The 114,258-nt window shown below is 64.9% G+C and carries 100 protein-coding genes and 2 tRNA genes (2 of these 102 cut by a window edge); 48 read left to right on the top strand and 54 right to left on the bottom strand.

What is annotated here, in order from left to right:
• Nucleotides 1-1,444: the 5' portion of an NAD(+) synthase gene (locus ACP7BY_RS05305; protein ID WP_137902671.1), read on the bottom strand. The gene continues 614 nt to the left of window position 1, outside the view; the window shows 1,444 of its 2,058 coding nt (coding positions 1-1,444); it begins with the start codon at nt 1,442-1,444; its stop codon lies beyond the left edge, outside the window.
• Nucleotides 1,445-1,514: 70 nt separating this feature from the next.
• Between ACP7BY_RS05305 and ACP7BY_RS05310 the strand changes: the two genes are divergently transcribed.
• Nucleotides 1,515-1,898: a winged helix-turn-helix domain-containing protein gene (locus ACP7BY_RS05310; protein ID WP_033966004.1), complete on the top strand. Its 384-nt coding sequence runs from the start codon at nt 1,515-1,517 to the stop codon at nt 1,896-1,898.
• Here the strand turns inward: ACP7BY_RS05310 and ACP7BY_RS05315 are convergent.
• The 7 genes from ACP7BY_RS05315 to hpnI all read right to left on the bottom strand — a co-directional run bounded on the left by ACP7BY_RS05315 (nt 1,882) and on the right by hpnI (nt 8,210).
• Nucleotides 1,882-2,391: a hypothetical protein gene (locus ACP7BY_RS05315; protein WP_137902657.1), complete on the bottom strand. Its 510-nt coding sequence runs from the start codon at nt 2,389-2,391 to the stop codon at nt 1,882-1,884. The two genes, ACP7BY_RS05310 and ACP7BY_RS05315, sit on opposite strands and share 17 nt — an antisense overlap.
• A 78-nt stretch (nt 2,392-2,469) precedes the next feature.
• Nucleotides 2,470-3,444 (bottom strand): lysylphosphatidylglycerol synthase domain-containing protein, encoded by a 975-nt coding sequence (locus tag ACP7BY_RS05320; protein ID WP_033966005.1) that lies wholly within the window; start codon nt 3,442-3,444, stop codon nt 2,470-2,472.
• A 214-nt stretch (nt 3,445-3,658) separates the two neighbouring features.
• A complete protein-coding gene (locus tag ACP7BY_RS05325; RefSeq protein WP_033966009.1) occupies nt 3,659-4,558 on the bottom strand; it encodes a ferritin-like domain-containing protein in 900 nt (299 codons plus the stop codon).
• 15 nt (nt 4,559-4,573) lie between these two features.
• The gene (hpnK, locus tag ACP7BY_RS05330; RefSeq protein ID WP_137902656.1) at nt 4,574-5,398 is read right to left on the bottom strand and encodes a hopanoid biosynthesis-associated protein HpnK; all 825 of its coding nucleotides are present in this window, start codon (nt 5,396-5,398) and stop codon (nt 4,574-4,576) included.
• Nucleotides 5,395-5,592: a hypothetical protein gene (locus tag ACP7BY_RS05335; protein ID WP_033966010.1), complete on the bottom strand. Its 198-nt coding sequence runs from the start codon at nt 5,590-5,592 to the stop codon at nt 5,395-5,397. Before ACP7BY_RS05335 ends, hpnK begins: the two co-directional genes overlap by 4 nt.
• Before the next feature lie 9 nt (nt 5,593-5,601).
• On the bottom strand, nt 5,602-7,047 hold the full coding sequence (hpnJ, locus tag ACP7BY_RS05340; RefSeq protein ID WP_137902655.1) for a hopanoid biosynthesis associated radical SAM protein HpnJ: 1,446 nt from the start codon (nt 7,045-7,047) through the stop codon (nt 5,602-5,604).
• Nucleotides 7,044-8,210: a bacteriohopanetetrol glucosamine biosynthesis glycosyltransferase HpnI gene (gene hpnI, locus ACP7BY_RS05345; RefSeq protein WP_033966014.1), complete on the bottom strand. Its 1,167-nt coding sequence runs from the start codon at nt 8,208-8,210 to the stop codon at nt 7,044-7,046. The genes hpnJ and hpnI overlap by 4 nt, the downstream gene beginning before the upstream one ends.
• A gap of 159 nt (nt 8,211-8,369) precedes the next feature.
• Between hpnI and hpnA the strand changes: the two genes are divergently transcribed.
• The 7 genes from hpnA to ACP7BY_RS05380 are packed head-to-tail and all read left to right on the top strand — an operon-like array spanning nt 8,370 to nt 16,287.
• The gene (gene hpnA / locus ACP7BY_RS05350; RefSeq protein ID WP_137902654.1) at nt 8,370-9,368 is read left to right on the top strand and encodes a hopanoid-associated sugar epimerase; all 999 of its coding nucleotides are present in this window, start codon (nt 8,370-8,372) and stop codon (nt 9,366-9,368) included.
• Nucleotides 9,338-10,615: a glycosyltransferase gene (locus tag ACP7BY_RS05355; protein WP_137902653.1), complete on the top strand. Its 1,278-nt coding sequence runs from the start codon at nt 9,338-9,340 to the stop codon at nt 10,613-10,615. Before hpnA ends, ACP7BY_RS05355 begins: the two co-directional genes overlap by 31 nt.
• Nucleotides 10,612-11,463 carry a squalene synthase HpnC gene (gene hpnC, locus ACP7BY_RS05360; protein ID WP_033966981.1) on the top strand — a complete coding sequence of 284 codons (852 nt, stop codon included), beginning with the start codon at nt 10,612-10,614 and terminating at the stop codon, nt 11,461-11,463. The genes ACP7BY_RS05355 and hpnC overlap by 4 nt, the downstream gene beginning before the upstream one ends.
• On the top strand, nt 11,460-12,299 hold the full coding sequence (hpnD, locus tag ACP7BY_RS05365; RefSeq protein WP_033966982.1) for a presqualene diphosphate synthase HpnD: 840 nt from the start codon (nt 11,460-11,462) through the stop codon (nt 12,297-12,299). The genes hpnC and hpnD overlap by 4 nt, the downstream gene beginning before the upstream one ends.
• Nucleotides 12,300-12,343: 44 nt before the next feature.
• Nucleotides 12,344-13,564, top strand: coding sequence for a hydroxysqualene dehydroxylase HpnE (hpnE, locus tag ACP7BY_RS05370; protein ID WP_249340826.1), 1,221 nt, complete (start codon nt 12,344-12,346; stop codon nt 13,562-13,564).
• A gap of 9 nt (nt 13,565-13,573) precedes the next feature.
• Entirely contained in the window at nt 13,574-15,523 is a 1,950-nt protein-coding gene (shc, locus tag ACP7BY_RS05375) for a squalene--hopene cyclase (protein WP_137902652.1), read from the top strand.
• Nucleotides 15,520-16,287 (top strand): phosphorylase, encoded by a 768-nt coding sequence (locus ACP7BY_RS05380; RefSeq protein WP_137902651.1) that lies wholly within the window; start codon nt 15,520-15,522, stop codon nt 16,285-16,287. The genes shc and ACP7BY_RS05380 overlap by 4 nt, the downstream gene beginning before the upstream one ends.
• Here ACP7BY_RS05380 and hpnH read toward each other — a convergent pair.
• Together hpnH and ispH are read right to left on the bottom strand one after the other, a co-directional pair.
• Entirely contained in the window at nt 16,210-17,355 is a 1,146-nt protein-coding gene (gene hpnH / locus ACP7BY_RS05385) for an adenosyl-hopene transferase HpnH (RefSeq protein ID WP_033965809.1), read from the bottom strand. The two genes, ACP7BY_RS05380 and hpnH, sit on opposite strands and share 78 nt — an antisense overlap.
• Before the next feature lie 8 nt (nt 17,356-17,363).
• A complete protein-coding gene (ispH, locus tag ACP7BY_RS05390; protein ID WP_033965810.1) occupies nt 17,364-18,323 on the bottom strand; it encodes a 4-hydroxy-3-methylbut-2-enyl diphosphate reductase in 960 nt (319 codons plus the stop codon).
• 282 nt (nt 18,324-18,605) lie between these two features.
• On the opposite strand from ispH, the gene ACP7BY_RS05395 reads away from it, so the two are divergent.
• Together ACP7BY_RS05395 and ACP7BY_RS05400 are read left to right on the top strand one after the other, a co-directional pair.
• The gene (locus ACP7BY_RS05395) at nt 18,606-19,211 is read left to right on the top strand and encodes an ABC transporter substrate-binding protein (protein ID WP_033965811.1); all 606 of its coding nucleotides are present in this window, start codon (nt 18,606-18,608) and stop codon (nt 19,209-19,211) included.
• Nucleotides 19,212-19,216: 5 nt separating this feature from the next.
• Complete coding sequence (locus ACP7BY_RS05400; RefSeq protein ID WP_137902650.1) at nt 19,217-20,212, top strand: MlaA family lipoprotein; 996 nt, start codon at nt 19,217-19,219, stop codon at nt 20,210-20,212.
• Here ACP7BY_RS05400 and ACP7BY_RS05405 read toward each other — a convergent pair.
• The 3 genes from ACP7BY_RS05405 to ACP7BY_RS05415 form a co-directional block, all read right to left on the bottom strand.
• Nucleotides 20,209-22,803: an MMPL family transporter gene (locus ACP7BY_RS05405; RefSeq protein ID WP_137902649.1), complete on the bottom strand. Its 2,595-nt coding sequence runs from the start codon at nt 22,801-22,803 to the stop codon at nt 20,209-20,211. The genes ACP7BY_RS05400 and ACP7BY_RS05405 overlap by 4 nt on opposite strands.
• On the bottom strand, nt 22,800-23,273 hold the full coding sequence (locus tag ACP7BY_RS05410; RefSeq protein WP_033967074.1) for a DUF2141 domain-containing protein: 474 nt from the start codon (nt 23,271-23,273) through the stop codon (nt 22,800-22,802). The genes ACP7BY_RS05405 and ACP7BY_RS05410 overlap by 4 nt, the downstream gene beginning before the upstream one ends.
• A gap of 93 nt (nt 23,274-23,366) precedes the next feature.
• A complete protein-coding gene (locus tag ACP7BY_RS05415; RefSeq protein ID WP_126848737.1) occupies nt 23,367-24,164 on the bottom strand; it encodes a hypothetical protein in 798 nt (265 codons plus the stop codon).
• A gap of 134 nt (nt 24,165-24,298) precedes the next feature.
• Between ACP7BY_RS05415 and ACP7BY_RS05420 the strand changes: the two genes are divergently transcribed.
• The 7 genes from ACP7BY_RS05420 to ACP7BY_RS05450 all read left to right on the top strand — a co-directional run bounded on the left by ACP7BY_RS05420 (nt 24,299) and on the right by ACP7BY_RS05450 (nt 32,071).
• Nucleotides 24,299-25,012: a DUF4129 domain-containing protein gene (locus ACP7BY_RS05420; protein WP_171010497.1), complete on the top strand. Its 714-nt coding sequence runs from the start codon at nt 24,299-24,301 to the stop codon at nt 25,010-25,012.
• A complete protein-coding gene (locus tag ACP7BY_RS05425) occupies nt 25,009-26,223 on the top strand; it encodes a hypothetical protein (protein WP_033967070.1) in 1,215 nt (404 codons plus the stop codon). The genes ACP7BY_RS05420 and ACP7BY_RS05425 overlap by 4 nt, the downstream gene beginning before the upstream one ends.
• Nucleotides 26,205-27,191, top strand: coding sequence for an AAA family ATPase (locus tag ACP7BY_RS05430; protein WP_137902670.1), 987 nt, complete (start codon nt 26,205-26,207; stop codon nt 27,189-27,191). Before ACP7BY_RS05425 ends, ACP7BY_RS05430 begins: the two co-directional genes overlap by 19 nt.
• Nucleotides 27,188-28,498 carry a DUF58 domain-containing protein gene (locus ACP7BY_RS05435; RefSeq protein WP_137902648.1) on the top strand — a complete coding sequence of 437 codons (1,311 nt, stop codon included), beginning with the start codon at nt 27,188-27,190 and terminating at the stop codon, nt 28,496-28,498. The genes ACP7BY_RS05430 and ACP7BY_RS05435 overlap by 4 nt, the downstream gene beginning before the upstream one ends.
• The gene (locus ACP7BY_RS05440) at nt 28,495-29,541 is read left to right on the top strand and encodes a stage II sporulation protein M (RefSeq protein ID WP_137902647.1); all 1,047 of its coding nucleotides are present in this window, start codon (nt 28,495-28,497) and stop codon (nt 29,539-29,541) included. Before ACP7BY_RS05435 ends, ACP7BY_RS05440 begins: the two co-directional genes overlap by 4 nt.
• Nucleotides 29,522-30,388 carry an RDD family protein gene (locus tag ACP7BY_RS05445; protein ID WP_137902646.1) on the top strand — a complete coding sequence of 289 codons (867 nt, stop codon included), beginning with the start codon at nt 29,522-29,524 and terminating at the stop codon, nt 30,386-30,388. Before ACP7BY_RS05440 ends, ACP7BY_RS05445 begins: the two co-directional genes overlap by 20 nt.
• 84 nt (nt 30,389-30,472) lie before the next feature.
• On the top strand, nt 30,473-32,071 hold the full coding sequence (locus tag ACP7BY_RS05450) for an FAD-binding protein (RefSeq protein WP_171010496.1): 1,599 nt from the start codon (nt 30,473-30,475) through the stop codon (nt 32,069-32,071).
• Here the strand turns inward: ACP7BY_RS05450 and ACP7BY_RS05455 are convergent.
• Complete coding sequence (locus ACP7BY_RS05455; RefSeq protein WP_171010495.1) at nt 31,999-33,804, bottom strand: hypothetical protein; 1,806 nt, start codon at nt 33,802-33,804, stop codon at nt 31,999-32,001. The two genes, ACP7BY_RS05450 and ACP7BY_RS05455, sit on opposite strands and share 73 nt — an antisense overlap.
• Before the next feature lie 138 nt (nt 33,805-33,942).
• Between ACP7BY_RS05455 and ACP7BY_RS05460 the strand changes: the two genes are divergently transcribed.
• The 3 genes from ACP7BY_RS05460 to ACP7BY_RS05470 all read left to right on the top strand — a co-directional run bounded on the left by ACP7BY_RS05460 (nt 33,943) and on the right by ACP7BY_RS05470 (nt 38,418).
• Nucleotides 33,943-35,295, top strand: coding sequence for a patatin-like phospholipase family protein (locus ACP7BY_RS05460; protein ID WP_171010494.1), 1,353 nt, complete (start codon nt 33,943-33,945; stop codon nt 35,293-35,295).
• Nucleotides 35,296-35,413: 118 nt separating this feature from the next.
• A complete protein-coding gene (locus tag ACP7BY_RS05465; RefSeq protein WP_033966785.1) occupies nt 35,414-37,723 on the top strand; it encodes a TonB-dependent receptor in 2,310 nt (769 codons plus the stop codon).
• Nucleotides 37,723-38,418, top strand: a complete 696-nt coding sequence (locus ACP7BY_RS05470; protein ID WP_171010493.1) for a phosphatase PAP2 family protein — start codon at nt 37,723-37,725, stop codon at nt 38,416-38,418. The genes ACP7BY_RS05465 and ACP7BY_RS05470 overlap by 1 nt, the downstream gene beginning before the upstream one ends.
• Here the strand turns inward: ACP7BY_RS05470 and ACP7BY_RS05475 are convergent.
• Nucleotides 38,415-39,749: a sensor histidine kinase gene (locus ACP7BY_RS05475; protein WP_033966783.1), complete on the bottom strand. Its 1,335-nt coding sequence runs from the start codon at nt 39,747-39,749 to the stop codon at nt 38,415-38,417. The genes ACP7BY_RS05470 and ACP7BY_RS05475 overlap by 4 nt on opposite strands.
• A complete protein-coding gene (locus tag ACP7BY_RS05480; protein ID WP_033966782.1) occupies nt 39,742-40,422 on the bottom strand; it encodes a response regulator transcription factor in 681 nt (226 codons plus the stop codon). Before ACP7BY_RS05480 ends, ACP7BY_RS05475 begins: the two co-directional genes overlap by 8 nt.
• A gap of 306 nt (nt 40,423-40,728) precedes the next feature.
• Between ACP7BY_RS05480 and ACP7BY_RS05485 the strand changes: the two genes are divergently transcribed.
• Nucleotides 40,729-43,536, top strand: a complete 2,808-nt coding sequence (locus ACP7BY_RS05485; RefSeq protein ID WP_033966781.1) for a TonB-dependent receptor — start codon at nt 40,729-40,731, stop codon at nt 43,534-43,536.
• Between the two features lie 51 nt (nt 43,537-43,587).
• Here ACP7BY_RS05485 and bamA read toward each other — a convergent pair whose 3' ends face one another.
• Nucleotides 43,588-46,170 carry an outer membrane protein assembly factor BamA gene (gene bamA / locus ACP7BY_RS05490; protein ID WP_171010492.1) on the bottom strand — a complete coding sequence of 861 codons (2,583 nt, stop codon included), beginning with the start codon at nt 46,168-46,170 and terminating at the stop codon, nt 43,588-43,590.
• A 244-nt stretch (nt 46,171-46,414) separates the two neighbouring features.
• Here bamA and ACP7BY_RS05495 point away from each other — a divergent pair, with 244 nt between their 5' ends.
• Nucleotides 46,415-46,738 (top strand): hypothetical protein, encoded by a 324-nt coding sequence (locus ACP7BY_RS05495; protein WP_010407883.1) that lies wholly within the window; start codon nt 46,415-46,417, stop codon nt 46,736-46,738.
• A gap of 79 nt (nt 46,739-46,817) precedes the next feature.
• Here ACP7BY_RS05495 and ACP7BY_RS05500 read toward each other — a convergent pair whose 3' ends face one another.
• A complete protein-coding gene (locus ACP7BY_RS05500; RefSeq protein ID WP_033966780.1) occupies nt 46,818-48,167 on the bottom strand; it encodes an ATP-binding protein in 1,350 nt (449 codons plus the stop codon).
• The gene (locus tag ACP7BY_RS05505) at nt 48,164-48,883 is read right to left on the bottom strand and encodes a response regulator (RefSeq protein ID WP_033966777.1); all 720 of its coding nucleotides are present in this window, start codon (nt 48,881-48,883) and stop codon (nt 48,164-48,166) included. The genes ACP7BY_RS05500 and ACP7BY_RS05505 overlap by 4 nt, the downstream gene beginning before the upstream one ends.
• A gap of 186 nt (nt 48,884-49,069) precedes the next feature.
• Here ACP7BY_RS05505 and ACP7BY_RS05510 point away from each other — a divergent pair, with 186 nt between their 5' ends.
• Nucleotides 49,070-49,849, top strand: a complete 780-nt coding sequence (locus ACP7BY_RS05510) for a response regulator (protein ID WP_010407892.1) — start codon at nt 49,070-49,072, stop codon at nt 49,847-49,849.
• A 52-nt stretch (nt 49,850-49,901) separates the two neighbouring features.
• Here the strand turns inward: ACP7BY_RS05510 and ACP7BY_RS05515 are convergent, their stop codons facing one another.
• The 3 genes from ACP7BY_RS05515 to ACP7BY_RS05525 all read right to left on the bottom strand — a co-directional run bounded on the left by ACP7BY_RS05515 (nt 49,902) and on the right by ACP7BY_RS05525 (nt 55,504).
• The gene (locus ACP7BY_RS05515; RefSeq protein WP_249340825.1) at nt 49,902-52,460 is read right to left on the bottom strand and encodes a TonB-dependent receptor; all 2,559 of its coding nucleotides are present in this window, start codon (nt 52,458-52,460) and stop codon (nt 49,902-49,904) included.
• 248 nt (nt 52,461-52,708) lie between these two features.
• The gene (locus ACP7BY_RS05520) at nt 52,709-55,342 is read right to left on the bottom strand and encodes a TonB-dependent receptor (protein WP_137902643.1); all 2,634 of its coding nucleotides are present in this window, start codon (nt 55,340-55,342) and stop codon (nt 52,709-52,711) included.
• Nucleotides 55,343-55,427: 85 nt separating this feature from the next.
• Nucleotides 55,428-55,504: transfer RNA gene (locus tag ACP7BY_RS05525), tRNA-Arg, on the bottom strand.
• Between the two features lie 82 nt (nt 55,505-55,586).
• Between ACP7BY_RS05525 and ACP7BY_RS05530 the strand changes: the two genes are divergently transcribed.
• Nucleotides 55,587-56,315, top strand: a complete 729-nt coding sequence (locus ACP7BY_RS05530; protein ID WP_126845241.1) for a queuosine precursor transporter — start codon at nt 55,587-55,589, stop codon at nt 56,313-56,315.
• 84 nt (nt 56,316-56,399) lie between these two features.
• On the opposite strand, the gene purQ is transcribed toward ACP7BY_RS05530, so the two are convergent.
• The 7 genes from purQ to ACP7BY_RS05565 form a co-directional block, all read right to left on the bottom strand.
• Complete coding sequence (gene purQ, locus ACP7BY_RS05535) at nt 56,400-57,071, bottom strand: phosphoribosylformylglycinamidine synthase subunit PurQ (protein WP_033964474.1); 672 nt, start codon at nt 57,069-57,071, stop codon at nt 56,400-56,402.
• Complete coding sequence (gene purS, locus ACP7BY_RS05540) at nt 57,068-57,298, bottom strand: phosphoribosylformylglycinamidine synthase subunit PurS (protein WP_033964473.1); 231 nt, start codon at nt 57,296-57,298, stop codon at nt 57,068-57,070. The genes purQ and purS overlap by 4 nt, the downstream gene beginning before the upstream one ends.
• Before the next feature lie 84 nt (nt 57,299-57,382).
• The gene (locus ACP7BY_RS05545; RefSeq protein ID WP_137902642.1) at nt 57,383-59,074 is read right to left on the bottom strand and encodes a hypothetical protein; all 1,692 of its coding nucleotides are present in this window, start codon (nt 59,072-59,074) and stop codon (nt 57,383-57,385) included.
• 4 nt (nt 59,075-59,078) lie between these two features.
• A complete protein-coding gene (purC, locus tag ACP7BY_RS05550; RefSeq protein ID WP_010407920.1) occupies nt 59,079-59,858 on the bottom strand; it encodes a phosphoribosylaminoimidazolesuccinocarboxamide synthase in 780 nt (259 codons plus the stop codon).
• Between the two features lie 147 nt (nt 59,859-60,005).
• Nucleotides 60,006-60,926, bottom strand: a complete 921-nt coding sequence (locus tag ACP7BY_RS05555; protein ID WP_137902641.1) for a hypothetical protein — start codon at nt 60,924-60,926, stop codon at nt 60,006-60,008.
• A 58-nt stretch (nt 60,927-60,984) separates the two neighbouring features.
• Nucleotides 60,985-62,199 carry a kynureninase gene (kynU, locus tag ACP7BY_RS05560; RefSeq protein ID WP_033965443.1) on the bottom strand — a complete coding sequence of 405 codons (1,215 nt, stop codon included), beginning with the start codon at nt 62,197-62,199 and terminating at the stop codon, nt 60,985-60,987.
• Entirely contained in the window at nt 62,196-63,101 is a 906-nt protein-coding gene (locus ACP7BY_RS05565; RefSeq protein WP_231565165.1) for an alpha/beta hydrolase, read from the bottom strand. The genes kynU and ACP7BY_RS05565 overlap by 4 nt, the downstream gene beginning before the upstream one ends.
• A 66-nt stretch (nt 63,102-63,167) precedes the next feature.
• On the opposite strand from ACP7BY_RS05565, the gene parC reads away from it, so the two are divergent.
• Together parC and ACP7BY_RS05575 are read left to right on the top strand one after the other, a co-directional pair.
• Nucleotides 63,168-65,414, top strand: a complete 2,247-nt coding sequence (parC, locus tag ACP7BY_RS05570) for a DNA topoisomerase IV subunit A (RefSeq protein ID WP_137902640.1) — start codon at nt 63,168-63,170, stop codon at nt 65,412-65,414.
• Nucleotides 65,415-65,507: 93 nt separating this feature from the next.
• A complete protein-coding gene (locus ACP7BY_RS05575; RefSeq protein WP_081988748.1) occupies nt 65,508-67,223 on the top strand; it encodes a putative bifunctional diguanylate cyclase/phosphodiesterase in 1,716 nt (571 codons plus the stop codon).
• On the opposite strand, the gene ACP7BY_RS05580 is transcribed toward ACP7BY_RS05575, so the two are convergent.
• Genes ACP7BY_RS05580 through ACP7BY_RS05595 form a run of 4 tightly spaced genes read right to left on the bottom strand, consistent with a single transcriptional unit; the run spans nt 67,193 to nt 70,118 of the window.
• A complete protein-coding gene (locus tag ACP7BY_RS05580) occupies nt 67,193-68,416 on the bottom strand; it encodes a CCA tRNA nucleotidyltransferase (RefSeq protein WP_033965442.1) in 1,224 nt (407 codons plus the stop codon). The two genes, ACP7BY_RS05575 and ACP7BY_RS05580, sit on opposite strands and share 31 nt — an antisense overlap.
• Nucleotides 68,404-69,000, bottom strand: a complete 597-nt coding sequence (locus ACP7BY_RS05585; RefSeq protein ID WP_033965441.1) for a CoA pyrophosphatase — start codon at nt 68,998-69,000, stop codon at nt 68,404-68,406. Before ACP7BY_RS05585 ends, ACP7BY_RS05580 begins: the two co-directional genes overlap by 13 nt.
• Entirely contained in the window at nt 68,997-69,563 is a 567-nt protein-coding gene (locus ACP7BY_RS05590; protein ID WP_033965440.1) for a DUF1285 domain-containing protein, read from the bottom strand. The genes ACP7BY_RS05585 and ACP7BY_RS05590 overlap by 4 nt, the downstream gene beginning before the upstream one ends.
• Nucleotides 69,564-69,605: 42 nt before the next feature.
• Complete coding sequence (locus ACP7BY_RS05595; protein ID WP_033965439.1) at nt 69,606-70,118, bottom strand: GNAT family N-acetyltransferase; 513 nt, start codon at nt 70,116-70,118, stop codon at nt 69,606-69,608.
• Between the two features lie 110 nt (nt 70,119-70,228).
• On the opposite strand from ACP7BY_RS05595, the gene ACP7BY_RS05600 reads away from it, so the two are divergent.
• The 3 genes from ACP7BY_RS05600 (at nt 70,229) to ACP7BY_RS05610 (ending at nt 71,629) form a co-directional block, all read left to right on the top strand.
• A complete protein-coding gene (locus tag ACP7BY_RS05600; protein ID WP_033965451.1) occupies nt 70,229-70,861 on the top strand; it encodes a glutathione S-transferase family protein in 633 nt (210 codons plus the stop codon).
• A 61-nt stretch (nt 70,862-70,922) separates the two neighbouring features.
• The gene (locus ACP7BY_RS05605; protein WP_033965438.1) at nt 70,923-71,294 is read left to right on the top strand and encodes a dihydroneopterin aldolase; all 372 of its coding nucleotides are present in this window, start codon (nt 70,923-70,925) and stop codon (nt 71,292-71,294) included.
• Entirely contained in the window at nt 71,291-71,629 is a 339-nt protein-coding gene (locus ACP7BY_RS05610) for a Rossmann fold domain-containing protein (protein WP_033965437.1), read from the top strand. Before ACP7BY_RS05605 ends, ACP7BY_RS05610 begins: the two co-directional genes overlap by 4 nt.
• On the opposite strand, the gene ACP7BY_RS05615 is transcribed toward ACP7BY_RS05610, so the two are convergent.
• The gene (locus tag ACP7BY_RS05615) at nt 71,626-72,477 is read right to left on the bottom strand and encodes a hypothetical protein (RefSeq protein ID WP_137902639.1); all 852 of its coding nucleotides are present in this window, start codon (nt 72,475-72,477) and stop codon (nt 71,626-71,628) included. The two genes, ACP7BY_RS05610 and ACP7BY_RS05615, sit on opposite strands and share 4 nt — an antisense overlap.
• A 222-nt stretch (nt 72,478-72,699) precedes the next feature.
• Here ACP7BY_RS05615 and ACP7BY_RS05620 point away from each other — a divergent pair, with 222 nt between their 5' ends.
• The 4 genes from ACP7BY_RS05620 to ACP7BY_RS05635 all read left to right on the top strand — a co-directional run bounded on the left by ACP7BY_RS05620 (nt 72,700) and on the right by ACP7BY_RS05635 (nt 75,256).
• Entirely contained in the window at nt 72,700-73,368 is a 669-nt protein-coding gene (locus ACP7BY_RS05620; RefSeq protein ID WP_033965436.1) for an energy transducer TonB, read from the top strand.
• Between the two features lie 65 nt (nt 73,369-73,433).
• On the top strand, nt 73,434-74,219 hold the full coding sequence (locus ACP7BY_RS05625) for a MotA/TolQ/ExbB proton channel family protein (protein WP_426287996.1): 786 nt from the start codon (nt 73,434-73,436) through the stop codon (nt 74,217-74,219).
• Between the two features lie 95 nt (nt 74,220-74,314).
• A complete protein-coding gene (locus ACP7BY_RS05630; protein WP_033965434.1) occupies nt 74,315-74,797 on the top strand; it encodes an ExbD/TolR family protein in 483 nt (160 codons plus the stop codon).
• Nucleotides 74,798-74,827: 30 nt separating this feature from the next.
• Entirely contained in the window at nt 74,828-75,256 is a 429-nt protein-coding gene (locus ACP7BY_RS05635) for an ExbD/TolR family protein (RefSeq protein ID WP_010407958.1), read from the top strand.
• Nucleotides 75,257-75,544: 288 nt separating this feature from the next.
• On the opposite strand, the gene dcd is transcribed toward ACP7BY_RS05635, so the two are convergent.
• From dcd to ACP7BY_RS05665, 6 genes are all read right to left on the bottom strand, one after another.
• The gene (gene dcd / locus ACP7BY_RS05640) at nt 75,545-76,099 is read right to left on the bottom strand and encodes a dCTP deaminase (protein WP_010407963.1); all 555 of its coding nucleotides are present in this window, start codon (nt 76,097-76,099) and stop codon (nt 75,545-75,547) included.
• A gap of 93 nt (nt 76,100-76,192) precedes the next feature.
• Nucleotides 76,193-76,657 carry a cytidine deaminase gene (locus ACP7BY_RS05645; protein WP_033965433.1) on the bottom strand — a complete coding sequence of 155 codons (465 nt, stop codon included), beginning with the start codon at nt 76,655-76,657 and terminating at the stop codon, nt 76,193-76,195.
• On the bottom strand, nt 76,654-77,337 hold the full coding sequence (locus tag ACP7BY_RS05650; RefSeq protein WP_033965432.1) for a GH25 family lysozyme: 684 nt from the start codon (nt 77,335-77,337) through the stop codon (nt 76,654-76,656). The genes ACP7BY_RS05645 and ACP7BY_RS05650 overlap by 4 nt, the downstream gene beginning before the upstream one ends.
• A 10-nt stretch (nt 77,338-77,347) precedes the next feature.
• Complete coding sequence (locus ACP7BY_RS05655) at nt 77,348-77,830, bottom strand: UPF0262 family protein (protein ID WP_126845255.1); 483 nt, start codon at nt 77,828-77,830, stop codon at nt 77,348-77,350.
• Between the two features lie 57 nt (nt 77,831-77,887).
• Nucleotides 77,888-78,199: a hypothetical protein gene (locus ACP7BY_RS05660; RefSeq protein ID WP_033965431.1), complete on the bottom strand. Its 312-nt coding sequence runs from the start codon at nt 78,197-78,199 to the stop codon at nt 77,888-77,890.
• Nucleotides 78,196-78,378, bottom strand: a complete 183-nt coding sequence (locus tag ACP7BY_RS05665) for a hypothetical protein (protein ID WP_033965450.1) — start codon at nt 78,376-78,378, stop codon at nt 78,196-78,198. Before ACP7BY_RS05665 ends, ACP7BY_RS05660 begins: the two co-directional genes overlap by 4 nt.
• 71 nt (nt 78,379-78,449) lie before the next feature.
• On the opposite strand from ACP7BY_RS05665, the gene ACP7BY_RS05670 reads away from it, so the two are divergent.
• A complete protein-coding gene (locus ACP7BY_RS05670) occupies nt 78,450-79,085 on the top strand; it encodes a S24 family peptidase (protein ID WP_231565164.1) in 636 nt (211 codons plus the stop codon).
• 1 nt (nt 79,086) lies between these two features.
• Here the strand turns inward: ACP7BY_RS05670 and ACP7BY_RS05675 are convergent, their stop codons facing one another.
• A complete protein-coding gene (locus ACP7BY_RS05675) occupies nt 79,087-79,269 on the bottom strand; it encodes a hypothetical protein (RefSeq protein ID WP_033965429.1) in 183 nt (60 codons plus the stop codon).
• Between the two features lie 181 nt (nt 79,270-79,450).
• On the opposite strand from ACP7BY_RS05675, the gene ACP7BY_RS05680 reads away from it, so the two are divergent.
• The 4 genes from ACP7BY_RS05680 (at nt 79,451) to ACP7BY_RS05695 (ending at nt 86,606) form a co-directional block, all read left to right on the top strand.
• Complete coding sequence (locus ACP7BY_RS05680; RefSeq protein WP_126845258.1) at nt 79,451-79,663, top strand: hypothetical protein; 213 nt, start codon at nt 79,451-79,453, stop codon at nt 79,661-79,663.
• Between the two features lie 62 nt (nt 79,664-79,725).
• Complete coding sequence (locus ACP7BY_RS05685; RefSeq protein ID WP_137902637.1) at nt 79,726-81,687, top strand: autotransporter assembly complex protein TamA; 1,962 nt, start codon at nt 79,726-79,728, stop codon at nt 81,685-81,687.
• Entirely contained in the window at nt 81,684-85,859 is a 4,176-nt protein-coding gene (locus ACP7BY_RS05690; protein WP_171010491.1) for a translocation/assembly module TamB domain-containing protein, read from the top strand. Before ACP7BY_RS05685 ends, ACP7BY_RS05690 begins: the two co-directional genes overlap by 4 nt.
• A 15-nt stretch (nt 85,860-85,874) precedes the next feature.
• On the top strand, nt 85,875-86,606 hold the full coding sequence (locus ACP7BY_RS05695) for a hypothetical protein (RefSeq protein WP_033965428.1): 732 nt from the start codon (nt 85,875-85,877) through the stop codon (nt 86,604-86,606).
• A gap of 40 nt (nt 86,607-86,646) precedes the next feature.
• Here ACP7BY_RS05695 and ACP7BY_RS05700 read toward each other — a convergent pair whose 3' ends face one another.
• The gene (locus ACP7BY_RS05700) at nt 86,647-88,071 is read right to left on the bottom strand and encodes an aldehyde dehydrogenase family protein (RefSeq protein ID WP_137902636.1); all 1,425 of its coding nucleotides are present in this window, start codon (nt 88,069-88,071) and stop codon (nt 86,647-86,649) included.
• Nucleotides 88,072-88,188: 117 nt separating this feature from the next.
• Between ACP7BY_RS05700 and ACP7BY_RS05705 the strand changes: the two genes are divergently transcribed.
• Together ACP7BY_RS05705 and ACP7BY_RS05710 are read left to right on the top strand one after the other, a co-directional pair.
• Nucleotides 88,189-89,163: a quinone oxidoreductase family protein gene (locus ACP7BY_RS05705; protein WP_033965427.1), complete on the top strand. Its 975-nt coding sequence runs from the start codon at nt 88,189-88,191 to the stop codon at nt 89,161-89,163.
• 77 nt (nt 89,164-89,240) lie between these two features.
• On the top strand, nt 89,241-89,681 hold the full coding sequence (locus ACP7BY_RS05710) for a DUF983 domain-containing protein (protein ID WP_137902635.1): 441 nt from the start codon (nt 89,241-89,243) through the stop codon (nt 89,679-89,681).
• A 6-nt stretch (nt 89,682-89,687) separates the two neighbouring features.
• Here the strand turns inward: ACP7BY_RS05710 and ACP7BY_RS05715 are convergent, their stop codons facing one another.
• The 3 genes from ACP7BY_RS05715 to ACP7BY_RS05725 form a co-directional block, all read right to left on the bottom strand.
• On the bottom strand, nt 89,688-90,404 hold the full coding sequence (locus ACP7BY_RS05715; RefSeq protein ID WP_231565163.1) for an alpha/beta hydrolase: 717 nt from the start codon (nt 90,402-90,404) through the stop codon (nt 89,688-89,690).
• 598 nt (nt 90,405-91,002) lie between these two features.
• Complete coding sequence (glnA, locus tag ACP7BY_RS05720) at nt 91,003-92,427, bottom strand: type I glutamate--ammonia ligase (protein WP_033965426.1); 1,425 nt, start codon at nt 92,425-92,427, stop codon at nt 91,003-91,005.
• Nucleotides 92,428-92,522: 95 nt separating this feature from the next.
• A complete protein-coding gene (locus tag ACP7BY_RS05725; RefSeq protein ID WP_033965448.1) occupies nt 92,523-92,861 on the bottom strand; it encodes a P-II family nitrogen regulator in 339 nt (112 codons plus the stop codon).
• Nucleotides 92,862-93,328: 467 nt separating this feature from the next.
• On the opposite strand from ACP7BY_RS05725, the gene ACP7BY_RS05730 reads away from it, so the two are divergent.
• Nucleotides 93,329-93,724, top strand: a complete 396-nt coding sequence (locus ACP7BY_RS05730) for a DUF1842 domain-containing protein (RefSeq protein WP_033965425.1) — start codon at nt 93,329-93,331, stop codon at nt 93,722-93,724.
• 82 nt (nt 93,725-93,806) lie between these two features.
• On the opposite strand, the gene map is transcribed toward ACP7BY_RS05730, so the two are convergent.
• Nucleotides 93,807-94,631, bottom strand: coding sequence for a type I methionyl aminopeptidase (map, locus tag ACP7BY_RS05735; RefSeq protein ID WP_137902667.1), 825 nt, complete (start codon nt 94,629-94,631; stop codon nt 93,807-93,809).
• Between the two features lie 63 nt (nt 94,632-94,694).
• On the opposite strand from map, the gene ACP7BY_RS05740 reads away from it, so the two are divergent.
• The 4 genes from ACP7BY_RS05740 to ACP7BY_RS05755 all read left to right on the top strand — a co-directional run bounded on the left by ACP7BY_RS05740 (nt 94,695) and on the right by ACP7BY_RS05755 (nt 99,620).
• Nucleotides 94,695-95,450 (top strand): competence/damage-inducible protein A, encoded by a 756-nt coding sequence (locus ACP7BY_RS05740; RefSeq protein WP_033965424.1) that lies wholly within the window; start codon nt 94,695-94,697, stop codon nt 95,448-95,450.
• 14 nt (nt 95,451-95,464) lie between these two features.
• Complete coding sequence (locus ACP7BY_RS05745; protein WP_126845265.1) at nt 95,465-95,806, top strand: hypothetical protein; 342 nt, start codon at nt 95,465-95,467, stop codon at nt 95,804-95,806.
• 179 nt (nt 95,807-95,985) lie between these two features.
• Nucleotides 95,986-98,538 carry a cation-translocating P-type ATPase gene (locus ACP7BY_RS05750; protein WP_197057798.1) on the top strand — a complete coding sequence of 851 codons (2,553 nt, stop codon included), beginning with the start codon at nt 95,986-95,988 and terminating at the stop codon, nt 98,536-98,538.
• Nucleotides 98,535-99,620: an AI-2E family transporter gene (locus tag ACP7BY_RS05755; RefSeq protein ID WP_033965445.1), complete on the top strand. Its 1,086-nt coding sequence runs from the start codon at nt 98,535-98,537 to the stop codon at nt 99,618-99,620. The genes ACP7BY_RS05750 and ACP7BY_RS05755 overlap by 4 nt, the downstream gene beginning before the upstream one ends.
• Here ACP7BY_RS05755 and mgtA read toward each other — a convergent pair.
• Both mgtA and ACP7BY_RS05765 read right to left on the bottom strand, forming a co-directional pair.
• Nucleotides 99,596-102,160, bottom strand: a complete 2,565-nt coding sequence (gene mgtA / locus ACP7BY_RS05760; protein ID WP_137902634.1) for a magnesium-translocating P-type ATPase — start codon at nt 102,158-102,160, stop codon at nt 99,596-99,598. The genes ACP7BY_RS05755 and mgtA overlap by 25 nt on opposite strands.
• Before the next feature lie 78 nt (nt 102,161-102,238).
• On the bottom strand, nt 102,239-103,789 hold the full coding sequence (locus ACP7BY_RS05765) for a polysaccharide lyase family 1 protein (protein ID WP_033967372.1): 1,551 nt from the start codon (nt 103,787-103,789) through the stop codon (nt 102,239-102,241).
• Nucleotides 103,790-104,113: 324 nt separating this feature from the next.
• On the opposite strand from ACP7BY_RS05765, the gene ACP7BY_RS05770 reads away from it, so the two are divergent.
• Nucleotides 104,114-105,064, top strand: coding sequence for a cation diffusion facilitator family transporter (locus ACP7BY_RS05770; RefSeq protein ID WP_137902633.1), 951 nt, complete (start codon nt 104,114-104,116; stop codon nt 105,062-105,064).
• Here ACP7BY_RS05770 and ACP7BY_RS05775 read toward each other — a convergent pair.
• From ACP7BY_RS05775 to ACP7BY_RS05785, 3 genes are all read right to left on the bottom strand, one after another.
• A complete protein-coding gene (locus ACP7BY_RS05775) occupies nt 105,061-105,744 on the bottom strand; it encodes a DUF4893 domain-containing protein (protein WP_052192565.1) in 684 nt (227 codons plus the stop codon). The genes ACP7BY_RS05770 and ACP7BY_RS05775 overlap by 4 nt on opposite strands.
• A gap of 76 nt (nt 105,745-105,820) precedes the next feature.
• Nucleotides 105,821-106,606 carry a 3-hydroxybutyrate dehydrogenase gene (locus ACP7BY_RS05780; RefSeq protein WP_126845271.1) on the bottom strand — a complete coding sequence of 262 codons (786 nt, stop codon included), beginning with the start codon at nt 106,604-106,606 and terminating at the stop codon, nt 105,821-105,823.
• A gap of 20 nt (nt 106,607-106,626) precedes the next feature.
• On the bottom strand, nt 106,627-107,790 hold the full coding sequence (locus ACP7BY_RS05785; RefSeq protein ID WP_033967362.1) for a patatin-like phospholipase family protein: 1,164 nt from the start codon (nt 107,788-107,790) through the stop codon (nt 106,627-106,629).
• A 142-nt stretch (nt 107,791-107,932) separates the two neighbouring features.
• Here ACP7BY_RS05785 and ypfJ point away from each other — a divergent pair, with 142 nt between their 5' ends.
• Nucleotides 107,933-108,850, top strand: coding sequence for a KPN_02809 family neutral zinc metallopeptidase (ypfJ, locus tag ACP7BY_RS05790; RefSeq protein ID WP_137902632.1), 918 nt, complete (start codon nt 107,933-107,935; stop codon nt 108,848-108,850).
• 45 nt (nt 108,851-108,895) lie between these two features.
• Here ypfJ and ACP7BY_RS05795 read toward each other — a convergent pair whose 3' ends face one another.
• On the bottom strand, nt 108,896-109,897 hold the full coding sequence (locus ACP7BY_RS05795) for an NADP-dependent oxidoreductase (RefSeq protein WP_171010490.1): 1,002 nt from the start codon (nt 109,895-109,897) through the stop codon (nt 108,896-108,898).
• Between the two features lie 155 nt (nt 109,898-110,052).
• Between ACP7BY_RS05795 and ACP7BY_RS05800 the strand changes: the two genes are divergently transcribed.
• Nucleotides 110,053-110,128: transfer RNA gene (locus ACP7BY_RS05800), tRNA-Ala, on the top strand.
• A 24-nt stretch (nt 110,129-110,152) separates the two neighbouring features.
• On the opposite strand, the gene ACP7BY_RS05805 is transcribed toward ACP7BY_RS05800, so the two are convergent.
• Both ACP7BY_RS05805 and ACP7BY_RS05810 read right to left on the bottom strand, forming a co-directional pair.
• Nucleotides 110,153-112,960, bottom strand: coding sequence for a bifunctional YncE family protein/alkaline phosphatase family protein (locus ACP7BY_RS05805; RefSeq protein WP_137902631.1), 2,808 nt, complete (start codon nt 112,958-112,960; stop codon nt 110,153-110,155).
• A 64-nt stretch (nt 112,961-113,024) separates the two neighbouring features.
• A protein-coding gene (locus ACP7BY_RS05810; protein ID WP_231565369.1) for a CocE/NonD family hydrolase crosses the window boundary here: on the bottom strand, nt 113,025-114,258 show its 3' portion. The gene runs 569 nt beyond the window's last position; 1,234 of the gene's 1,803 nt are visible here — the last part of the coding sequence; its start codon lies off the right edge, out of view — the gene reads right to left on this strand; it ends in the stop codon at nt 113,025-113,027.

Genomic DNA, 114,258 nt, shown 5'->3' on the forward strand with positions numbered 1-114,258 from the left:
GCCCGCCGCGCTGATTGGCGAGGCGGAACAGATAATCGGTGCGCAGCCCCGCCTGCACATTCTCGAACGTCACGTCATAAATGGGCTGCCCGTCGGCAAAGGGGTGCCCCATATCGGCGAGCATCTGGCGCGCAGCGGGACGGATGTCGATCTCGTCGCCATCGACGCCAAGTGCGCGCATCAGCGCCCAGGCGTTGCCCTTGGTATGCTCGCTGGTGGCAAAGCCCGGCATGGTGAAGGCGAGGATGCGGTCGCGCGGCAGGCCCAGCCGGTCCATCGCCTTGGCCGCGACGATCAGCGCATGCGTCGAATCTAGCCCGCCCGACACGCCGATGACGAGGCGTTCGGCATGCGCCGCCTGAAAGCGCTTGAGCAGCCCCTCGACCTGGATGTTGAACGCCTCATAGCAATCGGCGTCGAGCTTTTCCGGCGTGTTGGGCACGAACGGAAAGCGGCGTGTGTCGCGCAGCAGGCCGATGTCGCCAAAATCGGGCTTGTGCTCGAAACTGACCCGGCGGAAGCGCTTTTCGGGGTCGTCGGCCAGCCGCGCGGCATCGTTGAAGGTGCCGACGCGCATCCGCTCCTGCTCGATTCGCTCGGCATCGACATCGGCAAGCAACAGGCCCGGCGCGCGGCCGAAGCGGCTCGATTCGGCGAGCGCTTCGCCCAGTTCATGCACCATCGCCTGGCCGTCCCACGCGAGATCGGTGGTGCTTTCCCCCGGCCCGGCGGCGGAAAAGACATAAGCGCACACCGCGCGCGCCGATTGCGCGGCGCACAGCAATGCGCGCTCACGCGCCTTGCCGACGACGATGTTGGAGGCGGACAGGTTGCAGCAGATCAACGCGCCAGCCAGCGCGCCCATCGTCGAAGGCGGGGTGGGGGCCCAAAAATCCTCGCAAATCTCGGCATGGAAGACGAAATGCTCGAGGTCGCTCGCCGCGAACAGCAGATCGGTGCCGAACGGCGCGGTCTGCCCTGCGACGGTGATGTGGCACGGCGCGGTGATCCCGGCACCCGAGGCAAACCAGCGCTTTTCATAATATTCGCGGTAATTGGGCAGGAACACCTTGGGCACCACGCCCAGAATGCGCCCGCGTGCGATCACCACCGCGCAATTGTACAGCCGCCCGTTGCGCGGCAGCGCTGCGCCGACCACCAGCACCGGGCGCAGCTTGGCGGTCGCCGCCACCACCGCCGCCAGCGCCGCCTCGGTCGCGTGATGCTGCGCGGTCTGCAAATGCAGATCGTCGATTGCGTAGGAAGTGAGGCTGAGCTCTGGGAAGACCAGCAAGTCCGCGCCCTGTTTGTGGCCGTCCTTGGCCAGTGCGATCGTCGCCTCGGCATTGGCGATCGTGTCGCCAACGCTCGCGGTCGGAGTACACGCCCCGACGCGGATCAGCCCGTGGGTGTGGATCGAGTGGAACGGGTGCACCTTCGCCATGCCTGCGACGTAGCGACGTTTGCGCGGCATTGCCACCATGCTAGGGCATGGCCCTGCAACGGAGGCGGGGATGCGGATCGGCCAGCTCAAAATCAAGGCGCAGATCTATTGCGGCGATGAGTTGGCGATGGGGCCGGGCAAGGCCGACCTTCTCGAAGCGATCGACCGTGAGGGATCGATCTCGGGGGGTGGCCGCGCGATGGGGATGAGCTATCGCCGTTCCTGGCTGCTGGTCGACAGCATGAATCGCTGCTGGACCGAGAAATTGGTCGAGACGGTGGCGGGCGGTGGACAGTCGCGCGGGGCCACCCTCACCAAAATGGGCCGCGCGGTGTTAACCGCCTATCGCACGCTCGAGGCGAATCTCGCAGCCAGCGCCGATACTGCGCCGATGGCCGACCTCGACGCGATGCTGCGCGCCGAGCCGCTGCCGCCGGTCAGGGAAGCGCCGTAACCAGCACCGGCGTCGCGGCTTCCTTGCTGCCCGAGATTTGCAGCACGTAGCGACCCGGACGAAGCTTGAAGTCGACGATCTTGCGGATGCCGCTGCACGCCGGCCCATGCTCGTGCGCGACCGAGGTGAGCGAGGTCCGCGCCCGCACCAAGTCGATCCACGCGCCCGTGCCGAGCGCGACGCGGTAGGTTCCTGCGCGCCGCACCGTAACACCGAGCAACCCGCCCATGCTGCCGGGTGCGGGTGGCTTGCCCGGCGCGAGCCGGTAACGAACGGTGTCGGTCGGGGCGAGCATCACCTCCACGCGCTTGCCGATCGTTACTTTGGTATGCGCCAGCGTGGGCGCGTCGGTGGCGGCGGCGAGGCTGAGGCCGGTCTGCCACGCGACGAGGCTGGCGGGCAGCGGCGCGGCCGGGGTCGGGCAGGGAACCGGCGCATCGGGCGCTGCGGCGATCAACAGGGGGAGGGCCAGCAGCAGGGTCATCGGTTGCATGATCGGATCACCTTCACTGGACTATATCCTACGCTATACGGCGGCGCACTGGCTTGGGCAATTGACGCCGCGCAAAGATCAACTGACGACGCGGCGATATTCTCCGATTTGCCAGACCAGCAAGGCGGGCACGGCAATGACGACGTCGCGCGCGCGCTTGAGCAGCGACAGCGCCAGCGCGGTCGCGGGTGGCAGGCCGACCAGCGGGCCGATCAGCACATAGGCCGCCTCCTGCACCCCGATGGCGCCGGGAATGGCGAAGGCGACGCTGCGCAGCGTGAAGATCAGCGCCTCGATCATCAGCACTGCCCATAACGGCACGTGGCTGCCCATGAACCACAAGGCGATCCAGGCACCGGCGGCACTCGCCAGCCAGGCGGCGAGGTTGAACAGGAACGCCGCGATGACGCGGCGCGGCTCGCGGTAAATCGCGTCGAGCTGCTCGCGCACCGCCGCCATCGCCGCGACCGAGCCCGGCAGCAAACGCGCGCCGAGCGTCCCGGCGAGCTTCAGCATCGGTCGCTGTGCGAACACGAAGAGCAGCATCAGCGTGACCATCGCGCCGACACCCCCCAGCGCCAGCGGAACGAGGCCCTGCTGGACGGCAGCATGCGTCAGCACCAGCAGCAACACCCCCACCCCGAACAGCGTGAAGATCAGTTGCGCGGCCATCTCGGTCGTCAAATCGGCGATCATCGAGGCGTAGATCACCGGCTGCGGCACGCCGAATGCGGCCAGCGTTCGTGCGCCCACGACCAGGCCACCGAGTTGCGAAAAGGGCAGAATATCGGTCGCGGCTTCGCGGGTGGTGCGTGCCCACACGAACAGCCACAAGCGGTCAGCGGATTCACTTGGCGCGACGGCGACCCATGCCATGCCGAGCAAGGCGAGCACGCCGCCCGACCATAGCACGAAGCTTGCCATGCCGATCCAGCCGATCGACGCCATCGCCTCGGCGACTTGCACAAGCCCGACCGTGCCGACTGCGCCTGCAGCGACGATAAGCCCGACGACGGTTGCAACGAGCAGCCCGATCCGGGCGGAGCGGTTCATGATTTCGCCACTGCGATCGGCGTTCGGCTAAGGAACCGCAGCGGATTTGGGCATGCGATGGCGCGAAGGCGCAAAGAGCGCGCGCTCATCGCAAGGCGATCGCCTTCGCTCACGTTGGATCTGGGGCGCTGCGCGCTTGCGGGTCCGACCATCTTCGCGCCTTCGCGCCTTCGCGTGAATCGATCAAGCCCCGATCCATCGCGAAGGCGCACGATCAGCGCGCGGCCAGCGCCTTCTTGCCCATCAGGCGCAATACCAGACGGATCGCGCCCGGAACGAATTTCGGACGGATTAGCCGCTGGTCATAGACGGACAGCCGCCGGTCGTTTTCGGACAGGCAAATCGCGGCGAGTTCGGGAAATTCGATTTCCACGCCCAGTTCCTTGGAGCCGTTGAGCGTAAAGTTGTTTTCCTGCGCCTTGGTGTTGTTCTCGCCCATGCCCTTGGCCATGTCGATCCGTTCCCAGATGAGGAACAGCCACACCGTCCACACCTTCAGCTCGAAATAGGGGCGTCGCCACCACGGCATATTGCGCCGCCACCACGCCACCCAATTGACGAAGAACAGGATGTGCCGTCCTTCCTCGCGCATCACGGGTTCGAACGTGTCGACCAGTTCGGGCGGGAAGAAACCCGAATCCTTGGCGATCTTGAACAGGCCAAAGCCGAAGAAACTGTCGATGCACTCGGAAAAACCGGTGCGCATGAACGCGAATTCTGGGTCGCGCGGGCGTTTATACTCTTCCTCGGGCTGGAGCTCGATGCCGTAAAAGGTGACCATGTCGGCCAGCACGATCTTGTGGCGGCTTTCCTCGAAAGCGTTCATGTCGATCGCGTCGCGCAGCAGCGGATCGCTGATCTGCTCGCCATAGGTTTTGACGTTCATGCCCGCGCGGCCTTCGGTCGCGACGGCGATGTCCCAGATCGGCAGCGACACGATCCGGTTGCGGGTCTCGTCGTCCAGCACCGGCCAGTCGATCAACGCAGGGCGATAGGGATCGTGCGTGTCGAGCATCGTGCGGCAGAACAGGATTTTGTGGGCGGTGCTGCCAAGCGGGACGGGCGTACCGGGCGCGGGGGATGCGGGGGCAAGCGATTTGGAGATGAAATTCATGGGGCCTTTCTCCCGCTAGAGATCGGCGAAGCGCGCCAATCTGATATCGTTACGCGTAACGATCGAACGGGCTTGCGGATCCAGCAACGCGGCCAATTCCGCTTCATATTGATAGCTTGGCGCGGCCAAGGGGTAGGTTCCGGTGGCCGGATGCAGATAGATCTCGTTCACGCCCTCTGGCAGGTTCTCCAATATGCCGCGCAACCGCGCCGCGTGCATCGCGCCCGACCAGGCGAGGCCAAAGGTGCGGTCGGGCACCTTCATCCCGGCAGCACGGCCCGAGCGCTGGATATGGCGCGCGAATGGCTTGGCGATGTCGAGCCCAGTCACTGGCTCGAAGGCTGCCAGCGATGCGCGCTCCTCGATCGGCGCGCGCAGCGCCTTCATCCCGTGGCGCAGCCCGACCTTCAGCAGCGTCGCCCCGATCACCGGGTGCAGATGCATGTGCTTGTGCGAATTGACATGGTCGAGCGGCAGTCCGGTGTCCTCGAACAGCGCGAACTGCGCCTCGATCTCGGCCTCCAACTGGCGGCGCACCGATGCCCTGGCCAGCAGCGCCAACGCGACCGGGAGCGATTCGATGCGGAACTGCCCGCGCTCGTCGACCAGATCCGGGATTTGCGACGGTGGAAGCGCGGGCGGGGTTTCGGCCAGCGCGACGTGCAGCCCGACGCCAAGCGTCGGCGTCGCGTGCGCGCGCTCCACCGCATCGGCGGCGGCATCGCCGGTCACCATCAGGCTGGTGACGGTCAGCACGCCCTCGCGGTGCGCTTGTTCGACCGCGCGATTGACCTCGACCGACACGCCGAAATCATCGGCGGTGATGATCGCGGTCTTCACCGCCGGGGAAACCCGTAAAATTCGGGGTCGGCCAACACCGCGTCCGCAACATTGCCGGGGCTGGCGACGGCGACTCGGCGCAGCAGCGCGATCATCGCGTCGCGGTCGCCGGCCCGCACGGCCGCATCCCAGGCTTCTTCGCGACCGGTCGCGGCGATCCGCTCATTCACGGTCATTCCGGCAAGCGTGGTCATGGCCGTGCCTTATGCAGCTTCCTTGCGGCGACGCAGGAAGTCGAAGAACTCGACGCCTTCGCGCAGGCGGCGCTTCATCATGTCCCAGTCGGTCAGCATCTCGCGGACGATTTCCCAGATCTTCGACGGGCGGAAATAGAAGCGCTTGTAGAACTCCTCCACCTTCTCGAAAATCACCGCCGAGGAGAGATGTGGATAGCTGAGTTGCGCGATCTGGTTGCCGCCATCGGTCAGCAGATCGTGCGAGCTGTCGAACCAGCCATTTTCGGTCGCCTGCTTGTACAGGAAGGTGCCCGGATACGGTGCCGCCAACGACACCTGGATCGTGTGCGGGTTGATTTCCTTGGCGTAGTTGATCGTCTCCTCGATCGTCTCCAGCGTCTCGCCGGGCAGGCCGAGGATGAAGGTGCCGTGGATGGTCAGGCCGAGCGCGTGCGCATCCTTGGTGAACTGCCGCGCGACATCGGTGCGCAGCCCCTTCTTGATGTTGTGCAAAATCTGCTGATTGCCACTTTCATAGCCGACGAGCAGCACGCGACAGCCGCCTTCCTTCATCGCCTTTAGCACCGGCTGCGGCACGTTCGCCTTGGCGTTGCAGCCCCAGGTGACGCGGAAACCCGGCGTGCCGAAGCCGAGCTTGCGCAGCTCACCCGACAGCTCGACGACGAAATCGTGCGCATCGGCGAGCGTATCGTCGTCGAAGAAGATCTCGTTCACCTCGGGCATTTCCGCGAGGATATATTTCACTTCCTCGATCACTTTGGGAACGCTGCGGTGGCGATAGCGGTGCCCGCTGATCGTTTGCGGCCAAAGGCAGAAGGTGCAGCGGCTCTTGCAGCCGCGCCCGGTGTAGAAGCTGACGTACGGGTGGCGCTGATAGCCGCCATAATATTTCGACGTGTCGAGATCGCGCTTGTAGATGGGCGAGACCATGGGGAGAACGTCCATGTCCTCGATCTGCGCGCGGTCCTTGTTGCGCACGATCGTGCCGTCGGGCGCGCGCCACGTGATGCCGTCGATTTCGGCAAAGGGGCGGCCCTCGGCCAGTTCGACGCAAGTGAAATCATATTCCTCGCGGCAGACGAGGTCGATCGCCTCGCACGCCTCCAGGCTGGCCTTGTCCTCGATCATCACCTTGGCACCGACAAAGGCGACGATGATCTTCGGGTTGCGCTCCTTGATCAGCCGCGCGGTGCGGATGTCCTGGTTGAAGCTCGGCGTCGAGGTGTGGAGAATGACCAGATCGCGGTCGTCGAACTCGTGCGCGATATCGTCCCACGACTGATCATGCGCGGGCGCGTCGATCAGCTTCGATCCCTCGATCATCGCCGCCGGCTGGGCGATCCACGTCGGATACCAGAAGGATTTGACCTCGCGCTTCATCTGGTAGCGCGCCCCGGCACCGCCGTCATACCCATCGAAAGAGGGTGCCTGGAGGAAAAGGGTCCGCATCATGCTCGTTGCTCCGTGGAGGCCGAAACAATGCGGCCGTCCGTCTTCATTTTAAGTGTTGCACCGCGCCAATCAACCGACCGCACGAAGAAGCTCGCGATATACACCGCAAAGGCAAGGACATCGTGCAGCAGCGCCATCCACAGCGGTGCGATCTGCCCCCCTACTGCCGCATCGACGTTGCGCACAACCACCAACCGCGCAATTACTGCTGCAAGTGCGAGCGAAAGCCCGAACTGTGGCGCATAAAGCGCAGCCAGCAAGGCAGTGGGGAAGGGCAAGCCGATCACGATGCCGACATAGGGACCGAAAGCGACGTCGCGCACCGTTGCTCCCCAGCGCAGTTCATGTCGCCACAGTTGCGTCAGGCTGGTTTCGTCGCAGGCGTGCGTGACCAGAATCGGCGGCACCGCCACACGCAGGCCCAGCGCCCGCACGCCCTCGCCGATGGCATAATCGTCGGCCAGCACGTCGGCGAAGCGTTCGAAGCCGCCGATCCGGTCGAGCGTCTCGCGCGTGAGCGCGATGGTCGATCCCATGCACGGCGCGGCCAGACGATTCGACACCCCGAAGGCGACCCCCAGCATGAATTGATACGTCACGCCGGCGGCGACCATGCGCGACCAGAAACCGGCATCGCCGCGCCCCGAATAAATGCAGGTCACCGCGCCCACCGCAGGATCGTCGAGCGTGGCGAGCAGTTGCGCGATATAGTCGGGCGCGACCGCGATGTCGCTGTCGCTCAGAATCACGATGGGATGGCGCGCGGCGCGGTCCATGTTGATGAGGTTGGACAGCTTGCCGCTGGCACCGTGCATCGTCGCGTCAATGACCAGATCGATATCGGCGTGCGGATAGGCGGCTTTCAGCGCCTCGACCACAGCGATCGCCGGATCGTCTGCGCGCTGCACACCGCACACCAATTGCAGCGGTCCGGCATGGTCCTGGGTCAGGAAGGTGGCGAGATTGTCCAGCAGGCGGGGTTCGGCCCCGTAGAGCGGCTTGAGCAGGGTGACGGCTTCGGTGCGGGCAGGGGCCGATCTGGCGGCGGCGAAAAAGCGCCGGAATACGAACGCTGCGGCCAGCGAATAGACGATGCCGAACATCGCCAGCACGATCGCCAGCCAGCCTAGCGCCGTACCGATATTCTGCAGAATGTGGGTCACGATGCCTCCCTCGTAACGCCGCGCGGGTGACCGGTATAGGCACACCGATATGAAAAAGCTGTCATGTTTGCGCCGGATCGGCCCTTTCTGCGTGTGCGGTGGCCCGTGGTATTTGCTCTTGCGCGCCTTCGCACTAAAGCCACCGCCACTGGAGGCTGCTTGACCGATCGACCCATCATACTTGTTACCGGCGTCTCCGGATTTGTCGGCTCGGCCGTCGCGCGGCGGCTGGCGGCGGACGGCGCGCACGTGCGCGGGTTGGCGCGGGCGAGCAGCGCGCGCACCAATCTCACCGATTTTCCGGGCGAACTGGTCGAGGGCGACGCGCGCGATGCCGCTGCGATGGCGCGGGCGATGGCGGGTGTGGCGCACCTCTATCACGTCGCTGCCGACTACCGGATCTGGGCCCCCGACCCCGAGGAGATTGTCCGCAACAACCTCGCCAGCACGCGCACGGTGATGGAAGCGGCGCTGGCCGCCGGGGTCGAACGAATCGTCTATACCAGCAGCGTGGCGACGCTGCGGCCCGACCACGGCAAACCGTCCGACGAAACGCGCCCGGCGACGCCCGAACAGGCCGTCGGTGCCTATAAGCGCAGCAAGGTGGTGGCAGAGCGACTGGTCGAGGCGATGGTCGCGCAGCAGGGGTTGCCTGCGGTGATCGTCAATCCCTCGACCCCGATCGGCCCGCGCGATGCGCGACCGACGCCGACCGGCCGAATTATCGTCGAGGCCGCCTCGGGCCGAATGCCCGCGTTCGTCGAGAGCGGGCTCAACCTCGTCCATGTCGATGACGTGGCCGAGGGCCATATCGCGGCGATGACGCGCGGGCGGATCGGCGAGCGTTATGTGCTGGGCGGGCAGGACGTCTCGCTGCGCCAGATGCTGGCGGACGTCGCGGCGATCGTCGGGCGCAAGGCACCGACGGTGCAAATCCCGAGAGCGCCGCTTTTTCCGCTGGCCTGGGTGAATGAACAGATCGCGCGGGTGACGGGCAAGGAGCCGTTCCTGACGCTGGACGCGCTGCGCATGGCCGCACACGACATGTATTATTCGAGTGCGAAGGCGGAGGCCGAACTCGGGTACCACGCGCGGCCCTATCGTGCGGCGCTGGAGGATGCGGTCGCATGGTTCCGGCAAGCGGGGATGCTCGCGTGATCGCGCTCGGGATTGCCACGTTATCCCTGCTGATCTGGATCGGGCTGGCGCTCGGTCGTGACGGCTTCTGGCTGACGCGGGAGCGGGATGATCGTGTTCCTCCCCTCCCGGACCTTCCTCCCCTCCCTGAAAGGGAGGGGCCGGGGGTGGGTCGGCCTAAGGCAGGCGTCGCGCTCTCCACGGGCCAACCCACCCCCAACCCCTCCCTTCCAGGGAGGGGAGTAGAAGAGAGGGCATGGCCCACCGTCGTCGCCGTCGTGCCCGCGCGTGACGAAGCCGAGGTGATCGCCGAGTCGATCGCCAGTCTCGCCGCGCAGGATTATCCCGGCGACTTCCGCATCATCCTCGTCGACGATTCGAGCAGCGACGGTACCGCAGAGATCGCCCGCACGGTCGGGTCGGAGCGGTTGCAGGTCGTCACCGGCGCGCCGCTCGCAGCGGGCTGGACGGGGAAATTGTGGGCCGTCTCGCAAGGCATCGCCGCTGCGGGCGACGCGCCCGACTATCTGCTGCTGACCGACGCCGACATCGCCCACGCGCCGGACAGCGTGCGCAGCCTGGTCACGCGCGCGGTGGCGGATGACCGCGTGCTGGTCTCGTTGATGGCGCGATTGCGCTGCGAGAGCCTGGCCGAGCGTGCGCTGATCCCGGCGTTCGTGTGGTTTTTCCAGATGCTCTACCCCTTCGCCACGGTGAACCGGCGCGGGCGCGGCCTCGGTGCCGCTGCGGGCGGGGTGATGCTGGTGCAGCGCCGCGCGCTGGCAGCGGCAGGCGGGATTGCGGCGGTGCGTTCCGCCTTGATCGACGATTGCGCGTTCGGGGCCTTGATGAAGCAGCAGGGGGCGGTGTGGCTCGGCCTGACCGATCGCGCCGTCAGCATCCGGCGTTACGACACTTGGGGCTCGGTCGCGGCGATGATCTCGCGTTCTGCCTACGCCCAGCTTCGCTATTCGCCGTGGCTGCTGGCGGGCACCACGCTCGGGCTCGCGCTGACCTATCTCGCGCCGCCGGTGCTGGCGATTTTCGCGCGGGGCGCGGCGCATTATGCAGCGCTGGCGGCCTGGGCTATCATGGCGCTGCTGTTCCAGCCGATGCTGCAATTTTACCGTCGTTCGCCACTTTGGGGACCTGCCTTGCCGTTGATCGCAACCTTTTATGCAGGCTGCACGCTGCTGTCGGCGTGGCAGCACGGGCGCGGACGCGGGGGCTTGTGGAAGGGCCGCGTTCAGGCGGATCTGTCGGCATGAGCACCGCGACCACCGCCACCGCGCTTGCCTCGGGCAAGGGGCATAAGGACGAGAATTTTCCCGTCGCCTCGGTGCTGTTGAAGCGCGAGCATCGCGCGCCAGTGATGGCCTTCTACCATTTCGCGCGCGCGGCCGACGATGTGGCCGACAATGCCGCCGCCTCCGCCGACGAGAAGCTGACACTCCTCGCCGCGATGCGCGCGACGATTCTCGGCACCGAGGATAGCGATGCGCATTCGGTCGCATTGCGCGCAACGATGGAATCGCATGGGCTGAGCCCGCAGCACGCGCTCGACCTGCTGGTGGCGTTCGAGCGCGATTGCACGGTCGATCGCTATGCCAATTGGGCGGCGTTGCTCGACTACTGCCGCTACTCGGCGATGCCGGTCGGCCGCTATGTGCTGGACGTGCATGGCGAGGACCACGCGACCTGGGCGGCGTCGGATGCGTTGTGCGCCGCGCTGCAAGTCATCAACCACACGCAGGATTGCGGCAAGGATTACCGCGCGATCGGACGGGTGTATCTTCCTGCGGACGTGATGGCAGCCCATGGCGCAACGGTGGAGGATTTGGGTGCGACGACCGCGACCCCGGCATTGCGCGCGGTGATCCGCGATCTGGCCGCGCGATCTGGGGTATTGCTCGCGCAGTCGGCAGGCTTTGCCGCCGCGATTCGCGATCGTCGGTTGGGAATAGAGGTGGCGATCATCCACCGCCTCGCCGCCAGCCTGACCGCGCGTTTGAAAGTCCGCGATCCGCTGTCCGAACGGGTCCACCACCGCGCGCCCGAGGCGCTTGGGCTCGCAACGTTGGCGGCGGCACGGCAAGTGGTTAAGGGACGCTCATGAATCCCAAGGCGACACCCGCCCAACTTCAGGCGCAAGTCTCGCGCAGTTCGTTCTATGCCGGGATGCGCGTGCTGCCGAAGGCGCAGCGCGAGGCGATGTACGCCGTCTATGCCTTTTGCCGCGCGGTCGACGACATTGCCGATGACGAGATTGGCGATCGCCCGGTGCGTGCGGCGGCGCTGGAGGCGTGGCGCGCCGATATCGAATCGCTCTATGCCGGTGGCGATGCGGGGCAAGCGGCGCTGGTGGCGGAGGCGGTGCGCCGCTTCGCGCTCGACAAGGCCGATTTCCTGGCGGTGATCGACGGCATGGCGATGGATGTCGCCGAGGATGTCCGCTTCCCGCCCATGGCCGAGCTCGATCTCTATTGCGACCGCGTCGCTTCGGCGGTGGGGCGGTTGTCGGTCAAGATCTTCGGCATGGAGGAGGAGACCGGCATCGCGCTGGCGCACCATCTAGGCTTGGCGCTGCAATTCACCAACATCCTGCGCGACGTCGATGAAGATGCCGCGATCGGACGCGTCTATCTGCCGCTGGAGCCGTTGCAGGCGGCGGGTATCCCGTTGGGCGACCCTTTTTCCGTCGTCGGCGATGTGCGCGTGGATGCCGCGGCGCGCGTGCTGGCAGCGCGCGCGCATGAGCATTTTAAGGCCGCCGAGGCGATTTTGGCTAAGCGGCCGCGTGGGCATTTGTTGGCACCCCGCTTGATGGCTGCGGTGTACGCGCCCATCCTGGTGCGGATGGAGGCGATGGGCTGGGCACCACCGCGCGAGCGGATCAAGGTCAACAAGGCCGCATTGCTGTTCACCGTGTTGCGGCTCAGCCTGTTCCGTTGAAGCGCGAGGGTTCTATCGGTCGGGTCCGGATCGTCGGGGCCGGGATGGCGGGGCTTGCTGCCGCCGTCGATCTCGCGCGCGCCGGGCACCGCGCGGAGCTGGTCGATGGCGCGGCGCAAGCCGGCGGGCGTTGCCGCAGCTATCACGATCCGCAGCTTGGGCGAACGATCGACAATGGCAACCATCTGGTGCTGTCGGGCAATCGCGCGGTGGCCGACTATCTCGCGACGATCGGCGCGAGTGATCGGCTGAGCGGGCCGCTCCACGCCGATTTCCCCTTCGTCGACCGGCGCAGCGGTGCGCGCTGGGCGGTGCGCTTCAATGATGGGCCGCTGCCCTGGTGGATCTTCCGCGATGGCCGCCGGGTGCCCGGTACGCGCGCGGGCGATTATCTGCGGCTGGCGGGGCTGTTGACTGGCGCGCCGGGGCAGACGGTGGGCGACCGGATCGATCCGCGTGGTGCGGTGTGGGACAAATTGATCGAGCCCGTGCTGCTCGCCGTGCTCAACACCGCGGTCGCCAGCGGATCGGCGCGCCTCGCCGCCGCCGTGATCCGCGAGACGCTCGGCAAAGGCGGGCGCGCGATGCGGCCGCGCATCGCCGAGCCGACGCTGGCGGCGGCGTTCGTCGATCCGGCGGTGTCGTGGCTGGAGCGGCAGGGCACCACCCTGACGCTCGGGCGGCGGCTGCGGGCCTTGCGCTTTGCCGAGGATCGCGTCGTCGCACTCGATTTCGGGAGCGGCGAAGAGGCGGTCGCAGCGGACGAGAGCATTATCCTGGCGGTGCCGCCGTGGGTTGCTGCGGCGCTGGTGCCCGACCTCACCGTGCCCGATGATTTCCGCGCGATCGTCAACGCGCACTTTGCCTACACCCCGCCGGCGGGCGTCGCGCCGATGATCGGCGTCATTGGCGGCACGGCGGAATGGATCTTCTCGTTTGAGGATCGCATCTCGGTAACGGTCAGTGCGGCGGACCATCTGGTCGATACCGACCGCGCAGACCTCGCCGCGACCTTCTGGGCGGATATCGCCGCGATTCACGGTCTTCCGCCGACGCTGCCACCATGGCAGATCGTCAAGGAAAAGCGCGCCACTTTCGCCGCGACGCCCGAACAGGACGCCAAGCGTCCGCCCGCCGCCACGCGCTGGCGCAACCTGTTTCTGGCGGGAGACTGGACGCAAACCGGGCTGCCCGCGACGATCGAAGGGGCACTGCGATCGGGCGAGACTGCTGCCCGCTTGGCGCGGGGTGCCCGACTCGGCTAAGGCGCGGGCATGAGCATCGATACGATAGACCGCAGCGCCCTCCTGGACGAAGCCGACGCTACCGCGAGCAAGGCGGCGGCGGCGCTGGGCGGGTTGCAGAATGCGGACGGGCATTGGGTGTTCGAGCTGGAGGCCGATGCCACCATTCCGGCCGAATATGTGCTGCTCCGCCACTATCTGGGCGAACCGCGCGATGCGGAGATCGAGCGCAAGATCGGCGTGTACCTGCGCCGCATACAGTCGCCGACGCATCATGGCTGGGGCCTGTTCCATGGCGGTGCCTTCGATGTGAGCGCCAGCGTAAAGGCCTATTTCGCGCTCAAGATGATCGGCGATTCGATCGATGCGCCACACATGGTGCAAGCGCGCACGGCGATCCACAAAGCGGGCGGGGCGGCGGCTGCCAACGTCTTCACGCGCATCCAGTTGGCGCTGTTCGGCGCGGGGCCGTGGAGCGCGGTGCCGACGCTGCCGGTCGAGCTGATCCTGCTGCCGCGCTGGTTCCCGGTGCATCTCTCCAAAATGTCCTATTGGGCGCGCACGGTGATCGTGCCGCTGCTGGTGCTGGCAGCCAAAAAGCCGGTGGCGCGCAATCCCTCGGGCGTGCTGGTCGACGAACTTTACACGACCAAGCGCGCCAAGCTGGTCAGCAAGGCGGCGGGGACCAAGCAGGCGTGGACGACCTTCTTCAATGGCCTCGACGTCGTGCTGAAGGGCGTCGAGCCGCTCTGGCCCAAGGGCACGCGCCAGCGCGCGATCGACGCCTGCGTCACCTTCGTGACCGAGCGGTTGAATGGCGTGGACGGGCTGGGCGCGATCTATCCGGCGATGGCCAACAGCGTGATGATGTTCGATTGCCTGGGCTATCCGGAGGATCATCCTGCGCGGGCGCTGGCGCGCGAATCGGTCGAGAAGTTGCTCGTGGTCAAGGACGACGAGGCTTATTGCCAGCCGTGCGTCTCGCCCGTCTGGGATACCGCGCTCGCCTCGCACGCGATGCTGGAAGTGGGCGGCGAGGAGGCCGAGGCGCGCGCGGCGGCGGGGCTGGCGTGGCTGAAGCCGCTGCAAGTGCTCGACGTGAAGGGCGACTGGGCCGACGAAAAGCCCGATGTCCGCCCCGGCGGTTGGGCCTTCCAATATAATAACGCGCATTACCCCGATCTCGACGATACCGCCGTGGTGGTGATGGCGATGGACCGCGCCAAGGACCGCGCGCCTGCCGTCTATGACGAATCGATCGCGCGCGGGGTCGAATGGACCGTCGGGCTGCAAAGCAAGGATGGCGGCTGGGGCGCGTTCGATGCCGACAACAGCTATCATTATCTCAACAACATCCCCTTTGCCGATCATGGCGCGTTGCTCGACCCACCCACCAGCGACGTCACCGCGCGCGTGGTGTCGATGCTGGCGCAATTGGGCGAGACCGATACGCCCCGGATGAAGGCGGCGCTGGCCTTCCTGGAGAAGGAACAGATGCCCGATGGCAGCTGGTTCGGGCGCTGGGGGGTGAATTACATTTACGGCACCTGGTCGGTACTGTGCGCTCTGAACGCCGTCGGGCTCGATGCGAAGCATCCGATGGTGCGCAAGGGCGCCGACTGGCTGATCCACATCCAGAATCTCGACGGCGGCTGGGGTGAGGATTGCGAGAGCTATGCGCTCGATTACAAGGGCTATACCCCGGCACCCTCGACCGCCTCGCAAACCGGCTGGGCGCTGCTTGCGCTGATGGCAGCAGGCAAGGTCGATCATCCCGCGGTCGAACGCGGCATCCGCCATCTGATCGCGACCCAGGCCGCCGATGGGCTGTGGGGGCAGGAGAAATATACCGGCGGCGGTTTTCCGCGCGTCTTCTACCTGCGCTATCACGGTTATCCGGCCTATTTCCCGCTCTGGGCGGTGGCGCGCTATCGCAATCTGAAGCGCTCGAACGATCCGCGTCCGGCGTTCGGAATGTGACGATCCTCGTCGCCTGCGGGCTGACGCGCGAGGCGGCGATCATCGCGCGGCCGGGCTTGGTCGTGGTGGCGGGCGGCGGCGATGCGGCGCGGCTGGAGCGGGAACTGGAAGCCGCGGCGGGCGGCGTTTCCGCGGTGCTGTCGTGCGGTGTCGCGGGCGCGCTAGATCCAGCCTTGCGGGCAGGGGATGTGGTGGTCGGCGATCTCCATATCTCCCACCGCCCCGGCGAAGGCCGGGGCCCAGTTGCAGCGTCAGAGCGTATCGAGCGCTGTCCGTCGCCACAGCCACCTTCGCGACTAGGCCCCGGCCTTCGCCGGGGTGGTGGATTGGTCGAGTGGCTGGCAGCAGCGCTCCCCAATGCTCACCCCGGCACCGTGGTCGGCGCGGACCAGATCATCGCCTCCGCAACCGAAAAAGCCGCGCTCCATGCACACACTGGCGCGATCGCGGTCGACATGGAATCGCACATCGCCGCCCGCGTCGCCGCGCGCCACAACCTCCCGTTCGCGATTCTGCGCACGATCTCGGACAGCGCCGATCACGCGCTGCCCCCCGCCGCTCTGGTCGGCATGAAACCCGATGGCGGCGTCGCGCTCGGCGCGATCCTTGCCTCGCTCGCGCGCAACCCGGCGCAACTCCCCGCGCTGATCCGCACCGGGCGGGAGGCGGGGGCAGCGTTCAGTGCGCTACGCCGCGCGCTGGGTGCGCTTGAAGCCCTCGGGATCGGCGGCCTTGATCTTCGCGAGTTCACGCTCGACGTGTAGCGAGTGGACGTCGCTCGCCTTGCGGGCGTTGGACAGGTCGATATCGGGGGCCATCGGACCTTCGGTGCGCACGCCGTTGCGGCCGATCGCGAACATCTTCAGCGGATGGCGGATCGAGTCGCTCGCCGCCGTGCCCTCGAACCCGCAATGCACCATGCAGTTCGAGCACTTTTCATATTTGCCGACGCCATATTGATCCCAGTCGGTGCCTTCCATCAGCTCGGCAAAGGTGTCGACATAGCCTTCGCCGACCAGATAGCATGGCTTCTGCCAGCCGAAGACGGTGCGCAGCGGCATCGACCACGGCGTGCATTCATAGGTCTGGTTGCCTGCGAGGAAATCGAGGAACAAGGGCGAGTTGGTGAAGGTCCACGCCTTGCCGCCATCACCTTTCCGGAACACATCACGGAAGAAGTTCTTGGTGCGCTCGCGCGTCAGGAAATGCTCCTGATCGGCGGCGCGCTCGTACGAATAGCCGGGCGAGATGGTGATCTCGACGCCACGCTTCTGCATCTCGTCGAAGAACGCAGCCAGGCGGGTCGGGTCCGCCCCGTCGAACACGGTGCAATTGACCTGGACGCGGAAGCCCTTGGCTTTGGCCATTTCGATCGCTTCGATCGCGACTTCATAGGTGCCGGCCTGGTCGACCGCATGGTCGTGCATGCCCTTGTCGCCATCGAGATGGATCGACCAGGTGAAGTATGGCGACGGCTTATAGTCGTCGATCTTCTTCTTCATCAGCAGCGCGTTGGTGCACAGGATGACGAACTTCTTCTTGGCGATATAGCCCTGGACGATCTTGGGCATGTCGCGGTGGAGCAACGGCTCGCCGCCCGCGATCGAGACGGCGGGCGCGCCGCATTCGTCGATCGCGTCCATGCACTGGTCATAGGACAGGCGCTGGTTGAGGATCGCATCGGGATAATCGATCTTGCCGCAGCCCGGGCACGCCAGATTGCAGCGCAGCAGCGGCTCGAGCATCAGCACGAGCGGATATTTACCGCCCTTGATGTGGTTTTTCAGGGTGTAGGCGCCAATGCGCGCAAGCGGGGCTAAGGGAAGGCTCATGGGGGTTCCTATGCGCTCAAAACGCGCTGTTGGGAAGTTGCAGGCGGGTCGCGCAACTCACGCGGCAGACCGAATTCGAGCGATTCCTCGACGCCTGCCAGCTGTGTCACCTCGACCGGACCAAGTTTGCGCAGCGCCGCGATCACGCTGTCGACCAGCTCGTCCGGCGCGGATGCGCCTGCAGTGAGGCCAACGCGCTCGACGCCCGCGAACCACGCCGGATCGATCGCGCTGCCATCGGCGACGAGATAGCTCGGCAAGCCCTCATCCTGCCCGAGATCGCGCAGACGGCTGGAGTTGGAGCTGTTTTCGGAGCCTACCACCAGCAGCAGATCGGCCACCTTGCACAGATCGCGCACCGCGCTCTGGCGGTTCTGCGTTGCGTAGCAGATTTCGGAAACGTCGGGCCCGATCAGGTTGGTAAAGCGCTTCGCCAGCGCGGCGATCACATTCTTGGTGTCGTCCACGCTCAGCGTCGTCTGGGTGATATAGGCGATCTCGGCATCCTCGGGGATGTCGAGCGCAGCGACATCGGCCTCGGTCGAAACGAGATGGACGGGCGCATCGACTTGCCCGCGCGTGCCGATCACTTCGGCATGGCCTTCATGCCCGATCATCACCAGCGTCCGCCCGGCCTTGGCATAACGCCGACCCTGCAAATGCACCTTGGTCACCAGCGGACACGTCGCGTCGAACACCGGCAGCTTGCGCGCCTTGGCCTCTTCCTCGACGGTACGGGCGACGCCGTGCGCGCTGAACACCGTCATCGCGCCCTCGGGCACGTCTGACAGTTCTTCAACGAACACCGCGCCTTTTGCGCGCAGCGTGTCCACGACGTGGCGGTTATGGACGATTTCGTGGCGGACGTAGACCGGCGCGCCGTAGCGGTCGATCGCGCGCTCGACGATCTCGATCGCGCGTACGACGCCTGCGCAGAAACCGCGCGGGTTGGCCAAAATTACTTGCAAAAACTGTCCTTCCGTCCGCTCAAATGCCGAAAACCGGGCGCGGGGCCGGAGGGCACGCACACGGATCCGTCATGTATGCCTCCCGGCCGCTTATTCTAGCCGCGTCGCAGCATAAAGAAAGCAGGAAAACCTATATCTTCGGGTGGGTGGTTTCCCGGCCGGGCACCCGATAGCGCCTAAAGCGTTCATCGGCGCTACAGCGGTTTGTGCTAGGGCCGTTGCGGTGATAACGGCCAGACCAACTACCTGGGTCATCGCCAAATGTCCCAATAGGAGCTTTCGATGATTTTCTCCCTGCGATACGTCGTGCCGATGGTGGCATTGTGCAGCGCGGTTCCGCTTGCCGCGCAAGCCACCGATCCGGCGCGGGCCCCCGTCCAGACCCTGAACGATGGATTGCTGACGATCATGAAGGGCGGCAGCGCGCTCGGCACGCAAGGCCGAATCGCGCGGATCGGCCCGGTCGTCGACCAGACCTTCGACATCGGCCTGATCACGCGGCTGTCGGTGGGGCCCGATTGGGTAAAGGTGGCCCCGGGCGACCAGGCCACGCTGGTTTCGGCGATGCGCCGCATGACGGTTGCCCAATATGCCTCGAACTTCAGCACCTATGGCGGTGAGAGTTTCAGCATCGACCCCCGCGTCGAGACGCGGGGCACAGACAAGCTGGTACGGACGACGCTTTCCGCGCCGAAGGGGGACGCGGTCCCGATCGGCTATCGCTTGCGACAGAGCGGCGGCAAGTGGAAGATCGTGGATGTCTATTACAAGAATGCGATCAGCCAGTTGGCGACGCGGCGCGCCGATTTCGCGAGTGTTTTCGCCAAAGGCGGTGCCAAGGCCCTGATCGCGCATCTCGACGACTTGGCCGCCAAAGGCGGGCGCTAAGCCGGGTGACGATTCGATCGACGACCAGCGCGCTGGCGGTGGCGATCGCGCTGCTGGCCGCGCCCGTCACGGCTGCACCGCAGTCGGCACCCGCGCCGGTGGCGGCGGTGGGGCAGGCGACGCCGCCCGTCGTGGCGCTTGCCCCCGTCACCGCCGGGCAGGCGTCCGTGCGTCATCATCACCATGCCAAGGGCGATTCGCTCGAAGGCTTCAATCGTGTGATGTTCTCGATCCATCAGTTTCTGGACCGGATCTTCCTGCGTCCGGTCTCGATGGCGTATAAAAAGATTGTGCCCAAGGTGGTGCGCACCGGCATCCGCCATGTCTTTTCCAACGTCGGCGAGCCGCTCGTTTTCGCCAACGACCTGCTGCAGTTGAAGCCCAAACGCGCGATCAGGACGCTGGCCCGTTTCGGGGTCAATTCCACCATCGGGATTGGCGGGTTGCTGGACGTCGCCAAGACGTCCGATTTCAACCTGCCGCATCATGACAACAGCTTCGGCAACACGCTGGGTCGATATGGGGTGGGGCCGGGGCCCTATATCTTCCTGCCGCTGGTCGGCCCCAATACGCTGCGCGACTTCGGGGCCGGGGTCGGCGAGGGATCCGTGCTGCCCCTCACCGTCGGCACGCCGTTCGATCGTGCCGAATATCAGGCGGCCCAAGCCGGGCTCACCGGGATAGATTTGCGCGCAGAATCCGATGCGGAGTTGAAGGCGCTGTTGGGCGCGGCGGTGGACCCCTATGCGACCTTGCGGTCGGCCTTTTTGCAGGACCGCGCGGCGACCATCGCGGAACTGCGCCACGGCACCAAGCAAACGAGCAGCCCGCTCGACGATCCCTTGAACGATCCCGGCGCGACGGAGGCGGTGCCCGCTGCATCCGCATCCGCTGGGCCGGCCAAGCCTGCTACCGACGACCTCCCAGCCGACCCGGCTCCGCCCGCCGACGAAAAGTCGGCGGCACCCAGCGCTCCCGCACAGCCAAGCCCCGCGCCCTAACCCTTTTTCGGGCGCGGCGGCCCGAGCAGGGCCGGTTCGAAGATTAACGCGCACACCAGGGTCCAGGCGAGCGAGATCATCAGGATCTTGCCCATGCTTGCCGTGCCCGGATGGTGCGACAGCCACAGGCTGCCGAACGCGCTGCCCGTTGCCAGCGCGCTGAACAGCACTGCGCGGGCGAGGCTGGATTGCAGCAAATCGGTCGCGCCACCGCGCCACGCCATCACGAAATAGATGTGGAAGGCGACGCCGACCCCGAACAGCAAGGGGAAGGCGATGATGTTGGCGAAGTTGATCGGCTGCCCGATCAGCACGCAACTGCCGAGCGTCAGGAAGCCCGAGAGGACGACGGGGGCGAGCGTAAACGCCACCTCCTTAACGTCGCGCAGCACCAGGAAGAGCAGACCGCTGACCAGGGCGAGCGCGAGCACACCCGCCTCGACGAATGCCCAGGCGACTGTTCCCGCCGCTTCCTGCGTTGCCACGGGCAATCCGCTGGCATCGGGCGCGACGGCGCGCACCGCCTTGGTGAAGCGGCGCAACACCGCGTTGTTGTTGCTGTCGCCCTTCGGGAAGACCTGCACCAATGCGCGGCCATCCTTGGCGATCCAGTTTCCGGCAATCTCCGGCGGCAGCGTGGCGCGCGTCACCGCTTCGGCCTGCAACGTCGCGCGAATCTGGCCCAGCATCGAGTCGAGCGGGGTGACCAGCAACGCCGTCGCGCGGGCGCGGTCTTGCGGCGTGCCGCTTGCGAGGCGCGAGAAGGCGGTGGCAAGGCGGCGCGCGCTATCGGCGGCGGGGCCAGGGTGGCTGGTCGCGGTCGCGCGCAATTCGGCGGCGGTACGCGCCAGCGCGGCGGCGGAGTCGGCATCGCTGGGCGGCGGGGTCACGTCGAACGGATTGATCGTCGCATCGAGCAGCAGCGAGGCATCCTGCACCAAAGCGAGCTTCACCTCCTGGTCGGCGGGAACGAAGCTGTCGACCGATACCGCTTCTGCCACTTCGGGAAGGGCCCCCAGCTTCTCCGTCAACGCCTTGGCGGCATCAGCATTGGGCGCGAGCAGGTTGATCGTATTAGGCGTGCGCAACGGGTCGCGCATCAGATCGCTCAGCGCGCGCATCGCCGGGCCGTCCTTGGCGCGCAAGTGCAGCGGGTTGAAGTCGAACTGGACGAAGGGGAGCAAGGCGATGCTGCCCGCCATCGACAGGCCGAACGCCCACAGCACCGTCTTGCGGTGGCTATGCAGCCAGCGATCGACCGGGGCGGCCTCGGCAAAGCCGACCTCGCGGCGTGGCACCCCCGGCTTGAGCAGCATCAGCATCGCCGGCAGCAGCGTGACGCTGGCGACCAGCGCGACGACCATCCCGAGCCCGGCAATGATGCCGAGTTCGGCAATGCCGATATAATCGGTTGGCAGGAACGCGCCGAAGCCGAGGAACACCGCCCCCGCCGCCAGCGCCAGCGGTGCGCTGAGTGCCACCGCCGCGCGTTGCAGCGCGGAACCCGTATCGGCTCCGTCGAGGCGTTCGGCATTGAAGCGCACCGCGATCTGGATGCCGAAATCGACGCCAAGCCCGACGAACAGCGGAATGAAGGCGACGGAGATGAGGTTGAGTGCCCCGACCGCGAGCAGGCCAAGCGCGGTCGTCACCACCAGCCCGGCGACGATCGTTACCACGATTCCTGCGACGATCTTCACCGACCGGGTGGCGAACCACAAAGTCACCAGCATCGCGGCGGCCATCACCAGCCCGACAAAGCCGATATTCTCCTCGAGCGTGGCGAATTCCTCGTCGGCCAGCGGCACTTCGCCGGTGGTGCGCACGGTCACCCCATGCGCCTGGTCGAGACCGAGCTTCGCCGCCTGCGCCTGGATCGCGGCAACGGCGTCCTCGCCGGGCTGGAGCGCGCCATAATCGAGCTTGGGCTGCGCGAGGATCAGCCGGCGCAGCGGCGGCGCGGCCCCCGCGCCGGGCTCGGCAAAGAGCTGCTGCCACGAGAAATAAGCGGGTTTGCCTACCGCCGAAGTTTCCAGCGCAGCCGCCATCGTCCGCATCGGGCGGTCGATCCGCGATAGCGGCACATCGCCGTTGGTGACGCCGGTCAGCATCGTCGAGAACGCGCCGGCAATGCCGCGCAACGACGGATCGCCAGCGAGCGGACCGAGCAAGGGCTGCGCGTCGATCAAGGCCTTGGTGGACGCTTTTACCGACGCGGTCGAGCCGAACAGCAGCCCCTCGCGATCGAAGAACGCGCCGCCATCGGGGCGCTGCACCGTGCGGAAATGGCGGGTGTCTTCGGCGAGCGCGGCGGACAATTTCGCGGTGGCGGCTTCGGCCAGTTCGGGCGTTTTGCCATCGACGATTACCAGCAGCACGTCGGACAGTTGCGGAAAGGCGGTCTCGACCGCTTTCTCATTCTGCCGCCACGCGATCTTGGGGGAGATCAGCGCCGCGGTGTCGGTCGTCATCGCGAAATGGCTGGCGGCATAGAGCGCCGCGCCTGCGACCAGCGCGAGGCACACCGCAAGCACCGCGAACGGCCGCTTAACGCCAAGCGCGACGAGTTGCTGGATGCGGTGCGCAATCACTGCTTGGGCGCGTCCGGGCCTGTGAAATAGCGCAATTTCAGGCGGATCGTCTGTTCCTGCCCGTCATAGTCGAACACCGCTTCCTCCCATTTCGGTGGGGCCAGGCGGATCTTGGCATCGTTGGAAAAGCCGACGCCTTCCTTGGGAATGCCGAACAGCGCGCGGTCGATCTTGCCATTGCCATTCTGGTCGTAAAACACCTGCGCGGCATAGCGGCCGGGCTTCAGGCCGGTCAGCGTCACCGTCGTCTGCCCGATCCGAGCGGGGGCATCGGCCGAGGTCGGGCAATCCTTCAGAAACTGCGCCTGGGTGCACAGATCAACATGCACGCGCCCGGTGCGGGCGCGGACATTGTCGACCGCGACATGCAGCACGCCGCTGGGCGCGCTGGCACCGAGCGCGAGCATGGCGAGCGGAAACAGCGCAAGCCGCGACCAAAGCTGATGCAGGGCGGAGAGGAAGCGATTCATGGCGGGGCCCTTAGACCAGATCAGGGCCGGATTGGAACCACCGGCCAACGCCGCTTGCTAAGCCGATTCACGGTGAACGCGCGCTGAAGCGCCTTAGCCGAAGATATCGGTCAGCGCTTCCGCCGCCGGGCCGTCTTTCCAGTTGCGCAGTTCGACATAGAGCGAGGTCTGGATCGTCGAGATGATCGTGATCACCAGCGTGGACGATACTGCGCTGACGGCAATAAGCCCGATCGACAGGCCCTGGCCCTGCGCGGCATTGGCCAAGTTCTGGAAGCCGATCAGCGCGAGGAAGAGCACGCCGACCACCGCCGAAATGATCCAGTAGATCACCAGCACGACCAGCTCGAGCGCGAAGATGTTCCAGCGCGCACCCTTGGTCAGTGCCGCGCTGCGTCCGAATGCGCCGAAAATGCCCGAATTTTCTTCGACCAAGGCGGGGGTGGCGACCGACAGTATCACGTAAAGGATGACGCCCGGCACAATCAGCAAGGCCAACCCGAAGATCACGATCAGCCCGAGCAAGATCGCCAACCCAAAGAGCGGCAGGATTTTGCGCAATCCGGCAAGCGCGGATTCGGCGAAGCTGACGGGCTGCCCGTCGCTATAGGCGACCGTCGCCCGGACCAGCGCGCCTTGCGCCAGAAAGTTGAAAGCCAGTGTCAACAGCGCCACGCCCGCCGTCAGCAGGAGCGTGGTGGAGTCGAACGGCAGCGTCTGTGTCGCCCGTGGGCTTTGCAGGAGAGCCTTGAGGATAACGCTCGGCAACGCTCCGAACAGGAACGAAATGCCGAACATTGTCAGCGGATTGGCACCGATTGTTGCGAAAGCGCGGTTGAAAACCCGGCCAATCGACATGCGACGGTCCGATGCTGCTGCGATAGTCGCCATGTCTGCGTATCCCCCGACCCTAGACCGTTGTCAGGGTGGCGGATGCGATCCGCTTCGTCCAGCGCAATTTGCCGATTGCGCGAAGGAAGAGTTGGTTTAGTTTGAGCGGGGTAGCGACCCATGCTGCCGGGGGAATGACAGTGAGCGGGGGTACATCGCAGCAGGTGGCGACCGCTACCGACCGTTTCGCTGCGGCCCATGCGGCGCTCAAAGCCGATTCGACGATTCAGTTCACGCTGCTCCCCGCGCCGCCGCCGCCCGCGCCGCCCTTGTGGCTGATTCAGTTTGGCAAATGGCTGCAGCAGGTGCTTGCCCCGATTGGACGTTTTTTCGCGTGGCTGGACGGGCTCTTTCCCAACTGGCCTTATGCCAAGATCTTCTTATGGGCGGTGTTGGCAGTGGCCGTCGCGGCGGTGTTGTGGGCGGCCTATCAGCGCATCCGCTACGGCGAATGGCGCTTGCCGCGCTTTCGCCGCGCCCGTCCGTCGGCGATCATGCCCGAAGGTGAAGCCGGGTGGGAGCCGGAGGCGGCACCGGTGCGTGAATGGCTGCGCGAGGCCGATGCGCTGGCGGCGGCGGGGCGCTATGCCGAGGCGGTGCACCATTTGCTGTTCCGCTCGATCGACGACATCGCCCGGCGTCGCCCGCAATTGGTGCGCCCGGCGCTGACCAGTCGCGAACTCAGCGCGTCCGACGCGATTCCGCCATCGGCGCGCGGCCTGTTTGCGGGGATTGCGCGCCTGGTCGAGCGTAGTCTGTTCGGCGGCCGTCCCGTCGCCGCCGACGACTGGCAGAGCGCGCGCGCGGCTTATGCGGACTTCGCGCTGCCACGGACGTGGCGCGGATGAGCGATATCGCGATCGGCACTGCTGGGTCGAGCTCGGGCGGGTTCTCCGTGCGCACGGTTGGCATCGTCGTGGCGGCGGGGATCGCCTTGTTCCTCGGGATGCTCGTGCTCGGGGCCTATGCGCCCGATTTGCGCTCGGGCCGCAATGGCGGGGCGCACGCGCTGTCGAATGCGGCGACCGGCTTTAGCGGGATTGTGCAACTGGCACAGGCGACCGGGCGCGATGCGCAGATCGTCCGGGATGTGCGCGCGCTCGATACCGAGGATCTGGTGGTGCTGACGCCCGAGACCGGACGCACCGATATGAACAAGGTGATCGAACAGCGCGCGCTCAAGCCAACGCTGGTGATCCTGCCCAAATGGCGCACCGTCGCGGATCCCGAGCATTCGGGGTGGGTCCGCTATCGCGGACTGCAGCCGACGTTCGAGCCCGAGGGTGTGCTCGCCCCCAAGAATGACCTGAAGATCGCGCGCCATCCGAGCGGTGGGCGGCCCCTGATCGGGCTGTCCTGGATGCCCGCCGACGTGCACTTTGCCGCGCCACGCCCGTTACAAACGATGGCGGGGGCCGATCTCAAGCCGTTGATTACCGACGATCAGGGCGGGATCGTGCTCGGCCAGATTGGCGAGCATCCGTTCTATGTGCTGGCCGACCCCGATTTGCTGTCGAACATTGCGATGCGGGACCCGAAACAGGCGCGGTCGGCGTTGGCGTTGCTCGATTTTCTCAATGCGACGGGCGCAAAATCGGTGCTGTTCGACGTGACGCTGAACGGCTTTGGCCGGTCGCGGACGCCGCTCAAGCTGGCGTTCGAGCCGCCCTTCCTTGCGATGACGTTGGCGGTCGCGGCGGCGGTGCTGCTCGCCGGCATCCAGGCGACCGCGCGGTTCGGCGCGCCACGGCGGCGCGAGCGCGCGATTGCGTTCGGCAAGACCGCGCTGATCGACAATGCCGCCGCTTTGGTCCGCAAGGCGCGGCGGCAAGGTGCGTTGGGCGCGCGCTATGTCGATCTGGTGCGCGAGCGCGCGGTGGGTGTGTTCGGGGTGCCCGCGCGGCTGCGCGATGGCGCGCTCGATGCGCATCTCGATGGCCTTACCGATCGCGCGCGTTTTTCGGATCTGGCCGAGCAGGCGCGTGCCGCGCGCGACCCGCGCGATATGCTTCAGGCGGCGCAGGCGCTGCATCGATGGTTATGGGAGAAGACACGGTGACGGGTGCAATCACGACAGTCGAGGACGTCGCGGCGCTGGCCCAGGCCATTCGCGGCGAGATCGGCAAGGCGGTGGTCGGGCAGGAACAGACCGTCGAGGTCCTGCTGGTCGGGCTGTTTGCGGGCGGGCATGTCCTGCTCGAAGGACCGCCGGGCACCGCCAAGACGCTACTCGCGCGCAGTTTTGCGCGCGTCATCGGGCTCGATTTCGGGCGCATCCAGTTCACGCCCGATCTGATGCCGGGCGACATTATCGGTGCCAATCTGTTCAACTTCCAGACCAGCACCTTCACGCTGACGCGCGGGCCGATCTTCACCGATCTGCTGCTGGCCGATGAAATCAACCGCACCCCGCCCAAGACGCAAGCGGCGTTGCTGGAGGCAATGCAGGAGCGCACGGTGACGATCGACGGCGAGAGCCTGTCGCTTGGCGAACGCTTCATGGTGGTGGCGACCCAGAACCCGATCGAACAGCAGGGCGTCTATCCACTGCCGGAGGCGCAGCTCGACCGCTTCCTGTTCAAACAGACCGTGGACTATCCGAGCGCGGCGGAGGAGCGCCGCATCATCGCCACGCATGGCGCGCACGGCCATGCGATGGAGCCTGCCGAATGGGGCGTTGCGGCCGTCGCCAATGCCGCCGCCATTGCCGATGCGATCACGGTGGTCGGGCAGGTGCGGCTGGTCGACGAGGTGATCGACTATATCGCCGCGCTGATCCGCGGCACGCGCGGTGTCGCCGATCTGCAAAGCGGCGCGAGCCCGCGTGCGGGCGCGATGCTGGCGGGCGCGGCGCGCGCCCGCGCGGCGATTGACGGGCGCGATTTCGTGATCCCCGACGATGTGAAGGCGCTGGCCCCGGCGCTGTTGCGTCACCGCCTGATCCTGTCGCCCGCCGCCGAGATCGACGGGCGCGCGATCGAGGATGTCGTCACCAGCATCATCGAAACGATCGAAGCGCCACGGTGATCTATCCGACGCGCACGGCGGTGCTGGCGGCGGCGGCGGGCGCACCGGTCGCCTTGCTGCTGGCGGTAGCGATGCCCGGGCGCTGGTTCGTCGGGCTCGCCTGGCCGATCGCCATATTGGTGACGACCGCCGTCGATGCGCTGGCCGGGCGGCGCGCGGGCACCGCCAAGATCAGCGTGCCGTCGAGCGCCTCGGTCGGCGCGACCGTGGAGGCGGTGGTCAGCGTCGCTCTCGATGGCGCGCGCGTGCCCGGCAGTGCCGAAGTTGCGCTTGCGCCGGGGCCGCTGGTGACGCTTGAAAATGACGGGCGGATGTGGATCGCGCTTCGGAACGGTCGCGGCGTGGCGGTCCTGCCGCTGGCAACGGTGCGGCGCGGGACGGCGCGGTTCGAGCAGTTGTGGTTGCGCTGGCGCGGGCCGCTCGGGCTGGCGTGGCAGCAGCGGGTGATTGCGACGGCCACGACCTTGCCGATCCTGCCCGACATCCGCCCGCTGCACGATCGCGGCGCGCAGATTTTCCAGCGGCACGCGCTGCAGGGCCTGATCGCGCAGATCGAGCGCGGCGACGGGGCCGATTTCGAGGCGCTGGTCGAGTTTCGCGCCGGCATGGACCGCCGCGCGATCGACTGGAAGCAGTCGGCGCGCCAGACCAAGCTCCACGCCAAGGAATTTCGTACCGAGCGCAACAACCAGATCGTGTTCGCGGTCGATGCCGGGCGGCAAATGTGCGAGCCGGTCGCCGGGCTGCCGCGCATCGATCGTGCGGTCTCGGCGATGTTGCTGACCGCGTGGGTTGCGCTGAAGCTGGGCGACCGCGTCGCGCTGCACGCCTTCGATTCGCGGCCCCGCATCGCCAGCGGGGTGGTGTCGGGGATGCCCGCCTTTGCCAATTTGCAACGGCTGGCGGCGGCGATCGAGTATAGCGGCGAGGAAACCAATTACACCTTCGCGCTGACCACGCTCGCGGCACGGCTGACGCGGCGTTCGATGATCGTGCTGTTCACCGAATTCACCGATCTGACCTCTGCCGATTTCATGGTGCGCGCGGCGGCGCGGATCGTCGGCACGCATCTGCTGCTGGTCGTGGTGCTGCGCGACGAGGAGCTGGAGCGCATCGCCGATGCGGCTCCGGTCACTGCCGACGATGTGACGCGCGCGGTGACGGCGGCGGCGTTGTTGCGCGACCGCAAGCTGGTGCTCACCCGCTTGCAGCATCTGGGGGTGCATGTGATCGAGGCCGAGCATGATCGCGTCGGCGAGCGGCTCGTCGCGGGTTATGTCGATTTGAAGCGGAGGAACCTGTTGTGACGGACATCGCCCCCGCCGCTGTTTCTGCGTTCGCGCCGCCGCAACCGGTGCTGGTGAATGCCAGCCGCTTCCGCGCCGCCCATGCGGCCGATTGGGAACGGCTGGAGTCTCTCATCTCGCGGATCGAGCGTCGCTCGGTGCGCGCGCTTCAGGATGAGGATTTGCTCGCGCTGCCCTTGCTGTATCGCTCGGCGCTGTCGTCGTTGGCGGTGGCGCGCGAAACTTCGCTCGACCGCGCGCTGATCGTCTATCTCGAACAGCTCTGCACCCGTGCGTATTTCCAGCTTTACGGCGTGCCGAGTTCGGCGCTGAGCCAGTTGGCGCGCTTCTTCCGCAATGCCTGGCCCGCCGCGATCCGTTCGATCTGGCGTGAGACTTTGGTCGCCTTTCTGTTGACGGTGGCGGCGGCAGTGGTCGGCTATGTGCTGGTGCGCGGCGATCCGAGCTGGTTCTTCGGCATCGTCGGCGATGGCATGGCGCAGGGGCGCGATCCATCGGCCTCGGTCGAAAGCCTGCGCCAGACGTTGTACAATACCAAGGATCAGGATGCGCTGGCCACCTTTGCCGCCTTCCTGTTCACCCACAATGCGCAGATTGCGATTTTCGCTTTTGCGCTGGGCTTTGCCTTTGGCGTGCCGACGGTGTTGCTGATCGTCTATAACGGCCTGACTTTGGGTGCGTTTCTCGCGGTGTTCGCGCCCAAGGGGCTGGGCTTCGGCTTCATTGGCTGGATCATGATCCACGGCACCACCGAAATGTTTGCGATCATCCTGTCGGGGGCGGCGGGGTTCCGCATCGGCACCGCGATCGCCTTTCCCGGACGCCAGGCGCGGATGGATGCGGCGGTGGCGGCGGGCAAAAGCGGGGCGACGGTGATGGCGGGCACGGTGGTGATGCTGGCGGTGGCCGGGGTGCTGGAAGGGATCGGGCGGCAGACGGTTACCGCCGATCTGTCGCGCTATGCGATCGGGCTGGCGATGCTGGCTGGCTGGCTACTGTATTTCTATCTGCCGAGGGGTCGCCATGGCGTTGTTCAGGCGTAACCGGACGCGCCGCCCGAAGGGCCCGCAATCGCTGCGGCGCAGCTTCGTCACGCCCGAAGGCGTCGATCTGCAAATCGAGCTGGGCGGGGCGGGAGTCCGCGCCGCCGCCTTCATGGTCGACGCGGTGGCGATGTTGATTCTGCTCATCTTGGCGACGATCGCCATCGTCTTGCTGTTCGTGGCGAGCAAGCAAAGCGCCCTGGCGATCCTGTGGTTGCTGGGCTTCTTCGCGTTGCGCAATGGCTGGTTCGCGCTGTTTGAGATGGGCGGGCGCGGGGCGACGCCAGGCAAGCGCTTGATGGGCCTGCGCGTCGTCGCGCGCGATGGCGCGCGGCTGACCGGGGGGGCGGTGATCGCGCGCAACGCAATGCGCGAGATCGAAGTGTTCCTGCCGCTCAGTTTCCTGATGTCGCAAGCGGTGCAGGGGTTGGCGGACAGTTTCGTGACGATCTTTGCGCTGGGGTGGAGCGGCATTTTCCTGTTCTTCCCGCTGTTCAACCGCGACCGGCTGCGGATCGGCGACCTCCTCGCCGGGACATGGGTGGTGCGCACCGTGCGCGGCGAGCTTGGCGCGGATCTGGTCGTCGCGAGCGAACGTGCGCGGCGCGTGTTTCCCGAAGCCGCGCTCGATCTGTACGGCGTCTACGAGTTGCAGACGCTGGAGGAGGTCCTGCGCAGCGGGCGCGAGGATGCCATCGCCACCGTCGCCGCCACGATCCGGCGCAAGGCGGGGCTACCGGACGATCATGACGATCGCGGCTTTCTCGACGATTATTATGCGGCCTTGTGCGGTCGACTTGAACGCGGACTGCTGGTCGGGCGGCGGCGTGCGGATAAATTCGCCTGAGCCGCAGCGATACCGCCCGATTTTCACGCGATTCGGACAGCTTTGCGGCAAGGCGCGCGCACCTTAGTGTTCGGAGGAATGCGCGTGCCCTCGCTGTCTTGGTCCACCACGCCGCATTGGCGCAATTACCACCACACGCAGGATCGGCTGCAGGTCGAAACTGCGGCGTTGATTCCGGGGCCTGGGCCGAGCGAGGCCATCCCGGCGCTGCGCAAGACCGCCGAATTGTTGGGCGCGGTGCTGGGGCATGCGGCGCAAAAGCGTGCACCGGTCAATGTGCTCGGTTCGGCCTGGTCGTTCAGCGACATTACCAAGGGGCCGGGCGGGCTGGCACAGACGACGCTGGCGCAACATATCTGGCGTGTCGATCCTGCGGATCTCGGTGCGGCGGCGGTGCACCGCGACCGCATGGTGCTGGCGCATGCGGGGACGACGATCCATGATCTGAATGCCTTTCTGGAACCCTCCCTCTCGTTGGCCACCTCGGGCGCGCATGACGGGCAAACGGTGGGGGGGATGCTGGGCACGGGCGTGCACGGTTCGGCGCTCAGCTATGGCGGTTTCCAAAATCACATTCGCGGGGTGCATATCGTAACGGGCCCGGGCGAATCGTGGTGGATCGAGCGCGGTCCGGTGCCTTGGCTCGCGGCGGCAACGGCGCGGACGCTGGCCAATCATGTTGTGCTGGAGGCTGACCTGTTCGAGGCGACGCTGGTCCATCTCGGTGGGCTCGGCGTCGTCAATGCCGTGCTGCTGGAGGCAGTGCCGGGCTTCGTCGTCGATCTGGTACGGGTAAAGCACCCGCTGACAGCCGCAGCGATCGCGCAATTGCAGGCGGGCGATTATGCGGGCTTCGCGCGCGAGGTGTGGCCGCCAAGCCGGGAAACGCCTTATTATATCGAGGTCATTCTCGATCCCTTTCACCCCTATGCCGGCTATCGGGGTGACGCCCACGATGCACTGGTGACGCTGTTCTACAAGCGCGAACCGAATCGCGTGGTCGCCCGGCTGGCGGCGCTGCCCGATGTTCCGCACGAACCGACCCATGAACCGCTCAACCTGCTCGGCCGGGCGCTCGCGGCGCAGCCCGAACAGGATTTGCTGCTGCCCTTGCCGCAGGCGGTGGCGTGGCTGGTCGCACAGGAGTTCAAGCCCGAGCCGGCACCGGGCGTGGCCCCCCGCCAATTGACCTGGGGCGGGGCCAATGGCCCGCATGTCCGCCAGAAAATCCTCGGATGGGAAATCGAACTGTACAATGCCGCTTATGCGATCGAGCGAGCACATTTAAGCACGACGCTGAAAACCATGCTGGATGCGTTCCATACCCATGGCGGCGGGCACCAGGTGTTCACGCTGCGCTTCGTCACCAAGGCTGCCGGGCTGATGGCCTTTACCCGTTTCGACGACACGGTGGTGATCAACATGGATGGGCTTCGCACCCTTAACAGCGCCGATGCCGCGCGGTGCGTGGCGCTGGCGCTGGAGCGCGAGGGCATCCCCTTCAGCCAGCATTGGGGCAAGCAGGGTGTCATCACCAGCACCCGGGTGATGCGCGACTTCGGGATGCCGAGCGACCCCCGCTCGCGCGCCGGGCGTTGGCGGGCGGCGCGTTATCGGCTGCTCTCGCCCGAGATGCGGGGCGTTGTGTGCAGCGATGCCTTGTCGGCCTGGGGCCTGGCATAGCGATCCAGCGCGGTGTCGAGCACCGCACGCATCCGCGGATCGCGAATGATCGCATCGATGCTGCGCGTGCCGCCCAGCGCACGCAGGCGGATGGCGTAGGGAGCCGCCTCCTGCTCCTCGCCGTTGAGGGTAAACGCCACAACCAGCGCGGCGAGGGTGACCGGGGCGTGCGGGAGATATTGCACAGCCTCGCGCAAGGCGGTCCGTGCGCGCGCGACTTCGCCACAGGCGAGCAGGCCGAGTCCTATTCCGGTCAACGCTTGCGGCCGCACTGCCGAACGCGGGTTCATCCGCAGCGCCTGCTCGAAGCGCGTGATCGCCCGCGCCGGCTTGGCACGCGCAATGTCGACCCACCCGCCCCAGAACAGGCTGGCCCCCGATGCCGGGTGAATCTCGAGCGCCCGCTCGATCAATTGATCGGCGATGTCGATGTCTCCGCCAATGCCGACCAGCGTTCCCGCCGCATAGCCGAGCACGAACGGATCATCGTCGCCGTAGCGCAGGCAATGTTCATAGTGAGCGAGGGCCGCCGCCCGCGTCGCCGCAGGATCGTCCGCCCAGCCGAAGGCGAAGGTGATCGAATGGCAAAAGGCGGCAAGGGCGCTCGCCCAGGCATTGTTCGGCTCCAGCACCAGCACTTGCCCGGCCAGCGCGATCGCCTCCTCCATCGGGGCCCGTTCCCACTGACGGAACAGCGCATTGGCCCGCCAATAGAGATGATAGGCATCGGCGGTCGTTACCGGTTGTGCTGCGGCCCGCGTGCGCTCGGCGATCTCGACCGAGGAGTCGATTTGTTGCGCGACCGTCGCCGCGATCTCGGCCTGCACGTCGAACAGGGCGTGCAGCGCCGTATCGAAGTGCTGGGTCCAGATCTGTTCGCGCACCACACCATCGGTCAGGCGCACCTGAATGCGGATGGTCCCGCTTTCCCGCTGCACGCTGCCTTCGAGCAGATAGCGCACGCCCAGTTCGCGGCAAAGCGGGCCGTGATCCAGTGGGCGTTCCACGCGCGGGCCGGCCAGCACCACGAACAGCGTCGAGAACCGCGAAAGCGCATCCCCGATTTCGTCCGTAAAGGCGGTGGCAAGCGCGATATCGTCGGGGGCGCTGGACCGGGTGCTGAACCCGATCACCCCGACCGACGGCTTGCGGGACGAGGGAGCGAAACCGTTGGCCAGCCCGGACGTGGCGGGTGCTTGTGCGCTTTGCGCCGATACCGGCGTATCGGATAGCGCGACTCGCTCCCACGCTTGCACGTGCACATGGTCAATCAGCGTGCGGACATGCTGGCGCTGTTCGCGGAGCCAATCCTCGAATCCGTCCTCGCCAGGCAAATCGAGGCCTTCCAGCAATTCTCCGGGATCGGCGAGGGCGGGGGTACGCACATTGGTGACGTCGGTGTGAAGTTCGCGCACATCGACATCGATCCGGTCGAGGTCCAGCCGAACTTTTACGGAGTCCGCGGAAAGGAGCGGTGGCTCACCGGCTCCATTGATCGCCAGCCGCAAATTGGACAGTTCTCGGCGCAAGCTGGCGCGGGCTTGATCGGGATCGCGGCCGCCCCACAGTTGCGCTTGCAGCCAGGCGCGCGAGCGTTCGCCCGAGCGCGCCAGGGCAATCAGGGCGAGCAAGGCAATGCCCTTGCGGCTGGTGATCTGCAGGCGGGTGCCGTCAGGCGCGAACAGCCCAAACGCACCGAGCAACCGCAAGCGATGCGGTGTCCTGTTCTCCATGACCCTGTTCCCCGCGTCGCGCTTTCCGCCTCGCCCCCGCGACGGCTTTCACGTTTTTCGGACTCCAGTAAAACATCGTGCGTAGGTCGCGTCTATCGGCAAGTGCGAAATGGGTCCGAAACGGTTTGGGGGCATGCCATGCTGAAGGTTCGCGCAATGCTGGTCGCGACGATCGCGCTGGCGCTTGGCGGCTGCGCCACGCGGGGCGCTCTCCATATCGATTGCCCGCAATTCACCAAATATATCATAAAGATGCCGCGTTCGCAGCTCGTCGAAGATATCCAGGCAGATGCCGGCGCGGGGGGGCTCCAGGTTCAAGCGCTGGCGGCCGACCCGCGCGCCCGCTTTTCGCTTGAGGCAAGCCTTGCCGCAGGCGCGCGCAACGCGATGCGGCCGAAAGCGCTGCGCGTGCCGGAGGCGGCGATCGCCGCGCCGCCGGGAGATGCCGTGCTGCTGCTGTCGGGCGGCGGGCAATGGGGGGCGTTCGGCGTCGGCTTTCTAGACCGGTTGCGCAGCGCCCATCCCGATCAGTTTCCCCGCGCCCGCACCATTACCGGGGTCAGCACTGGCGGATTGCAGGCGCTGTTTCTTGCGGTCGGCACCGATCAGGCGTTTGCCGCGCTGCGCCAGGCCTATGCGCCGGGCAGCGAGAGCGATATCGTAAATCGCAACCCGCAATGGCAGGCGGTGATTACGGGGTCGATCGCGGGGCTTGCTCCCCTGAAACGCAAGGTGCTCGCCGCTTTGTGTGTCGATGGCGACCCGGCAAAGGGCTGCCCGATGATCGATGCGCTGGCCTCCGATGCCAGCGCCGATGCCTTTATCGGCTTCGTCGATGCCGAAAGCGGCGATTTCTATTATGCGCCGATCAAGATGATGGCGCGCACCCTGCCCAAGGCGGAGGCCCAGCAGTGCATCGCTGGCGCGGCGATCGCCTCGGCGGCAATGCCGGTGTTTTTCCAGCAGGTGAAGGTGGGCGACCGCGTCTATTATGACGGGGGTGTGCGGCAATCGGTGTTCGAAACGAGGATAGCTGCCCAGGCTTATGCCGAGGGTCGCGCGGCGGCGGTGATGGCGCAGTCGTTGGGCATGGCAAATCCGCCCGCGCCGCCGATGCTGTACGTCGCGCGCAACGGGCCGACGGTGCTGACCGACGACGCATCGCCGCAAAAAGGGGCGGATGCGCTGACCAATGCGCTTCGCGCCGAGGCGATCGTGGTCAACCAGTTGGAGGTGCAGTCGATTGCCGATTTGCGGCTGGCCGATCCGACGGGGCCGATCAGGTTGGTGACGGCCGACGGGTTCGATCGGCCGCCGGGCTCGTGCGTCAAGGAACCAAAGGACGCGATGTTTTCGCCAAGCTTCATGGCGTGTCTTACCCGGTTTGGCGCGGCGCGCGCCGATCGGGTGCCGCCGTGGCGCGCCTTGTCGCCGATCGCGCCGGGCGCGGAGCCGAGCGCAGTGCGCCTCAGCCCACTCTCAGTCCGTTGACGCGTTTCGTTACAATTTCTCAATCTCGAAATTGACGCGAACTTGCAACGAAACTGTCATGGCTAATCCATAGCGCATCCCTCACCGGGACGGACACCGAGTTGGGGAAACAAAAATCATGTCGATTCGCACCGAGGCGCACACGCGCCTGCTCGGCGTAAGCGCGTTTGCGCTTGCCGCCTCGTTTTGCGCCACCGCCGCTGCTGCCGAAACCGCGCCCGCCGTTGCGGCGGAGCAGCGGGCCGAACCCGCCCCCAAGACGGATATCGCCGAAGGCTCCGACATTGTCGTCACCGCGACCAAGGCCAATGAGCTCGCCCCGGTCACGGCATCGCTGAAGACGACGCAGCCACAGGCGATCGTGTCGCGCTCGTTCATCGAGGATTCGCTGCCCGCTACGGTCGACTTCAACCAGATCGCGCTGATCACGCCGAGTGTTTCCAATTTCGGCGGCAATAACGGCATCGGCCTGTCCGAATCCAAGGCGCAGCTCCGCGGCTTCCAGGATGGCGAATATAACGTCACCTATGATGGCGTACCGTTCGGCGACACCAACGACCCGACGCACCATTCGACCACGTTCTTCCCGTCGAACACGATCGAAACGCTGATCGTCGATCGCGGCCCCGGCAACGCCAGCAATCTCGGCCAGGCGACTTTCGGCGGCACCTTCAACCTGTTCAGCCGCGCAACGCGCGACGACTTTGGCGGCCAGATCGTCGGCAGCTATGGCAGCTTCAACACCTATCTTGCGCGGGGCCTGTTGCAGACCGGCACCTTTGCCAATGGCGCGCAGGCGGTGTTCAGCGGTCAGTACGTCCATAGTGACGGACGTACGAGCTATTCGAAGTACCAGAATTACAATCTGTTCGGCAAAGTTGTCGTCCCGGTTGGGCCGGACGTGAAGCTGACCTTCATCGCGACCTATAACAAGAACCGCTTCAACCAGGCCGACAGCGACGGCTCGACACTGTATCAACAGTCGCTTTATGGTAAATATTACGGGTTGAACAACGATCCGAAGTCCTCCCAATATTATGGTTACAATCATACCGATAAGACGACGGATTTCGAAATCATCAAGCTGGAAGCGAACCTCGCGCCCGGAGCAGTGTTCGAGAACCGCACGTATACTTATTATTATGACAACGAGACGCTCTCGGCCAATGACGTGACGACCGTTCCGGGCACGGTCTACAATACGATCGCATCGGACGGTAAAACCAAGATTGTCGGTGACATTCCGGGCTACACCAAGACCAACAAATATCGGGTCTTTGGCGATATCGCCAAGGTGCGGATCGATCTCGCATCGTTCGCCACGATCACGGCCGGCGCATGGCTCGAATTCAGCCACACCTATCGCCAGCAGACCGACGTCGATCTCAATACCGGCGGCTTCAACTATGTCGAAAAAGCGGTCATCGCACCGGCTACGGGTCTCAACCCGGGGGCGGCGACACCGCTCTACGTGAAGTTCGACCAGAAATCGCGCGGCAATCATACCGAGGAATTCGTCGAGCTTGAGTTGCGCCCGATCGAGGGGCTGAAAATCACGCCTGGCTTCAAGCATGTTGATTTCGGCCGCAAGATCGACGCGCTGTACAATCAAACGACGCGCTATGCGCAGCGCAATTCCAATGACTACACCGCCGATTTGCCGTTCGTGACGATCAATTATCAGCCGACCAGCAATTTTTCGATTTATGGCCAATATGCCAAGGGCTTCCTCGCTCCGCCGCTGAGTCAGCTCTACGTTGCCAACACAACGTTCTCGAATGCGGTGCCGCAGAAGTCGACCAACTATCAGGCGGGCGCGGTGTACCACGGCGGCCATCTGTCGCTCGACGCCGATGTCTATGTCATCAACTTCACCAACAAATTCTACAGCTATACCGATACGTCGGGTCAAGGGCTCGGCACGATCTTCACCAACATCGGCGGCGCGTTGTACAAGGGCGTCGAGGGGCAGGTGACCTATGCCTTTGGCAACGGCCTCGCCGTGTTCGCCAACGCCTCGCGCAACTATGCCAAAACCACCGTCTATACCGATCCGGTGACGGGCAAGGTCGTCCCGCGCACGATCATCGGCAAGGCCCCGATGTCCACCGCAGCAGGCGGTGTGCTCTACAAGAACGGGCCGATCAAATTCTCGCTGACCGATAAATGGACTGGGCCGCAATATGCGGACCTTGCCAATACCTATCGCATTTCGCCGTACAACACGGTCAATCTGGCCACGAGCTACGATTTCGGGCGCATCCGTGTTGGCGTTGACGTCACCGACCTGCTCAATTCGCAAAAGGTGACGCAGATTGGGACGGGCAAGAACACCGCTGGCATTGGTGTCGTCAGCCCGCTCAACTTCGACCAATATTATTACCAGCCAGGCCGCGCGATCACCGGCCAGATCACCTACACCTTCTGATGAAGCGGGCCCTTCTCGCCGCAGTTGCGCTCTGCGTCGCTGCGGCACCCGCGCCCAAAGTGGTGCCCTTGCTCGAGGCGCGGGATCTCGATCCCGCGCTCGTCCTCCCGCCGCCGCCAGCGGCCAACAGCCTGCAGGCACTGGCCGAACTCGCCGAATTGCGTGCGGCGGGCGCGGCGCGCACGGCTGTCGATGAAGCCGATGCCCGACTCGACGGCGATACCAAGAACGCGACGATCTTCGCGGGCGTGCTTGGCCCCAAATTCGATCTCGACCGGCTGCCCGCGACTGCCGCGCTGCTGGCGCAGGTACGCGCGAGCGAGAAGGCGGCGGTCGATCGCGGAAAGGATCATTTCAAGCGCCCGCGCCCCTATATCGTCGATCCCGCGCTGAAGAGTTGCAAGCGCAATGACGATCCGCTGTCGAGCTATCCGAGCGGGCATACCTCGATGGCGTTTTCGATGGGTGAAACGCTGGCGCGACTGGTGCCCGAAAAGGCCGACGCGCTGCTGGCGCGTGCCGCACGCTATGGCCAGAGCCGGATCGTGTGCGAACAGCATTTCCGCAGCGATGTGAGCGCGGGGCAAATGCTGGGGGTGCTCATCGCCGAACGCTTGCTGGCGAAGCCGGAATTTCGCGCGGCGTTTGATGCTGCACGCCAGGAACTGGTGACCGCCGGCGTCGCCAAAGGCTAAGCCGCGCTCACGCGTGGCAATCGTAGGGTTACGCGCAAGCCCGGTGCATTGTCGGTGACCGCGACGGTGCCGCCATGCGCGGCCGTCACCGCCGCGACCAGGCTGAGCCCGAGCCCGTTGCCGGGCGTAGTGCGGCTGGCCTCCCCACGCGCGAAACGGTTGAGGATACGGGCATGGTCGCCGGGCGGCACTCCCGGCCCGGTATCGGCGACCGATACCGTCGCGGCGTGCGCGTCGCCGCCGAGCGAGACGGTCACCTGCGTGCGGGCCGGTGTGTGCAACAACGCGTTGTCGAGCAGGTTGATCAGGGCTTGCGCTATCAATTCGCGGTCGCCCAACACTTTGATGCCGGGTGCGATTGACCAGCAGAGGGTGCGCCCGCCATCGGCAAAGGCCGGCGCATAACTTTCGGCGATTTCGGTCACCAGCAGCGTCAGGTCGGTCACGACGAAGCCGCGCGCCAGCGCACCGCCCTCGACCTCGGCTATGCGCAGCAGGGCGGCGAACAGCGCCAGCACGGCATCGCCCTGTTCGATCGCGCGTTCCGCCGCCCCCTCAACCCGGCCGACCTGTTCGAGCTGGTTGCGCAGGCGCAGCAATGGCGTGCGCAGGTCATGTGCCACGTCGCTGGATACCTGGCGCAGATTGTCCATCAACTGCCCGATCCGGTCGAGCATGGTGTTGAGCGCTGATCCAACGGCATCGAATTCGTCGCGACGCTGGGAGATCGGCACGCGCTGTGCCATGTCCCCCGCCATGATGGCGCGCGCGACGCCGCTAATGCCATCGAGCCGCCGCTGGAGATAGCCGCCGAGCAACAAGGCGCCGATGACGCTAAGGCCGATGACCAGAACGAACGCACCGCCGAAGATCAGCACGATAGTGCGATCGATTCCGTCCATGCTCTCGCTGTCGCGCGCCACGACCAGGCGGAAGCCGCCGGTCAGATCGGTAGCATAGGCACGCGCGCGATCGGCCCCCTCGACCGGATCGACAAACACGATGTCCTGCAGTCCGGCTGGCGGCTTTCGGGCGTTCAAGCCGCCACCGACGCGGTGGCCGTTCCGATCGAACATCGCATAGCCATAAACGTTGATGGTGTTGCCGCCTTCGCGTCTGGCGATGGCGCGACGGATTTCGGGTAAGTCGCCTTCATTGAATTCATGCGCGAGAGCGGTCGCTTCGTCGACCAACGCGGCGTCCTGCTGGCGGCGAAATTGCGCGTCTGCGGCAATGTAAATCGCGATGCCGAGCAGCAGGATGGCAAGGGTGAACGCCGTCGAATAGGTAAAGGCAATACGATACGCCGCGCTTGCCTTGGCTCTACGCATCGGCGCGCATCCGATAGCCGGAGCCGCGGATCGTCTCGATCGGATCGTCACCGCCGAAGCCCTCGCGCAGTTTCGTGCGCAGGCGGCTGAGGTGGCTTTCCACGATGTTGGTTTGTGGATCGAAATGAAAACCCCACACGCGCTCCAGAAACATCGTTCGCGTGACCACGCGCCCCGCATGGCGCATCAACTGTTCGAGCAGGGCAAATTCGCGCGGCTGGAGATGTACCGGCTTGCCGCACCGCGTTACCTCGCGCCGCAGCAGATCGAGCGCGATTTCGCCAACCTCGATCCGCGTCGCCTGCTCGGGGCCGGGCACGCGTCGTGCGAGCGCATTGAGCCTGGCGGCGAGTTCGACAAAGGCGAAGGGCTTGACCAGATAATCGTCGGCTCCGGCATCGAGCCCGTCGACGCGGTCGGCAATGCCACCCAGCGCGGTCAGCACCAATACCGGGACCCGGTTCGGGATGGCGCGCAAGTCGCGAAGCACTTCCAGCCCGTCCAGGCCTGGTAACATCCGGTCCAGGATCACTGCGTCGAAGGTGGCATCGCTCGCCGCCTGCAATGCCAGGGGCCCGGTTGCGACCTGCGTCACTTTGTGACCGAGCGCAGTCAGTCCCTCGGCGATAAAGCGCGCGGTCTCGGTGTCGTCTTCGGCGAGCAAAATGTGCATGCGGGCTCTTTAATACGAAGCCTCCGACAAAGCGCTTGTGAAATGCCAATGTGCGTTACCGCATATGCGCTTTGCGAGGGGGTCGCGATTCTTCAATATTTTAATAATTACGTGTCGTCGCAATGAATGTAAACAATAATAAAGAATGATAAACATTATGTAATAAATTGTGACTTTGACGTAACCGAGGAGACATTGATTGTCCGATGCGGCCATTTCTTGTTGATGTGACAATGAGATTCAGATGACGTTCGTGAAATCCGAATTTGTCATTCGGAGTTCAACCCGATTTGTCTGGATTTGCCCATGCGCATCACCCTCATTGCAAAACTTCTTTCTACCACCTTGGCGGTGGTCACGCCCGCGTTCGCCCAAGCTCAAAGCACAAGTTCCGAGACGGCGGCGAATACGGATCAGGCGATCGCTGCCGACGCCCCGGTCGATATTGTCGTCACCGGGTCGCGCATTGCTCGCCCGGAACTCCAGCAGGCATCGCCCATCTCGGTCATTTCCAGCCAGGAGATCGCGCTGAGCGGCCAGATCAACGTTGAGAACATCTTGAAGGATCTGCCGCAGTTTGTTCCGAGCACCACGGCTGCCTCGAACAATCCCGGTGGCGGCGTGACCACGGCCGACCTGCGTGGACTGGGCGCGACGCGCACCTTGGTGCTCGTCAATGGGCGACGCTATATTTCCTACGACGCCAGCCAGATCGTCGATCTAAACACCATCCCGACCGGGCTGATCGAGCGGGTCGATCTTGTTACCGGGGGACGTTCAGCGGTCTATGGGTCGGACGCGGTCTCGGGTGTGGTTAATTTCCTCCTCAAGCAAAATTTCTCGGGCGTCCAGGCCAACGCCAATTATCGGATTACCGGCCAGGGCGATGGTGGGACGGCCGACGTCAATCTGCTGCTCGGACACAATTTCGATGGCGGTCGCGGCAACGTGACGCTGTACGTCGATTACACAAAGCGTAACCCGATTTTGCAGAGCGATCGCGGCTATTCGAATCAGGCCATGGTCGATGATGGGGCGGGCGGCCTTTCCGCAGGGGGGTCGGGTTCGATTCCCGGCACACGCTTTGCCATTGGCGGCGTCAGCCGCAAGTTCAATACCGACGGCAGCTATTCGACCTATAGCTCCAAGACCGACGCGTACAATTATGCGCCGTACAACTATCTGCAGGTGCCGCAGGAGCGTTTTCTCACCAGCGGCCAGGCGCATTATGACGTGAGCGACCACCTGACGCTCTATGCCGAGGGTCAGTACATCCACAACAAGGTGAAGAACCAGCTCGCACCGACGCCGTTCACCGGATCGGTACAGATCGACAATGATTCGTCGTTCCTCTCATCCTCTTCGCAAGCGTTGCTGAAGGCGGCGGACACCGATGGCGATGGTTATACGACGGCGACGATCTATCGCCGCATGACCGAGGTGGGCGATCGCATTTCGAGCGACGACAACACCGCCTATCGCGGCGTGTTCGGTGCCAAAGGCGAGATTACCGGCAACTGGAAATATGACGCCTATTTTAGCTATTCGCACACCCGTCAGGTCGAAACGCAGACCGGCAACATATCGCGCAAGCGTGTGTTGCAGGCGCTGAAGACCACCTATGATTCGTCGGGCAATTTGGTCTGTTCGGATACCAGCAACGGCTGCGTCCCGCTCAACATTTATGGCGCGGGCAATATCAGCAGCGCGGCCGCAGCCTTCATTTCGATCGACACGCGCAACGTCAGCGAAATCACCGAGAAGGTGGCGAGCGCGGCGATTACCAACGACAATCTGTTCGACCTTGGCGCAGGCCCGGCGGGGATTGCGATCGGTACCGAATATCGCGACGAATATGGCAGCTACAATCCCGATGCAGCGCTGTCGTCGGGGGACGTGGTCGGGTTTAACGGCAGCCAGGGCTTGTCGGGCGGATACAACGTCAAAGAGCTATACGGTGAAATCGAAGTGCCGCTGCTGGCGGACAAGCCGTTCATCCACAGCCTGGTTGCCAATGGCGCGTATCGCTATTCCTATTATTCCACCGCAGCCAAATCGGTGAGCACCTTCTCGGGCGGGCTCGTCTGGTCGCCGATCCGCGACATCAGCCTGCGCGGGCAGTTTTCGCGCGCGGTGCGGGCACCGACCGTGGCCAATCTGTATAGCGGCACCTCCCAGGATTTCCCGACCGCAACCGACCCGTGCACGCTAAAGGCCGCGATCGAGAACGCCAACCTCAAGGCAAGCTGCCTGGCGACGGGCGTTGGGGCCAGCGCGCTCGGAACGGATTTCAACAACGGATCGCAGATCGACTCGGTCACCGGCGGCAACAGCAATCTGCGCGAGGAAACGGCCAATACCTATACGGTCGGCGCGGTGCTGCAGCCGCGCTTCCTGAAGCGCTTCTCGCTGACCGTCGATTATTATCGCATCAACATCGCGAACTATATCTCCACCCCGGGCACGGCGAACATCATCACGGCTTGCTACGGCAATGCCGGGAACGGCTATGTCGCGTATAACAGTTCCTATTGTTCGCTGCTGCCGCGTGATGCCAACAGCTATGCGATCACGGGCGCGGTCAACCTGCTGGCCAATACCGGCGGGGCGAAGACGCGCGGGATCGATTTTGAGGCGCGCTATTCGGTGCCGCTCAAGATCGGCGCGGAGAATAGCAGCCTGTCGTTCCGCTTGAGCGGCACGCGTCTGCTGGCGTTCGACATCAATCCGGTGGCGTCGCTGCCCGATCTCAACGTCAGCTGCGCGGGCAAGTTCGGCGTCAATTGCGGCGACCCTTACGCGAAATGGCGTCTATCGGCGCGCACGACGCTCACCTCGGGGCCGGTGACGTTCTCGGTGCTCTATCGCTATCTGTCGCCAGTGGATGATGACTCGGGAAGCTATTCGGTCGATCACATCAAGGCCTATCATTATGTCGATACGACGCTGTCGTTCGACGTGATGAAGAAGTTCACCTGGACGCTGGGCGTTAACAACCTGTTCGATCGCCAGCCGCCGATCCTGGGCAGCAATCAGCAGCAGGCGAACACCTATCCGTCGACCTATGACCCGTATGGCCGGGCGTTCTTCACCGGCGTGTCGCTGAAGTTCTGAGGCAACGGACCGGAGCGTCTGTGACGGGCGCTCCGGTTTGGTATTGCGGCTTTAGAATTGGCCGCCGACGTTGAAGGTGAGCAGCTTGGTATCGTCGCCGCTTTGCTTGAGGAGCGCCTTGGCGAGATCGATGCGGAGCGGGCCGAACGGGGAATTCCAGTTGACGCCAATGCCGATCGAGACGCGCGGCTTGGGGCTGTTGCCGGCATAGCTCTCGCGATAGGCGCTCAACGCATAGGTATAAGGCGTACCGGTATTGGTGGTGGTCGTGTTGCCGCTCGAATCGAGGTACAGCAACGCGCCGCTGCTATTGGTATATTGCCGGGTCGAGGTGGTGCAGGCGACACCGGCGATGATCGCGGCGGCGCAACTGTCGGCCAGCGTCGGGGTCTTTACGCCACCGAACACCGCGCCGATATCGGCATAGATGGACGGACGCAGGCCCATTTCGCGCATCCCCGCGCCAAGCGGCAGTTCGAGTTCGAGGCGTCCGCGATAATAGGTGTCGCCGCCAAGCGCTTCGGAGGTGTTGTTGCTGGCTGCGGTCAGCGTCGCGGGGACGGTCGACGTGTCATAATATTGGCGGATGACACGCGGCCCGACCCCGCGAATGTCGAAGCCGCGCAATTGCGGGTCGCCCAGGAAGAAGCGGTCGGTCAGCCGCACATCCTGCCCGATGCCCATGATATGGCCGCCTTCGGCCTGCGCGTTGAGCACGAAGCCCGAGCCCAGCCCCCAATATTTCGCCGCGACGATGGTCGACCGCAGATAGCGCGTGTCGCCGCCCACCCCGGCAAAGTCCTGGCTGATCGACAGGCGCGAGCCCTTGGTCGGGTGGAGGCGGTTGTTGAGGCTGTCGAAAATGAACGAATAGCCGATCGAGGATGTCCAGCGATTGCCGATCGCGTCGCAGAGATAGGAACCCGCCAGCGCGACGTCGCAGACGCCGTTGGTGTAATAGGTCGCCTGGTCGAGCGACACTTGCTCGTAGCTAAGGCCATAGCGGGCCGACGCGGTCCAATATTCGTTGAGCGGGAGCCCTGCGCGGATCTGAAACCCGGTCGATACCTGCTTGTACGTGGTCGTCGTGCTGTCGCCGATCGTGTTGTACGACCGATAGTCGCGCCGGAAGATGTCGCCGCCGAGCGCGATGTTGGTGTTGAACAGATACGGTTCGGTAAAGCCCAGTTCGACCGATTTGGAATAGGTCGAGTAACTCACGCTCGCGCGCAACTCCTGGCCCTTGCCGCGAAAATTGCGTTGCGTGATCGACGCCTGGATGATGAACTTCTCAAGGCTCGAATAGCCCGCCGACAGCGACAGCTCGCCGGTCGATTTTTCCTGCAGGTCGGCGGTCAGCACGACCCGATCAGGCGCGGAGCCCTCGGTCTGCTTGATCTCGAACTTGTCCTGGAAATAGCCGAGCGAATTGATGCGATCCTGCGAACGCTTGACCTGGAAATTGCTGAAGGCGTCGCCTTCGGCCAGCCGGATCTCGCGTCGGATGATCTTGTCCTGCGTCTGGGTGTTGCCGTTGATATCGACGCGTTCGACGAAGGTGCGCTTGGCCTCGGCGATGTGGAAATTGATCCCCATCGTCAGCGTGTCCTTGTCGCGCTGGAAATCGGGATTGACGTCGGCAAATGCGTAGCCGAGCGCACCGGCTGCGGCGCTAAGCGAGTCCACCGCGGTTTCGACGCGCTTTGCGTTATACCACTCGCCCTTGGTGATGCCGAGGTTGGCGGCGACACGCTTGTTATCGAAGTCGCGAATGTCGCTGTCGACGGTCACATCCCCGAATGTGTAGCGTTTGCCCTCCTCGATCACGTAGGTGATGATGAAGTCCTTCTTGTCCGGCGTCAGCTCGGCCACCGCAGAGATGACCTTGAAGTCGGCATAGCCCTCGGTCAGGTAAAATTGCCGAAGCTTCTGCTGGTCATAGGCAAGCCGGTCCTGATCGTAGCTGGTGTTGGAACTCAGCATGGTCTTCAGGCGAACGGCCTTGGTTGCCATCTGTTCGCGCAGCTTGCTGTCGGGGAAGATGGTATTGCCGAGGATATTGATCTGGCGGACCTGCGATTTTGGTCCCTCGCTGATTTCGAAGACGAGATCGACGCGGTTCTGGTCGAGCGACACCATCTTGGGTTCGATCACGGCGGCGAAGCGGCCCTGGCGGCGATAGAGCTCGACGATCCGCGCAACATCCTGGCGCACGGCGGTGCGGGTGAAGATCTGGCGCGGGGCGAGTTTTACCTCCTTGGCGATCTTGTCCTCCTTCAACCGTTTGTTGCCCTCGAACAGCACGCGGTTGATGATCGGGTTTTCGCGCACCCGCAGCACGATCGCGCCGGTTTCGGCACCGCTGATCGACACGTCGGCGAACAGGTCGCTGGCGTAGAGGTCCTTGATCGCCTGATCGAGCGTTTCGTTGCTGAAGGCCTGGCCGACCCGCAGCTTGGTGTAGGACAGCACGGTTTCCGCCTCGAACCGCTGTGCGCCCTCGACCTGAAGCGACGCGATCGTGCGCGCTATCGCAGCAGGGTGTGGCGGTGGCGGCGTTTGGAGGGGGGGAGGCGTAACAGCGACGCCAGCGGAAGCTATAACGATCGGGCCAACGCCCAACACAAACAACATCAGTGCATCTCCAACCAGCGGCGGGGCTAGGCAGGGGATGTGTCCGGTGGATGTTCGGATTTTGCCGACACGCGCGCCGATACGTCGGCCGCAAAACATATGGTCGCGCGGCGGCGATCGGCGCGCTTGGCGGGTCGCCGTATGTCAGGGCCGCCAAGTGCGGGACATTTGATGGACATTTGGGGAGCGCACCAGACCGTTGCGCGCTGTCCCCATCCGGCGCGCATGTAGTGAAAGGCTTGCCATGTTTGTTGCCATCAAGAGTCCGCTCGTTCCTCCGCCGCAGCTCCCCGAGCAGCCCCCCTATATCGACAACCCGTTTGCGCCCGAGATTTTCGCGACCGGCTATTCGGGGCTGGCCAACCTCAATGGCGTGATCGTGCTGACGCTGGAAAGCGCGCGTTGCGATCATAGTCGTCCGCAGCCCGCGCTGGAGCGGGTCGTCGTCGGGCGCGTCGCCTTGACCACGACGGCGGCGCTGGAACTCGTGACCGGGCTCAACCAGTTCCTGGAGCAGCAGGGGTTCAGCCCGTCCAAAGTGCTGGCTGACGGGGCGACGTTCCAATGATGCTGCGCGCAATGTTGTTCGTCGCGCAGCATTGGTGGCGTTTGCTGCGCTGAACCGGGGCCTCGCGCGGAGCGGTTGCTCAGACCGGCAGCGTCACCCGCGCGAGCAGCCCGCCGGTCGGTCGGTTCTCGACCTTGGCCTCGCCGCCATGCGCACGGGCCACCGCGCGCACGCTGGCGAGGCCAAGGCCGGTGCCGCCAGTGTCGCGATTGCGCGATCGTTCCGCGCGGAAGAACGGTTCGAACGCGCGGACCAGGTCCGACGGCACCATGCCCGGCCCGTTGTCGCTGACTTCGACGATCGCGACATCGCGCTCGCGGCGCAGCGCGATCTGTGCGCTGCCGCCATAATGCACGGCGTTGGTCACGAGATTGGTGAGCAGCGCCTTTAGCGACGGGGCGTCGCCCTCCATGCTGATCGCTGGTCCCGGCAGGAGCGTAACGTCGCCGCCGCGATCGGCCGCGTCGGTCGCGACACTTTCGGCCAGCGAGCGCAAGTCGAGCCGCTGGCGGCGGACGTGGCGGGTCATTTCGCGGACAAAGGCCATCGCCGCGCCGATCCGCTCGCTCATTTCGCGAATATCGTCTTCCCCGGCGAGGCGGATCGCGTCGGGGGCTTTTTCCAGACGTAGCGACAGCCGCATCAGCGGGGTGCGCAGATCGTGCGCCACTGCAGCGATCAACGTCGTGCGATCCTCGACATAGCGGTTGAGGCGTTCCTGCATCTGGTTGAAGCTCGCCGCCGCTTCGGCGATTTCGGATGGGCCCGACAAGGTGAGCGGTGCGGCGCGGGGATCGCGACCGAGCCGATCGGCGGCCGCCGCGAACAGCGCGATCGGCTTTGCGATCCGGCGCGACATCGCCCAGGCCAGCGGGGCAATGCCGACCGCCGCCAGCACAAACCACAGGACGAAGCGCATGCGCCATGGGCTCAGCATGCGGTCGGTCGGCGTGATCACATGCCAACGACCATCGGGCTGCTGAACATAAACCCTGAAATCGCCGAACAATGCGTCATCCATCGCGCGGTGGCGTCGACGCTCGTCTGCCATGCCCATCGGCGGGGGCGGGTGAAACGCACCGATGATGGTCGGCCCCATCCGTTGATTGGATTGCACGACGACTGCTGTTTCGGGAAGGTGCAGATCGGTCGCGATCAGGTGGCCCAGCGCCAGATCGCGGGCGTCGTGGCTCGGTCCGGGTGGGGTGCCGGTCTCCTCGATCGCCAGGCGCTTGGTCGGATCACGACCGGACTGCGCGACCATCGCGATGCGGCTGGTCGTATAGATGACGGGCGCGGGCGGCGGCATCAGCAGAAACGCACCGAAATTGAGCAACTGGACGAGGATCACCGTCCCCAGCATTAAGCTGAAGATGCGCAGGAACAGCGGCCAGGAGCGCCGCAGGTCGACGGTTCGGTCGGCGGTCATGTGCGGGTCACGCTGGGGACGAAATAATAGCCCTCGTTGCGGATGGTGCGGATGATCTCGTCGTCGCGCGCCCGCAATTTGCGGCGCAGGCGGCTGACCTGCACGTCGATCGCGCGATCATAGGCCTCGCTATCGGGGCCGCGCGCATCCTCCAGCAGCGCATCGCGCGTCAGCACCCGGCGCGGGCGACGGACGAAAGCGCGCAGCACCGAAAATTCGCCGTCGGTCAAATCGACCAGCATGCCGCTGCCGTCGATCAACTCGCGCGCCGCGAAATCGACCCGCCAATCGAGGAAGCGATAGTGGCGCGGTTCTTCGGCGGCACCGTCGCGGGCACGCAGCGCCGCGCGCACCGTCGCCAGCACTTCGCGCGCGCTGCACGGTTTGGTGAGGTAATGGCTGGCCCCGATTTCGAGGCCGAGGATCCGGTCCGGTTCATCGCCGAGGGCGCTGAGAAACACGATCGGGGGGCCGCCGCGCAAGGCGATGCGGCGGCAGGCGGAAATGCCGTCCTCCCCCGGCATCATGATATCGAGCAGGATGAGCGCAATCGGGTGGCGGGCAAGCGCCATGTCCATTTCCTGTGCGCTGGCTGCGGTTTCCACGCGATAGCCGTGCTGGCCGAGGCTTTCGGTCAACAAGTTGCGAATGGCATGGTCGTCATCGACGATCAGCAAAGTTGGCGCGTCGGACGGAGGCGGGGTGGCCGGGGTCATCGCGCGGCGGTGCGACTGCGATGTGTCCGGGATATGTCCGTCAGGGCATGTTCGGGCGGGCGGATGCGCAGCGGCCTCGCTTTGTAACATGGGGGACATGGCCGGAAACAGGGCGGAAAAGAACGCAGCCCATGCGCGGGGCGCAGTTCGTCGCCGCAGCGTGTTCCCTTTCGGAGTTTCTCGACCATGACAGTTAGCGCCAATACTGCAATCTCCAGCACAAGCGGAGCCCGAATCGTCATCGTCGATGACGATCCCGGCGTGCGCGAGCTGCTCACCGAATTTCTCGTCGAAAACGGCTTCGGGGCCGAGGCCGTCGCCAATGGTGCTGCCCTGCGCGACCGGTTGGAGCGGCGCGAATGCGACCTGATTGTGCTCGACATCATGATGCCGGGCGAGGACGGGCTCTCGATCCTGCGCTCGCTGATGCACGATGCCGACGGGCCCGGCATCATCATGCTGTCCGCCATCTCGAGCGAGATCGACCGGATCGTCGCGCTGGAGATGGGGGCCGACGATTATGTCCTGAAACCCTCCACGCCGCGCGAGATCATGGCGCGCATTCGCTCGGTCTTGCGCCGTCGCGCGGGGACGGCGGCACGCGGCGGGGCGATCAGTGTCGGTCATGCAGCCCCCGCGCCGACCGATTGTTTCGCGTTCGCCGGCTGGACCTTCGATTCGCGCCGCCGCAAACTCACCGCGCCGGGCGGAGCAATCGTCGCTGTGACCGAAACCGAATATCGCATGCTCGCCATCTTTCTGCGCGATCCGCAAGTCGTCCACTCGCGCGAAAATCTCGCGGATCTGACCGGACGGGATAATCCCCATTGCAATGACCGCACGATCGACGTCCATGTCAGCCGCTTGCGGCGCAAGCTGTCGGTCAATGGCGGCGACGAGATCATCCGTACGGTGCGCAACCGGGGGTATTTGTTTCTGCCGCGTGTGGAGGCGCGGGTGGCCTGAAGCCAGGCAGATGCGGGGCGGGCCGCACGGTGCGATCCGCCCCGCCGCCGCATCAGAAGCCGAAGTGGATCGAGGCCACGAAGGTGCGCGGCGACCCGAAGGTGTAGCGCGTCGTGCTGGTGGAGTCGGTGCCGGTCGTCAGATTGCTGAAATAGCGTTCGTTGAACAGGTTGGCGACGTTGAGCTGGAAATAGGTCTGCGGCAGCCCAAGCTGTTTCAGCCCGATCCGCGCGTCGAGATCGACCGTGGTGTATCCGGGGGCGATCACGTCGTTGACGTCGGTCGCATAGCGGCGGCCGACATGCTTGACCTGCAGCCCGATTGCGATCGGGTCGAAATCGACTTGCACGCGCCCGCCATATTGCCATTTCGGCGTCTCGACGACGAATTTGCCGGCAGTGTTGGCGGTGACGAGACTGGTGCTCGGGTTGATGACATCGCTTTGCAACCGCGCATCGATGAACGAGCCGAAGCCATAGATCGACAGATGCTGCACGGGGGCGATGCCGATGCTGGCATCCACGCCCTTGCTCTTTACCGCGCCGACGTTGCGATCGGTGGTCAGCGTGCCGCCACCCTCGAGCTCGGTCGTGGTCGAGATGATGCGATTGTCGTAATAGGTGTACCAGCCCGCCACCTGCGCCTGGATCAAGGCGGTGGTGTAGCGCAGGCCAAGGTCGACCGTGTCGGTCTTTTCGGGCTTCACCGCACCGGTCGGTTTGATCTTCACATCGTCAAAGGCATACAGATTGTCGGTGCGCGGTGCCGAAAAACCCTTGGAATAGCTGGCAAAGGTGCTGAGGTGCGGGGTGATCGCGTAGGTCAGGCCGATATTGGGCAGCACCGCATTATAGGTCTTCACCCGGTTGTTGTACGGCAGGCCATAGGTCGCCGTGGTTGCATTGGCGGCTACCTGCGCCGCGGTCTGCGACGTGCAATAGGCATCGCTGGTGCTGCCGGGGATGGTGTAGCAATAATTGGTCAGGTTGCGGCGGAAGAACGGCGCACGCACGCCCAGCGCGACCTTCAGCTTCTCGTTCAGAAACGACCCGCGATATTCGCCCGAAAGCTGATGCAGGATCGCATAAGACAGCCGGTTGCGCTTCTGCAGCACGTTGCCGGCCGCATCGACCACGGCATAATCGCTCACGCCGTCGATCGCGCTGAACACATTATAGGGCTGGCCGGTCGCATCGAGCAGGCTCATTTCGCCGGTCTGGCGATGGCGTGCGCGGTCCCACGTATAGGCGAAGCGCACCGCATTGTCGGCGTCGAACTCGTATCGCAAATTGGCAATCGCGGTGAAGCGCTGCGTCCGCGTGTTCGAGGGCGAATAGACCCGCACATAATCCAGCGTGTCGCCATCGCCGTTAATGTCGACCCCGCTCGCCGTGCCCGCGCCCAAGCGCTGGAACTGATAGCTATAGATACCCGAAGCCGCCGCAGTCCCGCCAGCGTTGGTGGCATTGGCGTTGCTTTCGGCCAGCACCGAAGACCCGCCGCCATTGGCGCGCGTGAAGCTATAGGCACCGTCGAAGGTCAGCGTCAGCTTGGGCGTCAGCGTGATGCGCGAGTTGATCCGCACGTTGCCGGTATTGGACGGGTTGATCGCGGTCGCGGCCACGTTCGAGCAGGCCGATTTGTCGCTCTGGCTGGTGCCGTTGACGCCGCTTGCCGAGGGAAGTGAGCAACTCGCATCGTACAGGAAGGCGGAGGAGGTGTTGTTATACAGCGCGTCATACTGGCTCTTGCTGAGCGACAGCGTGTAGGGGTTGGAGGGGCTGATCGTCGACGGCACGACCGAGGTGCCCAGCACCGAACGGATATTGGACAGCGACGGGTTGCTGTACGAACTGTTGCGATTCTCGTTGTAATGGCCCGCGATCGAGATGAAGTCGCCATTGCTGCCCAGCGGTTGGTACAGTTTCCCGTTGAACTGCTTTTTGTCGAGGCTGCCATAGCCGCGATACTGGTCGTATGTTTCCTTGCTCGCCGAGAACCACGCCTTGGTCCCGAACGCGGTGAATACACCCGTGTTGAACAGGCCGAACACGCGGTTCATGTCATAGGTGCCGTGCGAATAGATCGCGGTTGCGCCCATCTTGTCGGTTGGGGTGAGCGAGCGATAGTTGACCGTGCCGCCCGATGCGCTCGCGGTCGGCGAATCGACATCGGTGGTGCCGAAATTGACGTTGACCTGCTCGATCAATTCGGGGTCGAGCTGCTGGTTTGAATAGATCGCGTAATTGCCGGAATCGTTGAGCGGAATGCCGTCGAAGGTCAGCGACACGCGCGCGCCGTCGAAGCCGCGAATGCGGAGCTGCCCGCCCGACGCACCATAGGGATCGCTATTGGTGAAATTGACGCCGGGGATCTGGTTGATCGTGTCGAGGATCGACTGGCCCGGAACGCGGTGGGCGATGAAGTCCTGCGTCAGCACCGCCTTTGCCTTGGGCGTGTCGGGAATTTCGATGCCGTTAATGCCCGTCGCGCGTTTGCCACTGACGACGATGTCGGTTTCGGCATCGATCGACCCGGTCGATTGGGCTGCTGCGAGCGTCGGCAAGCTGAGCCCCGCCATAGCAGCACTATACATAAGAGCTTTGCGCATTGTCTTCCCTTTTTTGAACTGCGCAGCGGAACGTTGTATCGTTCGCTGTCAATAATTCGGTGAAGAGTTCTTATGAAGGTTAGATAACAATGGCTATTTCGAAGATTTTTATAGAAAGTTATCCGACGGATGGTATTATTATAGACACAGATTGTTTCGTAATGTTACAAGCCTTGTAGAATTTACCGATACGTTGCTTGTAGTTGTTGAAGAAGATTTTGCCCCGCGGATTTTGCGGTCCGGGAGCGTCAGAACAGACGGCGCAGCGACAGGCTGACGGTGCGACCAAGCGGATCGAGTAGGTCCGGCTGGTACAGCAGCGGCGTGGCCCCATTTGCGTCGCGAACGGTCTGGCGGGTGTCGAGCATATTGCCGATCGCCAGGCTGACCCGCGTTGCCCGCGCCCAGGCTTGACCCGGAAAGCGTTGTTCAAGATTGGCGAAGATCCGCAGATCGAAGGTCGCCAGCGCCGAGAAATGCAGCGATCCGGCCGCGTCTGCGGTGGTGGTGACCGTCGTCGCACTCTTCCAGTTGCCGCTCAGGCGCAGCCCAACGCCATTGTCGATGATACCGGCGTCGACTTGCACCGCGTGGCGCGGCTGACCGCCGGTGCCGGTCGACCCGCCGTCGAGCAAGTCGATCGTCGCGCTGTCGTCACGCAGCACCAGCCGGTCGCGGAAGTACCAGCTATGGAAGGCCGAGAATTGCAGGCGCAGACTGTTGTCACCGCCGCCGCCACCAGGGCCGCCCGGCCCTCCCGGACCTCCAGGGCCGCCGGGGCCGCCAAAGCCCCCAGGGGGCGGTCCCATGCCATCGGGCGGCGGACCCATTCCCTCGGGTGGGGGACCGGGCGGCGGGCCGTCGCCATCACCGGGCGGCGGTGGGGCGAACGTATCGCGAGTCGACCGGCGACCCTCGACGACGATATCGTCGCCATCTTTGCCGGGGGCGGTACGGTCGGATTCGGGTGTGTCGTCGGCGACCGCGTGACCGGGCGGCTGCATCGGTCGGCCGGGTGGCGGGAAACCAGCGGGCGGGTGCCAATTGGCGGGAGGCTGCGGCCGCCTTGCCGGGCGCAGGACCTCCGAAAAGGTCAGGCCGGAGCGGATTTCTTGGCGGTATTCACGCGCGAAGTTCACGGGGCGTGCGTCGACTTCGACCAGAGTGCCCGACGCATCGCGGATATAGCGATCGGGAAACGCCGCCTCGACCGCCGCCGACAGCGTGGGCAGGCTGCCGATCGCATTGTCGGTGCGGCTGTCGATGTAATTCGCGCTCAGCGTCAACTTGGTCCTGGTGCGGGCGATCACCGCTGCCGACAGGCTGGCTTTGAACACATGGCGATCGTCGGCGGCGAGCGCGGACGAGCCACCGCTGATCTGCGTGACCGAAACTGTCTTGCCGCGCCTGTAATCGTACACCAGCACGTTGGCCGTGGTGATCGTCGGCGCGTTGAGTTGCTCGAGCGTCGGGGCAACGCGGTCCTCGTTCATCGACACGATGATGCTGATGCCCTTGCGCGGGGTCCAGTTGAGGCCGTAACCGAGCGTGCCCAGCGCGCCATAATCGGAAAGCCGCGTCGTGCCGACATTGACGTTCGCCGACAGCGTGCCGATCGTATCCAGAAAGTGCGCCTTGGTGCTGGTCAGCGGCACGTCGAGGCTGGCCTGCGCATTGAATTCGGAGCGGTTGAAGGTGCGCCCGCTGCTGGCATCGACACCCGTGCTGTCCGATTCCAGCGCGCTGAACGCGCCGCCCACGCGCAAGCTGGTGCGTAAAGGCCCCGCCGGAAGTGTGAGCAGCTTGCCCATTGCGACCACGCTGCCGCTTCCGGCATCGCTGATCGAGCTGGCATGTTGGCGCTGTGTGCTGCCAAGCGGGGTGCGCGAAGCGGTGTCGGTGGCCGTGCGGGTATCGCTATGGTCGAAGGTGCCGATCGCCGAAACCTGCCAGTTCTTGGACAGATCGGCATTGAGCGTGGCACCGCCATGCGCGGTTGCGGTTTCACTATGCTGGCGCAAGGCCTCGTCGGACAGGATGCTGCCAACCGCCATAGTCGGCAGGCCGTTCAACGCGTCGCTGGTTTGATAGCCGCCGTTCGCGTTGAAGGTCGCGGTGATGGTGTCGGAAAGGCGATGCGCATAGGTGCCATTCAGGGTGTAGCTGCGCGATGTCGGCTTGAGCGTGCGGTATGCGGTGTCGTCGATAAGGGTGTTGGTCGGTGTCACGTTACGCTCGCTTTGCAACAGCCGCGCGCTGGCGACCGCCTTGGCCGACAGGTTGAAGCGATCGCTGTCATGGATGCGGACGTAGCTCAGCACCGCTGCGCCATTCTCGCCCTCGCCCTCGGTTGCGAGGCCTCCCGTGAGATTGGCAACGCGCGCGATGAAGCGGCGGCGCAAGATGATGTTCACGACCTTGCGCTGCGCGTCATAGCCGTATTTCAGCGCGACCTCTTCAGGCAGGATATCGACGCGCAGGATCGATTCGGTCGGCAAATCGCCGATTTCGTTGACGCCCGAGATGCGCTTGCCGTTGACCAGCACGACCGGCGCGCTGCTGCTGTCGCGGCCCTGGTCGCTTTGGGTCTGGTCGGCCAGCGCATCGAGCAATTCGCTAATCGTGGATACGCCGTATGCCGCGACATCGGCCGGATTCAGCCGGTTTTCGGGGGGGATGTCGCCGATGACCGACCCGGGCAGCGCCCGCCCGGTAACGACGATGTCGTCGTTCGTGGCCTCTGTTTGCACGGGCGCTGCGGGTTCGGGCACGGGCGCAGCGCCCGTCTCCGCATAAGCGAGCGATGTCAGGCTGCAGCCGAGCAGCAACATCGTCAGCGCGGGTGGGGTGTGGCGGACCAGGCGGCGGGGTGTGGTGTGCATACGCCACGCGCGCTAGAATCGGTTTGTTTCGCATGGATTTCCGCGCGGCGGTTCGGACCGATGGGTGCTGCGCATGGCAGAAAATTGGCGCGCCCGGAGGGAGTCGAACCCCCGACCGAGGAGGTAGAAGCTCCTTGCTCTATCCAACTGAGCTACGGGCGCGCACCGGATTCGCCTGTAGCGTGGATTGCGGCGCAGCGAAACGGCCTTCATAACCGCCCGGCGAGGGCAGGGGCGGATCCGCATGACGACACCACAGAGCATCAACGCACGCGATCTGGCCGGGCGGCAGTTCCGTTATTTCGATTTCGTGATGGTGGCGTTCGTCGTTATCCTGCTGCTGTCGAACGTGATCGGCGCGGAGAAGCGCTCGGTTATCAACCTGCCGTGGATCGGGCTTTGGCCGTTCGGTGCGGGGATCCTGTTTTTCCCGATCTCCTATGTCATCGATGACGTGCTGACCGAGGTGTATGGCTATGCCCGCGCGCGGCGCGCGCTGTGGGCGGGGTTCGGCGCGTTGCTGTTCATGGCGGTTATGGAATGGACCGTGGTGCATCTGCCGGTCGCCCAGGGCTGGAACGGGCAGGCGGCGTATGAACGCGTGTTCGGCGCGGGCTGGCGGATCATCCTGGCGTCGATCACCGCCTTCTGGGTGGGGGATCTGCTCAATTCCTTCGTGCTCGCCAAGATGAAGATCGCCACCGGGGGCAAATATCTGTGGACGCGCACGATCGGCAGCACGATCGTGGGGGAGGGGGCGGACAGCCTGATCTTCTATCCGATCGCCTTTTACGGCTTGGCGGATTGGCCGGTCGAGCAGATCGGCATGGTGATGCTCAGCCAGTTCGTGCTGAAAGTGTCCTGGGAAGTGCTGCTGACGCCGGTGACCTATCTGGTGGTCAACGTGCTGAAGCGCAGCGAGGGCGTGGATGTTTACGACCGCGGGACGGACTTTTCACCGTTCCAGATTTAGGATCGATGCGGTTCGCGTGTTGAGAGAGGAACGCCTTTTCCTTCAACCGTTCGGAAGGGGGCAGAAGACCGAGTCGGTCCGTCTTTACGCCCCGACCAGTTCCAGCAAGCCCTCGAACATCCGCCGTCCATCATTGCCGCCATGCGCCGCAGTTTCGATGCGGCGCTCGGGATGCGGCATCAGGCCGAGCACATTGCCGGTCGCATTGAGCACGCCGGCAATGTTGCGCGCGGAGCCGTTGACCGGCTCGGCATAACGGAACGCGACGCGGCCTTCGCCTTCCAGGCGGTCGAGCGTTTCGGCATCGGCTGAATAATTGCCGTCATGATGCGCGACGGGGATGATGATCTGCTCGCCCGCGCCATAGCGGCTGGTGAACACGCTTTGTGCATTGTCGACGGTCAGCGCGACTTCGCGGCACACGAAATCGAGCCCGGCATTGCGCATCAGTGCGCCCGGCAGCAGCCCCGCCTCGGTCAACACCTGAAAGCCGTTGCAAATGCCGAGCACCGGCACGCCACGCTCGGCCGCCGCAGTTACCGCGCGCATGATCGCCGAGCGTGCGCCGATCGCGCCCGACCGCAGATAGTCGCCATAGGAAAAGCCGCCGGGCAGCGCGATCAGGCCGACGCCATCGGGCAGGTCGCTATCGGCATGCCACACCATCGTCGGCGCGACGCCGCTCACCTGGTGCAGTGCGGTCGCGATGTCGCGGTCGCAATTCGAGCCGGGAAAGACGATGACCGCGGTCTTCATACGCGTTCGATCCGATAGTTTTCGATGACGGTGTTGGCGAGCAATTCGCGGCACATCGCGTCGATCCGCTCGTCGCTGGTGTCGTCGGCAACGTCGAGTTCGATCAGCTTGCCTGCGCGCACATCGTTGACGCCGCCGAAGCCGAGGCCACCGAGCGCCTTGTGAATCGCGCGGCCCTGCGGATCGAGCACGCCGGGCTTCAGCGTGACGAAAATGCGGAGCTTCATGGGCATATCCTGGCTGCTGGTCGTTAGCGCGGCACCCTATGGCCCTGTGCGCGCCGTGTCGCAAGCGTCGTGTAGCGTCAGGGGTCAGTGGCGCGCGGTCTCGCGCGGTTCGAACCAATGGGGCAGGCCGAAGGATATGCGCGCGCCATAGCGGGCGATCGTCGTCTTGGGCCACGGGCCGGTGAGATAGAGCGGCGCATAGCCACCGGTATCGCGCCCTTCCAATTGCGCACGGACATGGTCGTCGCCGATCCAGCGTTCATCGCCCGCAAACGGCCGCCGCAAGGCCACCGCGCGCACGCGATTGCCGACCAAGATCTGATGATAATCGAACGAGTTGCGTTGCTCGCCGCGCGCGTCGGTCAACCACGCGGTGGCGAAATAGGTTGGCGTCCACGCGGCCCCGACCGGGGCCGGGAACACCACCATCCGCGCGGGTTGATGGGCCCCGACTGGTACGGGGTCGATCCGGATCGTCAGCGCGAGCAAAATCGGCAGCAGCGCGACCAGGGTCACCGGCCGCCGCCACGCATCGAGCACGAAACGCACGGCGAACAGCCCGAACAGCGGCAACACCCATTTGAAATAATGGACATTGTTGAAGCGCCACAGCCCGGTCGGCAGCAAATCGACATAAGCGAGCATCAGGATGACATAGACCGCCCCCGCCGCCGCGACCGCGAGCGTCACCGGCCGCCTTGCAGGCGGGGTCCACCAGGCGACGAGCATCCCGGCCCCGCCGAGCAGCAGCCACGGTGCCGCATCGAGCAACCCGACACCTTCGCCGAACCAGGCGCGTGGCTCGACCAGCAGGACATAGGCTTTCCAGCCGAGCCACGCGAAATTGAAGCCATATTGGGCCGAATAGAGCATGTAAGGGCTGGGGCGGAGGCCGTAGATTGCTACGAACAGCGTGGCCAGCACAGCGAAGGACAGGATGAAGCCGGCAGCGGCATAGAGTGCAGCCCGGCCGTCTCGCGCCCGGATCAGCGCGACGATGGCGAAGGCCCCGATGATCGCGCCGATGATGACGTCGCCGGGGCGGGCGAACGGGATCAGGCCGAGCGCCAGGCCGAGGATGCTCGCGGGCCAGCGAGATCCGCCCTGTGCGCGCTTTTCTTCAACGCTTCCCCGGCGCAGGCCGGGGCCCAATTGCGGCGTGGATCGTAAGGAAGCGCTGTCCGAGCCTATAACCGGCTCGCGACTGGGCCCCGGCCTGCGTCGGGGAAGTAGGAAGGGCCGGGGAAGGGAGAGGGGGGCGTCGAAGGACGACGTCTGATCCCACAGCCGCGCCATCGCCCCCAATGCCAGCCACAACAGCGCCGCCGCCGGTGTGCTCGTCCACGGCTCGATCCACACTTTGGCAATGTCGAATTGGGGGAGCGTCGTCGCGGCGAAGAGCAGCACGGCCCCCCATAGCGGCACGCCAAAACTGCGCGCCACGCTGCGAAAGCCGCCAAAGGCCAGTAGATAGCAAGCCAGATTGACGAAGAAAAACGGCTGGCTCGGCCACAGCTGCAGGAAGGGCAGGCCGAGCAACGGATAGAGCAGCGGGTAATAATGCTGGCTCGGGGCCAGATCGCCGGTCGCAAGCGCGGTCGCCGAGCGCACGTAGAGCGACTGGTCCTGCCAATCATGCCAGTACAGCGCGGCGGGGTCGGTGAGGCCTGCCCACCCGACCACGCGCAGCACGCTCAGCAGATAGACGACGGTCAGTGCCGCATAGGGCCACACAGCCGCCGGGGCGGCGGCCCGAAGCTGCCGCCACCCCGCCATGTGCTTATTTGCCCTTGCTCAGCCGATGCTTTTCGAGATCGAGCACGGCATTGTCGGCCCCTTCGGGCAGCAGCCCGAGACGGCGCGCAACTTCCTGATACGCCTCGACTTCACCGCCGAGATCGCGACGGAAGCGATCCTTGTCGAGTTTCTCGTTGGTGGTCATGTCCCACAGGCGGCAGCCATCGGGGCTGATTTCGTCGGCGAGCAGGATGCGCGGATAATCATTGTCCCACACCCGCCCGAATTCGAGTTTGAAATCGACCAGGCGAATGCCGATCCCGGCGAACAGCCCGCACAGGAAATCGTTGATGCGAATCGCCAGGTCGGCAATGTCGTGCATCTCTTCCTGCCCGGCCCAGCCGAACGCGGCGATATGCTCGTCGGTGATCATCGGATCGCCGAGCGCATCGTCCTTATAATAATATTCGATGATCGTGCGGGGAAGCTGGGTGCCTTCCTCAATGCCGAGTCGAGTCGAAATCGATCCGGCGGCGACATTGCGGACCACCACTTCGATCGGGATGATCTCGACCTGGCGGATCAACTGCTCGCGCATGTTGAGGCGGCGGATGAAGTGCGTCGGTACGCCGATCAGCCCGAGCAGGGTGAAGATATGCTCGGAAATCCGGTTGTTGAGCACGCCCTTGCCGCTGATCGTGCCCTTTTTCTGGGCGTTGAAGGCGGTTGCGTCATCCTTGAAATACTGGATCAGCGTCCCTGGCTCAGGCCCCTCATAGAGGATCTTGGCCTTGCCTTCGTAGATCTGGCGGCGGCGTGCCATGTGCGCGGATACCCCTAAAAACCAAAAGCTGAAAACGATAGGCCCCGGCGACGCGGGGAACGCGGGCCGGGGCGGTAAGGGTTCCGCTATATCGAATGCGCGGCGGCGGTGCAATCAGCTTGGGCGCAGGGCGCGGCGCTTCGCCCGTTACGCAACCGGTTCGTGTTCCTCGCGGGTCTCGTGCGCTTTCGGTGTTTCGTGGTGGAACCAACGCTGGACGATGCCGGTGTGTCCACCGTCGTCCTGTCGCGGGGCCGGGGGCAGGACGGGGGCGGCAGCGCCCTCGGTTCGCGCCAAAATCCAGCGGAGCAGCAACGCGCCGCCAAGCAGCAACGCCAGCCACGGCCCGATCCCAGCCAGCACCACCAGCAGCCCGGCGAGCGACGCCAGAAAGGTGTCGCCAGCGCTTTCAAAGGTCGCGGCGGGCGACGCCCCGATTCCCGGGATTCCGCCGTTGGAGCTGTATTGGAACAGCACCGGCACGCTCGCGGTGGCACCAGCGGCCCCCTGATCGACATCGCCGATCGTTGCGATCGCGCTGCGCAATCGATCGACCTTGGCGATGGCCAGTCCCTTCTGTTCGGGGGCGGTCGCGCCGCGAGCGCCGGATTCGGCATTGGCCAGGGCGTCGCGCAGGCGCGCCAGCACGACTCCGCCGCGTCCGCTCCCGTTGGCCGCGTCGGTCCCGGCGATGGTGGCGTCGGTCATCGTGCCGTGCGCGGCGTTCACCGTCTGCGCAGCGGCCTTGCCAAAGGCACGCGCCACCGTTGGGTCGAGCGTCATCGTGAGGGCGGCGGCGATCTCGTTATCGGTACCGACCGTATAGCGCATCGCCGTAATCCGGCACCGCGCCGGGCCGAGCTGATCGCAACCGCGCGCGTGGCTTTCCTGCACCGATTCGATCCGGCTGGCAGGCAGGCGGAAGGCGTAGCGATAGTCGAACCCGCCGTCGGGCGCGGGCAGCGCGGCGGCTTTACCAGATGCGGTCGATCCCGGGCCGCCGGGTGCGGAGACCCCATCGCATCCGCCAAGCAACAGTAATCCTGCGAGAAGCCTAGCGAATCGCATCGTCCACCCCCAATGCCCGCGACCGCATAGCAGTTTTGGACCCGCAGGGCACGCTGGGTCAGGTCACCGCATTGCGTTGTGCGAAGGCTGGGTCATGGTGCGCGCCGCTTGCCAGGATGTCCCCGAGGATCGCTCCGGCGCGCCATACGTCCTCGAATCCGAGGTAGAGCGGAGTCAGGCCAAAGCGCACAATGTCGGGGTCGCGAAAGTCGCCGATCACGCCGCGCGCGATCAGCGCCTGGCACAGCGCATAGGCCTGGGGATGGCGGAACGAAATATGGCTGCCGCGCCGTTCGGGATCGGCGGGGCTGACGCATTCGAGGTTCAGGCGCGCACCGATGGCGGCGAATTGGTCGAACAGCGCCGCGCTCTTCTTCGCCACCGCCTGTTGATCGACGTCGCGCCACAGGTCGACTCCCGCCTCCAGCCCCGCCATCCCCAGCATCGAAGGGGTGCCCGCCAACCAGCGTTTCATGCCGCTGGCCGGTTGATAGGCATCGGTAAAATCGAACGGCGCGGCATGGCCCATCCAACCCGATAGCGGGCTTGCCAAGCGTTCCTGCAAGCGTCGCGCGACGAACAGGAATGCCGGGGCACCGGGGCCGCCATTGAGATATTTATACCCGCAGCCCACCGCGAGATCGGCTCCGGCCGCGTTGAGATCGACCGGGACCGCGCCGACGCTGTGGCTAAGGTCCCATAGTGTCAGCGCCCCGGCGGCATGGGCAGCGGCGGTCCACGACGCCATGTCGAAGCGCTCGGCGGTTTTGTAATGGACATGGGTGAGCAGGACGACCGCAGTGTCGCCGTCGATCGCACCGCTGAGCGCGCCCCGCGCAACCGCGTTCAGCCGGGCACCGGCCACGCAGCCGACCGCGCCCTCGGCGATGTGCAGGTCGGTCGGGAAATTGCCGGTTTCGCTAACGATGGTGCGGCGCGCGGGATCGTGGCGAAGCGCGGCGACGAGCAGCTTGAACAGGTTGACCGAGGTGGAATCGGCGACGATCACTTCGTCGGGCTCGGCCCCGATCAGCGCCGCGATCTTGCCGCCAATGCGCTGCGGGGCGTCGATCCAGCCTTCGTTCCAGCTGCGGATCAGCCGCTCGCCCCATTGCCGCCCGGCCATGTCGGCGAGCGCGGGCGCGGTGTCGCTGGGCAAGGGGCCAAGCGAATTGCCGTCGAGATAGATCACGCCCTCGGGCAGCGCGAACCGGTCGCGATAGCCGCGCAGCGGATCGGCGGCGTCGCGCGCGCGCGCTTCGTCGCGCGTCATTGGGCCAGCGCGCTGCGGATCAGCGCCTTAGCTTGCGCCCAGGCCGCCGTCTCCGGCGCGATCAGTTCGACATGGCCGGTACGCTCCACAATGTGCAGCGCGGCGCGGTCGCCCTTGGCGCGGGCCTGATCGACATAGCCGGTGCCGAGGCGCAGCGGAATGATCGCGTCGGCCCGTCCGTTCACCAAATCCTGCGGCACGCCGAGCGGCAGTAGGCGCGGCACCGAGGTATCGGCATAAACATCGCTGCGGGTGCCGGGCTTGCCGACCAGGTGCGACACGACGTCCGTGCCACACCCATTGTCGGGGCTGGCGGCGGTCGCTTCGAGATCGGGCAACCCGCCGAGGCTTACGACATGGCTGATCTTGATCGGGTGGGCGCTGTACAAGGGGCTGTCCTTGGGCAAGCGCGACCGTCCGGCCAGCCACAGCGCCAGGTGTCCGCCGGCCGAATGGCCGACCGCGACGATATGGGTAGTGTCGAGATGAAAGCGCTCGGCGTGGGACGCGAGCGCGTCGGCGGCGGTCGCGGCATCGAGAAAGGTTCCGGGATAGCCCCCGCCCGGACGATCCACCCCGCGATATTCGATATTCCACACCGCGATCCCGCTTTTGCGAAGATCGTCGGCGATCCAGTTCATCAGGCTGCGGTCGGCGATGCTGGTGGTCCAGCAGCCGCCATGCACCATCAGCACGACGGGATGGCGGCCGACCCCTGCGGGGAGCCACACGTCCACCTTTTGCAGTGCATCCGTACCATAGGCGATCGTCGCATCGGGCTTCGGCTGTGCCCGTCCGGTCAAGTCGGGCCAGCTGAGCAAGGGCGGTTCGGGCGTGCGCGGAGTATCGGGCATGGCACCTGCGGGCAAAGTGAGAAGGGCAAGCGAGAGCAACCGGATCATGTCCGCAGGGTGTAATCGCCACGCGACCATCTCGCCACCTGCGAATGCGGCTGCTATCGCGGAGCTATGCCGACCGATTTGACCGATCCCTTCCAGGCCATCGTGGACTCACCCTTCGATAGCGCGCTCAGCGACCGCTATCTGGTCTATGCCCTGTCGACGATCACCGCGCGTTCGCTACCCGACGTGCGCGACGGCATGAAACCGGTGCACCGCCGGTTGTTGTGGGCGATGCGCCAACTGCGGATGGACCCGAACACCGCCTATAAGAAATCGGCGCGCGTCGTTGGCGAAGTGATCGGCAAATATCATCCGCATGGCGATTCCTCGGTCTATGACGCGATGGTCCGGCTCGCGCAGGATTTTTCGGTGCGCTATCCGCTGGTTGAGGGGCAGGGGAATTTCGGCAATATCGACGGCGATAACGCCGCTGCCTTCCGCTATACCGAGGCGCGGCTGACGCAAGTCGCCATGGATTTGATGGAAGGGCTCGACGAAGACGCCGTCGGCTTCAAACCCACCTATAATAATGAAGAGCAGGAGCCCGAGCTTTTCCCTGGAGCTTTCCCGAACCTGCTCGCAAACGGTGCGGCGGGAATCGCGGTTGGCATGGCCACCAGCATCCCGCCGCACAACGCCGCCGAACTGTTCGACGCGGCGATCCTGCTGATCGACAATCCGCACGCCGAGGATGCGGCGCTGCTGGAGCATATCAAGGGCCCCGATTTCCCGACCGGTGGGTTGGTCGTCGACAGCCCGGCGTCGATTGCCGAGGCCTATGCTACAGGTCGCGGCGGCTTCCGCGTGCGCGCGCGCTGGCATGTCGAGGATCAGGGGCGCGGCACCTGGAACGCGATCGTCACCGAAATCCCCTACGGCATCCAGAAGGGCAAATTGATCGAGCAGATCGCGGCGATCGTCAACGACAAGAAGCTGCCGATCCTGGCCGACATCCGCGACGAATCGGATTCGGAAATCCGCATCGTCATCGAACCGCGCAGTCGCACGGTCGAGGCCGATATGCTGATGGAAAGCCTGTTCAAGATGTCGGACCTGGAAGTCCGCTTCAGCCTCAACCTCAACGTGCTCGACGCCAACCGCACCCCGCGCGTGATGAGCCTGCGCCAGGCGTTGCAGGAATGGGTGGCGCATCAGTTCATCGTGCTGCAACGGCGCACCACGCATCGCCTGTCCAAGATCGCCGACCGGATCGAGCTGCTGCACGGCTATATCGTCGCCTATCTCAACCTCGACCGCGTGATCGAGATCATCCGCACCGAGGATGAGCCCAAGCCGGTGATGATGGCCGAGTTCGAGCTGAACGAGCGCCAGGCCGAGGCGATCCTCAACATGCGGCTGCGCAGCTTGCGGCGGCTGGAGGAAATGGAGTTGCGCAAGGAGCGCGACACGCTGGAAGCGGAGCGGGCCGGGCTGGAGGCACTGCTCGGCAGCGAGGCGCGGCAGCGCACGCGGCTGAAGCGCGACTTCACCAAATTGCGCGAGCGCTATGGCCCCGAGACCAAGCTCGGCAAGCGCCGCACCACCGTCGCCGAGGCGGCCCCGGCGCGTGATATCCCGCTCGAGGCGATGATCGAGCGCGAGCCGATTACCGTGATCCTGTCGCAGCGCGGCTGGATCCGCGCGATGAAGGGGCATGTCGATGCCGCAGGAGTTGCGGCGGTGAAGTTCAAGGAAGGCGATGCGGCGCTGTTCGATTTCACCGCGCATACCACCGACAAGATCATCGTCGCGGCCGAAAACGGGCGATTTTACACGCTGGCGGCCGACAAATTGCCCGGCGGGCGCGGCTTTGGCGAGCCGGTGCGGTTGATGATCGATCTCGATGGTGAAATCGGGATCGTAGGGATCTTCCGCGCCGGCATTTCGGAGAAGCTGCTGGTCGCGGCGAGTGACGGTCGCGGCTTCATCGTCCGCACCGCCGACATCCTCGCGGAGACGCGCAAGGGCAAGACCGTGGTGACGCCGCGGATCGGGGCCAAGCTCAAGGTCGTCCGCCCGGTTGCGCCCGAGGCGGATTATATCGCTGCAATAGGCGATAATCGGCGCTTGCTGGTGTTTCCGCTGTCCGAGCTGGCAGAGATGGCGCGCGGGCAGGGGGTGCAGCTGATGCGCTTCCGGGATGGAGGGCTATCCGACGCGATCGCCTTCGTTTTTGCCGAAGGATTGAGCTGGCCAATGGGCGGCGAGAGCGGCCGCATCCGTACCGAAACCGATCTTGCGCCGTGGCGTGCCGCGCGCGGTGCTGCCGGCCGAATGCCACCCAATGGATTCCCCCGCGATAACCGCTTCTAGCGGGCGCAAATGCCAACGGTGTCATTTCACCAACGTACTGAAAAATCGGAAGGTTGAGCGGGTTCTTAACGATTTGACGCTACCGTCACGGCAATGGCGCTCGTTCCGCACCCTGTTTTGGCCCTCTCAACTGCGGCGGATGCGCTGACGCAGGATAATGCTGACGCGCCATCGCTCATGCTCGCCTCGCGGGTGATTGAGTTGCTTCCCATCCCCGCAGCGATGCTGTCGCTGCAGGACATCGGCATCGCGGTCATAGCGGTCAATCGTGCCTATGAAATGGCGGGTCTTGGCATTGGCGATCGTCGGCGCTCGCTGGTCGGGCAAATCGAGGGACGAATCGAGGCGTTTATCAGGGGCGATTCGCTGCGCGCGGAGTTCCAGGTCGAATATGGCGACGCCGTCGATTGCCATTATTATCAGGCAACGTTGGCGCGGCTGGCGCGCAACGCCGATCAGCGGTGTGTCTTGATTCTGGTCGATCAGACCGCCGAGCTGCGCACCGAACACAATTTGCGTCGGGAAATGCTGACCGACAGCCTGACCGGCCTGCCCAACAGGGCCGGTTTCAGCGATCGACTCGAGACGTTATTGGACGATCCGGCGTCGCGCACCGACTATGCGGTGCTGGTCGTCGATCTCGACCGTTTCAGCCGCGTAAATGCCTGCCTGGGATCGATGGCCGGGGACGAGTTGCTGATCACGGTTGCCCGGCGCTTGAAGGGGGCCTTGCGCGCGCAGGACGTGCTGGCGCGCACCGGCGGTGACGAATTCGGGATTCTGTTGACGTTGGAGGATGGCCCAAGCGACGCCGACCACGTCGCCAAGCGCATCCAGGGAGCGCTTTCCACCCCCTTCCGCCTGTCCGATTTCGAAATTCGTGTCGCCTGCTCGATCGGTATCGCGTTCGGCACGGCGGCGATCGACGATGGCGAGGAGTTGATCCGGCACGCCCAGTTTGCGGTAAAACGCTCGAAGGGCACGGGCAAGACCGAGGCGTATCAGACGCAGGCGTTCGACATTGCGCGCGAGCAATTCGGCATGGAAACCGCGCTGCGCCGCGCGATCGAGCGCGGGCAGATGCGGCTGACCTATCAACCGATCTGCGATCTCGCGACCGGGCGACTGGTGTCGTTCGAATCGCTGGCGCGCTGGCGCGATGAAGCGGGAGTTGAGTATTCGCCCAATGATTTCATCCCCGTGGCCGAAGAATCGGGGCTGATCGTTCCGCTGGGTCGCTGGGCGATCCAGGAAGCGGCGGCGACGCTGGCGCAGTGGGATGCGCGGATGGGGGGCGATTGCGGGGTCAAGCTCGCGGTCAACCTGTCCGCTATCCAGTTGCAGCGCGATGCGATCGCGCCGGTCGTACAGTCGGCGCTTGCCGCCTACGGCCTGGACGGATCGCGCTTTACGCTGGAACTGACCGAAAGCGCGCTGGTGACCGACCCGGACCGCATGGCCGGCATCATGCACGCGCTGAAGGCGCTCGGCACCACCATCGCGATGGACGATTTCGGCACCGGCTATTCCAACCTCGCCTATCTTCAGAAACTGCCGATCGACATCCTCAAGATCGACCGCAGCTTCGTGACGGGGATGCTCGCCGATCGCGACAAGATCGCGATCGTGCGCGCGATTCTGTCGCTCGCACAGGCGCTCGGCATGAAGACCACCGCCGAGGGAATCGAGACCAACGAGCTGTCGCAAACGCTGGCGGCGTTGGGGTGCACCTACGGACAGGGCTATCTCTATGCCCGCCCGCTGGAGGCGGAAGCCGCCTATGCGATGCTGGAATCGCTCAGGAATTGAGCGACGGCGGCGTCGGCAATGGCATTGGCGCGCTCGGCTGAGGGGAAATCCTCGGCGATCCACTGATGTTCGACCAGCTTGAGCAACCGCGCGACATCGGGCCCCTTGTCGACTCCGCGCGCGACCAGCGCTCCGCCGTTGACGGGGAAGGTCGGCGCAACCCAATCGAGAATCTGGCGCACCGCCAGCACACGCTCCATCGCCGCCGGGATATGCAGCAGCACGCGGTCGATCGCGCCTTCCCGGCCCAGGCGATAGGAGAGCGCCTGCGGGGCGGCGAGATCGGGCGTGAGCGCCGAGACGATGCGTTTGCGCTGCGCGTTCGAGAGTTTCAACCGTGCGGCGACATCCTCGCCGACCTTCGCATCGCGCGGCAGCATAGCGGCGAGGCGACGGATCGGATCGGGGGTGAGGCCCGCCAGCGTTTCGCTGCCCGCAACGTCGGCAAAGGCCTCGACACCCTCGGCGGTGATTTCGGGCAGGACCGGGCGGAAGATGCCGCGCTCGACCATCAGCCGCAGTGTCGCCACCGCATTGGGGGCGACCAGCAGCTTGAGCAGCTCCGCCGCGATCCGTTCGCGGGACAGCGCCATCAAATCGTTGGCGCGCGCAGTGCAGGCGTCCAGCCCCGCCGCATCCGGCATATCGCCAAAGCGCGCGTGGAAGCGGAAGAAGCGCAGGATGCGCAGATGATCTTCGGCGATGCGCTGCAACGGATCGCCGATGAAGCGCACGCGGTGCGCCGCCAGATCGGCAAGGCCGCCGAAATAATCGAAGATCTCGCCCGTTTGCGGATCGGCATAGAGCGCGTTGATCGTGAAATCGCGCCGCGCGGCATCCTCCCGCCAATCATCGGTAAAGGCGACGGTGGCGTGGCGTCCGTCGGTTGCAACGTCGCTGCGCAGCGTGGTGACCTCGACCGGAGAGCCATCCGCCAGCACCGCCGTGATCGTGCCATGGGCAAGACCCATCGGCACTGCGCGAATCCGCGCGCGGGCGAGCAGGTCGATCACATCCTCGGGCGGGTGGCGCGTGGCCAGATCGACATCGGCGACGTCCAGCCCGAGCAGCGAATCGCGCACCGCGCCGCCGACGAAGCGCGCGTCGCCACGCGCAGTCCCGAGCACCGCGCATAATTCGGCCAGCCCCGCGCGCTGCCGCCACGGAGCGTCGGGCAGCGTCAGGCCGTCCATCGCAGCCGCCGGGAGAGGTTGACGATCATCGCGGCGGTGGCGCCCCAGATGCGATGGTCCCCCCAGAAAATTTCATAATAATGGCGGTTGCGGCCCTGCCACTCGACGCTCGCCTCGATGTGGTTGCCCGAGTCGAGCAGGAAACCGAGCGGGACCTCGAACACTTCGGCGACTTCAGCGGCGGCGGGGATGAACGCCAGATCGGGCGGCACTACGCCGATCACCGGCGTCACCTCGAACCCGGTGACGGTGCGGTAGCGGTCCGCTTCGCCGACGATGCGGACGTGCGTGCGCGGCAAGGCAATTTCTTCCTCTGCTTCGCGCAAGGCCGCCGCAACCGGCCCGGCATCGCCCGGATCGATCCGGCCGCCGGGAAAGGCAATCTGCCCGGCATGGCGCGACAGCGTGTCGGTGCGCCGCGTCAGGATCACTCCCGGTTCGGCGCGATCGGTGACCGGGATCAGCACCGCGGCCTGCGTCAGCGCGGTGACGATCGCATCGGGATCGACATGGTCGCCGGTCAACAGCACCGTATCGGCATGGCCATTGGCGAGCGCCTGCTGCAAACGGGACACGAGCGTCATGCGGAGGGCTCCAACGGGAAGAATGCGCCTGCGCTCCACACGCCGGGCGGCACGTCGCCACCGTCGATCGCCCGTTGCGCCAACTCGTAATAAACTGTGCGCGCCACCACCGCGTCGAGCCCGGCACGCACGTGCAGATAGGGGCGCGGACCATCCTCGCGCGGCTCGAAACGTAGCGCATGATCGGCATCGGCGGTGACCAGATCGCCGGTATTGAGCCGGAAGGTGAGCGTCGCCACTTTGCCTTCGCCCGACACCTTCATTTCCACCGCAACGAACGGCGCATCCTCGACCACGATGTCGAGCTTCTCGACCGGGGTGACCAGAACATAGCCGCCATCGGCTTCGCGCCGGAGGATCGTCGAGAACAGCCGCACCATCGCCTCTCGCCCGATCGGAGAGCCCTGATGGAACCAGGTGCCATCACGCGCGATGCGCATTTCGCTGTCGCCGCAATGCGTGGGATTCCAGCGCTCGACCGGCGGCAATTTGCGCGCTTCGGCAAGGCGCGCAATGTCGGCGAGCGACAAAGCGGCGAGATCGGGGATCGGCTCCATCGGCATGTCAGCGGCGGTAGGGCAGGCGGGTCGTTGCGTAAACCCGCGTCAGGCCAGCGCGACGATCCGTGGCGCGAGCAGGCCCGCCCCGCTCGGCACTTTGTCGCCGCGCGCGAGCAGACGATGCCGCTCGACCGGGCCGGGCACGCGCCATTCCGCCGTGCGCGCGGCATCGAAACCGAAGAAGCGGCCATAATATTCGGGATCGCCGATCAGCGTGATTGCATCCGCCAGGCCAGCACCCTCCGCCGCCGCAAGCGCTTGCGCGGTGAGCGCGCGCCCGATGCCGCCTTGCTGCCGCCCGGGTTCGACCGCGACCGGGCCAAGCTGCACCATCGCCACGTCGCGCCCGTCATCCCCGACAAAGCGAATCGGCCAGCATTGGATCGTGCCGACCAACGCGCCATCGTCGAGCGCTGCGAAGCTCAGGGCCGGAATCGCCTCCATCCCTGCGCGAATGCGATAGGCGGTGCGCTCCTGTCGGTTCGCGCCGAAGGCACGGTCGAGCAATCCCTCGACCGCAGCGGGCGCAACATCGGCAATCGGCACATATTCGATCACGGCGATTTCCTCGTCCCCTCGGTGTCCCGCTGGAACGGGCCCATAGACCGAAGGGGCCGCGCGCTTTAGCCTCCACCGCGCTGAACGCAAGGCGAATGGGGAGAGTCTTCGTGAAACTTTATGATGCCGCCTGGGCACCAAGCCCGCGACGCGTTCGCATCTATCTGGCGGAAAAGGGAATCGAGGTTGACCGCGTGCCGGTCGATCTGCGCTGCGATGAACATTTGGGCGAGGCCTTTCTGCGGATCAATCCGCGCGGGGTGGTGCCGGCGCTCGAACTCGATTCCGGCGAGGTGCTGTGCGAATCGTCGGCGATTTGCCGGTATTTCGAGGCGCTGCAGCCAGCACCGTCGCTGTTCGGCGAAAGCGCGCTGGACATTGCGCGGATCGAATCGTGGACGCGGCGGATCGAGCAGGAAGGCTATGCTGCGGCGGTTTATGTCCTGCGCAACCAGCGCGAGGCGTTTCGCGATCGGGGTGTTGCGGGCAAGTGGCCCGCCATCCCGCAAATTCCCGAACTGGCCGAACGCGGCGGTATTTTGTGGGCGGCGTTTACCGCAACACTCGATGCCCATCTCGCCGGGCGCGCTTGGATCGCCACCGACGGCTACAGCTTCGCCGATATCTCGGCGCTGGTCACGATCGATTTCGCCAAGGCCGCGCGACTGACGGTGCCGGAGGGCTTCGTCCATCTGCACCGCTGGCACGCCGCCGCATCCGCCCGGAGCAGCGCCGCCGCGTGACGGTTCCCCTGCGCCCGCGATCTGCTATGGCGCGCGCCCATATCGACAAGAAGGGCAAGATTTGACCGACCGCCTGACGCTGAACGTCCACGATCTCGAAGTGATGGTGCTGACCGGCATCTATTCGGAGGAGACGCATCTGCCGCAACCGCTGCGCATTTCGCTGACGGTGGATTTGCAGGTGCCCGATCGTTTCGATCCCGATACGCCGCTGTCAGCCTCGAAAAACTATCTCGATCTGAAACATGCCGCGACCACCGCCCTGCCGACCGGGGTGCATTTCACGCTGGTCGAGGCGGTCGCCGAGCACATTTGCGAAACGCTGTTCCTGCAAGATGCGCGTGTAACGCGGGTCGAGGTGTCGATCGTCAAGCTGGCCATCGCCGAGGCGGGCGAATCGATCGGAATTACGCTGGTGCGGAACCGCCGGTGACGCAGGCGGTGGCCGCGGCGTTGGCAGGGCAGGCGCGCGTCGTGATCGCCGCCGATGCCGCTGCGCTGGCCGAACTCCGGCATACGGTATCCGATTCGCGGGCTGATAGCGGATTGGCGTTGCTCATCATTGCCGAAACCGTCCCAAAATTGGACCGGGCATTGCTGATCGCAGGCATTGGCCCGATCGCGATCGACGCCGCACCAACTATGCGCGTGGCCGCGCTCGATCTCGCTGATGGCGCGTGTGCGGACGATGTCCTCGCCGCCGCGCTCTTTCTGGCAGCGGCGACATCTTCGACTGGCCAGGTGTTGCGTATCGGCGCACGCGATTAGGAGCGTCCGCCGCGATCGCAGGCCCCGAGCGCGGTGATGACCAAGGCATAATCCTCGCGGGCGACCGTCGCATCGTCGCCGGACGAGTGCAGCACCGCGTCGGGCAAGGTCGCGGGCAAGCTGCACGCCAGCCGATACCATAACAGCGTGTCGCGCGGCGGCGGCGGCGCGGCGGCATCCACCACTTCGCTCAAGGCGACCGACCAGCGTGGCGCTTCGCCCGCCTTTCGCTCGATCGTCAGCGAAATCGGGCGGTTGTCCGCCGTCGACAGGAAGATTTGCGTTTCCCCCGAACCGGGCAGATCACCCGGCGTGTGAAAGGCGTTAGCGATGCCCGTCACCGTCGGCGGTGCGTCGGGGGCGAGCGTTTCGCGCACGATTCGCCGCGTCAACGCATCGCCAGCCGCCGACCATCCGCGCTGGGCGTCGGGGCGGATGAGCTGGATCTGCCCGACCTGGTCGGGCACGGCGCGGGCGAAGAGCAACACCCGGCTCTTGCGATATTGCGGCGCGCGGCCATGGGCGTCGAGCGGCACGTCCAGCGTATAGCCAAGTCGCGCGGGCATGGCATCGGTGCCGCGAATCAGTGCCGAGACGTCGGCTTCCACATAAAGGCGCGCCATACTGGGCGGGAGGCCTGCCGAATCGGTCGGCTTGAGCCGGACGGTGCTGCGAACGGTCGCATCGACGATGACCGGAGCCGCGACGACGAGATCTGCATAATCGGCATAAGCGGGCGATGGCGCGGTGCTTTCCGTAGCTATCGGAGCATGTTGCGCCGCAACGGCGGATGGGGCGGAAAGTCCGACAATTGCGGCGGTCAGGGCGATTTTTGGGAACTTTGGCATTCCCAACGGGTATCCGAGGAAGCAATTTTTATACAGAAATAATTCTGCCATGCGGCGGTTGTACGTTTGTTGCGTGAGACAAAGCGTTTGCGTCGTTGTTTTCGGCGCGATAGAGGTTGGGCCTGTCCAGGATATATTAGCCCATGGCAGGCCGGAATAACGAGCGGACGTTACGGATCGGCTTGGACCGTCGTGACCGGAAAAGAGGAGTTTCGTTTCTGAATGGCTTACGCTGATCGCAATACGAGTGGCAGCCGCGTGGTTTCGATCGTGATCGTGTCGATCATTGTCGCGCTGTTCGCGTGGGGTTTCGTGAACGGTCTGACCTTCAAATACATCAAGAAGGTTACCGAAAAGCTGAACACGTTCGACGTCGTCGAACCACCGCCGCCGCCACCCGACAAACCGCCGCCCCCGCCGCCCGAGCAGCCGCAGCTTCAGACCCCGCCGGTCGTGTCGCCGCCGCCGATCGTGCGCGTTACGGCTCCGCCCCCTCCTGTGGTCTCGGTTGCCGTTCCGCCGCCCGCGTTGGTGATTACGCCGCGCGCCGCTGCGCCGGCCCCGGTTCCGGTTGCCGCGCCGCCGGCTCCGACCATCAGCAAGGCCGCCGGTGCCAAGGGCGACCCGTCGCAATGGGTTACGACGGATGACTATCCTTCGGACGCACTGAGCGCCGAGGCGCAGGGCACCAGCAAGATCAAGTGGGAAATCAATACCGCTGGTCGTGTCGAGAACTGCGTTGTGGTCGCGTCGAGCGGTAACGCTTCGCTCGACCGCGCTGCTTGCTCGAACATTACGCGGCGTGGGCGTTATACGCCTGCCCAGGACACCGCGGGCAATCCGATCCGCTCGTCGTCTTCGCGTAACATTGTTTGGCGCTTGCCTCAATAAACCATCCACCCGTGCGTCCTCCGGGGTGAGGCGCACGGGCATTTTTCGAGAAGGAAGTCTTCGCAATGTCCACCACCATTCTCGCTGCCGGTGCATCGGCTGCTGACAATTTCGGCTTCATGAACGCGATGAAGCAGGGCGGCCCTGTCACCTGGACGACGGCAGCAATCCTGACCATCTTCCTGTTCTTCACGCTCTACATCCTGTTCACCAAGCTGTTCGAACAGCAGAAGATCATCAACCAGGGCCGTCGCGTCCGCGCGACCTTCTGGAATGCCAACTCGCTGCGCGAAGGCGCTGCCAAGCTCGAGAAGAACTCGGCTTACAAGCAGATCGTCGACGACGGCATCGAAGCGCAGGAACAGCATTCGCGCCTGACCGATCCGGTTGAAGCGCATGACTGGCTGCACGGCGCGCTCTCGCGCTCGGAAGCGGCGATCAACTCGCAGCTCGGTGGCGGTCTGGCCTTCCTCGCAACCGTCGGCGCAACCGCACCGTTCGTTGGTCTGTTCGGTACGGTGCTCGGTATTTACCGCGCGCTAATCGGCATCGGCCAGGCTGGCCAGGCATCGATCGACAAGGTCGCAGGTCCGGTCGGTGAATCGCTGATCATGACCGCCTTCGGTCTGGTCGTCGCGGTTCCGGCCGTGCTCGCCTTCAACTTCCTGCAGCGCCGTAACAAGGCGATTGCGGAGCACCTGAGCGCCTTCTCGACCGACGTGCTCGGCTATCTCGCCTCGAACGGTGCGGTTCGTCCGGCCGCTCCCGGCAAGAAGGCTCCGACCGCAACTGCGCCGAAGCCTGCCACGACCACGGCTGGCCAGGCTGGCGGCGTGCAGACCCGCGTCTAAGAGTACCGAACGGGGCCGCTCCCAGCGGCGGCCCCGTTTCTTTCGCCGCCCGGCTCGATCGGGTGGCCTGACCGATACGAATAGGATGGCCTTTCATGGCGATTAGTACAGGTGGCGGCGGCGATGACGCCCCGATGTCCGACATCAATACGACGCCGCTCGTCGACGTCATGCTGGTGTTGCTCATCATCTTCCTCATCACGGTTCCGGCGATCGTGCAGTCGGTCAAGCTGAAGCTGCCGGACGTGCGGTACGACCCGACCGTGACCAAGCCCGAGAACGTCTCGCTCTCGATCACCAAGGATAGCGACGGCAAGTGCGCCATCTATTGGGGTTTGACGCGGGTTACGCACGAAGAGCTGCTCAAGCGCGCGACCGACAAGCTCGAAGAGATTGTCAAAAAGGCTGGCGGCGCTCAGAATCTGACGACCGAAGATCTGCCCGAGGCACATATTCGCGGTGACGTGGACACGCCGTATCGCTGCATCGGTGGCGCGATCTACACGATGCAATCGGCTGGTTTTGCCAAGGTCGGCTTCATCTCGGAACCGCCCCCCACGGGTGGCCCGTCGGCGTAATGCGTGCGGTAGCACCAAGGAGTATTTGACATGGCAATCAGCAGTGGCGGCGCCGAAGGCGAGCCCATGATGGACATGAACACGACGCCGCTGATTGACGTCATGCTCGTGTTGCTCATCATGTTCATCATCACCATTCCGATCCAGACGCACGCGGTGAAGGTCGATCTTCCGATCAATGATCCATCCGCGAAGAAGCCTGACGTCGACCCACAAAAGAACAAGATCGTCATCCAGCCGGACGGCGTGATCCTGTGGAACGGCGCGCCGACCGACGAGGCGACGCTGCAGCAATATCTGGTGCAGACGACCCAGCTCAACCCCGAGCCCGAGCTGCACTTCCAGCCGGACCCGGCAGCGAAGTATGAAAAGGTCGACAAGGTTCTGGCGATCATCAAGCGCTCGAACGTGTCGAAGCTCGGCTTCATCGGCAACGAGCAATATCGTAACGACTTCTGATCGTCGCGATCTGTCGATGCACAATCAGGGCGGTCCTTCGGGGCCGCCTTTTTTGTGCGCGGTGTTTGCTGGGTATTGGATGGACGCTCCGCAGGAGCGGGAAGACCATGCTTTGCCCGTTCGTTTCGAGCGAAGTCGAGAAACAGCGCCACGCGCTGTGCTAGGTTTCTCGACTTCGCTCGAAACGAACGGACGGCGGTCGTTCGCGGAACAGCAACTCAGCTCTGAAGAGCGGATTCTGATATTCCCCCCTTTCGCAGGAGGGGCGTTCCGTCGACTTTGGCCCGCTTACAGCCGCGGCAACGTTACCCCGCGCTGGCCCATATATTTGCCCGCACGGTCGGCGTAGCTGGTTTCGCACGGCTCATTGCCTTCGAGGAACAGGAACTGGCACGCGCCCTCATTGGCGTAGATTTTGGCGGGCAGGGGGGTGGTGTTGGAAAATTCCAGTGTCACATGCCCCTCCCAGCCGGGTTCCAGCGGGGTGACATTCACGATGATGCCGCAGCGTGCATAGGTCGATTTGCCGAGGCAAATCACCAGCACGTCGCGCGGGATGCGGAAATATTCGACCGTGCGTGCGAGCGCGAAGCTGTTGGGCGGGATGATGCAAACGTCGGTCTTGCGGTCGACGAAGCTGTTCGCCGCAAAATCCTTGGGATCGACGATGACGCTGTCGATGTTGGTGAAGATCTTGAACTCGTCGGAGACGCGCGCGTCATAGCCGTAGGAGGACAGGCCGTAGCTGATGCAGCCTTCACGCTTCTGCCCGTCGACGAACGGCTCGATCATGCCGGTGGCGAGCGCTTGCTCGCGGATCCAGCGGTCGGACATGATCGACATGCGAATGATTCCCCTATGGTGTCGGTCTTCGGTCCCCGCGTTTCGCCGGAAATAGCGGTGCGGGCAAGGGGCTGCCGTGTTCGTCTCGCGCGGCTATTCAGCAGCGCCCAAGCCCAGATCCTTTGGCCCGAAGGCGTGTGGCAGCAATTCGGAAATGGTACGCCGCTCGACCGCATCGCCCTCGGCCGCACCGCACCATACGAGGATATCGCGCCCGGCCATATCGGCGGCTTCGTTGATGACCTGGCGGCAGCGCCCGCAGGGGCCCACTGGGGCGTTGCCGGTCGGGCGGCCATCCGCGTCCATCGCCCCGCCGATGACACCTATGGCCACCACCTGGCGCAAGTCGCCGCCGCTGTTGACGGTGGCGAGTGCCACCGTCTCGGCGCACAGCGACAGGCCATAGCTGGCGTTTTCGAAATTGGCCCCGGTCACGATCCGTCCGTCCGTCAGCAGCACTGCCGCACCGACGGCGAAGCGCGAATAGGGGGCATGCGCATTGCGCGCGGCGGCGCGTGCGGCGGCGATCAGCGTGTCGCGGGTGCTGTCTTCGGTCATGGTGCTACTACGTCCCAATGGATCGGTCCGTCGACGCCGTCGATGCGCCGCGTGCCGTTTGCCTGCCACATCCGCCAACGCCTTGCTGGATAATCGGGCGGAAAGAAATCCTGCACCGCCCAGACGGGACGCGGGATTGCCAATGTCACGCCGTAGGCCGCGTCAAACGCTTTGCTGACCTTGAGCAGCACCGGCTTGCCGGTGTGCGATTCGACCATCGTGATGTAGCGGCGCAGCTCGTCGAGTACGATCGGCCCCGCTGGGCGCGTGGGACAATCCGCCGCGAAATCGAGTTCCAGTGCCGCAGGCAGGGCGTTTTCGTCGCGCGGCACGGTGGTGTTGAACAGATTGGCCTGGTCGGTGGCGAGGCGGCAGATCGAATAAAGATGGCTGGCACCGCGCCGCAGCCCGGTTTCATAAAGGCCAGTCCAGTTTTCCAGAAAACGCGTATCGCGCTTGTCGGCACCGCTGGTCGCGCGGACATAGGCGAAATCGGCCCCTGCGCGCTTCACCGCCCACCAATCGATCGTTCCGTTCGCCTCGGCGATATCCACGCCCTGAAAGGGGTATTTGTCGGACGGCCGCCAATGGTGCATCCAGGTCCAGCCCGCCGCATACGCTATGCCAATGGTGATGATGACGGCACCGGCCAGGCCGATCCGCTTTTTCCAACGCCCCATGCTGCCCGCTTTACCCCTTGATGTGCAGGACGCAAATCAGCGTGAACAGCCGACGGGCCGTATCGAAATCGATGTCGATCTTGCCCTCCAGCCGCTCTTTCAGCAACGCGGCGGCGTCATTGTGGACGCCGCGCCGGGCCATATCGACCGTTTCGATCTGGGCGGGCGTGGCGTTGCGGATCGCCTGATAGTAACTGTCGCAAATCGCGAAATAATCTTTGATCGGGCGACGGAAGCGCCCCATGCCGAGGATGTAGGTTTCGAGATGGGTGCCATCCTCGCGGTGGATGCCGATGCCGAGCCGTCCTTCCTCGACCGTCAGATCGATCTTGTACGGGCCGGCATAGCCGTCGGGATACGCCTTTTGCGGCGCAAAATGGTTGCCCTCGATCAGGTCGAAGATCGCGATCCGCCGTTCCTGTTCGATATCGGCCGAGCGCCACAGGATGGTGCGCTCGTCAAGGGTTACGGCAATGATGCGCGGGTCGGACATGGCGCAGCCGTAGCCGGGCGGCGCGCGCGCGACAATCCATCGCGCCCGGTCGAAGCGTCAGGCCTCGACCGTCAGCACTTCGATCGTCGCCTCGGCGCATTCGCCGTGCCGCGCGAGCGCGGTTACCGTGGCATCGGCGACAAGATGTCCGCGCAGCGTCAGTTCGGCTTCGGCCAATGCACCGAGCCAGTGCGCCAGCGCAGCATCATCGGGCGCATCCAGCGTCAACCGATGTTGCGCACCGACGAAGGTCGCGCTGGCCCAGCGTGTGCTGTGCACGGTGCCGATCGTGATGGCACATCCTTGCGTGCGAGCATCGCGTTCCAGCGCCCGGCGGAGCAGCGTGGCGGCATCGGGGCCGCGGCTCATGGTCGCGCCTGCTGTTCGGCGAGGAAGGCCTCGATCCGGCGTACCATGCGCGGGCCGGGTTCGCGACCGCGCCGCAGGTCGTGGACAAGCCGCGGGTCCCGCACTGCGAGCCGTCCGAACTTGGTCGGTGGCATTGCCGTAGCCTTCAGATAGCGATCGATTTTTTGCAGCACCGACATGTCCAATCTCCCGTGATTCGCGCCGAAGTTCACGATCTGTTCCATTTTCCAACTTGTCTAGGAAATTTCCTATGGCTATCGTGTCGGCTATGGAGCGAGGCGATCCCCGGGCGCGGTTGGCGGCGCTGATCGATGCCGACACGGCGAGCTATGCCGCGCTGTCGCGGATGCTGCGGCGTAACGATGCCTATCTGCAGCAATATGTGCGAAGGGGGACGCCGCGCGATCTGGCGGAGCGCGACCGTGCGCTGCTCGCGGCCTATTTCCGGGTGGATGCGGCCGAACTGGGTGGTCCGCCGTCAACGCCGATGGCGACGATCCGACGGCTGGACGTCGAGGTGTCGGCTGGGCCGGGGGCGATCGCGAACGATGATCCGGGCGAGGCGGACATGCTGCTCGACCCCCGCTTGCTCGACGATTTGCGGCTGCGCCCGGCCAGTACGGCGATGTTGCGGGCGCGTGGGGATTCGATGGTGCCAACGATTGCCGATGGCGATCAGATCGTGATCGACGAACGCGATACGCGGGTCAGCGAGAGCCCGGCGATCTTCGTGCTCCGGCGGGATGGTGTGCTGTTGGTCAAGCGTGTCGCGAAAGTGGCTGAAGGCTTTGTTATCTCCAGCGACAATCCCGTTTATCCTCCGATCCGTTCGACGTCGGTGGACGTGATCGGTCGCGTCGTGTGGCTGTCGCGGACGTTGCGTTGAGCTATTTGCGTCGGTCGACAAGCCACAGGGCGAGCGACAGCGCACCGCCCAGCGCAATCCCGACCAGGAAGCCCCGCGTCGGCCCGATCGGCGAGAACAACCCGATCCCGGCACCTGCCATCGCACCGATCGCGATCAAAAAACCGCCCGCGAGCGGCGTCCGGGGAGAGGGGGAGCGTGCCATGCGGGCGCTTTGCCATGTCCCGGTGCAGGACGCCAGCGTCCCATCGTGAGAGAATTGTGCGGTCTGGTGGATCGCGTTAACCCTGATGGGGGCCGAATTGCCGCGTTTTCGCGAAACTGGCACGGGGCGTGTTTCCTCGATGTTTGCACGCTTGCGGGCCAGAAATTTGCGCGGAGAGTTGATGACCTGCTTGCCTTACCTCGCGGACCGCGCCGCTTTCGTCGATGCGACCGATTTGATCACGATATTTGGCGATGAGGCGGCGCTGGAGGCGGCGGCGCGCGCCGACCGCAGTCGCGACCTCGGCAATTATCTGCACTTTTGTCGATGGCGGCAGATCGAGCGGCTGATCGTGTTGCTTTCGGCCGACCGTGCGGTCGGCACGGTTCATTGAGCGGCGGCCAAATCGGCGACTAAGCCCCTGTCACTGCGGGCGCAGCCGGGCTAGGACGAGCCATGGCGTTGTCGGTCGGGCGGCGGGGCGTGTCGTTGGCCGCCGCCGGAGTCCTTTGTGTGTTTTGCCCGCGTGCGATGGCGCAAGTGCGTCCGTCGACCGATCCGGCTGACCCCAAGGTATCGCCGCTCGATCCGCAATCGCCGCTTGCGCCGTTGCCGGGGTTGGGGGTCGACTGGCCCGATTTGTCCAAGGCCCCGCCCGAGCCGGTTTCGGCGGATACGCCAACCGCGCTGACCGGGGACACCCGCTATGATTTCCGCGTCGACGGGATCGACGATGTCGCGAGTAGCCTGCTCAGCGATCGTTTCGCCCAGTTGTCGACGCTGAAAGCCAATGTCGGCCAACCCGCCAATGCCGCGCAGCTCGATCGCCGCGCGCGCGAGGACGCAACCCTGCTCACGACATTGCTGCGCGCCGAAGGCTATTACGACGCGCACGTGACGACGCGGGTGGAACCGGCTGCGCGACCGCTGGTCGTGCTGGATGCCGAGCCGGGGCAACTCTACACCTTCGCGGGTGTCAACGTCGCAGGGGTGGAAGCGGCCGGCGCGAAGGCGCAAACGCTTCGCCACGCCTTCGGGGTCAATCCGGGCGATGCCGTCAATTCGGATGCCGTGGTCGCGGGCGAGACGAGCCTGCGCACCACGATCAACGATCGCGGTTTCCCGTTTGCCGTGGTTGGCGATCCGCAAATCGTCGTCGATCGCGCCGCGCACACCGCCACGCTGGATATGGCGGTGGTACCGGGGGCCGAGCGCCGCTTCGGCAAGATCGTGATGACTTCGGGCGACAAGGTGTTCGGGGCCAAGCATGTGCAGGACATTGCCCGCTTCGTCCCCGGCCAGACCTATGATGCCTCTGCGCTGGTCGACTTGCGGCGGGCGGTGATTCAGACCGGGCTGGTCTCCTCGACCAAGATCGAGCCCGTCGAAGGCACTGAGCCGGGCACGGTTGATATTGCGGTCGGCCTGGAACCGGCACCGCCGCACACCATTGCCGGGGAGCTTGGCTATGGCACTGGCGAAGGCGCGCGCGCGGAAGTGAGCTGGACGCACCGCAATCTGTTCCCGCCCGAGGGCGCGCTGACGCTGCGCGGTGTGCTCGGCACCGAGGAGCAATTGGCGAGCGTCATCTTCCGCCGCAACAATTTCGAAGGGCGCGACCGCGTGCTGACCTTTCAGGCGGCTGCCTCCAACTTGAAGCGCACCGCCTATCAGGCGCGCACCGTGTCGCTCTCGGGCAGCCTGGAGCGGCAGACCAACATCTTCTTCCAGAAGAAGTGGACCTGGTCGCTGGGCGGGGAGCTTGCCGCGTCGGACGAGCGCGATGTGATCGTCACCACCGGTGCCCCGCGTCGGCGTACCTATTTCATTGCCGCCCTGCCGACCTCGCTCAGCTATGACGGGTCGAACGATTTGCTCAACCCGACGCGCGGCTTCCGCCTGAGCGGACGCTTCTCGCCCGAGGCGTCGCTGGAAGGATCGATCTTTGGCTATGCCAAGATGCAGATCGACGCCAGCGCCTACCAGCCGATCACGACCGGTGCGGTGCTGGCCGGACGTATCCGCCTGGGCACGATCGCGGGCGCGCCGCGCGATGCGGTGGCACCGTCGCGGCGCTTCTACGCCGGCGGCGGGGCGTCGGTGCGCGGTTATGGCTATCAGGACATCGGCCCGCGCGACCCCAATAACGATCCGATCGGCGGGCGCAGCCTTGCCGAATTTTCGCTCGAGGCGCGGGTCAAGGCGTTTGGCCATTTCGGCGTGGTGCCGTTCTTCGACGGCGGCAACATCTACACCGGCGGCATCCCGACGCTGGGCGGAATGCGCTACGGCACCGGCATTGGCGTGCGCTATTATTCCAATTTCGGGCCGATCCGCATCGATGTCGGCACGCCGGTAAACCCCGCCAAGGGCGATCCGCGCGTGGCCGTCTACGTCTCGTTGGGGCAGGCGTTTTGACCTGGGACTCGCTCCCGGAGACGGTCGAAGCCGCACCGGTCCCGCCGCGCCGCCGCCATTGGGGGCGGATTGTGCTGGGTGCGGTGCTCGGCCTGCTGCTGGTGCTGCTCGCCGCGCTGGGGCTGGTCGATACCGCGATCGGGCACCGGATGATCGCCGATACCATATCCGGACTGCGGCCCGCCAATGGCTTGCGCTACAGCATCGGGCGGATCGAGGGATCGATCTACAACCGCGCGACGCTGATCGATGTGCGCGTGCGCGACCCGAAGGGACTGGTGTTTGCGGCACCGCGTGCCGACCTGCATTGGTCGCCGCTGCGCTGGCTCGACAATCGGCTGGATATCACCAGCTTGCGCATCCCGAGCGCGACACTGGCCAAATTGCCCGAGACGCGCCCGACCGAGACCAAGGGGCCGATCCTGCCGGGGTTCGATATTCGCATCGGGGCGTTGGCGGTGGACCGGCTGATCGTCGGGCGCGCGGTGACCGGGGTGGAGCGGATCGGGCGGTTGCGGGCACGCGCGGACATCCACAATCGCCGCGCGCTGATCGATCTTGCAGCGATGGTGGCAGGGAGTGACCGGCTGCGCGTCCACCTCGACGCCGAGCCCGATCGTAACCGGCTGGAGGTCGCGGCGCAGGCGCGCGGCAGCGCCAAGGGCGTGCTCGCCAAGCTCGCGGGGGTCGCGCGACCGATTGCGCTCGACATTGCCGGCAAGGGAAGCTGGCAGAGCTGGCAGGGCAGCGCGATTGCCGATGTCGGGCCGACGCGGCTGGTCGATCTCGCGCTGACCAACCGGGCCGGGGCCTATACGCTTTCGGGTGTCCTGACGCCTGCCCCGCTGGTGCATGGCAAGCTCGAACGGCTGACCGCCCCGCGCGTGCTGGTCAATGGCGGCGCGACGCTGGTCGACCGGCAGCTCAAGGGCACGCTCGCGCTGCGTTCGGTGTCGCTCAGCCTCACGGCCGACGGCACGCTCGATCTGGCTGAAAGCGCCTATCGCACTGTGCGGCTCCACGCGACCCTGCTGCGGCCACCGGCTTTGTTCCCCAACATGACCGGGCGCGCGATCGAATTGCGCACGATCCTCGATGGCCGTTTCGCTACAGCGGCCTTCGACTATCGCCTGACCGCGGTGCGCTTCGCCTTTGACAATACGGGCTTTGAGGATTTCCACGCCGCCGGGCGCGGGCATTTGTCGAAACAGCCCGTGCTGCTGCCGATCCACGCTGTGGCGGCGCGGGTTACCGGGGTTGGCGACGTGGCGGGCGGTATCCTGCGCAATCTTACGATCGATGGCGTGCTGCGGGTGACCTCAAAGCTCGTCATCGGCGACGATCTCAAATTGACGTCGGACAAGCTCAACGGGCGCATCAATCTGCTGCTCGATCTCAGCGACGGGCGCTATGACATCGGCCTGAACGGCGGGCTTGGGCGATATCGTATCCCGGGGCTCGGCGTGGTCGACGTGCAGACGACGCTCAAGGCGGTGCCCGGTCCGGGCGGCCACGGCACGCGCGTCGTCGGGCAGGGCACGGCGCGGATGCTGACGCTGGAGAATGCGTTCTTCCGGTCGCTGGCGGGTGGGCTGCCGCGCCTTGTCAGCGGGCTTGAGCGGACCCCCGACGGGATCCTGCACCTAAACCATCTCGTGCTGACCGCGCCGCAAATCCGCATCACCGGCAATGGCTATCGCCGCCGCGACGGCACCTTCCATTTCGAAGGGGTTGGCCAGCAAGCAACCTATGGCCCGCTGACGTTGAAGCTCGACGGCAAGATCGACCATCCGACGCTCGATCTGGTGTTCAAAAGCCCCAACGACACGATGGGTTTGAGCGACGTGGTCGCACATCTCGATCCGACCGCCGAGGGTTTTACCTTCACCGCGCGCGGCGGGTCGCGGCTGGGGGCGTTCAGCGGCAATGGCGCGATCCTGCTGCCCAAGGGCGGCGACGGGACGATCGCAATCGCCGATCTGGCGGTGAGCGGCACGCACGCCAAAGGCCCGCTGCGGATCGTGCCCGGCGGGTTCGACGGGACGCTTGCCGTTGCGGGTGGCGGCTTGTCGGGCGCATTGCTGTTCCGTCCGGTGGGCGAGCATCAGCGGATCGAAGCGCATCTGGATGCGACGGCGGCACGATTGAGCGATGCGGTGGTGCTGCGGCGCGGGCATCTCGATGCGGTGGCGCTGCTCGATCCGGCGGGAACGTCGATCGAGGCGAGCGTGAACGGCGCGGGGCTGCGGCGCGGGGCGCTGGTGATCGGGCGCTTTGCCGCGCGCGCCTCGTTGCGCGGCGGTACCGGCACCATCACCGCCTCGATTGCCGGGTCGAGCGGGCGCGCCTTCGATATCCAGTCGCTCATCCGCGTGACCCCTGACAATTATACCGTCACGGCGCAGGGCACGCTCGATCGTCGTCCGCTGAAGCTCGTTACACCGGCGGTGTTTACGCGCGATGGCGATGGCTGGCGTCTGGCCGCGACCGATCTCACTTTTTCCGGTGGCGATGCCAAGCTGTCGGGCCGCTTCACCGGCAAATCGAGCGCGATCGACGCGACGCTGGCGCGGATGCCGCTGTCGATCCTCGATATTGGTTATCCGGGGCTTGGGCTGGGCGGCAACGCCTCCGGCACCTTGTCCTATGCGCAGGGCGGCGGCGCTGCCCCGACGGGCAAGATCGACATGACGGTGCGCGGGCTCACCCGTTCGGGATTGATCCTGTCGTCGCGCCCGGTCGATGTCGGGATTGCCGGAGTGCTGTCGCCCGACCGCATCGCCGCGCGCGCGGTCGCCGCCACCGGTGGCAAGACCGTGGGCCGCGCGCAAATGTTGCTTACATTGCCTGCAGGGCCCGATCTGACGACGCGTGTGTCCAATGCGGGGGCGTTTGCGCAGCTTCGTTATGATGGGCCTGCCGACACTATCTGGCGACTGACCGGGGTTGAACTGTTCGATCTTACCGGCCCGGTCGCGATCGGCGCGGATGTGGGCGGCACGATCGCCAACCCGCAGATCAGCGGCGTTGTCCAGGCCAAGGGGGCGCGCATCGAAAGCGCGACGACCGGCACCGTCTTGACCAATGTGCAGGCGGCCGGACGCTTTGGCGGGTCACGCCTCACGATCGATCGCTTCGCCGCAGAGGCAGGCAAGGGCGGGCACGTCAACGGCAGCGGCACCTTCGATTTCGCGGCGAAGAACGGCCTCGGGCTCGATCTGACCTTGCAGACCGATCATGCGGTGATGATCGCGCGCGACGATATCGGCGCAACCGTCACCGGCCCGTTGCGCTTCCAGTCGGATGGGGCAGGGGGGACGATTTCGGGCGATCTGAAGCTCGACAAGGCGCGCTATCGCCTGGGCCAAGCAAGCGCCGCCAGCGCGGTGCCGCAACTCGCCATTCGCGAAATCAACGTGCCCGGCGGCGGCGCTGAGGATGATGAAGCGCCGCGCGCGCCGTGGCAGCTCGCCATCCATGCGCGCGCGGCCAATCAGGTACTGGTCACCGGACTTGGCCTGCGCAGCGAATGGTCGGCGGACCTCAAGATCGGCGGCGCGCCCGACAATCCCGCGATCACCGGTCGCGCCGATCTGGTGCAGGGCAATTACGATTTCGCCGGGCGCAGCTTTGCGCTCGAACGCGGCAAGATCCTGTTTGCCGGCGAAGTCCCCGCCAATCCGGCGCTGGATATCTCGGCCAATGCCAACACTACCGGGCTGAACGCCTCGATCAACGTCACCGGCCCGGCGCTCAAGCCCGAAATCACCTTCTCCAGCGTGCCTGCCTTGCCGCAGGACGAATTGCTGTCGCGGCTGTTGTTCGGCACGTCGATCACCAATCTGTCCGCCCCCGAGGCGTTGCAACTGGCCTCGGCAGTGGCGGCGCTGCAGAACGGCAAAGGCGGGCTGGATCCGATCAACGCGGTCCGCCGCGTGGCCGGGCTCGACCGCTTGCGCATCCTTCCCGCCGACGCGCAGACCGGGCAGGGCACCTCGGTCGCGGCGGGCAAATACATCACGCGGCGCTTTTATGCCGAGATCGTCACCGACGGAGCCGGCTATTCGGCGACGCAGGTCGAGTTCCAGGTGACGCGTTGGCTGTCGGTGCTGTCGACGATCTCGACGCTGGGAAGGCAAAGCGCAAACTTGCGCGTATCGAAGGATTATTGAGGCGGGGAGCAGGCGGTGGCGGAAACCAAGACCGACGAATATCTCTCGGCGCTGTTTGCGGACTCCTACAAGCGTGAGTTGGACGCCGATGAGGCAATCTGGCGCTCGCTGCCGTTTTTCGCGGCGATCCTGGGCCTTGCCGTCGCCGTCCTGCCGAGCATTTATCGCTCGGCCTTTTCGGTGCGCGATCCGGGCTGGACGATCGCGGTGGTGTTTCTGTTGGTTGGATCGGTCGGGTGCTTTGTCATCGCGGGGCGCTGGTTTTGGGATGTCATCCGCCTGCGCGACTATCGTTATCCGCCCAATGATGTCGAAATCCTGGATTATGCGCAGACCTTGGGCACCTTCTATCAGGACATTGGCAAGAAAGCGGTCGAGCGAGACGGTCTGGTTCGCGACGATTTGCGGACGCTGATGATCGGTGAGTTCGCCGATGCCGCGACACGCAACAGGCGAAACAACGTTGCGAAGGCCAAGGCTCGGAGCCAGGTACTGCTATTCGTGATGACCGGCTTCCTGCTCGCATTCTGCGCGGAAGCGACTATATTGCTGGCAGAGGCGTTCACCACTCCGAGCGAGCGGTGCCGCCCTGGAGGTAAAGCCAATGCCGGATCTGCCCAAAACTGCCGAAACGCAGCGGCCCCCGCAAAAGCCGCTGCCGCCCAAGCACCATATCGTGCGCGAGGGCGCGAGCTTCACGCTGAAAAGCTTCAGCCCGCCCGCCCGCAAACCGGCGTAACGCCTTAACCGATCATGCGCAGGCGGCTAGGTGCCGCCCGCGCATGGCTCAGGCAGGCTCGCCGATCACGGTCTTGACTTCCATAAAGTCGGTCAGCCCGAACTTGCCGTTTTCCCGTCCATTGCCCGATTGCTTGTAGCCGCCGAACGGCGCGTTGCCGTCGGGGCTCCACGAATTGATCGTCACCAGCCCGGCGCGCAGCCGCGGTGCGATTTTGGCGGCCTTGGCGGGATCGCCCGAGATCGTTGCGGACAGGCCGTAGGGCGTGCCGTTGGCGATCTTCACCGCTTCCTCTTCGGTGTCATAGGCGATGATCGTGGCGACCGGGCCGAACACTTCCTCCTGCGCGATGCGCATGTCTGGAGTAACGTCGGCGAACAGCGTCGGCTTGATGTAATAGCCGACATTGCGTCCGTCGGGCCGCCCGGTACCGCCGGTGACCAGCGTCGCGCCTTCGTCGATCGCCGACTGGATCAGCCCCTGGATTTTGTCGAACTGCGCCTTGTTGACGACCGGGCCGATATGCGCGCCCATTTCGGCCGGGTCGCCCACTGGTGTGCCCTCCATCATCGCCTTGACGATGCCGGTGGCGTCCGCGACCTGGCTTTTGTGCACCAGCAGGCGCGTGGGCGCGATGCAGCTTTGGCCCGAATTGGCGAGCACGCCTTGCACCGTCGGGGGCAGCACCGCTGCAAGATCGGCCCCTTCGATCACCAGATTGGCCGCCTTGCCGCCCAGTTCCTGATGCACGCGCTTGACCGTTGCCGCCGCCGACTGCGCGATCGCGATCCCTGCGCGAGTCGATCCGGTGAAGCTGACCATATCCACGTCCGGGTGCGCCGACAGCGCCGAGCCGACGCCCGCGCCATCGCCATTGACGAGGTTGAACACGCCCGCCGGCACGCCCGCGGCATCGAGGATTTCGGCCAGAATCACCGCGCAGCCGGGCGATTCCTCGCTTGGCTTCAGGATCATCGTGTCGCCTGCCGCAAGGGCAGGCGCGACCTTGGCGGTGACCTGGTTGAGCGGCCAGTTCCACGGCGTAATCATCGCGACGACGCCGAGGGGCTCATGCACCACGCGCGCGCGGCCGAGCTGTTCGTCGAACTGGAAGGCGTTGAGCGCCTTTAGCGTCGAGATGAAATGCCCAAGCCCGGCGGGGACTTGCGCTGCCGTGGCAAAGCCGATCGGTGCGCCCATTTCCTGGCTGACCGCCTGCGCGAGGTCGGGAATGCGCTTCTTATATTCCTCGATGATTCGCTCGAGCAGGGCGGCGCGTTCGGCGACGGTGGTCTGCGAGTAGGTCTCGAACGCTGTCCGCGCGGCGGCGACGGCGGCATCGACATCGGCGGCGGTGCCGAGCGCGATTTCGCTGCAGGGCTGCTCGGTCGCGGGGTTGATCACCGCGTGGCGCGTGCCGCCGATGCTGTCGACCCACGCACCGTTGATATACTGTTTGAGGTAGCTCTTCATCGCCGCTCTCCACCGTCTTGAATTTCTGGTACGCGACGACAAATGGAGCGGGGCGAAATAGGTTGCAACCCGAAACGTACGTCGTCGGTTAGGGCGGTTCGATAAGGAGATAGGCAGATGGCACGCGTTGCGCGGATCGACCGTATTGGTGGCCCCGAAGTGATCCAATGGGTCGATGTCAATTTGCCCGATCCCGGCCCCGGCGAGGTGCGGATGCGCAATGTCGCGGTCGGCCTGAACTTCATCGACGTGTATCACCGCAAGGGCGTTTATCCGGTCAACCTGCCGAGCGGCCTTGGCTCCGAAGCGGCGGGGGTGGTCGTGGCGGTTGGACCGGGGGTTACCGATTTTGCGCCGGGCGACCGCGTCGGCACGTTCGGCCCCGCGCTTGGTGCCTATGCGACCGAGCGTAACGTTCCCGCCAAGATCCTTCTGAAACTGCCCGACGATATTAGCGATCAGACCGCTGCCGCCGTGTTGCTCAAAGGGTGCACCACCGAATTTCTGGTCGAGCGCTGCGCGCGCGTACAGGCCGGACAGACCGTTCTGGTTCATGCGGCGGCAGGTGGCACCGGGCATTTGCTGGTCGGCTGGTTGAAGGCGATCGGTGCGACCGTGATCGGCACCGTTGGCAGCACGGAAAAGGCCGTACAGGCCAAGGCGGCGGGGGCCGACCACGTCTTGCTGCACAAGAGCGAAGATGTGGCGCAGCGCGTGCGCGAGTTGACCGACGGCGCGGGCGTGCCGATCATTTTCGACGGGGTCGGCATGGCGACCTGGGAGGTTTCGCTGGCGAGTGCCGCGCGGCGCGGGCTGATCGTCAGCTTCGGCAATGCCGGTGGCAAGGTGACCGGGGTCGACCTCGGCATCCTGTCGGCGCGCGGATCGCTGTTCGTCACCCGCCCGACGCTGTTCAGCTATTATGTCACGCCAGAGGAGCGCCAGGCCGGGATCGACCGCGTGTTCGCGATGCTGCGCTCAGGCGCGATCACCCCTGAAATCGGCCAGACCTTCGCACTGGAAGACGCTGCCGCCGCGCACCGCGCGCTGGAAGCCGGGGAGACGTGTGGAGCGACCGTGCTGACCGTGTAACCGCCTTGGGCATTTTGTCTCATCGCAGTCGGGGCGCGGGTTCCTATCTAGGCGGCAGCGAAAAGGTTGGATCAGACATGGCGGACACACAGACCGAGGGCGAAAAATGGCGCTGGATCTTCAAATCCGGTGCCAAGGGCCTGTGCCCGCGCTGCGGCAAGGGGCATATGTTCCGGTCATGGCTGAAGGTGGTCGATCGCTGCGAGGTGTGCGGGCTGGATTACAGCTTCGCCTCGCCCGATGACGGCCCCGCCTTCTTCTCGTTGTGCATCGTCGCGTTTCCGCTGCTGTTCGTGGTGGTGTGGTTCCAGGTGGCGTTCAGCCCGCCTTTCTGGGTCCATGCCGTCACCTCGCTGCCGCTGATGCTGGCGGGATGCCTGTTGCCGCTACGCCCGATCAAAGGATGGCTGGTCGCCTCGCAATATGTGAACAAGGCGCATGAGGCGGGGACCGCGCAATTGTGGGGGCAGTTGAACGGGCGGACGGTGGAGAAGGGCGGGACCGCGTTTGATGAGTGAGGGGCGTCATAATATCCCGATGTCGTGCAGCCATTGCCTGACCTGTCCCGGCCATTCCGTGGTGATCGGATCGGCGGTTGGTCGCATCCCGAATGCATGGCCGCCCCTAGCATAGAGCCGTAGATCGACCGGCACGCCCGCGTCGTTCAGCGCAAGCGCATAGGCCATGGGCTGCCGGATATTGTCCACCGGATCGTTCATGGCGTGCAGGATGAGCGTCGGCGGTGCCTTCGGGCTGATCTTTACCCAAGGCTGCAATTCGAGGCTGTTCCGCCCCTTGCTGGTGTCCAGCATTCGCGCCGTGTAGGCGATGATGGCGAAGTCCGGCCGCGGGGATTGTTGATCTGCCGCGTCGGCAGGCGGATAGGTGCGGTCTTCCGTGTTGCTCATGTTCGCGGCGAGATAGGCACCTGCCGAAAAACCGATCACGCCGATCTTATGCGGATCGATTCCGTAGGTAGACGCGTCCTGTCGCAGCAAGCCCATCGCGCGCTGGGCGTCCTCCAAAGCCAGCAACACCTTTGGCCGCTGCTGTTTTCCGTTCTTCGCCGGCCAGGCTTGCGGCGTCCGGTATTTGAGCATGGCGCAGGTGATGCCCTGCTGGACCACCCACTCGCAGATTTCGGTGCCTTCCAAATCCGTCGCGACGACTTCAAAGCCGCCGCCCGGCAGGACCAACATCGCGGCACCGTTGTTTTGCCCCCTGGGGCGATAGACGGTCATGGTCGGTCGTGTGACATAGGTTGCCCAATGCCATTTGCGCCCGCCGACCAGACCGGTGCCATTGCCCGTTGCCTCGAGACGATCGCCGCTGTCGGGCTTGGCGAGGGCGACGTTCGCAGGCCATAGCGGCATCTGCACACCCTCGGCGGGGGCTTGCCATACGCCTTCGCGTTCGTCCTTTGGAATCTCGACACGAGCTGGCGTGCTATCGGACTTGGCAGTCTGCCCAGAGGCCGCTCCGGCGATGCAGGCTGCGAGGAGCGAGGGCATGACGAACCGGAACCGCGACACGCCGTATCTCCTGATTGAATGCGCAGCCTGTGGTTCAAGAATCGCTTGGTTGCACTACCCGAAGTTAGCCGCGCCCACGCGTCGCGCCAATCGCAACGTTCTCGATTGGGAACTTCGAGCGGGGCGTCAGTCGTGTGCACGGTAATTGCGAAACAGAAAAAGGGCGTCCGGATCGCTCCGGACGCCCTCCTAAAAATCGCGTCGTGGCAAAGCCACGCCGTCGGTCCTCGCTAGAGCGAGGCCGGCCGACAGCTCCTGTGGGGACTTTGGCTTCGCCTTGTCCCCACCGGCTGCCGGCACGGCAGCCTCAGTAGCTGTAGTACATATCGAATTCGACCGGGCTCGGCGTCATTTCCCACCGCGCCACGTCCTGCATCTTCAGCTCGATGTACGATTCGATCTGGTCCTTCGAGAACACATCGCCCTTGAGCAGGAAGTCGTGATCGGCGGCCAGGCTCTCGAGCGCTTCGCGGAGCGAACCGCAGACGGTCGGCACTTCGGCCAGTTCTGCCGGCGGCAGGTCGTACAGGTTCTTGTCCATCGCCTCACCCGGGTGGATGCGGTTCTGGATGCCGTCGAGGCCGGCCATGAACAGCGCCGCATAGCACAGATACGGGTTGGCCATCGCGTCGGGGAAGCGCACTTCGACGCGCTTTGCCTTGGGGCCGGTGCCATAGGGAATGCGGCACGAGGCCGAGCGGTTGCGCGCCGAATACGCGAGCAGCACGGGGGCTTCGTAACCCGGCACCAGGCGCTTATAGCTGTTGGTGGTCGGGTTGGTGAAGGCGTTCACCGCCTTGGCGTGCTTGATGATGCCGCCGATGAAATACAGGCAGGTGTCCGACAGGCCGGCATAGCCATTGCCCGCGAACAGCGGCTGGCCCTTGTCCCAGATCGACAGATGGGTGTGCATCCCCGAGCCGTTATCTTCCTTGATCGGCTTGGGCATGAAGGTGACGGTCTTGCCGTAAGCCTGCGCGACATTGTGGCAGACATATTTGTAGATTTGCATGCGGTCAGCGGTCAGCGTCATCGTGCCGAAAGTGAGGCCGAGCTCGTGCTGGGCAGCCGCCACTTCGTGGTGATGCTTGTCGCACGGCAGGCCCATTTCGAGCATGGTCGAAACCATTTCGCCGCGAATATCGACGGCGCTGTCGACCGGCGCGACCGGGAAGTAACCGCCCTTGGCGCGCGGACGGTGGCCGAGGTTGCCGCCTTCATACGAGGTGCCGGTGTTGGTGGGCAGCTCGATATCGTCGATCTTGTAATAGCTGGTCGAATAGCTGTTCTCGAACTGGACGTTGTCGAACATGAAGAATTCGGCTTCCGGCCCGATATACACGGTGTCGCCGATGCCGGTGGTCTTCAGATACGCCTCGGCGCGCTTGGCGGTCGAGCGCGGATCGCGGGCATAGAGTTCGCCGGTCGAGGGCTCGACGATGTCGCACACCAGGATCAGCATCGGCGTTGCCGAGAACGGATCGGTCCACACGGCGTCCAGATCGGGCTTCAGGATCATGTCGGATTCGTTGATCGCCTTCCAGCCCTCGATCGAGGAGCCGTCGAACATGAAGCCGTCGGTCAGCTCATCTTCGCCGACAACGCCGGCGACCATCGTCAAATGCTGCCATTTGCCCTTGGGATCGGTGAAGCGCAGATCGACCCACTCGATCTCCTGCTCCTTGATCATCTTCAGTACGTCGCTCGCAGTGTTTGGAGCCGAATTCGCCATGTCCCCACGCCCTTTCGTTATCGATCAATAGCCCGAGCAATTCGGGAATCACATTCCACTAGGATGATCGCGTTGTCACAAGATATTGCGCTGCGTCAAATGGCATCCTCGTCGCGTTCGCCGGTGCGGATGCGCAGCGCGGTTTCGACCGGAATGACGAAGATCTTGCCGTCGCCGATGCGCCCGGTCTGCGCGGCAGCGGCAATGGCTTCGACGACGCGTTCCGCCAGCGAATCCTCCACCACCACTTCGAGTTTTACCTTGGGCAGGAAGTCGACCACATATTCCGCGCCGCGATACAGTTCGGTATGCCCCTTTTGACGACCGAACCCCTTGGCTTCGGTCACCGTGATGCCGCTGACGCCAACCTCGTGCAGCGCCTCCTTCACCTCATCGAGTTTGAACGGCTTGATGATCGCCTCGATCTTTTTCACGCAGCACGCACTCCCATTCTGTCGGTTCACCTTACAACATCCGTGCCAGCCGCGCGAGGGGCGCAAAAGCGCGGGCGGACCCGGTCGGCACCCATGTCACGATGCTCAACAAATGGGCAGGAGGCGGGGGAATTGCCGGATTGGCAGGCACGACGATGCCGTCGCGCATGCGAGTGCGCGTGGTCGCGTCGGCTCGATTGAACCAAAAAAGATGAAATAAAAACTTCTGCACCCGCAAGAAATTTATCGAAGGAGTGATGTTGGTTCAGCTGCTTACGCGACAAAAGCGGCTTTGGACTCAAAGAGAGAAATGATACTCTTCGGAGGTCGAGTCGGGAGTCGTGCATTATACCCTTGAAGGGCGTTCAAGGGCGTCAGTGTAAAAATTATACCGAAAATGTACGATGCGCGTAACGACTCAATCCTCGACGTGTTGTTTTATTCTCTCAAGAAGCAGGAGATAAACCATGTCTGAAGCAGTAGGTCTTTATCAAGTAAAGCTGTTGGTCCAGCTCGGCGTTGAGCCGATCGTCGGTGCTCCCACCTTGCATTTGTCGCTGCTGGTCAATGCGGTTTCTGGTCAAATCCATGGCACGGCGCACATTACGCAGTCGCTGCCGCCGCCCTACGGATCGATCGAATTTCCCGTCAGCGGCGTGCTGCATCATACCGGTTTCGGGCACGATACACGGCTTATCGCGCTGCATGGTGAATATGTCGTGTCGGTGCCGCCGCCCGCGATCGGCAGCTATCTGGCGCACTTCTCGGCGGCGCTGGCCGTCGATGCGGAATGGAACGGCGTTGGCACTTATACCTATGGTAACCACACCATTACGCACGGCACGGTAAGCAAAGTCAGCTGAACCTAGCGGCAGCGTGGGGCGGGGCCGCCTCGCCCCATGCTGCCTTTCGGATGTCTCGCTAAGACCGATCGGGGATCAAATTTCAATAAGGCGGCTTGTCGAACCCGCCGGGGCTGAGCGTGAAGATCTCGCAGCCGGTCTCGGTGATGCCGATCGAATGTTCGAACTGCGCCGACAGCGAACGGTCGCGCGTCACCGCCGTCCAGCCATCGTCGAGCACCTTCACGTCGGGGCGACCGGTGTTGATCATCGGCTCGATCGTGAAGATCATGCCGGGCTTCAGTTCGGGGCCGGTGCCGGGGCGACCGGCATGGACCACTTCGGGCGCATCATGGAACAGGCGGCCGACGCCGTGGCCGCAGAAATCGCGCACCACACCATAGCGGTGCTTTTCGGCGTGGCGCTGGATCACGTCGCCAATGTCGCCCAGATGGTTGCCCGGCTTGGCGGCTTCGATGCCGAGCATCAGGCATTCATAGGTTACCTCGACCAGCCGCTTCGCTTTGATCGGCACGTCGCCGATCAAATACATGCGGCTGCTATCGCCGTGCCAGCCGTCGAGCAACGGGGTGACGTCGACATTGACGATGTCGCCATTTTTCAACGTCTTGTCGCTGGGAATGCCGTGGCACACGACATGATTGGTCGAGATACAGCTCGAATGCGTATAGCCACGATAGCCCAGCGTTGCGGGCACGCCGCCGCGTTCGACGATGAAACGGCGGATCATCGCGTCCAGTTCGGCGGTGGCCATGCCGGGCACCATGTGCGGCACGATCATGTCGAGCGCTTCGGCGGCGAGTTTTCCGGCGGCACGCATACCTGCAAAGGCTTCGGGCCCATGAAGCTTGATGGCACCGGTACGGGCGGTGGGCGCGTCGGCGGTTACGGTTACATATTCGGTCATCCCCGCGATATAGCGAAGCCGCTTGGGCTTTGCGAGGGCCACGATGCGGGCTATGCGGGAAGCATGACGACACGCATCTGGACGGCCGCGCTGGCGGTGATCGGCGACGAGATCCTGTCGGGCCGCACGCAGGACAAGAATATCGCGCAAATCGCGACCTGGCTGAACGTGCAGGGCATCCGGCTGGCCGAGGTGCGCGTTGTGCCCGACAAGACCGCAGCGATCGTCGAGGCGGTCAACGTGCTGCGCGCGCGCAACGATTACCTGTTCACCACCGGTGGCATCGGCCCGACGCATGACGACATCACCGTCGATGCCATTGCCGAGGCGCTCGGCGTCCCGGTGGTCCACCACCCGCAAGCGGTGGCGGTGCTGGAGGCCTATTACACCACGCGCGGCGGCCTGACCGAGGCGCGCAAGCGCATGGCGCGCGTGCCCGAAGGGGCCGACCTGATCGAGAACCGCATGTCGGGCGCGCCGGGCATCCGCGTCGGCAATATTTTCATCATGGCCGGCGTACCGCACATAACGGCGGGGATGCTCGACGCGCTGACCGGCACGCTGGAGGGCGGGTTGCCGGTGCTGTCGCGCACGATCGGCTGCTGGGTCGGCGAGAGCGAAATCGCCGACCTGCTGCGCGAGGCCGAAAAAAGCCATGAGGGCGTGGCAATTGGGAGTTATCCCTTCTTTCGCGACGGGCGCACCGGTGCCAATTTCGTGGTGCGCGCGACCGACGCCGCGCTGGCCGACCGCTGTATCGCGGACTTGACGCGCGCGTTGGAGGCGACCGGGCGGACGGTTGTGGCGGGCGGGATTTGAAGGACAGGAGCGACATGATGAAACGTATCTGTGTGGCGATGATCCTGACGGCGGCGCTGGCATCGTGCGATGGCAGCCCCAGCGGCAGCGACAAGCCCGCCGCCGCAGCGACGCATGATCCGATGGAAGCGAAGATCGACGCGTTGTCGCCCTCGTTACAGCAGACGACGATGTTCCGTGCGATCCGCGACGGCGGCTATACCTGCCAGAAGATCGTGCGGATGGAGAAGCACGCGCCGATCGACGGCAAGGCGACCTGGATCGCCGAATGCGACGACCACGGCCAATATGTCATCGCCTTGCAGCCAGGCGGCATCTTCTGGGTAAGCGGCGTACCCCAGCCCAAGAAGCGCTAGAAAAGACCATATCGCGTGAACGGATGAAGCATAGCGGCCATGCTCGGCATGGTTCCGTCTAGGGGAAAGCACGCATAGCAGAAGCTGGGGCGGCGCGGCATTGCTCCTGTCATCGCGCGCGCACCCTGCGCTGTCGGCAGGATCGTGTCGCCGGTGACACGGTGTCGGGGAAAGCCATCATGATGACGCCCGGACCCGCTGGTCTCTCGCCTGCCGAAGCCGTCGATCGTCTGGTGCGCGACGGGCCCAATGCCTTGCCCCGCGCCGGGCGGCGCTCGACCTTTCATATCGCGTTCGAGGTGGTGCAGGAGCCGATGTTCGCGTTGCTGCTGGCAGGCGGCATGGCTTACCTGTTGCTGGGCGATTTGACCGAGGCGTTGATCCTGCTGGCCTTTGCCAGTTTTTCGGTGGTCGTCACCGTCGTGCAGGAAACCCGCACTGAACGGGTGCTGGAGGCACTGCGCGATCTCTCCGCACCCAGCGCCCTGGTCGTTCGCGGGGGCGAGCGGTTGCGCATTCCGGGGCGCGAGGTGGTGTGCGGCGATCTGCTGGTGCTGGAGCAGGGGGATCGCATCGCCGCCGATGGACGCTTGCTCAGCGCGGACGATCTTCAGGCCGATGAATCATTGTTGACCGGCGAGTCTTTGGCGGTCGGCAAGGCGGTTCAAGCCGACGCTCCATCAGCCGATCACCGTCCGGGCGGCGAGGATCAGCCCTATGTCTATTCGGGCACGCTGGTCGCGCGGGGCAGCGGCATCGCCGAGGTGACCGCGACGGGCCCTCGCAGCGAAATCGGCAAGATCGGCCAGTCGCTCGCCACGCTCGATACCGAAGCGCCGCGGCTCCAGCGCGAAACCACTCGCATCGTCACCTGGTGCGCGATCGGCGGGGGCGCGGTGGCGCTGGCGGTGGTGGTGCTGTTCGGCCTGCTGCGCGGCGGCTGGATCGAGGCGATCCTCGCCGGGATCGCGATCGGCATGTCGATGCTGCCCGAGGAATTTCCGGTCGTGCTCACTATCTTCCTGGCGATGGGGGCGTGGCGGATCGGCGCGGTCGGCGTGCTGACGCGGCGCGCGGCGGCGATCGAGACGCTGGGGTCGGCAACCGTGCTGTGTACCGACAAGACCGGTACGCTGACCGAAAACCGCATGTCGGTGGTCGCTTTGTGGCTGGCCTCGGGCGAGGATGCGACGCTGGGGGAGGCACCTTGCGCCTTTGCCGATTACGGGCCGATCGTGTGCATGGCCGCGCTGGCCAGCGCGGTGGAACCGTCCGACCCGATGGAAATCGCGCTGCATCAGGCGCATGTCGAAGTCTGCGCGCCGACGGGGCCTGACTGGACGCACGTCCACGGTTATGCGCTGCGGCCCGATCTGCTCGCCATGTCCAATGTCTGGCGCACCGATGACGACCGGCTGATCGTCGCGACCAAGGGCGCACCCGAGGCGATTGCCGATTTGTGCAAGCTGGCACCCGGTGAACGCGACCGTATGACGCTGGCGGTGGATCGGATGGCCGCGCGCGGCATTCGCGTGCTCGGCGTGGCGACGGCGGTCGCCGCCAATACCGATTGGCCGGAAACGCAGGCGGGCTTTGCGTTCGAATTGGTCGGTTTGGTCGGGCTGGCCGATCCGCTGCGCCCGACGGTGAAGGCGGCTGTTGCCGAATGCCGCTCAGCGGGAATCCGCGTGGCGATGATTACGGGGGATTATGCCGCCACCGCCAAGGCGATCGCGGCGCAGGCGGGAATCGCCGATGGGGACATGCTGACCGGCGATGAACTGGCGGCGCTCGACGATGCCGCGCTTGCCGTGCGGTTGAAGACGGTAACGGTGTTCGCCCGCATCATGCCCGAACAGAAATTGCGCATCGTTCAGGCGTTCAAAGCCGATGGCGAAGTGGTGGCAATGACTGGGGACGGGGTCAACGACGCGCCCTCGCTAAAGGCGGCGCACATCGGCATCGCGATGGGCAAGCGCGGCACCGATGTCGCGCGCGAGGCGGCGGCGATCGTGCTGCTCGACGACGATTTCGGCGCAATCGTGCAGGCAGTGGCGCTCGGTCGACGGATTTACGACAATATCCGCAAGGCGATGGCGTTCATCTTCGCGGTGCATGTGCCGATCGCGGGGCTGGCGTTGCTGCCGCTGGTGTTTGGCATGCCGATTCTGTTCGGGCCAATCCATATCGCCTTGCTGGAAATGGTGATCGATCCCGTCTGCGCGCTTGTGTTCGAGGCCGAGCGCGGGGAAAGAGACATCATGCAACGCCCGCCGCGCGACCCGAACGAACCGCTCTTCTCCGTGACGATGATCGCGTGGGGCGTGTTTCAGGGCGGGTTGGCCTTTGCCATGCTGGCAACCGTGTTCCTGCTGGAAGTGCGCGGCGGTATGCCCGAAGTGGAGGTCCGCGCGCTGGTGTTCTTCGCGCTGATCGCCGAAATTTTGGCACTCATTCTCGTCAACCGCTCGTTCGGCGCGTCGATCATCGAGGCCTTTGCGCGACACAATAGCGCGCTGCGCGCCGTGCTGGCGGCGATCGTCGTCATCGCCAGTCTGATCTTCTTCCTGCCCGCCGCGCAAATCTTGCTGAAATTCGGGTCGATCGCGTGGATCGACATGGTGTTCGCAGTCGGTTTGGGGGCGGGGCTGCTGGTGCTGCTCGAACTGTGCAAGCCGGTCGTGCGCTCGATCATGCGGCGTGGCGCAATCGCGCGTCCGGCGGCGGCATGACCGCACCCGATTTGCGCGGCTTCTCCCTGGAACGCGGGTTCTTCCTCGCGTTTCTCATTATCGTGTCGCTGGTCTTCGCGTGGCTCATCGCGCCCTTTTTCGGTGCGATCGTGTGGGCGGTGGTCGCCGCGATCGTGTTCGCCCCGCTGACCGACTGGTTGACCGCCAGGCTTGGGGGTCGCCGCAATGTTGCGACGGTGTTGACGCTGTTGGTCATCCTGCTCGCGGTGATCTTGCCGACGGTGCTGCTGGGCGGCGCGCTGCTGCAACAGGCGGCGGGGCTCTACGCCAAGATCAAGTCGGGCAAGATCGATTTCGATCTCGTGTTCTTCCAGGTCGAGGGGCGCTTGCCGAACTGGGTCCAACAGCAACTGGCGGGCTATGGCCTCACCGATTTCGCCGCGGTGCGCGCGCGGATCGCGGACGGAGCGGTCAAGAGCTTTGATTCGCTGGCGGGGCGCGCGTTCAGCCTCGGGCAGAGCGTGTTCGGGCTTTTGGCGACGCTCGGCATCATGTTGTACCTCTGCTTCTTCCTGTTGCGCGACGGGCGCGAGATCGTCGCCAAGGTCGAACATGCCATTCCGCTGCTTCCGGAATATCGCCGCGCGCTGTTCGACAAATTCGCCGCCGTCGTGCGCGCGACGATCAAGGGCAGCCTGGTCGTCGCGGTGTTGCAGGGGATGATCGGCGGGCTGATCGTGTGGGCGCTCGGCATTGGCGGCGCGCTGCTGTGGGGCGTGCTGATGGGCGCGTTCTCGCTGCTGCCCGCGATCGGTACGGGCATCGTGTGGGTGCCGATGGCGCTCTATCTGCTCGCAACTGGCGCGATCTGGCAGGGGATTGCGCTGGCGCTGTGCGGGTTTTTCATCATCAGCAGCGTCGACAATGTGGTGAAGCCGATCCTGGTTGGCCGCGACACGCAAATGCCCGACTATGTTGTGCTGATTTCGACCTTTGGCGGCCTGGAACTGTTCGGGTTTAACGGGCTGGTGGTCGGCCCGGTGATCGCGGCGATGTTCATCGCCACGTGGGAGATTTTCTCGCGATCGCGCGACGCTCACCGGGGTATCGACGTCCGCTGATGCGCGTGGCGTGATGGGCGGCTGGGCCTGATCGCAATGCCTTTCAGCCCCTCCGCACAGACCAGATAGGCGACCACCACCGCAACGATCCCGCCCGTCATCGCCAGTGGCGGTGTCTGGAAACCCAGCCAGTGCGCCAGCGGGGTGAAGGGTAAAATGAGCGCCACCAGCAACGCGCCCAGGGATGTCATCGTCAGGATCGGGCTCGCGCGGTTTGCCCACGGCCTGCCATTGGTGCGGATGATGAAGATCACCAGCACCTGTGTCGCCATCGATTCCAGAAACCACGCGGTACGGAATTCAGGCGGTGCGGCATGGAACAGCAGCACCAGCCCGGCAAAGGTGAGTAAGTCGAACAGCGAGGAGAGCGGCCCCATGATCGCCGCGAATTTTACGAGGTCGCGCAAGTTCCACACTTGTGGCTTCGCAATCGCCTCGGCGCGGACGGTGTCGAACGGAATGCCGATTTCGGACACGTCGTAGAGCAGGTTGTTGAGCAGGATCTGCGTCGGCAACATCGGCAGGAACGGCAGGAAGAACGACGCCACCGCCATCGACAGCATGTTGCCGAAGTTCGAACTGGCCCCCATGCGGATGTATTTCAGGATGTTGGCGAAGGTCCGCCGCCCTTCTTCCACGCCGTCCGCGACCACCGCGAGATCGCTGTCGAGCAGGATCATGTCGGCGGCCGCCTGCGCGACGCCGGTTGCGCCCGCGACCGACAGGCCGATATCGGCCCCTTTGAGCGCCGGGGCATCGTTGATGCCATCGCCCAGATAGCCGACCACCGCTCCGCGCGCCTGCAATGCCCGCACGATGCGGGATTTCTGGTCGGGCGCGAGCCGCCCATAGGCATCGACATGCCGCACCTGCACCGCGAGCGCGTCGTCGGACAGATGCGCGATGTCCGAGCCCGACAATACGCGGTCGGCCTTCATGCCGACCAGCGCGGCCAGCCGCTTGACCACCACCGGATCGTCGCCCGACAGGATCTTCAGTCGGATTCCCGCTGCCGCCAGGCGGGCGATGGCTGCGGCGGCGGTTGCCTTGGGCGGATCGGCAAAGGCACACAGACCCTCGAAGACGAGGCCGGTTTCATCCGCTGCCGACACGGTTTGCGCAGGGGCGGTCCAGACGCGCGACGCCACGGCGATCGTGCGCAAGCCTTCCTGCCCGGCCAATGCCGTGACTTGCGCCAGCGCGGCGGCGCGTTCCTTCGGACCCATCACGCTGCCCCCATGACTCGACGTGCACAAGGCGAGGACGGCTTCGGGCGCACCCTTGGCAATGAGGATCGTGCCATCGGGGCCAGTCGCGACCACAGATCCCAGCCGCCGCGCAAAGTCGAAGGCGTGGCGTCCGAGCAGCGTCCAGCCCGCATCCGCATCGGGCGCGGCGGCGAGCAACGCCGCGTCGAGCGCGCCGCGGTCTCCACCGAGAGCGGCGGCAATGGCGGCGAGCCGCGCCGCGCGCGGGTCCGTTGCCCCGGTGGGCGAGAGGCTGCGCGCGAGCGTGATTTCAGCCGAGGTCAACGTGCCGGTCTTGTCGGTACACAGCACCGTCATCGCGCCGAGGTCATGGATCGACGCCAGCCGCTTCACGATCACCTTGCGCCTGGCCATTCGCATCGCACCGCGCGACAACGTGACGGTGGTAATCATCGGCAGCAATTCGGGCGTCAGCCCCACCGCCAGCGCGACCGCGAACATCAGCGATTGCAGCGCCGGTCGCCCGAAGAACACACTCGTCGCCAGCACCACCACGACCAGCACGATCGTCAGCCGCGCGGTGAGCAGCCCATAACTGCGCAAGTCGCGCTGAAAGGGGGAAAGTTCGGTCGCTTCGTCCAGCGCCGCCGCCGCGCCGCCAAACACGGTCGCTGCCCCGCAATGGACGACCAACGCGATTGCCTCGCCGGTCTGGCCGACCGCGCCGCGAAACAGCGCATTCGACGCCTCGCCTGCCGTCTCACCGGTGACCGTGCCGGGGCGCTTTTCCACCGGATACGGCTCGCCGGTCAGCGCCGCCTCATTGGCGGTGAACGCATCACTATCGAGCACCAGCCCGTCGGCCGGGATGATGTCGCCCGCGCGCACCCGCATCACGTCGCCGGGCACCACGCCCTCGACCGCAATTTGCACGAACTGGCCGTCGCGCTTGACTTCGGCCTTCAGCGCCACCGTCCGCCGCAGCGCCGCCGCCGCGCCCAGCGCCTGCCGTTCCTGCACAGCCTCAAGCCCGATCGAGATCGACAGAATGGCGACGATGATTGTCCCGCCCACGGAGTCGCCGGTGGAAATCGACACGATCGCCGCGACGAGCAGGATCAGCGACAGCGGCTCGAACAGGCGGCGGACGATTGCGTGAAACACGCCGGTCTGGCGCGCGATCGCATCGGCATTGGGCCCATAATGCGCGAGCCGCTCGTCGGCCTGCGCTGTGGTCAGCCCGTCATGGCCGCAATCAAGCTCAATCGATACTGCGTCGGCGCTGCGCGTCCAAAACGGCGCGGTGGGGGAGCCGGGGGCGGGGGCGTGCATCCCGCCACTATCCGTCGGCGGTGGGCGCGCGGTAGCTTCGGAAACTACGCACGCGCCCGGTGGTGGATCGTGCCGCTGTCAGAGCTTGCCGGCACCCGCATTGGCGATAACGGTGCCGATCAGACCGGTGGTCGGCTTGAGCACATAGCTGTAATTGGCGGCGGGCGACCAAGTGCTGGCGGTAACGGCAGCGTTGGAGGCGCGCAGCGGGGTGGTGACATCGACGGTAACGCCGTTCAACTGCGTGCCCGAATCGGCAAAGGTCGACGCGCAATCATCGGCGGTATAGCCCGTGGTGATGCACCCGCTGGTACGCGCGGCGCTGACCGAAATGCCCCACAGATTGTTGACGGTCCCCGCCGTTCCCGGCGTGATGATAGCGTTGTTTTCGGCGATGATCTTGCCGCTTTGCCCAACGGTCCAGGCCACCAGGAAGGGTTCGTCGGCGGTTTGGTCGAGCGAGACCTCATAATAATTGTTGTACACATGGACCTGGCCAAAGCGCACCCGCGGCATCCGCTGGCGCAGGCCCTGGAAGTAATTGTCGTGGAAGGTCACCTTCAGCACGCTCGGGTTTTCCGCCGTCTTGCTGGCCGTATCGGTGCCGCCGATCAGGAACGATTTGTCATGGCCGAAGAAATAGCTCTTCGAAATCGTGACGAGATTGCCGAGCTTGGTCACGTCGATCAGCCCGTCATGATGCTGCACCTTGAAGTCGCTGCCGGTGTAATTCACCGCCCCGACCGTCTCGGTCCATACCGAGGGATAGAGGCGGTCGATCCGCGCGCCGTCGCTGAAGGTGCTGTGGTCGATCCAGACATGCGTCGCATACAGCACCGAGATCAGATCATAGGCCGAGTTCCAGCGCCCGGTGGCGGAATCGGTCGGGTCCCATTGCGGGAAGAAGTCGAACGCATCCTCGAAGGTGATGTTGCGCACGACGACATTGTCGATCGGCGCGCTGCTGGTGCCGAGGATCAGATTGCCGTGGACGAGCTTGGCATCGCTGCCCAGGCCGATGATCGAAGTGTTCGACGGTACGAAGATCTGCACGACCTTCTTTTGCAGCGCGGCTGCACAGACGCGCGCGTTTTCGGGATTGCCGACCGGCAAGCTGGCATTGCCGTATACGCTCGGGCGATAGGCGGCGAGATAGGCGGTGGTCAGCGCGGCCTCGGCGGTGAACCCATAGGTCGTGCTCGCGCAACTGCCCTTGATGTAATCGTCGGCGGTCTGTTCGGTCAGCGCCTGGTTCATGTTGAGACTGATTTGCCCCTTCACGTAAATCAGCTTCTTCGCCGGATCGAGCGTGCCCGTATAGCTGCCATCGGCGGCGATCGTGGCGGTGTTGCCGTACAGCGCCTGGATCAACTCGTTGCGATTGGTAACGGTATAGGTCTTGGCCGCCACCGCGCCGTCGCCCCCGGTGGTGCCGGTGCCGGTCGCTGCCCAGCCATCGGCACCGAGCGAGGAAGCAGGCGTTGGCGCGGGGGTGGCGGGGCTGGGCGTCGGCGTGCTCCCGGTCGTGCCGCTATTGACGACGGTTACCCCACCGCCGTTATTGGAATCTCCGCAGCTCGCCAGCACCAAGGCTGCTGACGTCATCAAAAACACCGCTTTCATGGTCATGATCACTCTCCCCTGTGTATCAACCTATGCTGTAGACACCGGTGTCATACGGATTTTTGCCGCATGCCGGTCTTCGTCGCACTCCTGACTTGCGGGTGATCCGGAACGTTAAGCGTGCGAAGTCTCTGCCCTCGCGTCGCTAGGCCCCTTCCTCCCGGCATCCTCCATCGATCCGTCGCGCCGGATTCTTGTTTAGGAAGGGGAGATTAGCCACGTTGATACCGGTGTCAATAAAGGGCTTGGCTGCTTGGGCTGTTTGGTGTCGAGCCTTCACGCTATGTGCTGGTAACCTCCAACGGTCGGGGGCCAAAAATAGGGAAATCCATGTCGGCAACCAAGCAGGGCGGAGCCAATTTCGTCGTTATCGCGGCGCTCTTCGCCAATCTCGGCATTGCGCTCGCCAAATTCGTGGCGGCGGCGATCACGGGATCGTCGGCGATGCTGACCGAAGGCTTCCACTCGGTCGTCGACAGTTTCAACCAGCTCCTGTTGCTGTACGGCCAGCATCGCGGACGTCGTCCGCCCGATGAGGCGCATCCGTTCGGCTATGGGCGTGAGCTGTATTTCTGGAGCTTCGTCGTCGCGATCCTGATCTTCGGCGTCGGCGCGGGCGTGTCGATCTACGAGGGCTGGGTCCACATTCTGGAGCCCGAGCCGCTGCACGATCCGCTGGTCAATTATATCGTGCTCGGCGTCTCCTTTGCGCTGGAGGGGGGATCATGGTTCGTCGCGGTGCGCGAATTCGCCGCCGCCAATCGCGGCAAGGGCTGGTGGGCGGCGGTACGCAAGTCCAAGGACCCGGCGGGCTTCATCGTGCTGTTCGAGGATTCGGCCGCAATCGCCGGCCTGATCGTCGCCGGGGTTGGCGTTTGGGCCAGTCAGGCCTGGGGCGACCCGCGGATCGACGGGGCGGCGTCGATCGTGATCGGCGTCATCCTTGGTATCGTGGCGGCGTTGCTGGCGCGCGAGGCGAAGGGCTTGCTGATCGGCGAGGGGGCCGATCCGGCGGTGGTGGCCAAGGTCCGCGCGATTGTCGCGGCACGGCCCGAAATCACTGCGGTCAACCATGTCCGCACCATCCACACCGCGCCTGACAGCATCTTCGTCGCGATCAGCGCCGATTTTCGCGATCAGATCACGATGGGCGACGCGGAGACGCTGATCGAAACGATCGAGACCGAGTTGAAGGCGGCCGAGCCGATGCTGTCGTCCATCTATATCCGCCCGGAAAAGCGCGAGAATGCGGCAACGCTTCCTGCGGGACCGCCTCGTTAGCGCTTGGGAGCAGGGACAATCTCGACGACGTCAAGCAGCGATTCGAAGCGGGGATAAGGGAGCACCAGCCGCCAGCGCTTGTCGCCAATCCGTTCGATATAGCCTGCCATGTCGCGATTGCTGTCCTGCCCGTAACTGAGCGGTTTGGTCTCGTCGCCGAGAACCATCGTTCCCAAGAAGACGGCGCGCGCTTGAGACTCGGGGAACAGCAGCCCGACGGGACGCTGCGCCCCGGAAACCTTGTACAGGCTCGACACCTCACCCTCATCGTCGACCTTGCAATCGACCGGAGGATAGGTGGTCACGTCGTGCATGGCGGTTCCGTTCGCGCCCAACTTGATGACGCGACACAGATAGCTGCCGGGAGGCGGCATTGCCCCGCTCAGCGCGCGGTCCGGGTCGAAGAGTAGCGAATCCGAGGCGACAACCGTGGCCTTTGCGCTGCCTTGTGCCTTGGCCAGGGCATCGACCCACGCCTGTCGCCAGTTGCGCAAGCGCGTCCGGTCTTCCGCAGTCGCCACGCGTCGCCAGTCGATTTCGGTACTTGGCGCGGCGCGCAACGATCGCGGCTCGGCGATGCGCACCTCGATCGTCTTGCTTGCCTTGCCGCCGCACCCAGCGAGCAGTGCAGCGGGCAAAGCGCACACGATCGACCCCAGGATTCGGGCTAAAACCTTCAAAGCGACCGATCCCCTATTGCGATAGCCCGACACCTAACCACGCCAGCAAAGGGTTGCCAAGGGTAGGGCTACCCGATCAGGCTGCGGTCCAGCCGCCATCGACCGAAAGGTTTGCGCCGGTGATCGATTTCGCCTCGTCGCGGCACAGGAATAGGGCCAGCGCGGCCACCTGGTCGACCGTCACGAATTCCTTGGTCGGCTGCGCTTCGAGCAGCACATCGTTGATGACCTGCTCACGCGTGAGCCCGCGCGAGGCCATCGTGTCGGGGATCTGGTTTTCCACCAAAGGCGTCCAAACATAGCCTGGCGAAATGCAATTGACGGTGATGCCGTCGGTCGCGGTTTCCAGCGCGATCGTCTTGGTCAAGCCGGCCAGGCCGTGCTTGGCCATGACATAGGCCGATTTGTTCGGGCTGGCGACCAGCGAGTGCGCCGACGCCGTGGAAATGATCCGGCCCCATTTCTTGGCCTTCATGAACGGCACTGCCGCCTGCATCATGTACCAGGCCGAATTGAGGTTGATCTTGATGATCGCTTCGAACTTGTCGGCCGGGAAATCCTCAATCTTGGCGACATGCTGGATGCCGGCATTGTTGACGATGATGTCGGGGCCGCCCAATTCGTCATGGCAGCGCTTGACCATCGCTGCGATTTCCTCGGGCTTGGTCATGTCGGCGGCATCGTACAGCGCCTTGGCACCGCTTGCCGCTTCGAGCTTCGCGCGCTCGGTCTCGATCGCGGCGGCATCGCCGAATCCGTTGATGACGACACTCGCGCCTTCGGCGGCAAACACCTTGGCATATTCCAGCCCGATGCCAGAGGTCGATCCGGTGATGATGGCAGTCTTGCCCTTGAGGAACATGGCGGAGTCTCCGTTGCGAATCAAAGGGTTGGTAAAGGGGGGTGTTTCACGGTCAAGTCGAACGCGGCGCTTCGGCCCGTTTCGATATTCTCGGCGACCAACTCGGCATTGGCCATCGTTTCGGCCACCGCCGCCTGGCCCGCTTCCCAATGCTCGCGCATCGTGCGGGCGGAAAATTCGAAATCACGGCTGCCGCCCTCCCAGGCATTGGCGCGGTAGATCAGGTGAACGAGGTTGACGGGATCTTCGTTCGATTGCGCCCTGAGCGCGACAACGTCAGGGTCGTCGCGCAGTTCCGGCGGCAGTTTGGCGAGCACCCGCCGCGCCAGCTCGCGGTCCTTGCGGATGCGCATCACCTGGTCGGACACTTGCCGCGTGCGGCTGGAAAACCGGATTTCCTTCTCGCGCGCCATTACGTCCATTATCGTGCGGGGGCGCTCCGTCGCCGCCGCAAACAGGTCGATCTGGAAGGCGAGCAGCGGGCCTTGCTGATGGTCGAGTACGTGTGTCAGCGGGGTGTTGGACACCAGCCCGCCGTCCCACCACAGTCGCCCGTCAATCTCGATCGGTGGCAGGCCCGGGGGCAACGCGCCCGATGCCATGATGTGGCGGGCGTCGATCCTGGTTTGCGTCGTATCGAAATAGTTGAAATTGCCGCTTTCGACATCGACCGCGCCGACCGACAGCCGCACCGGACCGTTATTGAGCAGATCCCAGTCGATCAGGTCGTTCAGCGTCTCTTTCAGTGGGGCGCTGTCGTAGAAGCTGACCGCCTCCGGCGTGCCCGGCACCGCCAGCATGGGCGAAAGGAAGCGGGGGGTGAAGAACCCCGGCACACCCGCCGCCAGCACGAATCCGGCCGACCATTCGTGGATGAATTCGCGGATATGGTCATTGGGGAAGATCGGGAAGCTCGGCAGTGCCGAAGTCATCAGGTCCCAAAAGGTATTCAGCCGCTGCACGCGCCGCTCGGGCGGGTTGCCCGCCACGATCGCCGCATTGATCGCCCCGATCGAAATACCGGCGACCCAGTCGATCTCGATCTCGCTTGCGGCGAGCCCTTCGATTACGCCCGCCTGATAACTGCCGAGCGCGCCGCCGCCCTGCAATACCAACGCCACGCAATCGGGTAGAGGAAGCGCCTTGGCGCGGCGTTTGGGCGTGATCGTCTCGGAATCGGCCATGCGCCGGACATGCGCGCGTTGTGATGCGGGATCAACGACAGTTTGATGAAATGGACGTCATCCAGGCGCGCCATAGCCGTTGCAACCAGCGTCGTCCCCGCGCATTCATGCGGCAACGGTAACGACCTCGGGATCCCTTGCAATGCGCCTCGACGATTTCGACCCCAATATCAATGTCGAGGATCAGCGCGGGCAGGGCGGTGGTGGTTTTGGCGGTTTTGGCGGTGGCGGTGGCGGCGGGTTGATTTTTGGCCTGCTGCCGCTGGTGTTCAGCCGATTCGGGTGCGGCGGCGTTGCTGTATTGCTGGCGGTGCTGTTCTTCTTCGGCGGTGGGCTGGGGATGCTCGGCGGCGGTGGTGGCGGCGGGCAACTGTCCGCTCCGAGCGCGCAAGTCGGCCAACAGCAGGCGGGCACGGACACGGCGTCGAGCTGCCGCCTAAACGCGCAGAGCCTCGCCGCCTGCAATGCCTTCAGTTCGGCGGACAAAACTTGGGCAAAGCTGCTGGGCTCACGCTTCGAGCCGCCCAAGCTGGTATTTTATGCGCGCGACGGTCGCTCGGGATGCGGCGCGGCGCAAAGTGCGATGGGGCCGTTTTATTGCCCGCGCGACCAGGGCATCTATCTCGACACCAGCTTCTTCGACGAACTTGCCAACCGCTTCGGGGCCAAGGGCGATTTCGCGCAGGATTACGTGATCGCGCATGAATTCGGTCATCATATCCAGAATTTGCTTGGTACGTCGGACAAGGTCGCGGCGATCCAGCAGCGCGGCAGCGAAGTTCAGGGCAATCAGGCCTCGGTCAAACTGGAGTTGCAGGCGGATTGCTATGCCGGGGTGTGGGCCGCGCAGAACAAGGATCGGCTCGATCCAGGCGATCTCGAGGAAGGTCTTACCGCCGCACACGCGATCGGCGACGATACGTTGCAGCAGGAATCGCAAGGGCGTGTGGTGCCCGACAGCTTTACCCATGGCACCTCGGCGCAGCGCATGGCGTGGCTGCGCAAGGGGATGGAAACGGGCGACCCCAACCAGTGCGACACCTTCTCGGGCGCACTCTAAAGCCAGCCAAGGCCCTCTCCCGCGCCTGCGGGAGAGGGCGTCAGCTCACAGCTTGACCAGCATCTTGCCGGTGTTGCCGCCGGTGAACAGGCCGAAAAAGGCATCGGGCATCGCGTCGAGGCCCTCGAACACGGTCTCCTCGTTCTGCAACTTGCCCTCGGCGAGCCAGCCGCCCATCACGCGGTAGAATTCGGCCGCCTTGCCCATATGGTCGCTGACCAGCAGCCCGGTCATCCGCATCCGCATCCCGATCAGCCGCGCGAGATAGCGCAGCTCGGTGGGTTTGGACGAATTGTAGATGTCGATCATTCCGCAAATCGCAAAGCGCGCGTGCAGATTGCCGGTCGCCAGCGCGGCATCGAGATGCTCCCCGCCGACATTGTCGAAATAGACGTCGATGCCGTCCTTGCCGAGCCCCTGCAGTGCCGCCAGCAGCTTCTTCAGCAACGGGCCGTCGCTTTTATAATCGATCACCGCATCGGCACCGAGCCCCTTTACCAGCGCGCATTTGTCGGCACCGCCGGCCGAGCCGATCACCGTCATCCCGCTCGCCTTGGCGACTTGCACCACGGTCGAACCGACCGCACCTGCCGCCGCCGAGACGAACACCACGTCGCCCGGCTTGGCCTCGGCGACATGCAGCAGGCCGAAATAGCCGGTCATCCCCGGCATCCCCAGCAAACCCAGAAATTGTTGTGGCGGTACGCCGAGTGCAGGCAGTTTCTGGACCTGTGCCGCAGGCAGCACCGCCTCATCGCGCCACCCCAGAAAATGCTGCACCACATCGCCGACAGCAAACCCCTCGGCGCGGCTCTCGATCACTTCGCCGATCGCGCCGCCTTGCATCGGCTCGCCGAGCGCAAAGGGCGGAACGTAGGATTTCACGTCGTTCATGCGCCCGCGCATATAAGGATCGACCGACAGCCAGCGATTGGCAATGCGCACGTCGCCTTCGTTCAAAGCGGTCGCGGGCAGATCGATCAGTTCGAAATCGCTCGCCACGGGCATGCCGTTGGGGCGGGATTTCAGGCTCCAGGCGCGGGACATCAGCATTCCTCCATTGTGTTTTCGAAGGTGGGGTATGCCGTGCCAGGCGCTTTGGCAACGAAAAAGGGTACGGGTGCGATCGCTGTAGGTTGCATCGCCAAGAAAGCCCCGTTAAGGCGGCATTCCCGCCTGAAAAGAGGGCCGGGGCGTGGTGCGGGGCTGTAGCTCAGATGGGAGAGCGCTGCAATCGCACTGCAGAGGTCAGGGGTTCGATTCCCCTCAGCTCCACCACGCCATCCCTTTGATTTCTCTGCCTTATGAGCAGCTCGCGGCGGCCACCGTCGCGGTGCGGCCTTGCCGCAAGTCCGCCCCGCTACGCACCACCGGCTCCGGTCCGCTGCCAAGCCCGCGCCACAAAGCGGTGTTGAACGCGGCGGTATCGAGCCGGTCCTCCTGCGCGAAATTCTGGCCTCGCATCGCGTCCGCCCAATATTGCGCGGTGTGCGTGGGGCAGGCGCGCGTGGCGACGGCATAACGGTCGTCGGGGATCGGCAAGGCCGTGGTCTTCAATACCGAAGCCGCCGTCGCACGGTAGCTCCACGGCGTTGCGGCCATGTCGAACACATCCGCCATCGGCAGCGCCAGCGCATCGTTCAGGCCAAGCGGCTTCAGCCCCAGCAGCGCCTCGATCGTCCGCAACAGGCTGACGGTGGTGTAACGGGTCGATACCAGCGCCTGCTGCGTCACATGCGCTCCAACGACAAAGGCGATGCTGCGCCGTGCATCGACATGGTCGGCCCCGTTTTGGGCATCGTCCTCGATGATGAATACTACCGTCGAATCGGCAACCTTGCTCGCGGCGATCCGCTCGATCACGCGGCCGATGGCATAATCATTGTCGGCCATCTCGGTCTCGACCGTGTTCACCCCGTCGATCGCGTCCTTGAAGTCGCCGAAATGATCATGGCTGAGCCGCAACAGCGTGAGCGCGGGGACGGTGCCGGCAGCATCGGCGGCGTCAAATTCACGCTGCCATTCGAGCATCCGCCAGTAATCGGGCATTTTCTGGTCGAAGCCGCGGAAATACGGGTCGCTGCGGCTGGCGAGCAGGCGGTCGCCGGGGGTGTAGATGCGCGTGCCGGTCTTGGCGGGTTCGCGCTCCAGCGGCTTCGCGCCGGGCTCGCCCGCGTCATAGATCGACGCATCCGAGAAACCGTAATTGCGCACGCTCAGCCCGGCGCGGATTGCTGCGCTCCACAGGAAGCCCTGGCCGGCGCTGGCATCATCATCGCCATCGGGCGCGGTCAGCAAGGCGGGGCCGGGCAGCACATCGGGGTCGGTCGGGGCCTTGGGGTTGACCGCGCGGCGCTCGGCTGGCGTCAGCGCGGTGTAGATCGAGCGGTCGGCTTCCTCGGCTTCATAGGCAAGGCCGCGCTGCGCATAGTTTACCGGCGCGTTCTTTTCGAGCAAATCGGGCACGCGCGCTGCCGTGGTCCAGGTCCAGCCGGTGCTCGATTGCTCGCCACTGTCGTAGAAATTGTCGAGCGTGACGAACTGCCGCGCGAGTTGATGGTGGTTGGGCGACAGGGCCTGCCCCAGGATCGCCAATTTGGGGTCGCCATTGCCCTTTTCGAGATCGCCCAGCACCTGATCGTAGGTGCGGTTTTCCTTCACGATGAACACGACATGTTTGATGTGCGCGCGCAGTGCCGCCAGTTTCGCTTCGGCGGCGGCGCGCGCCGGGGCCGCGTCGAGGCCGATATTTCGCGCGACTTGCAGTGTAGTGGCTACCAGCGCCTTGGGGGCGGGCAGCGGGAAATCGAGCAGCCCGGCCTTTTCGAGCTGGAAGATATATTGGTTGGCGGCCCCGCACGCGGTCGGCTGCGCCTTTTGCACCGCCAGCTTGGGTGCGCAGCCGAGCGGGTTGGGGCCGGGCGGGCTCTTGCGGTTGACGACGAAGACGTGGTTGCCCTGCGCGCTGACCGCGACGGCGCTGGGATACCAGCCGGTCGGGATCAGCCCCTGGACTTGCATCCCCTGATCGACCGGTGCCACCACCGCCAGCGCGTTGATCCCGCCAAAGGTCACCAGCAACCGCCCGTCGGCGAGGCGCGCCAGGCCATTGGGGTTGACGCCCTTGCCCGGCGTGGCCCCCAGCGCGTCTGGCAGGCCGAGCCGGGGTTCCATCACCAGCCGGTCATGCGCGGTGTCGATCACCGCGAGCCGGTCGGCATTGTCCTCGGTCGCATACAGCCGCCGGGCTTTGCCATCGAGCAACAGCGCCGTCGGCGGCCCCAGCGTCGCGATGCGCGTGCCGACCTTGATCGCTTCGCCCGTCACCTCCAGCGCGACGATTTGCCGGTCGCGCGGGGCCGAAACATAGGCATGGGTCGCATCGCGCCATACGATCGCGAACGGGTTCTCGCCGCCCGCCACACCGGCTTGCGCGGCGTCGATCTTGCCGGGGCGCAGATCCTGTTCGACCAGCACAGTGCCGCGCGTCAGGTCGATCAGGCTGACCGAGTCATTGTAGTAATTGGCGACCAGCGCGCGCGTGCCATCGGGGCTGATCGCGATGCCCGCCGCCTGCGGCAACACATCGGCCCCGTTGCCGGTCTTGTTATGGCCGAGCGCGATCGGTTTGCCGACGCTGGCGAAAGTGCCACTGGCACCCTTTTCGAAGACATGGACAACATCATCCACCCCGCCGCCCACCACAATGCGCGTGCCATCGGGCGACCAGGCGACGCCCGAATAGCTGTTGGGCATGGTCAGCGTCTGCAGCCAGGTCGGGCCCTTGGCGTCGATGCGGTAGCGGAACAGATATTGGCCGGACTGGGCCAGGACGAGCTTGCCGTCGGGGCCATTATAGCGGTTGAAACCACTGGTCAGCACCAGCATCTCGCGGCCATTGGGGCTGACTGCAATCGCCGCTGCGCCATCGGCGATGTACGCGGGGTTGGGGCCGGTTCGTGCCACCAGCGGCGCGAAGCGCGCACCGGGCGCTGCGAGCGGGGTAAGCGCTTGCCCCGTCGGCAGCGCCGTTCCCCGATCCTGCGCCGTGGCACTCCCTGCGCCCCACAGGGCAAGGGCAGTCGAGGCGAGGATCATGTCGCGGCGCATTACTGGGTCTCCTAGTGAGCGTGGCCTAGCGACATGATGCTACGGTAAAAAGACGCGGTGCCGTTCACTCCACCACCGGCAGCCACACAGCGCTGGCGGCGCCCGGCGCGTGGACGATCGTCTGGGTCGCCGCATGATAGTCGCCCGGCTTGGCGTTGAAGATGTTGGGCACGAAGGTCTGCGGGTTGCGATCGTAGAGCGGGAACAGGCTCGATTGCACCTGCACCATGATGCGGTGGCCGGGCAGGAACACGTGGTTCACATTGGGCAGGCCGAATTTGTAGTTCTCGACCTTGCCCGGCTTCAGCGCGGCGGGGGTGGCGCGACCATGCACATAGCGCCCACGATAGATTTCGATGCCGATCGGTAATTGATACCCCGCCAGCGCCGGGTGCGCGCTGTTCTCATCCGGGTAGACGTCGATCAGCTTGACCACGAAGTCGCTGTCGGTGCCGCTGGTGGCGGCAAACAGATCGACTTGCGGCGCGCCCGCAATATGCACCGGCTTGTCGAGCACGCCGGTCTGATAGCTCAGCACGTCGGGACGGCTGGAGACGAAGCGCTGGTCGGCGACCAGCCACGTCGTCCACACCGAACGATCCTTCATATGCACCGGCTGGGTGACGAACGGCACGGGCTTGGCCGGATCGGAGATGTAGCGTTCCTGGCCAGCCGTGGCGGGGGCGGTGAAGCTGAGGCTGTTATCCGCCTGGAGATATAGCGGCGTCGCCTTGCCCGCAGGCCAGTGCGTGAAGGACTGCCATTGGTTGATCCCGCTGGCATAGGTGATCGCCGCCGGGGTCGGCGCGGTGTCGGCGGGGGTGTCCTTCAGATAGCGGTCGAGAAAGGGCTTCATCGTGTTGCGGCGGAATTGCAGCCCGGTATCGCCCTCGAACTGCAATGCGCCAAGACTGGTGCCATCATAATTGACGCCGCTATGCCGCCACGGCCCGATCACCAGCGAAATCGGCGCATTCGGGTCCTTGTCCTTCAGCGCCTTGAATACTGCAGGCGCGCCATAGCTGTCTTCCTGGTCCCATTCGCCGACCACGACCATCGTCGGTACGGTCAGCTTGCGCTTGGCGAGCAGTTTATCGACCGCCTGTTCCTGCCAGAATTGGTCGTAAGCGGGATGTTCCATCAGCTTGCGGATCGCCGGGAAGATGTCGATGCCATAAGCGCGGGCAAAATCGCCCGCCGACCCCGCCTTCAGATAGGCGTCGTAATCGTCGCCGGTGCCATCGGCAATCGCGCCGCCCTTCTTGGCGGTCTGGCCGACGATGTAGTCGAAGTTGGTT

The sequence above is a fragment of the Sphingomonas sp. PSPC2-2 genome, assembly GCF_049897725.1.
Lineage (GTDB): Bacteria > Pseudomonadota > Alphaproteobacteria > Sphingomonadales > Sphingomonadaceae > Sphingomonas.

Coding starts and splice junctions, on each gene's coding strand:
- ACP7BY_RS05310 (WP_033966004.1), top strand. CDS start 1,515: ATGCGGATCGGCCAGCTCAAAATCAAGGCGCAGATCTATTGCGGCGAT.
- ACP7BY_RS05315 (WP_137902657.1), bottom strand. CDS start 2,391: ATGCAACCGATGACCCTGCTGCTGGCCCTCCCCCTGTTGATCGCCGCA.
- ACP7BY_RS05320 (WP_033966005.1), bottom strand. CDS start 3,444: ATGAACCGCTCCGCCCGGATCGGGCTGCTCGTTGCAACCGTCGTCGGG.
- ACP7BY_RS05325 (WP_033966009.1), bottom strand. CDS start 4,558: ATGAATTTCATCTCCAAATCGCTTGCCCCCGCATCCCCCGCGCCCGGT.
- ACP7BY_RS05335 (WP_033966010.1), bottom strand. CDS start 5,592: ATGACCACGCTTGCCGGAATGACCGTGAATGAGCGGATCGCCGCGACC.
- hpnJ (WP_137902655.1), bottom strand. CDS start 7,047: ATGATGCGGACCCTTTTCCTCCAGGCACCCTCTTTCGATGGGTATGAC.
- ACP7BY_RS05355 (WP_137902653.1), top strand. CDS start 9,338: ATGGTTCCGGCAAGCGGGGATGCTCGCGTGATCGCGCTCGGGATTGCC.
- hpnC (WP_033966981.1), top strand. CDS start 10,612: ATGAGCACCGCGACCACCGCCACCGCGCTTGCCTCGGGCAAGGGGCAT.
- hpnD (WP_033966982.1), top strand. CDS start 11,460: ATGAATCCCAAGGCGACACCCGCCCAACTTCAGGCGCAAGTCTCGCGC.
- hpnE (WP_249340826.1), top strand. CDS start 12,344: ATGGCGGGGCTTGCTGCCGCCGTCGATCTCGCGCGCGCCGGGCACCGC.
- shc (WP_137902652.1), top strand. CDS start 13,574: ATGAGCATCGATACGATAGACCGCAGCGCCCTCCTGGACGAAGCCGAC.
- hpnH (WP_033965809.1), bottom strand. CDS start 17,355: ATGAGCCTTCCCTTAGCCCCGCTTGCGCGCATTGGCGCCTACACCCTG.
- ACP7BY_RS05395 (WP_033965811.1), top strand. CDS start 18,606: ATGATTTTCTCCCTGCGATACGTCGTGCCGATGGTGGCATTGTGCAGC.
- ACP7BY_RS05410 (WP_033967074.1), bottom strand. CDS start 23,273: ATGAATCGCTTCCTCTCCGCCCTGCATCAGCTTTGGTCGCGGCTTGCG.
- ACP7BY_RS05415 (WP_126848737.1), bottom strand. CDS start 24,164: ATGGCGACTATCGCAGCAGCATCGGACCGTCGCATGTCGATTGGCCGG.
- ACP7BY_RS05420 (WP_171010497.1), top strand. CDS start 24,299: ATGACAGTGAGCGGGGGTACATCGCAGCAGGTGGCGACCGCTACCGAC.
- ACP7BY_RS05425 (WP_033967070.1), top strand. CDS start 25,009: ATGAGCGATATCGCGATCGGCACTGCTGGGTCGAGCTCGGGCGGGTTC.
- ACP7BY_RS05430 (WP_137902670.1), top strand. CDS start 26,205: ATGGGAGAAGACACGGTGACGGGTGCAATCACGACAGTCGAGGACGTC.
- ACP7BY_RS05445 (WP_137902646.1), top strand. CDS start 29,522: ATGGCGTTGTTCAGGCGTAACCGGACGCGCCGCCCGAAGGGCCCGCAA.
- ACP7BY_RS05455 (WP_171010495.1), bottom strand. CDS start 33,804: ATGGAGAACAGGACACCGCATCGCTTGCGGTTGCTCGGTGCGTTTGGG.
- ACP7BY_RS05460 (WP_171010494.1), top strand. CDS start 33,943: ATGCTGAAGGTTCGCGCAATGCTGGTCGCGACGATCGCGCTGGCGCTT.
- ACP7BY_RS05465 (WP_033966785.1), top strand. CDS start 35,414: ATGTCGATTCGCACCGAGGCGCACACGCGCCTGCTCGGCGTAAGCGCG.
- ACP7BY_RS05470 (WP_171010493.1), top strand. CDS start 37,723: ATGAAGCGGGCCCTTCTCGCCGCAGTTGCGCTCTGCGTCGCTGCGGCA.
- ACP7BY_RS05475 (WP_033966783.1), bottom strand. CDS start 39,749: ATGCGTAGAGCCAAGGCAAGCGCGGCGTATCGTATTGCCTTTACCTAT.
- ACP7BY_RS05480 (WP_033966782.1), bottom strand. CDS start 40,422: ATGCACATTTTGCTCGCCGAAGACGACACCGAGACCGCGCGCTTTATC.
- ACP7BY_RS05485 (WP_033966781.1), top strand. CDS start 40,729: ATGCGCATCACCCTCATTGCAAAACTTCTTTCTACCACCTTGGCGGTG.
- bamA (WP_171010492.1), bottom strand. CDS start 46,170: ATGTTGTTTGTGTTGGGCGTTGGCCCGATCGTTATAGCTTCCGCTGGC.
- ACP7BY_RS05495 (WP_010407883.1), top strand. CDS start 46,415: ATGTTTGTTGCCATCAAGAGTCCGCTCGTTCCTCCGCCGCAGCTCCCC.
- ACP7BY_RS05500 (WP_033966780.1), bottom strand. CDS start 48,167: ATGACCGCCGACCGAACCGTCGACCTGCGGCGCTCCTGGCCGCTGTTC.
- ACP7BY_RS05505 (WP_033966777.1), bottom strand. CDS start 48,883: ATGACCCCGGCCACCCCGCCTCCGTCCGACGCGCCAACTTTGCTGATC.
- ACP7BY_RS05510 (WP_010407892.1), top strand. CDS start 49,070: ATGACAGTTAGCGCCAATACTGCAATCTCCAGCACAAGCGGAGCCCGA.
- ACP7BY_RS05515 (WP_249340825.1), bottom strand. CDS start 52,460: ATGCGCAAAGCTCTTATGTATAGTGCTGCTATGGCGGGGCTCAGCTTG.
- ACP7BY_RS05520 (WP_137902643.1), bottom strand. CDS start 55,342: ATGCACACCACACCCCGCCGCCTGGTCCGCCACACCCCACCCGCGCTG.
- ACP7BY_RS05530 (WP_126845241.1), top strand. CDS start 55,587: ATGACGACACCACAGAGCATCAACGCACGCGATCTGGCCGGGCGGCAG.
- purQ (WP_033964474.1), bottom strand. CDS start 57,071: ATGAAGACCGCGGTCATCGTCTTTCCCGGCTCGAATTGCGACCGCGAC.
- purS (WP_033964473.1), bottom strand. CDS start 57,298: ATGAAGCTCCGCATTTTCGTCACGCTGAAGCCCGGCGTGCTCGATCCG.
- ACP7BY_RS05545 (WP_137902642.1), bottom strand. CDS start 59,074: ATGGCGGGGTGGCGGCAGCTTCGGGCCGCCGCCCCGGCGGCTGTGTGG.
- purC (WP_010407920.1), bottom strand. CDS start 59,858: ATGGCACGCCGCCGCCAGATCTACGAAGGCAAGGCCAAGATCCTCTAT.
- ACP7BY_RS05555 (WP_137902641.1), bottom strand. CDS start 60,926: ATGCGATTCGCTAGGCTTCTCGCAGGATTACTGTTGCTTGGCGGATGC.
- kynU (WP_033965443.1), bottom strand. CDS start 62,199: ATGACGCGCGACGAAGCGCGCGCGCGCGACGCCGCCGATCCGCTGCGC.
- ACP7BY_RS05565 (WP_231565165.1), bottom strand. CDS start 63,101: ATGATCCGGTTGCTCTCGCTTGCCCTTCTCACTTTGCCCGCAGGTGCC.
- parC (WP_137902640.1), top strand. CDS start 63,168: ATGCCGACCGATTTGACCGATCCCTTCCAGGCCATCGTGGACTCACCC.
- ACP7BY_RS05575 (WP_081988748.1), top strand. CDS start 65,508: ATGGCGCTCGTTCCGCACCCTGTTTTGGCCCTCTCAACTGCGGCGGAT.
- ACP7BY_RS05580 (WP_033965442.1), bottom strand. CDS start 68,416: ATGGACGGCCTGACGCTGCCCGACGCTCCGTGGCGGCAGCGCGCGGGG.
- ACP7BY_RS05585 (WP_033965441.1), bottom strand. CDS start 69,000: ATGACGCTCGTGTCCCGTTTGCAGCAGGCGCTCGCCAATGGCCATGCC.
- ACP7BY_RS05590 (WP_033965440.1), bottom strand. CDS start 69,563: ATGCCGATGGAGCCGATCCCCGATCTCGCCGCTTTGTCGCTCGCCGAC.
- ACP7BY_RS05615 (WP_137902639.1), bottom strand. CDS start 72,477: ATGCCAAAGTTCCCAAAAATCGCCCTGACCGCCGCAATTGTCGGACTT.
- ACP7BY_RS05620 (WP_033965436.1), top strand. CDS start 72,700: ATGGCTTACGCTGATCGCAATACGAGTGGCAGCCGCGTGGTTTCGATC.
- ACP7BY_RS05625 (WP_426287996.1), top strand. CDS start 73,434: ATGTCCACCACCATTCTCGCTGCCGGTGCATCGGCTGCTGACAATTTC.
- ACP7BY_RS05630 (WP_033965434.1), top strand. CDS start 74,315: ATGGCGATTAGTACAGGTGGCGGCGGCGATGACGCCCCGATGTCCGAC.
- ACP7BY_RS05635 (WP_010407958.1), top strand. CDS start 74,828: ATGGCAATCAGCAGTGGCGGCGCCGAAGGCGAGCCCATGATGGACATG.
- dcd (WP_010407963.1), bottom strand. CDS start 76,099: ATGTCGATCATGTCCGACCGCTGGATCCGCGAGCAAGCGCTCGCCACC.
- ACP7BY_RS05645 (WP_033965433.1), bottom strand. CDS start 76,657: ATGACCGAAGACAGCACCCGCGACACGCTGATCGCCGCCGCACGCGCC.
- ACP7BY_RS05650 (WP_033965432.1), bottom strand. CDS start 77,337: ATGGGGCGTTGGAAAAAGCGGATCGGCCTGGCCGGTGCCGTCATCATC.
- ACP7BY_RS05655 (WP_126845255.1), bottom strand. CDS start 77,830: ATGTCCGACCCGCGCATCATTGCCGTAACCCTTGACGAGCGCACCATC.
- ACP7BY_RS05660 (WP_033965431.1), bottom strand. CDS start 78,199: ATGAGCCGCGGCCCCGATGCCGCCACGCTGCTCCGCCGGGCGCTGGAA.
- ACP7BY_RS05665 (WP_033965450.1), bottom strand. CDS start 78,378: ATGTCGGTGCTGCAAAAAATCGATCGCTATCTGAAGGCTACGGCAATG.
- ACP7BY_RS05670 (WP_231565164.1), top strand. CDS start 78,450: ATGGCTATCGTGTCGGCTATGGAGCGAGGCGATCCCCGGGCGCGGTTG.
- ACP7BY_RS05675 (WP_033965429.1), bottom strand. CDS start 79,269: ATGGCACGCTCCCCCTCTCCCCGGACGCCGCTCGCGGGCGGTTTTTTG.
- ACP7BY_RS05680 (WP_126845258.1), top strand. CDS start 79,451: ATGACCTGCTTGCCTTACCTCGCGGACCGCGCCGCTTTCGTCGATGCG.
- ACP7BY_RS05685 (WP_137902637.1), top strand. CDS start 79,726: ATGGCGTTGTCGGTCGGGCGGCGGGGCGTGTCGTTGGCCGCCGCCGGA.
- ACP7BY_RS05700 (WP_137902636.1), bottom strand. CDS start 88,071: ATGAAGAGCTACCTCAAACAGTATATCAACGGTGCGTGGGTCGACAGC.
- ACP7BY_RS05705 (WP_033965427.1), top strand. CDS start 88,189: ATGGCACGCGTTGCGCGGATCGACCGTATTGGTGGCCCCGAAGTGATC.
- ACP7BY_RS05710 (WP_137902635.1), top strand. CDS start 89,241: ATGGCGGACACACAGACCGAGGGCGAAAAATGGCGCTGGATCTTCAAA.
- ACP7BY_RS05715 (WP_231565163.1), bottom strand. CDS start 90,404: ATGACCGTCTATCGCCCCAGGGGGCAAAACAACGGTGCCGCGATGTTG.
- glnA (WP_033965426.1), bottom strand. CDS start 92,427: ATGGCGAATTCGGCTCCAAACACTGCGAGCGACGTACTGAAGATGATC.
- ACP7BY_RS05730 (WP_033965425.1), top strand. CDS start 93,329: ATGTCTGAAGCAGTAGGTCTTTATCAAGTAAAGCTGTTGGTCCAGCTC.
- map (WP_137902667.1), bottom strand. CDS start 94,631: ATGACCGAATATGTAACCGTAACCGCCGACGCGCCCACCGCCCGTACC.
- ACP7BY_RS05740 (WP_033965424.1), top strand. CDS start 94,695: ATGACGACACGCATCTGGACGGCCGCGCTGGCGGTGATCGGCGACGAG.
- ACP7BY_RS05745 (WP_126845265.1), top strand. CDS start 95,465: ATGATGAAACGTATCTGTGTGGCGATGATCCTGACGGCGGCGCTGGCA.
- ACP7BY_RS05750 (WP_197057798.1), top strand. CDS start 95,986: ATGATGACGCCCGGACCCGCTGGTCTCTCGCCTGCCGAAGCCGTCGAT.
- ACP7BY_RS05755 (WP_033965445.1), top strand. CDS start 98,535: ATGACCGCACCCGATTTGCGCGGCTTCTCCCTGGAACGCGGGTTCTTC.
- mgtA (WP_137902634.1), bottom strand. CDS start 102,160: ATGCACGCCCCCGCCCCCGGCTCCCCCACCGCGCCGTTTTGGACGCGC.
- ACP7BY_RS05765 (WP_033967372.1), bottom strand. CDS start 103,789: ATGACCATGAAAGCGGTGTTTTTGATGACGTCAGCAGCCTTGGTGCTG.
- ACP7BY_RS05770 (WP_137902633.1), top strand. CDS start 104,114: ATGTCGGCAACCAAGCAGGGCGGAGCCAATTTCGTCGTTATCGCGGCG.
- ACP7BY_RS05780 (WP_126845271.1), bottom strand. CDS start 106,606: ATGTTCCTCAAGGGCAAGACTGCCATCATCACCGGATCGACCTCTGGC.
- ACP7BY_RS05785 (WP_033967362.1), bottom strand. CDS start 107,790: ATGGCCGATTCCGAGACGATCACGCCCAAACGCCGCGCCAAGGCGCTT.
- ypfJ (WP_137902632.1), top strand. CDS start 107,933: ATGCGCCTCGACGATTTCGACCCCAATATCAATGTCGAGGATCAGCGC.
- ACP7BY_RS05795 (WP_171010490.1), bottom strand. CDS start 109,897: ATGTCCCGCGCCTGGAGCCTGAAATCCCGCCCCAACGGCATGCCCGTG.
- ACP7BY_RS05805 (WP_137902631.1), bottom strand. CDS start 112,960: ATGCGCCGCGACATGATCCTCGCCTCGACTGCCCTTGCCCTGTGGGGC.